Source organism: Saccharopolyspora erythraea NRRL 2338 (genome assembly GCF_000062885.1).
Taxonomy (GTDB): domain Bacteria; phylum Actinomycetota; class Actinomycetes; order Mycobacteriales; family Pseudonocardiaceae; genus Saccharopolyspora_D; species Saccharopolyspora_D erythraea.
The window spans coordinates 1492015-1605415 of the sequence record NC_009142.1 but is presented as its reverse complement, the minus strand read 5'-3'; the positions used below and the strand labels follow the sequence as shown (position 1 = coordinate 1605415).

At 71.3% G+C, this 113401-nt stretch carries 109 protein-coding genes, 2 tRNA genes, 1 pseudogene and 1 riboswitch (1 of these 113 cut by a window edge); of the genes and pseudogenes, 42 read left to right on the top strand and 70 right to left on the bottom strand.

Annotated elements, in window-relative coordinates; translation table 11 throughout:
* The first annotated feature begins 3 nt into the window (after window positions 1–3).
* From SACE_RS07125 to SACE_RS07110, 4 genes are all read left to right on the top strand, one after another.
* On the top strand, window positions 4–447 hold the full coding sequence (locus SACE_RS07125; protein WP_009947699.1) for a VOC family protein: 444 nt from the start codon (window positions 4–6) through the stop codon (window positions 445–447).
* 134 nt (window positions 448–581) lie between these two features.
* The gene (locus tag SACE_RS07120) at window positions 582–1088 is read left to right on the top strand and encodes a SigE family RNA polymerase sigma factor (RefSeq protein WP_009947700.1); all 507 of its coding nucleotides are present in this window, start codon (window positions 582–584) and stop codon (window positions 1086–1088) included.
* Complete coding sequence (locus SACE_RS07115; protein WP_009947701.1) at window positions 1085–1609, top strand: hypothetical protein; 525 nt, start codon at window positions 1085–1087, stop codon at window positions 1607–1609. Before SACE_RS07120 ends, SACE_RS07115 begins: the two co-directional genes overlap by 4 nt.
* Window positions 1610–1702: 93 nt before the next feature.
* A complete protein-coding gene (locus SACE_RS07110; RefSeq protein ID WP_009947702.1) occupies window positions 1703–2707 on the top strand; it encodes a methyltransferase in 1005 nt (334 codons plus the stop codon).
* A 7-nt stretch (window positions 2708–2714) separates the two neighbouring features.
* Here the strand turns inward: SACE_RS07110 and SACE_RS07105 are convergent, their stop codons facing one another.
* The 3 genes from SACE_RS07105 to aceA all read right to left on the bottom strand — a co-directional run bounded on the left by SACE_RS07105 (window position 2715) and on the right by aceA (window position 6005).
* Entirely contained in the window at window positions 2715–3344 is a 630-nt protein-coding gene (locus tag SACE_RS07105; RefSeq protein WP_011873363.1) for an MOSC domain-containing protein, read from the bottom strand.
* 54 nt (window positions 3345–3398) lie between these two features.
* Window positions 3399–4448 carry an NAD(P)H-dependent flavin oxidoreductase gene (locus tag SACE_RS07100; protein WP_009947704.1) on the bottom strand — a complete coding sequence of 350 codons (1050 nt, stop codon included), beginning with the start codon at window positions 4446–4448 and terminating at the stop codon, window positions 3399–3401.
* A gap of 249 nt (window positions 4449–4697) precedes the next feature.
* The gene (aceA, locus tag SACE_RS07095; protein WP_009947706.1) at window positions 4698–6005 is read right to left on the bottom strand and encodes an isocitrate lyase; all 1308 of its coding nucleotides are present in this window, start codon (window positions 6003–6005) and stop codon (window positions 4698–4700) included.
* Between the two features lie 119 nt (window positions 6006–6124).
* On the opposite strand from aceA, the gene SACE_RS07090 reads away from it, so the two are divergent.
* Window positions 6125–7591, top strand: coding sequence for an XRE family transcriptional regulator (locus SACE_RS07090; protein WP_009947707.1), 1467 nt, complete (start codon window positions 6125–6127; stop codon window positions 7589–7591).
* Window positions 7592–7624: 33 nt separating this feature from the next.
* Here SACE_RS07090 and SACE_RS07085 read toward each other — a convergent pair whose 3' ends face one another.
* Together SACE_RS07085 and lepA are read right to left on the bottom strand one after the other, a co-directional pair.
* Entirely contained in the window at window positions 7625–8206 is a 582-nt protein-coding gene (locus tag SACE_RS07085) for a Uma2 family endonuclease (RefSeq protein ID WP_011873362.1), read from the bottom strand.
* A gap of 74 nt (window positions 8207–8280) precedes the next feature.
* Window positions 8281–10134, bottom strand: coding sequence for a translation elongation factor 4 (lepA, locus tag SACE_RS07080; protein WP_009947709.1), 1854 nt, complete (start codon window positions 10132–10134; stop codon window positions 8281–8283).
* A gap of 136 nt (window positions 10135–10270) precedes the next feature.
* On the opposite strand from lepA, the gene SACE_RS07075 reads away from it, so the two are divergent.
* Window positions 10271–10873, top strand: coding sequence for a class I SAM-dependent methyltransferase (locus SACE_RS07075; RefSeq protein WP_009947710.1), 603 nt, complete (start codon window positions 10271–10273; stop codon window positions 10871–10873).
* A gap of 97 nt (window positions 10874–10970) precedes the next feature.
* On the opposite strand, the gene SACE_RS07070 is transcribed toward SACE_RS07075, so the two are convergent.
* The 4 genes from SACE_RS07070 to SACE_RS07055 form a co-directional block, all read right to left on the bottom strand.
* Window positions 10971–11351 (bottom strand): VOC family protein, encoded by a 381-nt coding sequence (locus SACE_RS07070; protein ID WP_009947712.1) that lies wholly within the window; start codon window positions 11349–11351, stop codon window positions 10971–10973.
* 25 nt (window positions 11352–11376) lie between these two features.
* Complete coding sequence (locus SACE_RS07065) at window positions 11377–12240, bottom strand: EamA family transporter (RefSeq protein WP_009947713.1); 864 nt, start codon at window positions 12238–12240, stop codon at window positions 11377–11379.
* Between the two features lie 293 nt (window positions 12241–12533).
* Window positions 12534–12737: a cold-shock protein gene (locus SACE_RS07060; protein ID WP_009947714.1), complete on the bottom strand. Its 204-nt coding sequence runs from the start codon at window positions 12735–12737 to the stop codon at window positions 12534–12536.
* Between the two features lie 642 nt (window positions 12738–13379).
* On the bottom strand, window positions 13380–14186 hold the full coding sequence (locus SACE_RS07055) for a sulfite exporter TauE/SafE family protein (RefSeq protein WP_011873360.1): 807 nt from the start codon (window positions 14184–14186) through the stop codon (window positions 13380–13382).
* 389 nt (window positions 14187–14575) lie between these two features.
* On the opposite strand from SACE_RS07055, the gene rpsT reads away from it, so the two are divergent.
* A complete protein-coding gene (gene rpsT, locus SACE_RS07050; RefSeq protein ID WP_009947716.1) occupies window positions 14576–14836 on the top strand; it encodes a 30S ribosomal protein S20 in 261 nt (86 codons plus the stop codon).
* A gap of 409 nt (window positions 14837–15245) precedes the next feature.
* On the opposite strand, the gene holA is transcribed toward rpsT, so the two are convergent.
* Window positions 15246–16226: a DNA polymerase III subunit delta gene (holA, locus tag SACE_RS07045; protein ID WP_009947718.1), complete on the bottom strand. Its 981-nt coding sequence runs from the start codon at window positions 16224–16226 to the stop codon at window positions 15246–15248.
* Window positions 16227–16322: 96 nt separating this feature from the next.
* Window positions 16323–16450, top strand: a riboswitch (SAM riboswitch).
* Window positions 16451–16462: 12 nt separating this feature from the next.
* Here holA and thrC point away from each other — a divergent pair.
* Entirely contained in the window at window positions 16463–17734 is a 1272-nt protein-coding gene (gene thrC / locus SACE_RS07040; RefSeq protein ID WP_009947719.1) for a threonine synthase, read from the top strand.
* A gap of 292 nt (window positions 17735–18026) precedes the next feature.
* Here thrC and SACE_RS07035 read toward each other — a convergent pair whose 3' ends face one another.
* The 7 genes from SACE_RS07035 to SACE_RS07005 all read right to left on the bottom strand — a co-directional run bounded on the left by SACE_RS07035 (window position 18027) and on the right by SACE_RS07005 (window position 24844).
* Window positions 18027–20321 carry a ComEC/Rec2 family competence protein gene (locus SACE_RS07035; protein ID WP_021341651.1) on the bottom strand — a complete coding sequence of 765 codons (2295 nt, stop codon included), beginning with the start codon at window positions 20319–20321 and terminating at the stop codon, window positions 18027–18029.
* Window positions 20322–20404: 83 nt separating this feature from the next.
* Window positions 20405–21229, bottom strand: coding sequence for a ComEA family DNA-binding protein (locus tag SACE_RS07030; RefSeq protein WP_231849939.1), 825 nt, complete (start codon window positions 21227–21229; stop codon window positions 20405–20407).
* 567 nt (window positions 21230–21796) lie between these two features.
* Window positions 21797–22654: a DegV family protein gene (locus SACE_RS07025; protein ID WP_009947723.1), complete on the bottom strand. Its 858-nt coding sequence runs from the start codon at window positions 22652–22654 to the stop codon at window positions 21797–21799.
* 40 nt (window positions 22655–22694) lie between these two features.
* Window positions 22695–23309: a histidine phosphatase family protein gene (locus SACE_RS07020; protein WP_009947724.1), complete on the bottom strand. Its 615-nt coding sequence runs from the start codon at window positions 23307–23309 to the stop codon at window positions 22695–22697.
* Window positions 23306–23707, bottom strand: a complete 402-nt coding sequence (gene rsfS, locus SACE_RS07015) for a ribosome silencing factor (RefSeq protein ID WP_009947726.1) — start codon at window positions 23705–23707, stop codon at window positions 23306–23308. The genes SACE_RS07020 and rsfS overlap by 4 nt, the downstream gene beginning before the upstream one ends.
* Before the next feature lie 173 nt (window positions 23708–23880).
* Window positions 23881–24549, bottom strand: a complete 669-nt coding sequence (locus SACE_RS07010; RefSeq protein ID WP_009947728.1) for a YdcF family protein — start codon at window positions 24547–24549, stop codon at window positions 23881–23883.
* Window positions 24550–24568: 19 nt separating this feature from the next.
* Window positions 24569–24844 carry a hypothetical protein gene (locus SACE_RS07005; protein ID WP_009947729.1) on the bottom strand — a complete coding sequence of 92 codons (276 nt, stop codon included), beginning with the start codon at window positions 24842–24844 and terminating at the stop codon, window positions 24569–24571.
* Between the two features lie 439 nt (window positions 24845–25283).
* Here SACE_RS07005 and SACE_RS07000 point away from each other — a divergent pair, with 439 nt between their 5' ends.
* Entirely contained in the window at window positions 25284–25703 is a 420-nt protein-coding gene (locus SACE_RS07000; protein WP_009947730.1) for a VOC family protein, read from the top strand.
* A 27-nt stretch (window positions 25704–25730) separates the two neighbouring features.
* Here SACE_RS07000 and nadD read toward each other — a convergent pair whose 3' ends face one another.
* From nadD to SACE_RS06975, 5 genes are all read right to left on the bottom strand, one after another.
* On the bottom strand, window positions 25731–26369 hold the full coding sequence (gene nadD / locus SACE_RS06995; RefSeq protein ID WP_009947731.1) for a nicotinate-nucleotide adenylyltransferase: 639 nt from the start codon (window positions 26367–26369) through the stop codon (window positions 25731–25733).
* A 64-nt stretch (window positions 26370–26433) separates the two neighbouring features.
* Window positions 26434–26658 carry a ferredoxin gene (locus SACE_RS06990; RefSeq protein ID WP_009947732.1) on the bottom strand — a complete coding sequence of 75 codons (225 nt, stop codon included), beginning with the start codon at window positions 26656–26658 and terminating at the stop codon, window positions 26434–26436.
* Between the two features lie 71 nt (window positions 26659–26729).
* Complete coding sequence (locus SACE_RS06985; RefSeq protein WP_009947734.1) at window positions 26730–27926, bottom strand: cytochrome P450; 1197 nt, start codon at window positions 27924–27926, stop codon at window positions 26730–26732.
* A 90-nt stretch (window positions 27927–28016) separates the two neighbouring features.
* Window positions 28017–28583 (bottom strand): TetR/AcrR family transcriptional regulator, encoded by a 567-nt coding sequence (locus tag SACE_RS06980; RefSeq protein ID WP_009947735.1) that lies wholly within the window; start codon window positions 28581–28583, stop codon window positions 28017–28019.
* A 10-nt stretch (window positions 28584–28593) separates the two neighbouring features.
* Window positions 28594–29931: a glutamate-5-semialdehyde dehydrogenase gene (locus SACE_RS06975; protein ID WP_009947736.1), complete on the bottom strand. Its 1338-nt coding sequence runs from the start codon at window positions 29929–29931 to the stop codon at window positions 28594–28596.
* Window positions 29932–30051: 120 nt separating this feature from the next.
* Between SACE_RS06975 and SACE_RS06970 the strand changes: the two genes are divergently transcribed.
* Complete coding sequence (locus SACE_RS06970; protein WP_009947737.1) at window positions 30052–32175, top strand: RecQ family ATP-dependent DNA helicase; 2124 nt, start codon at window positions 30052–30054, stop codon at window positions 32173–32175.
* 148 nt (window positions 32176–32323) lie between these two features.
* Here SACE_RS06970 and SACE_RS06965 read toward each other — a convergent pair whose 3' ends face one another.
* On the bottom strand, window positions 32324–32518 hold the full coding sequence (locus SACE_RS06965) for a DUF397 domain-containing protein (RefSeq protein ID WP_009947738.1): 195 nt from the start codon (window positions 32516–32518) through the stop codon (window positions 32324–32326).
* On the bottom strand, window positions 32515–33366 hold the full coding sequence (locus SACE_RS06960; RefSeq protein ID WP_081468340.1) for a helix-turn-helix domain-containing protein: 852 nt from the start codon (window positions 33364–33366) through the stop codon (window positions 32515–32517). Before SACE_RS06960 ends, SACE_RS06965 begins: the two co-directional genes overlap by 4 nt.
* A 209-nt stretch (window positions 33367–33575) precedes the next feature.
* Between SACE_RS06960 and SACE_RS06955 the strand changes: the two genes are divergently transcribed.
* The gene (locus SACE_RS06955; protein ID WP_031334135.1) at window positions 33576–33782 is read left to right on the top strand and encodes an HC3 family zinc finger protein; all 207 of its coding nucleotides are present in this window, start codon (window positions 33576–33578) and stop codon (window positions 33780–33782) included.
* Between the two features lie 204 nt (window positions 33783–33986).
* A complete protein-coding gene (locus SACE_RS06950; RefSeq protein ID WP_009947741.1) occupies window positions 33987–35267 on the top strand; it encodes an MFS transporter in 1281 nt (426 codons plus the stop codon).
* Window positions 35268–35271: 4 nt separating this feature from the next.
* On the opposite strand, the gene SACE_RS06945 is transcribed toward SACE_RS06950, so the two are convergent.
* From SACE_RS06945 to rplU, 6 genes are all read right to left on the bottom strand, one after another.
* Entirely contained in the window at window positions 35272–36426 is a 1155-nt protein-coding gene (locus SACE_RS06945) for an NAD(P)/FAD-dependent oxidoreductase (protein WP_029621736.1), read from the bottom strand.
* A 28-nt stretch (window positions 36427–36454) separates the two neighbouring features.
* On the bottom strand, window positions 36455–37414 hold the full coding sequence (locus tag SACE_RS06940) for an RNA polymerase sigma-70 factor (protein WP_009947744.1): 960 nt from the start codon (window positions 37412–37414) through the stop codon (window positions 36455–36457).
* Window positions 37415–37491: 77 nt separating this feature from the next.
* A complete protein-coding gene (proB, locus tag SACE_RS06935) occupies window positions 37492–38610 on the bottom strand; it encodes a glutamate 5-kinase (RefSeq protein ID WP_009947745.1) in 1119 nt (372 codons plus the stop codon).
* Window positions 38603–40081, bottom strand: coding sequence for a GTPase ObgE (gene obgE, locus SACE_RS06930; RefSeq protein WP_009947747.1), 1479 nt, complete (start codon window positions 40079–40081; stop codon window positions 38603–38605). Before obgE ends, proB begins: the two co-directional genes overlap by 8 nt.
* Before the next feature lie 78 nt (window positions 40082–40159).
* Entirely contained in the window at window positions 40160–40417 is a 258-nt protein-coding gene (rpmA, locus tag SACE_RS06925; protein WP_009947749.1) for a 50S ribosomal protein L27, read from the bottom strand.
* A gap of 14 nt (window positions 40418–40431) precedes the next feature.
* Window positions 40432–40740, bottom strand: coding sequence for a 50S ribosomal protein L21 (gene rplU / locus SACE_RS06920; RefSeq protein WP_009947750.1), 309 nt, complete (start codon window positions 40738–40740; stop codon window positions 40432–40434).
* Window positions 40741–41326: 586 nt separating this feature from the next.
* Here rplU and SACE_RS06915 point away from each other — a divergent pair.
* Both SACE_RS06915 and SACE_RS06910 read left to right on the top strand, forming a co-directional pair.
* The gene (locus SACE_RS06915; protein ID WP_009947751.1) at window positions 41327–43072 is read left to right on the top strand and encodes a hypothetical protein; all 1746 of its coding nucleotides are present in this window, start codon (window positions 41327–41329) and stop codon (window positions 43070–43072) included.
* Complete coding sequence (locus SACE_RS06910) at window positions 43069–44043, top strand: glycosyltransferase family 2 protein (protein ID WP_009947754.1); 975 nt, start codon at window positions 43069–43071, stop codon at window positions 44041–44043. Before SACE_RS06915 ends, SACE_RS06910 begins: the two co-directional genes overlap by 4 nt.
* Before the next feature lie 6 nt (window positions 44044–44049).
* On the opposite strand, the gene SACE_RS06905 is transcribed toward SACE_RS06910, so the two are convergent.
* Genes SACE_RS06905 through SACE_RS06895 form a run of 3 tightly spaced genes read right to left on the bottom strand, consistent with a single transcriptional unit; the run spans window position 44050 to window position 46768 of the window.
* Window positions 44050–44652: a VC0807 family protein gene (locus SACE_RS06905; protein ID WP_009947755.1), complete on the bottom strand. Its 603-nt coding sequence runs from the start codon at window positions 44650–44652 to the stop codon at window positions 44050–44052.
* Window positions 44649–46151 carry a carboxylesterase/lipase family protein gene (locus SACE_RS06900; protein WP_009947756.1) on the bottom strand — a complete coding sequence of 501 codons (1503 nt, stop codon included), beginning with the start codon at window positions 46149–46151 and terminating at the stop codon, window positions 44649–44651. The genes SACE_RS06905 and SACE_RS06900 overlap by 4 nt, the downstream gene beginning before the upstream one ends.
* Complete coding sequence (locus SACE_RS06895; RefSeq protein ID WP_009947758.1) at window positions 46148–46768, bottom strand: TetR/AcrR family transcriptional regulator; 621 nt, start codon at window positions 46766–46768, stop codon at window positions 46148–46150. Before SACE_RS06895 ends, SACE_RS06900 begins: the two co-directional genes overlap by 4 nt.
* A gap of 49 nt (window positions 46769–46817) precedes the next feature.
* Between SACE_RS06895 and SACE_RS06890 the strand changes: the two genes are divergently transcribed.
* Complete coding sequence (locus SACE_RS06890; protein ID WP_011873357.1) at window positions 46818–47546, top strand: helix-turn-helix transcriptional regulator; 729 nt, start codon at window positions 46818–46820, stop codon at window positions 47544–47546.
* Between the two features lie 87 nt (window positions 47547–47633).
* Here SACE_RS06890 and SACE_RS06885 read toward each other — a convergent pair whose 3' ends face one another.
* The 3 genes from SACE_RS06885 to SACE_RS06875 all read right to left on the bottom strand — a co-directional run bounded on the left by SACE_RS06885 (window position 47634) and on the right by SACE_RS06875 (window position 52804).
* Entirely contained in the window at window positions 47634–48536 is a 903-nt protein-coding gene (locus SACE_RS06885; RefSeq protein WP_011873356.1) for a hypothetical protein, read from the bottom strand.
* A 77-nt stretch (window positions 48537–48613) separates the two neighbouring features.
* Complete coding sequence (locus SACE_RS06880) at window positions 48614–51841, bottom strand: translation initiation factor IF-2 N-terminal domain-containing protein (RefSeq protein WP_011873355.1); 3228 nt, start codon at window positions 51839–51841, stop codon at window positions 48614–48616.
* 168 nt (window positions 51842–52009) lie between these two features.
* Window positions 52010–52804 carry a TIGR03936 family radical SAM-associated protein gene (locus SACE_RS06875; protein ID WP_009949415.1) on the bottom strand — a complete coding sequence of 265 codons (795 nt, stop codon included), beginning with the start codon at window positions 52802–52804 and terminating at the stop codon, window positions 52010–52012.
* A 244-nt stretch (window positions 52805–53048) separates the two neighbouring features.
* On the opposite strand from SACE_RS06875, the gene SACE_RS06870 reads away from it, so the two are divergent.
* The gene (locus tag SACE_RS06870; RefSeq protein WP_009949416.1) at window positions 53049–54554 is read left to right on the top strand and encodes a S8 family peptidase; all 1506 of its coding nucleotides are present in this window, start codon (window positions 53049–53051) and stop codon (window positions 54552–54554) included.
* 22 nt (window positions 54555–54576) lie between these two features.
* Here the strand turns inward: SACE_RS06870 and SACE_RS06865 are convergent, their stop codons facing one another.
* The 5 genes from SACE_RS06865 to SACE_RS06845 all read right to left on the bottom strand — a co-directional run bounded on the left by SACE_RS06865 (window position 54577) and on the right by SACE_RS06845 (window position 60033).
* The gene (locus tag SACE_RS06865; RefSeq protein WP_029621942.1) at window positions 54577–56541 is read right to left on the bottom strand and encodes a TIGR03960 family B12-binding radical SAM protein; all 1965 of its coding nucleotides are present in this window, start codon (window positions 56539–56541) and stop codon (window positions 54577–54579) included.
* Window positions 56542–56692: 151 nt separating this feature from the next.
* The gene (locus tag SACE_RS06860; RefSeq protein WP_009949418.1) at window positions 56693–57223 is read right to left on the bottom strand and encodes a GNAT family N-acetyltransferase; all 531 of its coding nucleotides are present in this window, start codon (window positions 57221–57223) and stop codon (window positions 56693–56695) included.
* A gap of 5 nt (window positions 57224–57228) precedes the next feature.
* Entirely contained in the window at window positions 57229–57639 is a 411-nt protein-coding gene (gene ndk / locus SACE_RS06855; RefSeq protein WP_009949419.1) for a nucleoside-diphosphate kinase, read from the bottom strand.
* Between the two features lie 215 nt (window positions 57640–57854).
* On the bottom strand, window positions 57855–59414 hold the full coding sequence (locus tag SACE_RS06850; RefSeq protein ID WP_009949420.1) for an alkaline phosphatase D family protein: 1560 nt from the start codon (window positions 59412–59414) through the stop codon (window positions 57855–57857).
* A gap of 304 nt (window positions 59415–59718) precedes the next feature.
* The gene (locus tag SACE_RS06845) at window positions 59719–60033 is read right to left on the bottom strand and encodes a hypothetical protein (RefSeq protein WP_009949421.1); all 315 of its coding nucleotides are present in this window, start codon (window positions 60031–60033) and stop codon (window positions 59719–59721) included.
* Between the two features lie 642 nt (window positions 60034–60675).
* Between SACE_RS06845 and SACE_RS06840 the strand changes: the two genes are divergently transcribed.
* The 3 genes from SACE_RS06840 (at window position 60676) to SACE_RS06830 (ending at window position 62592) form a co-directional block, all read left to right on the top strand.
* The gene (locus SACE_RS06840) at window positions 60676–61182 is read left to right on the top strand and encodes an SSI family serine proteinase inhibitor (protein WP_231849938.1); all 507 of its coding nucleotides are present in this window, start codon (window positions 60676–60678) and stop codon (window positions 61180–61182) included.
* A gap of 484 nt (window positions 61183–61666) precedes the next feature.
* Entirely contained in the window at window positions 61667–61951 is a 285-nt protein-coding gene (locus SACE_RS06835; protein ID WP_009949423.1) for a hypothetical protein, read from the top strand.
* A gap of 320 nt (window positions 61952–62271) precedes the next feature.
* Window positions 62272–62592 carry a hypothetical protein gene (locus SACE_RS06830; RefSeq protein ID WP_009949424.1) on the top strand — a complete coding sequence of 107 codons (321 nt, stop codon included), beginning with the start codon at window positions 62272–62274 and terminating at the stop codon, window positions 62590–62592.
* A gap of 344 nt (window positions 62593–62936) precedes the next feature.
* Here SACE_RS06830 and SACE_RS06825 read toward each other — a convergent pair whose 3' ends face one another.
* The 3 genes from SACE_RS06825 to SACE_RS06815 form a co-directional block, all read right to left on the bottom strand.
* The gene (locus tag SACE_RS06825) at window positions 62937–63206 is read right to left on the bottom strand and encodes a hypothetical protein (protein WP_009949426.1); all 270 of its coding nucleotides are present in this window, start codon (window positions 63204–63206) and stop codon (window positions 62937–62939) included.
* Window positions 63207–63326: 120 nt separating this feature from the next.
* A complete protein-coding gene (locus SACE_RS06820) occupies window positions 63327–63647 on the bottom strand; it encodes a hypothetical protein (RefSeq protein ID WP_021341301.1) in 321 nt (106 codons plus the stop codon).
* A gap of 227 nt (window positions 63648–63874) precedes the next feature.
* Window positions 63875–64168, bottom strand: a complete 294-nt coding sequence (locus SACE_RS06815; protein WP_011873351.1) for a hypothetical protein — start codon at window positions 64166–64168, stop codon at window positions 63875–63877.
* Between the two features lie 367 nt (window positions 64169–64535).
* On the opposite strand from SACE_RS06815, the gene SACE_RS06810 reads away from it, so the two are divergent.
* Entirely contained in the window at window positions 64536–65636 is a 1101-nt protein-coding gene (locus SACE_RS06810) for a zinc-binding dehydrogenase (RefSeq protein ID WP_009949429.1), read from the top strand.
* Here the strand turns inward: SACE_RS06810 and SACE_RS06805 are convergent, their stop codons facing one another.
* Complete coding sequence (locus SACE_RS06805) at window positions 65637–66563, bottom strand: DMT family transporter (protein WP_011873350.1); 927 nt, start codon at window positions 66561–66563, stop codon at window positions 65637–65639.
* Window positions 66564–66673: 110 nt separating this feature from the next.
* Between SACE_RS06805 and SACE_RS06800 the strand changes: the two genes are divergently transcribed.
* Entirely contained in the window at window positions 66674–67561 is an 888-nt protein-coding gene (locus tag SACE_RS06800; RefSeq protein ID WP_009949432.1) for a LysR family transcriptional regulator, read from the top strand.
* Here SACE_RS06800 and SACE_RS06795 read toward each other — a convergent pair.
* Complete coding sequence (locus tag SACE_RS06795) at window positions 67540–68073, bottom strand: DUF4233 domain-containing protein (protein WP_009949433.1); 534 nt, start codon at window positions 68071–68073, stop codon at window positions 67540–67542. The two genes, SACE_RS06800 and SACE_RS06795, sit on opposite strands and share 22 nt — an antisense overlap.
* Window positions 68070–69437, bottom strand: a complete 1368-nt coding sequence (folC, locus tag SACE_RS06790) for a bifunctional tetrahydrofolate synthase/dihydrofolate synthase (RefSeq protein WP_011873349.1) — start codon at window positions 69435–69437, stop codon at window positions 68070–68072. Before folC ends, SACE_RS06795 begins: the two co-directional genes overlap by 4 nt.
* Window positions 69438–69891: 454 nt before the next feature.
* Here folC and SACE_RS06785 point away from each other — a divergent pair, with 454 nt between their 5' ends.
* A complete protein-coding gene (locus SACE_RS06785; RefSeq protein WP_009949436.1) occupies window positions 69892–70485 on the top strand; it encodes a pentapeptide repeat-containing protein in 594 nt (197 codons plus the stop codon).
* Between the two features lie 73 nt (window positions 70486–70558).
* Here SACE_RS06785 and SACE_RS06780 read toward each other — a convergent pair whose 3' ends face one another.
* Both SACE_RS06780 and SACE_RS06775 read right to left on the bottom strand, forming a co-directional pair.
* A complete protein-coding gene (locus tag SACE_RS06780) occupies window positions 70559–70942 on the bottom strand; it encodes a hypothetical protein (protein ID WP_009949438.1) in 384 nt (127 codons plus the stop codon).
* A 354-nt stretch (window positions 70943–71296) separates the two neighbouring features.
* A complete protein-coding gene (locus tag SACE_RS06775; protein ID WP_009949439.1) occupies window positions 71297–73930 on the bottom strand; it encodes a valine--tRNA ligase in 2634 nt (877 codons plus the stop codon).
* A gap of 156 nt (window positions 73931–74086) precedes the next feature.
* Here SACE_RS06775 and SACE_RS06770 point away from each other — a divergent pair, with 156 nt between their 5' ends.
* Both SACE_RS06770 and SACE_RS06765 read left to right on the top strand, forming a co-directional pair.
* Window positions 74087–76384: an FdhF/YdeP family oxidoreductase gene (locus SACE_RS06770; protein ID WP_009949440.1), complete on the top strand. Its 2298-nt coding sequence runs from the start codon at window positions 74087–74089 to the stop codon at window positions 76382–76384.
* Between the two features lie 261 nt (window positions 76385–76645).
* Window positions 76646–77815, top strand: coding sequence for a DUF6777 domain-containing protein (locus SACE_RS06765; RefSeq protein ID WP_231849937.1), 1170 nt, complete (start codon window positions 76646–76648; stop codon window positions 77813–77815).
* A gap of 60 nt (window positions 77816–77875) precedes the next feature.
* Here SACE_RS06765 and SACE_RS06760 read toward each other — a convergent pair whose 3' ends face one another.
* A complete protein-coding gene (locus tag SACE_RS06760) occupies window positions 77876–78757 on the bottom strand; it encodes an NAD(P)-dependent oxidoreductase (protein ID WP_009949443.1) in 882 nt (293 codons plus the stop codon).
* Between the two features lie 95 nt (window positions 78758–78852).
* Between SACE_RS06760 and SACE_RS06755 the strand changes: the two are divergent.
* Window positions 78853–79208, top strand: a pseudogene (locus tag SACE_RS06755) (winged helix-turn-helix transcriptional regulator).
* An 8-nt stretch (window positions 79209–79216) separates the two neighbouring features.
* Here the strand turns inward: SACE_RS06755 and SACE_RS36175 are convergent.
* Both SACE_RS36175 and SACE_RS06750 read right to left on the bottom strand, forming a co-directional pair.
* Window positions 79217–79390 (bottom strand): DUF397 domain-containing protein, encoded by a 174-nt coding sequence (locus SACE_RS36175; RefSeq protein ID WP_009949446.1) that lies wholly within the window; start codon window positions 79388–79390, stop codon window positions 79217–79219.
* Window positions 79387–80238 (bottom strand): helix-turn-helix domain-containing protein, encoded by an 852-nt coding sequence (locus SACE_RS06750; protein ID WP_011873346.1) that lies wholly within the window; start codon window positions 80236–80238, stop codon window positions 79387–79389. Before SACE_RS06750 ends, SACE_RS36175 begins: the two co-directional genes overlap by 4 nt.
* 756 nt (window positions 80239–80994) lie before the next feature.
* Between SACE_RS06750 and SACE_RS37455 the strand changes: the two genes are divergently transcribed.
* The 3 genes from SACE_RS37455 to SACE_RS06735 all read left to right on the top strand — a co-directional run bounded on the left by SACE_RS37455 (window position 80995) and on the right by SACE_RS06735 (window position 84304).
* Window positions 80995–82239: a DUF6777 domain-containing protein gene (locus SACE_RS37455; RefSeq protein WP_009949448.1), complete on the top strand. Its 1245-nt coding sequence runs from the start codon at window positions 80995–80997 to the stop codon at window positions 82237–82239.
* Window positions 82240–82569: 330 nt separating this feature from the next.
* A complete protein-coding gene (locus tag SACE_RS06740; RefSeq protein ID WP_029621946.1) occupies window positions 82570–83760 on the top strand; it encodes a cytochrome P450 in 1191 nt (396 codons plus the stop codon).
* Between the two features lie 118 nt (window positions 83761–83878).
* Window positions 83879–84304, top strand: coding sequence for a VOC family protein (locus SACE_RS06735; RefSeq protein ID WP_011873343.1), 426 nt, complete (start codon window positions 83879–83881; stop codon window positions 84302–84304).
* 125 nt (window positions 84305–84429) lie between these two features.
* Here SACE_RS06735 and bla read toward each other — a convergent pair whose 3' ends face one another.
* From bla to SACE_RS06700, 8 genes are all read right to left on the bottom strand, one after another.
* Window positions 84430–85353 (bottom strand): class A beta-lactamase, encoded by a 924-nt coding sequence (bla, locus tag SACE_RS06730; RefSeq protein WP_011873342.1) that lies wholly within the window; start codon window positions 85351–85353, stop codon window positions 84430–84432.
* A gap of 161 nt (window positions 85354–85514) precedes the next feature.
* On the bottom strand, window positions 85515–86546 hold the full coding sequence (locus SACE_RS06725; RefSeq protein ID WP_009950184.1) for a serine hydrolase: 1032 nt from the start codon (window positions 86544–86546) through the stop codon (window positions 85515–85517).
* Complete coding sequence (locus tag SACE_RS06720) at window positions 86543–87427, bottom strand: LysR family transcriptional regulator (RefSeq protein WP_009950185.1); 885 nt, start codon at window positions 87425–87427, stop codon at window positions 86543–86545. The genes SACE_RS06725 and SACE_RS06720 overlap by 4 nt, the downstream gene beginning before the upstream one ends.
* Window positions 87428–87537: 110 nt before the next feature.
* Entirely contained in the window at window positions 87538–88416 is an 879-nt protein-coding gene (locus tag SACE_RS06715; protein ID WP_011873341.1) for an NAD(P)-dependent oxidoreductase, read from the bottom strand.
* A gap of 77 nt (window positions 88417–88493) precedes the next feature.
* Window positions 88494–89075, bottom strand: coding sequence for a YwqG family protein (locus SACE_RS06710; protein ID WP_009950188.1), 582 nt, complete (start codon window positions 89073–89075; stop codon window positions 88494–88496).
* A gap of 128 nt (window positions 89076–89203) precedes the next feature.
* The gene (locus SACE_RS40335) at window positions 89204–89311 is read right to left on the bottom strand and encodes an MFS transporter small subunit (protein WP_009950189.1); all 108 of its coding nucleotides are present in this window, start codon (window positions 89309–89311) and stop codon (window positions 89204–89206) included.
* Window positions 89308–90645: an L-lactate MFS transporter gene (locus SACE_RS06705; RefSeq protein WP_029622062.1), complete on the bottom strand. Its 1338-nt coding sequence runs from the start codon at window positions 90643–90645 to the stop codon at window positions 89308–89310. The genes SACE_RS40335 and SACE_RS06705 overlap by 4 nt, the downstream gene beginning before the upstream one ends.
* Before the next feature lie 171 nt (window positions 90646–90816).
* Entirely contained in the window at window positions 90817–91539 is a 723-nt protein-coding gene (locus SACE_RS06700; RefSeq protein ID WP_009950191.1) for an SDR family oxidoreductase, read from the bottom strand.
* A gap of 66 nt (window positions 91540–91605) precedes the next feature.
* On the opposite strand from SACE_RS06700, the gene SACE_RS06695 reads away from it, so the two are divergent.
* The 3 genes from SACE_RS06695 to SACE_RS06685 all read left to right on the top strand — a co-directional run bounded on the left by SACE_RS06695 (window position 91606) and on the right by SACE_RS06685 (window position 93932).
* Window positions 91606–91953, top strand: a complete 348-nt coding sequence (locus SACE_RS06695; RefSeq protein WP_011873340.1) for a MerR family transcriptional regulator — start codon at window positions 91606–91608, stop codon at window positions 91951–91953.
* A gap of 184 nt (window positions 91954–92137) precedes the next feature.
* On the top strand, window positions 92138–92971 hold the full coding sequence (gene fdhD, locus SACE_RS06690; protein ID WP_009950194.1) for a formate dehydrogenase accessory sulfurtransferase FdhD: 834 nt from the start codon (window positions 92138–92140) through the stop codon (window positions 92969–92971).
* A 79-nt stretch (window positions 92972–93050) separates the two neighbouring features.
* Window positions 93051–93932, top strand: a complete 882-nt coding sequence (locus SACE_RS06685; protein WP_011873339.1) for an alpha/beta hydrolase — start codon at window positions 93051–93053, stop codon at window positions 93930–93932.
* 34 nt (window positions 93933–93966) lie between these two features.
* Here the strand turns inward: SACE_RS06685 and SACE_RS06680 are convergent, their stop codons facing one another.
* From SACE_RS06680 to tig, 5 genes are all read right to left on the bottom strand, one after another.
* Window positions 93967–94605 carry an RBBP9/YdeN family alpha/beta hydrolase gene (locus SACE_RS06680; RefSeq protein ID WP_009950198.1) on the bottom strand — a complete coding sequence of 213 codons (639 nt, stop codon included), beginning with the start codon at window positions 94603–94605 and terminating at the stop codon, window positions 93967–93969.
* Between the two features lie 371 nt (window positions 94606–94976).
* Window positions 94977–96260 (bottom strand): ATP-dependent Clp protease ATP-binding subunit ClpX, encoded by a 1284-nt coding sequence (gene clpX / locus SACE_RS06675; protein ID WP_009950199.1) that lies wholly within the window; start codon window positions 96258–96260, stop codon window positions 94977–94979.
* 250 nt (window positions 96261–96510) lie between these two features.
* Complete coding sequence (locus SACE_RS06670; RefSeq protein ID WP_009950200.1) at window positions 96511–97143, bottom strand: ATP-dependent Clp protease proteolytic subunit; 633 nt, start codon at window positions 97141–97143, stop codon at window positions 96511–96513.
* A gap of 20 nt (window positions 97144–97163) precedes the next feature.
* On the bottom strand, window positions 97164–97742 hold the full coding sequence (locus SACE_RS06665) for an ATP-dependent Clp protease proteolytic subunit (RefSeq protein ID WP_009950202.1): 579 nt from the start codon (window positions 97740–97742) through the stop codon (window positions 97164–97166).
* A gap of 267 nt (window positions 97743–98009) precedes the next feature.
* Entirely contained in the window at window positions 98010–99413 is a 1404-nt protein-coding gene (tig, locus tag SACE_RS06660) for a trigger factor (RefSeq protein ID WP_009950203.1), read from the bottom strand.
* Between the two features lie 195 nt (window positions 99414–99608).
* Here tig and SACE_RS06655 point away from each other — a divergent pair, with 195 nt between their 5' ends.
* Window positions 99609–100562: a sucrase ferredoxin gene (locus SACE_RS06655; protein WP_009950205.1), complete on the top strand. Its 954-nt coding sequence runs from the start codon at window positions 99609–99611 to the stop codon at window positions 100560–100562.
* On the opposite strand, the gene SACE_RS37450 is transcribed toward SACE_RS06655, so the two are convergent.
* The gene (locus tag SACE_RS37450; protein WP_143538088.1) at window positions 100525–100920 is read right to left on the bottom strand and encodes a hypothetical protein; all 396 of its coding nucleotides are present in this window, start codon (window positions 100918–100920) and stop codon (window positions 100525–100527) included. The two genes, SACE_RS06655 and SACE_RS37450, sit on opposite strands and share 38 nt — an antisense overlap.
* A tRNA-Pro gene (locus SACE_RS06645) sits at window positions 100896–100969 on the bottom strand. Before SACE_RS06645 ends, SACE_RS37450 begins: the two co-directional genes overlap by 25 nt.
* Before the next feature lie 172 nt (window positions 100970–101141).
* On the opposite strand from SACE_RS06645, the gene SACE_RS06640 reads away from it, so the two are divergent.
* From SACE_RS06640 to SACE_RS06620, 5 genes are all read left to right on the top strand, one after another.
* Window positions 101142–101212, top strand: a tRNA-Gly gene (locus SACE_RS06640).
* 480 nt (window positions 101213–101692) lie between these two features.
* Window positions 101693–103138, top strand: coding sequence for an MDR family MFS transporter (locus SACE_RS06635; protein WP_009950207.1), 1446 nt, complete (start codon window positions 101693–101695; stop codon window positions 103136–103138).
* A 54-nt stretch (window positions 103139–103192) separates the two neighbouring features.
* The gene (locus SACE_RS06630; RefSeq protein ID WP_009950208.1) at window positions 103193–103816 is read left to right on the top strand and encodes a 2'-5' RNA ligase family protein; all 624 of its coding nucleotides are present in this window, start codon (window positions 103193–103195) and stop codon (window positions 103814–103816) included.
* Window positions 103817–103875: 59 nt separating this feature from the next.
* Complete coding sequence (locus SACE_RS06625; protein ID WP_009950209.1) at window positions 103876–105084, top strand: GNAT family N-acetyltransferase; 1209 nt, start codon at window positions 103876–103878, stop codon at window positions 105082–105084.
* A gap of 67 nt (window positions 105085–105151) precedes the next feature.
* Complete coding sequence (locus SACE_RS06620) at window positions 105152–105880, top strand: hypothetical protein (protein WP_011873335.1); 729 nt, start codon at window positions 105152–105154, stop codon at window positions 105878–105880.
* A gap of 102 nt (window positions 105881–105982) precedes the next feature.
* On the opposite strand, the gene SACE_RS06615 is transcribed toward SACE_RS06620, so the two are convergent.
* From SACE_RS06615 to SACE_RS06605, 3 genes are read right to left on the bottom strand one after another with little or no spacing between them, the layout of a single operon-like run.
* The gene (locus tag SACE_RS06615) at window positions 105983–106792 is read right to left on the bottom strand and encodes an Fpg/Nei family DNA glycosylase (RefSeq protein ID WP_011873334.1); all 810 of its coding nucleotides are present in this window, start codon (window positions 106790–106792) and stop codon (window positions 105983–105985) included.
* A gap of 2 nt (window positions 106793–106794) precedes the next feature.
* Window positions 106795–107136 (bottom strand): hypothetical protein, encoded by a 342-nt coding sequence (locus SACE_RS06610; RefSeq protein ID WP_009950211.1) that lies wholly within the window; start codon window positions 107134–107136, stop codon window positions 106795–106797.
* A gap of 2 nt (window positions 107137–107138) precedes the next feature.
* Window positions 107139–107609 carry a ribose-5-phosphate isomerase gene (locus SACE_RS06605; protein ID WP_011873333.1) on the bottom strand — a complete coding sequence of 157 codons (471 nt, stop codon included), beginning with the start codon at window positions 107607–107609 and terminating at the stop codon, window positions 107139–107141.
* Between the two features lie 58 nt (window positions 107610–107667).
* Between SACE_RS06605 and SACE_RS06600 the strand changes: the two genes are divergently transcribed.
* The 5 genes from SACE_RS06600 to SACE_RS39680 form a co-directional block, all read left to right on the top strand.
* Entirely contained in the window at window positions 107668–108357 is a 690-nt protein-coding gene (locus SACE_RS06600) for a 2-phosphosulfolactate phosphatase (RefSeq protein WP_011873332.1), read from the top strand.
* Window positions 108354–109145, top strand: coding sequence for an MBL fold metallo-hydrolase (locus SACE_RS06595; protein ID WP_009950215.1), 792 nt, complete (start codon window positions 108354–108356; stop codon window positions 109143–109145). Before SACE_RS06600 ends, SACE_RS06595 begins: the two co-directional genes overlap by 4 nt.
* A 235-nt stretch (window positions 109146–109380) precedes the next feature.
* On the top strand, window positions 109381–109971 hold the full coding sequence (locus SACE_RS06590; RefSeq protein ID WP_009950216.1) for a YbaB/EbfC family nucleoid-associated protein: 591 nt from the start codon (window positions 109381–109383) through the stop codon (window positions 109969–109971).
* Entirely contained in the window at window positions 109968–110285 is a 318-nt protein-coding gene (locus tag SACE_RS06585; RefSeq protein WP_231849936.1) for a WXG100 family type VII secretion target, read from the top strand. Before SACE_RS06590 ends, SACE_RS06585 begins: the two co-directional genes overlap by 4 nt.
* A 22-nt stretch (window positions 110286–110307) precedes the next feature.
* Window positions 110308–113401 carry the 5' portion of a WXG100-like domain-containing protein gene (locus tag SACE_RS39680; protein ID WP_011873331.1) on the top strand. 1823 nt of this gene lie beyond the right edge of the window, so 3094 of the gene's 4917 nt are visible here — the first part of the coding sequence; it begins with the start codon at window positions 110308–110310; its stop codon lies beyond the right edge, outside the window.

Here is a 113401-nt window from a genome sequence, read left to right as displayed (position 1 = left end):
GCGATGACTCGTACGGCGGGCGTCAACGAACTGGTCCTGGAGGTAGCGGACCTCGAAGCTGCCGAGCGCTTCTACACCGAGGTCCTCGGCTTCCCGGTGATCGACCGCTGGGAGGGGGAGGTCTTCCGCGGCCGGGAGGCCGTCTGGGTCCTCGCCGGCGGCACGCGGATCGGCCTGTGGAAGCCCGCGCTCGGGATCTCCCGGGCGCGGGGCGGAGTCCACGTGCACTACGCGTTGTCGGTGGCGGCCGAGGACTACGACGCGGTCGTCGAGGGCGTCCGTTCGCGCGGAGGTGTGGTCGACGAGGTGGAGTTCGGACCGGGCAACGCGCGGTCGGCCTACGTCGCCGACCCGGACCACAACGTCGTCGAGTTCTGGACCTGGGACGTCACCCAGGGCAGCCCCGGCGCGCCCCGGGCCGTCACCGACGGGGTTTACGGCCTGTGACCGGGCTGGCCCGGCAACGGCCGGGAGCCTGACGGCGGCACCGGCCGCCCGGGTCGGCGGAAGAATTCCGAGCCGGCCCGACAACCTCCCGGCCGCCCGGACCCGTATTACCGGCCGACGGGAGGGGGCGAGGCTTGAAACAGCGTGACGAGGAGTTCGCCGAGTACTTCGACGCCCGGGTGGTGAGCATGCGCCGCACCGCGTACCTGCTGTGCGGCGACTGGCACCGGGCCGAGGACCTGGTCCAGACCGCGTTGACCAAGATCTACGTGGCCTGGCCCCGGATCAACCGCGGCGGCACCGTCGACGCCTACGCGCGGCAGGTGCTGGTGCGCAGCGCGATCGACGAGTCCAGGCGGGGCTTCCGCAAGCGCGAGACGGCGCTGCCGGAGGTCCCCGAGCACGGCACCCCGGCCCACGACGTCGGCGAGACCGTCGACCTGCGCAACGCCCTGGCGGCGCTGCCGCCCGGGCAGCGGGCCGCGGTGGTGCTGCGGTACTGGGAGGACCAGTCCGTGGAGGCGACCGCGCAACTGCTCGGGTGCAGCACGGGGACGGTGAAGAGCCAGACCGCACGCGGGCTGGCCGCTCTGCGCAAGCTGCTCGGCTCCGCCCAACCCGCGACAGGGGGGTACCGATGAACTGGGACGACGAGGAGATCCGCGACATGCTGAACAGAGCCGTCGGGCCGGAGCCCGAGCTCGACATCCGGCGGGAGGAGATCGTCCGCCAGGGCCGCCGCAAGCTCCGCGCCCGCTGGGCGGTCACCGTGGCCGGACTGTCGACGGTGGTGGGCGGGGTCGTCTTCGGCGCCGCGGCGTTCGCCGGTGGTGCCGGGACGCAGGACATCGAGCCCGCGCGGCAGGGCTTCGAGCAGCCGCCCCCGGCGTCGACCCCGGCACCGGTTCCGCCGCCGCCCTCGTTGCCGGCACCCCAGCCGCCCGCGTCGTCGGTCCCGGTACCGCAGCCACCCGAGTCATCGGTGCCGGTGCCACCGCCGGATGCGGTACCGGTGCCCGTGCCACCTCCCGGGATGGTGCCGGTGCCGCCACCGGGAGCGGAACCGGCGCCGGTACCGGGGGCTGAGCCGAGCTTCCCCGTCGAGCCGCCGCAGAGCTTCCCGGCCGAACCGCCGAGCAGCCCGGCGCCATCGCGCCCCTGACCAGGCCCGCCGGTGGCCGTCCCGGTCCGCAGTGGACGGTCACCGGCAGTGCGCCGCACCGCGAGATCGACGCCGCCTGGCTACTCTCGTGGCATGTCATCCGAGCCGCTGGATGTGCTGGCGATGGCCGACCTGGTCACGCCCTTCGCGGTGCGGACCGCGGCCACCCTCGGCATCGCCGACCTCGTCAGCGGCGGCCCGGTCGCGCTCGCCGAACTCGCGCGGAGCTGCCGCGCCGACGCCGACCCCCTCGGCCGGGTGCTGCGTTTCCTGGTCCACAAAGGTGTGTTCGAGGAACCCGAACCCGGTGTCTTCGGGCCGAACGAGACTTCCCGCGCCATGCAGTCCGACGCACCGCACGGCGCCCGCGCGTGGCTGGACCTCGACGGCGCCATCGGCCGCGCCGACATGGCGTTCGTCGAGCTCATCGAACAGGTCCGGGGGCGCCAGGTCGCCTACCGGACCGCGTTCGGCCGCACGTTCTGGGAGGACCTGGAGCACAGCCCGCGGCTGTCGGACTCCTTCGACGCCCTGATGGCGGCCAAGACCAGGGCGATCGCACCCGGCGTGGTGGCCGCCCACGACTGGGGCCGCTACCGCGCGGTCGCCGACGTCGGCGGCGGGGAGGGCGTGCTGCTGGGCGAGATCCTGCGGGCGCATCCGGAGCTGCGCGGAATACTCGTGGATCTCACCGCCCCCGTGCTGCGGGCGGCCGGGCACCTGCGGGAACACGGGCTCGACGAGCGGATCGAGACGGTGGCGGCCAGCTTCTTCGACCCGCTGCCGGTGGCCGCGGACGCCTTCGTGCTCTGCGACGTCCTCGGCGACTGGGGCGACGAGGACGCCGTGCGCATCCTGCGGCGGTGCGCCGACGCCGCCGGGCCGCACGGCCGGGTGCTCGTCGTCGAGCTGACCGCGGGCCCGGACGTCATGCAGCTCTACACCGAGATGGACCTGCGGATGATGGTCTACGTCGGCGGGCGGATGCGCGATCTCGAGGCCACCCGCCGCATCGCCGCAGCGGCGAAGCTGGCCGTGGTCGGCGTGGCCCGGCTGGACAACGGATACTGCGTCATCGAATGCGCCGCGGGCACGTGAGGCATTGTCACATCGCCTTGACGACCTGCTGCCGCCACTTCTCCGGCAGGTTCGGCAGCACCGGGGCGACGCGTTCGGCGAGCTCCTTGCGCCGCTGCATGCACAGCGCGAAGACGTCGCTCACCCGCACGCCGTGTTCCGGCCGGGACAGCACCTCCAGCGTGTCGCCCGCCGAGACGACCCCGGGCTCCTCCACCGCCAGGTAGGCACCGGGACGCCCGTGCGCGGTGAACCGCTTGACCAGACCCTTGACGTCCCAGAACCCGGCGAAGACGCTGCACGGGTTGCGCGGCCCGGTCACCCGGAGCACGACCGAGCCGATCCGCCACCGCTCGCCGACGACCGCGTTGCTGACGTCGCAGCCGGACATGCTCAGGTTCTCGCCCGCGTTGCCGGGCACCAGCTCCCGGCCGATCTCCCGCGACCAGTGCGCCAGGTCCTCGGTGTCGAACGCGTAGGCGGCCTGGTACCAGGCGCCGTGGTGCTTGGCGTCGCACACGGTGTCGCCGAGCACTCCCGACTCGGTGAACTTCACCGGCTCGTCAGACGGTCGCTTGTCGATCCCGCTCCGCCCGACGCGTCCCGTCCAGGAACCGGTCCGCACCACGGCGATGTTCACCGAAGCCACATAACCCACCTGGTCAACGTATCCGCTGGGTGAGGCGTGCGGGCAAGCGCTTTTCGCCCGACCTCACAGCCGGCGCCGGGCCGAGTCCAGCGCCTCGCGGGCCTCCTCGGTCAGCAACCGCACCAGCTCGGACGCGGTCGTGGGGCGGGCCTGGGCGTAGGTCTGGCCCGCCCACAGCGACATGGCCTCGGGATCCCCGGCCTTGCCCGCCGCGCCGCGCATCGGCTTGGTCAGGTTGTGCAGCTGCGGGTAGGCCGCGGGCGCGTCGTCGCTGTGCTCGGTGAGGAACCGGTTCACCAGCCCGCGCGCCGGACGACCACTGAAAGCCCTGGTCAGCGCGGTCTCTCGGTTGCCGGCCGCGATCGCCATCCGCTGGGTCGTCTGGGTGCCGGCCTCTTCGCACACCAGGAACGCGGTGCCGAGCTGGGCGGCCACCGCGCCGGCCGACAGCACCGCCGCGACGTCGGCGCCGTGCACCAGGCCGCCGGTGGCGACCAACGGCAGGTCGACCTCGGCGGAGACGGTCCTGAGCGCGGCCAGCAGACCGTAGAGCGGTCCGCCTCCGGGGGACCGGCCGTCGTCCTCGAACGTCGCGCGGTGCCCACCCGCCTCGAAACCCTGCACGCACAGCAGGTCGGCACCGAGGTCGGCGGCGATGCGCGCCTCCCGCGGCGTCGTGACGGTCACGGCCACTTCGGCCCCGGCCTCGTGCAACCGGTCCAGGGTGGACTTCTCCGGCGCGCCGAAGGTGAACGAGACCACCGGCACCCGCTGTTGCAGCACGAGCTCGACCTTCGCCTGATAGAGGTCGTCGTCCCAGTGCCCGGTGCCCGCCCGCGCGCCGTAGCGGCCCGCCTCCTCGTCGACCGCCGCGCGGTAGGCGTCGAGGTCGACGTCGCGGCGCTCACCGGGCACGAAGAGGTTGACCCCGAACGGCTCGTCGGTGAGTTCGCGGGTGCGGGCGATCTGCACGCCCAGCGCTTCCTCGGTCAGGTATCCGGCGGCCAGGAAACCGAAGCCGCCGGCGGAGCTCACCGCCGCCGCAAGCTCCGGGGTGGAGATGCCGCCCGCCATCGGCGCGGCGATCACCGGCACCGCTCGCTCTGCGATCATGCCCGGCACACTAATCCCGCCCCACGGGGGCCGCAGCACTCCGTCGTGAACCGCACAGGTGATCTCCACGACGCCGGCCAGCGGGTTTCGCGTTGGCACGCATGAAAAAGTGGGCGGGAACCCGACGCCTGGGTTCCCGCCCACTCGCACCATCGCGTTTATCCGACACCCCGCCACAGGGCCGCTGGTGCGTCCGGGGTGGGCCGCCCGGGCTGGCCGGGCGGCCCACGGTCTATCACGCCGCCTGGATCAGAACTGCGCGGTCTCGGTCGAACCCGCCAGGGCGGTGGTCGAGGAGTCCGGGCTGATCGCGGTGCTGACCAGGTCGAAGTAGCCGGTACCGGCCTCGCGCTGGTGACGGGTCGCGGTGTAGCCGTCCTTCTCCGCGGCGAACTCGCGCTCCTGCAGGTCCACGTAGGAGGTCATGCCGTCGTGCGCGTAGCCCTTGGCCAGGTCGAACATGCTGTAGTTCAGCGAGTGGAAGCCCGCCAGGGTGATGAACTGGAACTTGTAGCCCATGTGGCCGAGCTCGCGCTGGAACTTGGCGATGGTGCTGTCGTCCAGGTTCTTCTTCCAGTTGAACGACGGCGAGCAGTTGTAGGCCAGCATCTGGTCCGGGTACTGGGCCTTGATCGCCTCGGCGAACTGCTTGGCGACCTCCAGGTCCGGCTTCGAGGTCTCCATCCAGATCAGGTCCGCGTGCGGCGCGTAGGCCAGACCGCGGGTGATGCAGGGCTCGATGCCGTTGGTGACCTTGTAGAAGCCCTCCGAGGTGCGCTCACCGGTGATGAACTTCTGGTCGCGCTCGTCGACGTCGCTGGTCAGCAGCGTCGCGGCCTGCGCGTCGGTGCGCGCGACGACCAGCGAGGGCACGCCTGCGACGTCGGCGGCCAGCCGGGCCGCGTTCAGCGTCTTGACGTGCTGGCTGGTCGGGATGAGGACCTTGCCGCCCAGGTGGCCGCACTTCTTCTCGGAGGCAAGCTGGTCCTCCCAGTGCACACCGGCCGCACCGGCGGCGATCATGCCCTTCATCAGCTCGTAGGCGTTGAGCGTGCCGCCGAAGCCGGCCTCGGCGTCGGCCACGATCGGGGCCAGCCAGTGGATGTTCTCCGGCTCGTCGGCCTCCGGGTCCAGCGCCTCGGCCCAGTTGATCTGGTCGGCGCGCCGCAGCGCGTTGTTGATGCGGCGGACCACGGCAGGGACCGAGTTGGCCGGGTAGAGGCTCTGGTCGGGGTAGGTCTCGCCCGCCAGGTTGGCGTCGGCGGCGACCTGCCAGCCGGACAGGTAGATGGCCTTCAGACCCGCCCGGATCTGCTGGACGGCCTGGTTGCCGGTCAGCGCGCCGAGGGAGTTGATGTAGTCGTTCTCGTGGAGCAGCTTCCACAGCCGCTCGGCGCCCTGGCGGGCCAGCGTGTGCTCTTCCCTCACCGACCCGCGGAGGCGGATGACGTCACCGGCGGAGTAGGTGCGCTCGATGCCCTTCCAACGAGGGTCGGTGTCCCACTCGCGCTGAAGTTCCTCGGCGGCCTTGATCGCCCTCTCGCGGATGGAGCTCATGATGTTCACCTTTCAGGGTGGCTCTCGCGGCGTGATGTCCCCAGTGTTGGCCGCCGAACGCCGAAAGAGTAGAAGAATTCCGTGGCAAATTTCGCGATATTTCTGCTAACATCAAGCGCATGCCGGAGTTCATCGCCGAAGAAGACCGTAATTTTTCTACCGACCAGGACCTTCTGGTCTTCGGTCAGCGCCTGCGCCACCTGCGCCGGGCGGCCGGTCTGACCCTCGTCGAGCTGGGCGAACGCGTCGGCCGGGCTCCCTCGCAGCTCTCCCTGCTGGAGAACGGCCACCGGGAGCCGAAGCTGTCGCTGCTGCGCTCGCTCGCCGACGCGCTGGGCAGTTCTGTGGACGAACTGATGTCGAAGAAGCCGCCGAACCGGCGCGCCGAGCTGGAGATCGCGGTCGAGCAGGCCCAGCTCGACCCGCTGTACCAGCGGCTGTCGCTACCCCCGCTGAAGGTTGGCAAGCGGGTGCCCACCGAGGCGCTGGAGCACGTGCTGGCCCTCTACGACGAGCTCAAGCGGCGGGAGAACAAGCAGGTCGCCACGCCCGAGGAGGCCCGCAAGGCCAACGCCGAGCTGCGGCGCACCATGCGCGAGCACGGCAACTACTTCCCGGAGATCGAGAAGGCCGCGGCCGGCATCCTGGACAAGGTCGGCTACCACGGCGGGGCGCTGTCCGAGGGCGTCATCCAGTCCATCGCCACCCACCTGGGCTACGGGCTGCGGTTCGTCAACGACCTCCCGCGCTCGGTGCGGTCGGTGACCGACCTGCGCCACCACCGCATCTTCCTGCGCCGGGAGTCGCTGGGCATGCACAGCCCCCGCACGATCCTGCTGCAGACCCTGGGGCACCTCACGCTCGGTCACAGCCAGCCGCGCGACTTCGCCGACTTCCTGCGCCAGCGGGTCGAGGCCAACTACTTCGCCGCGGCGGTGCTGGTGCCGGAGAAGGCGGCGGCGAGCTTCCTGCGCCAGGCCAAGCAGGAGCGCGACCTGGCCGTGGAGGACCTGCGCGACGTCTTCTCGGTGTCCTACGAGATGGCCGCGCACCGCTTCACCAACCTCGCCACCGAGTACCTCGACCTGGTGTGCCACTTCGTGCGCAACGACGAGACCGGCATCATCTACAAGGCATACGAGAACGACGGGCTGGTCTTCCCCAGCGACCCGTCCGGGGCGATCGAGGGCCAGCGGATGTGCCGCTACTGGGCGGGCCGGCAGGTGTTCGCCTCCCCCGACCGGTACTCGACCTACTACCAGTACACCGACAAGCCCGGCGCGACCCACTGGTGCGTCGCCCACGTCGACCCCAGCCGGGGCCGGGACTTCGCCATCACGCTGGGCGTGCCCTACACCGAGTCGAGGTGGTTCCGCGGGCGGGACACCACCAACCACTCCAAGTCGTCCTGCCCGAACGGCGAGTGCTGCCAGCGCCCGCCCGCCGAGCTGGCCAACCGCTGGCAGGGCATGGTGTGGCCGTCGGCGCGGGCGCACTCACACGTCCTCGCGGCCCTGCCGTCGGACACCTTCCCCGGCGTCGACGAGGCCGACGTCTACGCCTTCCTGGACGCCCACCAGGGCTGAGCCGGCAGCAGCCACGGCTGCCGGCTCACCCGGTCAGCGCCGCTGCCGAGGCAGCAGCTCAGCGGGCACGACCCGCACGGGGAACGGGTGTTCGGCCTCGAACGCCTGCGGACCGGTGACCTTGGTCACCAGCTCGTACTCCCCAGAGCCGCCGAGGTTGAAGACCGTCAAGCGCGGAACGAACGGATCGATCACCCAGTAGCTGGGAACACCGAGCCGTTCGTAGGCCGCCTTCTTGGAGTTGAGGTCGTACAGGCGCGTGCTCGGCGACAGCACCTCTACGACCAAAAACGGAGCAACCGGCAGGTTCGCGTCGGTCAGGTCCTCGTCCCGCGCCACCAGGATGTCCGGCTGGAGCTCGACGGTCACCTCCGGTCGCACCGCGAACGGTGCGCACAGCACCGCAAGATCGTCCGGACATTCGAGCTCAAGGGCGGTCACGAGCTTCACTACGACCATCTGATGCTTGGTTCCCGGTGCCGGGGTCACGAGGAGCATCCCGTCGAGGAGCTCGTACCGGTTGCCGTCATCGGGCATCGCCTCCAGGTCGTACACCGTGAACGGGCGACCTTGGACGATGCCGTGCGAACCGGACTCCGCTGCCATGATTGCCATGGTGCCCTCCTTTCTGGTCGACGGAAAGTCAACCAGGGGGCACCGACGAAGAGTCACTGGCCGAGCACGTTGCGCTACTTCTTGCCCTTGCCCTTGTCGTCCTTGCCGCCCTCGTCGGTCGAGAGCGCGGCGACGAAGGCTTCCTGCGGGACCTCGACGCGGCCGATGGTCTTCATCCGCTTCTTGCCTTCCTTCTGCTTCTCCAGCAGCTTGCGCTTGCGGCTGATGTCACCGCCGTAGCACTTGGCGAGCACGTCCTTGCGGATCGCGCGGATGGTCTCCCGGGCGATGATCCGCGAGCCGATGGCGGCCTGGATGGGCACCTCGAACTGCTGGCGCGGGATCAGCTCGCGCAGCTTGGTCGCCATCTTCGTGCCGTAGGCGTAGGCGGCGTCGCGGTGCACGATCGCGCTGAAGGCGTCCACCGGCTCGCCCTGCAGCAGGATGTCGACCTTGACCAGGTTGGACGCCTGGGTGCCCGCCTCCTCGTAGTCCATCGACGCGTAGCCGCGGGTGCGGGACTTGAGCTGGTCGAAGAAGTCGAACACGATCTCGGCCAGCGGCAGCGTGTAGCGCAGCTCGACGCGGCTCTCCGACAGGTAGTCCATGCCGTTGAGCTGGCCACGCCTGCCCTGGCACAGCTCCATGATCGTGCCGACGAACTCCGAGGGCGCGATCACCGTGCACTTGGCGATCGGCTCGTGCACCTCGCCGATCTTGCCCTCGGGCCAGTCCGACGGGTTGGTGACCTCGGTCTCCGAGCCGTCCTCCATCCGCACGTGGTAGACGACGTTGGGGGCGGTCGAGATGAGGCTGAGGTTGAACTCCCGCTCCAGCCGGTCGCGGGTGATCTCCAGGTGCAGCAGGCCCAGGAAGCCGCAGCGGAACCCGAAGCCCAGCGCGCCGGAGGTCTCCGGCTCGTAGGTCAGCGCCGCGTCGTTGAGCTGCAGCTTGTCCAGCGCCTCGCGCAGCAGCGGGTAGTCCGAGCCGTCCATCGGGTACAGGCCGGAGTACACCATCGGCTGGGGCTCGCGGTAGCCGCTCAGCGGCTGGTCCGCACCGCCCTTCTCGGCGGTGACGGTGTCGCCGACCTTGGACTGGCGCACGTCCTTCACACCGGTGATGAGGTAGCCGACCTCGCCGACGCCGAGGCCCTTCGACGCCTTCGGGTCGGGCGAGATGATGCCGACCTCGAGCAGCTCGTGCGTGGCGCCGGTCGACATCATCCGGATCCGCTGGCGCGGGGTGATGCGGCCGTCGACGACCCGGATGTAGGTGACCACGCCGCGGTAGGTGTCGTAGACCGAGTCGAAGATCATCGCGCGCGGCGGGGAGTCGTGCACGCCCTCCGGCGCGGGCACCTGCCGGACGACCTCGTCGAGCACGTCGCTGACGCCCTCGCCGGTCTTGGCCGACACCCGCAGGACGTCGGAGGGCTCGCAGCCGATGATGTGCGCGAGCTCCGCGGCGTACTTCTCCGGCTCGGCCGCGGGCAGGTCGATCTTGTTGAGCACCGGCACGATCTGCAGGTCGTGCTCCATCGCCAGGTACAGGTTGGCCAGCGTCTGGGCCTCGATGCCCTGCGCGGCGTCGACCAGCAGGATCGCGCCCTCGCACGCCGCCAGCGACCGGCTCACCTCGTAGGTGAAGTCGACGTGGCCGGGGGTGTCGATCATGTGCAGGACGTGCTCGGTGCCGTCGACCTCCCACGGCAGCCGCACGTTCTGCGCCTTGATCGTGATGCCGCGCTCGCGCTCGATGTCCATCCGGTCGAGGTACTGGTCCCGGTAGGCGCGCTCGTCAAGCACCCCGGTGAGCTGCAGCATCCGGTCGGCCAGCGTCGACTTGCCGTGGTCGATGTGGGCGATGATGCAGAAGTTCCGGATGCGCTCCGGGGGCGTGAACGTGGTGTCGGCGAAGCTGCTCACTCAGTGTTCCTTGCGGGTGGTCCGGCGGGAAGCTCGTGCGGATTCACTCCATGGTCCCACGACACCGCGGGTGCCCGATGTCCAACTCCGGGTCTTCCCCGATGTGGGCGCATGCGCGCCGGTGTGTGCTGGTCCTATGAGCGGTTTCGACACACGCGTCCTGGACACGGCGTTCGGGCACCCGCGCGGCGTCCTCGGCAGGCTGGGCGGGGTGCTCATGGCGCGCACCAACGCGGCCACCGAGCTCCAGGTGGTGGGGCTCGCGCGGCTGCGCGGCGACGAGCGGGTGGCCGTCATCGGGCCCGGTCCCGGTGTCGGCCTGCTCGCGGCGGGTGAGCGGGCCGCCTGGGCTGTGGGAGTCGAGCCGTCGGAGCGGATGCGCCGGTCGGCCGCCCAGCGCTGCGCGTCGCTGGTCGCGGCCGGGAAGGTCGAGCTGCGGGACGCGACGGCCGAGGACACCGGCCTGCCGGACGTCTCCTGCGACGTCGTCCTGTCGGTGAACAACGCGCAGCTCTGGCCCGACCGGGCGATCGCGCTGGCGGAGCTGCACCGGGTGCTGCGGCCCGGTGGACTGCTGCTGGTGTCCACGCACGAACGCTGGCTGCCCGGCGGCCGGGCGGGACTTTCCCGCGACGCCCGCGAGGCCGGGTTCGACGAGGTCCAGACCTGGGCGTGGGAGCCGCCGGGCCGCACCGCTCCACCGCAGGCCCAGCTCCGAGCCCGCCGCGCGACCGTGTGAGCCGGGTGACCCGGCCACCGACTCCCGGTGGCCGGGCCCTTGCTTCGGCGGCGACGAGAGCGCCGTCTCGGCTCCCGGAGTCCTCGGCGGCGGATCGCTAGAGGTCGCGGACGTCCTTGCGCATCGGGTGGTCGGCGGGGACCTCGACCAGCACGATCGGCATGCCGTCCGGGTCGGCGATCCACGCCTCGTCGAGTCCCCACGGCCGCCGCTCGGGCTCGGCGAGCATGCGGACGCCGTGCTCGCGCAGCGCCTCGAACTCCGCCCGGACGTCGCGCACCTGCAACCACAGCACCTGGTCGGGGCTCGGCCCCTGCTCCCCCTGCCCGGAGAGCTCCAGGAAGCCCTGCCCGAGGAAGAACACCGTGCCGCCGGGGAACTCGCGGCAGATCGCCAGCCCGAGGACGTCCCGGTAGAACCGCAGCGAGCGCTCCGGGTCCAGCGGACGCACGATCAGCCTGCTGTTCAAGATCTCCATGTGCTGTTTGTACCCGCTCCCGCGGTCAGGCGATGCCGAGCAACACCACTCCGGCGAGCACTACCACCGCACCGGTGAGCCGCCGTCCAGGCTGGGCCTCGCCGAGCACCCGCCACGCGAGCAGCCCGGCCAGCACGATGCTCAGCTCCCGGGCGGGCGCGACCATGCTGACCGGCGCGAGCCGCATCGCGAACAGCACCAGCATGTAGGCCAGCGGCGACAGCAGCGCCACGGCCAGCACCTCGCGCCGGTACCGCGTCCAGATCTCGGCCACCGCGCTCCGCTGCCGCACCGCGTACGGCGACAGCATCAGCGCGCGCATGGCGTTGTTCGCCCAGTCGAACAGCAGCGGCGGGAGCGCCAGCGCGGTGACGGCGTAGGCGTCCCAGACCGTGTAGAGCGCGATGAGAGCCCCGGTGAGCAGGCCGAAGCCGATGCCGGTCAGGCTCGCCGCCGATCGCGGTACCCCGTCGGAGAGGCCGATCACGAACACGCCCACCACGACCAGCAGGCCGCCGAGCACGCCCAGCAGCCCCGGCCGTTCGTGGAGCAGCACCACTGCGATGACCATCGAGAGCATCGGCCCGGTACCCCTGGCCAGCGGGTACACCACCGACATGTCGCCCACCGAGTAGCCGCGCTGCAACAGCACGAAGTACCCGACGTGCAGCAGCGCGCTCACGACGACGGCGAGCAGTCCGACGTTCGGCGCGGGCAGGCCCGTCCACCACACCGATGCCGCCATGACCGGCAGGTAGAGGACCGCCGAGCACGCGGCGCCCAGCCAGACGAAGGCGGCGCCGCCCGAACCGGCGCGCTTGGCGAAGAAGTTCCAGCCGGCGTGCGCGAATGCCGCGGCGACGACGAGCAGGACGGCGACCAGGCCCATGGGAACCCTTCCGCGTCGCGCGGGCGCGCGACGTCGAGGTTCCTCCAGGCTTTTGTCCCGTCAGATGTGTGAGCATGTCCCGCGGTGCTCATCAGTGCCGCTCGGACCGGTCCTCACCGCTCCTGGTTGTCGGACGCGTGGCGGAGCGGGAGCGGAACCCTAGGCACAACCGGCATCCGACGCTACCCGCGCGCGGGCGCGGCGCGGAATGCGATCTCGATCACGACGCGAACGAGCCCCCTGCCCAGCCGGGCAGGGGGCTCGTCGAGCGTCTCAGCGAGACGTCACCGCACTCAGACCACGCGCACGCCGCTGGCCTGCGGGCCCTTCTGGCCCTGGGTGATCTCGAAGGTCACGGTCTGGTTCTCCTCGAGGGTCCGGAAGCCGTTGCCCTCGATCGCCGAGTAGTGGACGAACACGTCAGCGCCGCCGCCGTCCGGGGCGATGAAGCCGAAGCCCTTCTCCGAGTTGAACCACTTCACAGTTCCCTGCGCCATGTCTGTCTCCTAACAGATGCCGGGTACCACCGGCCGCACCCTGCGACCGACGGGGCCTATTCCAGACGGCGAACTTCTCCAGCTTGCAGGAGGACAGATTCGCGCCCGCAACTTTCGCGAGCGTGTCTAACACGAACACAAAAAACGGCCGACCTATACAACCACACCTCGCGCGCGCGTATTCCCGCGGCCGGACCTTCGGCGTGTCGCCGCCCCGGCGACCCGGTGAGGCCGCTCCGCGGTACCGCCGAACGGCGGCTCGCCGGCGGCGAGCGAGCACACTGCGCCTCGACGGCGCACCGGCTCGACAGCCTGCCTTCCGTCCTGCCCTGGACCGCCACTGCCCCTGTGCGACCCGCCAGCACCCGGCACACCTCTTGACACCCTCCACCGGCCGCCGCTCCGCCTCCGCCACGGCCAGCCCGGCACCCCAGCGCACCGCCACCGGCGTTCGACAGCCCCGCACGCCACAGGACACCGGCACCGGCCGCCGCTCCACCTCCGCCACGGCCAGCCCGGCCCACCAAAGGGCACCGCCACCGGCAGCCCGGCACACCTCACGCCAACGCCACCGACCGCCTCCGCCCCTGCCAGGGCCACGCCAGCGCGAGCCGCCACCACGGCCACGCGCCAGTCGGTCCGCTAGCCGCCCAGCGCGAGCTTCCAGCCGAGGCTCGCCACCAGGCCCACGACCACGGTGAGGAACACCCGGCGCACGAACGCCGAACCGCGCCTGGAGGCCACGAGGGCGCCGAGCACGCTGCCGGTGATGTTGCTGACGGCCATCAGCACCCCGAGGCCCCAGAGCACCTTGCCCGCCGGGATGAAGAACACCAGCGCACCGACGTTCGTTGCGACGTTGACGATCTTCGCCGTGGCCGAGGCGGTGACGAAGGCGAAGCCGACCAGCCCGACCAGCAGGAAGACGAGGAACGATCCGGTACCGGGCCCCGCGATGCCGTCCCAGAAGCCGATCAGCGCGCCGCCGGCGATCATCACCAGCACCTGCGTGCGCGCCTGGAACCGCGGCGCATGCGCGGTGCCCAGCTCCGGCTTGCGCCACGTGTAGATGCCGACGAGCACCAGGGCGACCAGCACCACGACGTTCAGGACCGACGACGGGAGCGCGTCGGCGAACATCGCGCCGCCGAGCGACCCGAGGAGTGCCACCAACGCCATGGGCAGGGCGCTGCGCCAGTCGATCGGCGTCTTGCGCGCGTACGTGTGCGCGGCTGCGGTCGTACCGGCGACCGCGGCGATCTTGCTGGTGGCGAGCGAGTAGATCACCTCGCCGCCGGGGACCAGCAGCAGCATCGCGGGGAGCTGGATCAGCCCGCCGCCACCGACGATCGCGTCGACCGCACCGGCCAGGAAGGCGGCCGCGCAGAGGAAGAGCAGTCCCGCGAGGGAAAGGTCAGCGAAACCGGGCCAATCCAACGCAGTGAACACGAGTTCGAGCCTATGGCCCGGCACAGTTCGCCGACGCCGAACCAGCACCGAATGTGACAGCGCTCGCACCCCATGCGCGCCATTGCGCCCCACGCGCGAGTCGCACCCCACGGGCGCCGATGTGGCCCATCTGCGGCTCGCACTCACTGGCGCCGATGTGGCGACGCGCCGTCCCGGCCGCGACCGCTCCGCCTCCCCGCGCGCGACCGGTCCGCCCTCCGCCCATGACACTTCCGCTTCACCAGGCGTGGGCCGGTCCGGTTGCCAGGTCAGCCGTTGTTAACATGGACGACCGTGCCGTGCGGCATTCCGCCCTGGAGGAAGGCTGCTCCGGCAGCGCCACGAGAAGCGCGGCACGAACCCCAAGCAGACTAGGAAGAGGCGCAACAGTGGCCAACATCAAGTCCCAGATGAAGCGGATCAAGACCAACGAGGCGAACCGGCAGCGCAACAAGGCCGTCAAGTCCTCGCTGAAGACCGCGATCCGCAAGTTCCGCGAGGCCGCTGACGCCGGTGACAAGGCCAAGGCCGTCGAGCTGCAGGCCACGGCGGGCCGCGCTCTGGACAAGGCCGTGAGCAAGGGCGTGATCCACAGCAACCAGGCCGCCAACAAGAAGTCGGCCATGGCCAAGCGCGCCAACCAGCTCTGAGCCTTCTCGGGCTCGAAGGGCCTCTCTTCCCACACGGGAAGGGAGGCCCTTTTTCGCGGACCAAGCCCTGAGCTGCACCCGACCCGCCTCAGGACGGTTTGAGGAGTGTCCGTCCGAACGTCGGCCTGGCGGGTCCGTGGACCCAGTTCAGCGGTCTGCGGATCCGGCTCAGCGGCCCGCAGAACCGCCTCGGCCGTCCGTGGACCCCGCCCTCACGGTGGGCCCGGCTCAAGTCACCTGCGGGCCTGTCTTAGCCATCCGTGGACCCGGCCAAGCCGTCCGGGCCCGGGCTCATAGCCCGTGGACCTGGCTCACGGTCCGTCGACCTGGTTCGGCCGCCAGAGGGATTTGCCTCAGCCGTCCGTGCCACGCCTCAAGGTCCGTCCGATCTTGGTCCGTCCGCGCGGGCTCAGCGCGCGGCGCGGAGGTCGACGACGCGCAGCACCGCGCGTTCGAGGGCGTAGTCGGCGTCGGCCGCCATGCCCTTGACCTCGGCGTTCAGCGCCGCGGCCACCTGGAGGGCGTCGGCGATGGTGGCGCTGCTCCAGCCCCGGGACTGCGCGAGCGCCTTCTTGACCTTCCACGCCGGCATGCCCAGTTCACCGGCGAGCCGGAAGGGGTCGCTGCGGCCTGCGGCCGCGACGCGGCCGATGGTCCGCACGGCGTCCGCGAGCGCGTCGGCGATGAGCACGTGCGGGACGCCGAGCTGCAGCGCCCAGCGCAGTGACTCCAGCGCGCCGGTCCGGTCGCCGGTGACGGCCTTCTCCGCGACCACGAAGCCGGTCACCTCCGCACGGCCGCGGTGGTAGCGCCGCACGGCGGCGTCGTCGACCTTGCCGCCGGTGTCGGCGACGAGCTGCGAGGCGGCGGAGGAAAGCTCGCGGAGGTCCGAGCCGACGGTCTCGATCAGCGCGCTCACGCCCGAGGCGTCGATCTTGCCGCCCGCCCGGCGGACCTCGTCGCGCACGAACGCCTCGCGCTCAGCGGGCTTGGTGATCTTGTTGCACTCGGTGACCCGCGCCCCGAGCTTGCGCAACGCGTTGGGGAGCTCCTTGGCGTTCTTGCCCCGTCCCCCGCCGCTGTGCACGACGACGAGGATCACGCCTTCGGCCGGCTGGCGCGCGTACGAGAGCACCGCCTCAGCGATCTCCTTGCCCGCCTCCTGAGCGGCCTCCAGAGCCACCACGCGCCCCTCCGCGAACAGCGACGGGCTGAGCATTTCGTCGAGCTCCGGCGGGGTGAGTTCGCTCACCTTCACCCGGCGCAGTTCCGCTTCCGGATCAGCGGCTCGTGCCGCGCCCACCGCGGCCCACAGCGCGCGTTCGACCAGCAGTTCTTCCTCCCCGAGAATCAGGTGCAGCGGGTCGGGGACGACGGCCGGTGAACTCATGCGGAAATCGTCGCACGGGGCCATGACGGTCTCGGATGCTGGACCGCGCTGGCCAGATGATGAGGGCTTCCCGTAGCGTTGCCGCCACAACCGAATAGCTCATCCAGAGGGGCAGAGGGAACGGCCCGTTGAAGCCCCGGCAACCATCTCGGCGTATCGCGCATTCCGCGAGGCCGCCGGCGAAAAAGGTGCCAATTCCGACCCGTCCGCGGGACAGATGAGGAGAGGACCTCGCGATGACTGCTGCCGCCCATGCCCAGACGACCGGCGCGAAGACGACCTACGACCTCGGCAACGCCGTCGAACTGGTGTCCAAGGAAGAGGGCCACCGGCAGCCGCTGGCTCCGGAGTTCGTCTCGCTGGAGGACTTCTCGCCACTGGAGGTCGCCTACGACTTCGGGCGCATCCGCCGCGAGGACATCGAAGCCGGGCCCCGCTCGATCTGGCGCTACAAGCAGTTGCTCCCCGTTCCGTCCAACGTGGACGAGCACCCGAACACCGAGCCCGGCTGTACCCGGCTGGTGCGTGCTGACCGGCTCGCGAAGGCGCTGGGCGTCAAGCAGATCTGGATCAAGGACGACACCGGCAACCCCACCCACTCCTTCAAGGACCGCGTGGTCGCGGTGGCGCTGGCCGCCGCCCGCGAGTTCGGCTTCAAGGTCCTCGCCTGCCCCTCCACCGGCAACCTCGCCAACGCCGTCGCCGCCGCCGCGGCCCGCGCCGGCTGGGACTCGGTGGTGCTGGTCCCGTCCACGCTCGAGCGCGCCAAGATCCTGATGAGCGCGGTCTACGACGGCTCGCTGCTCGCGGTGGACGGCAACTACGACGACGTGAACCGGCTGGCGACCGAGCTCGCCGCCGAGCACGAGGACTGGGCGTTCGTCAACGTCAACGTCCGGCCGTACTACTCCGAGGGCTCCAAGACGCTGGCCTTCGAGGTCGCCGAGCAGCTCGGATGGCGCATCCCGGAGCAGATCGTGGTCCCGATCGCCTCCGGCTCCCAGCTCACCAAGGTCGACAAGGGCTTCCGCGAGCTCACCCAGGTCGGCCTCGTCGAGGACAGCCCGGTCCGCATCTTCGGCGCCCAGGCCACCGGCTGCTCCCCGGTCGCCTCGGCGTTCAAGGAGGGCCACGACGTGGTGCAGCCGGTCCGCCCGGACACCATCGCGCGCTCCCTGGCCATCGGCGCCCCGGCCGACGGCCCCTACGTGCTCGACGTCGTGCGCCGCACCAACGGCGCCATCGAGGACGTCACCGACGAAGAGGTCGTCGAGGGCATCCGGCTGCTGGCCCGCACCGAGGGGATCTTCGCCGAGACCGCCGGCGGCGTCACCGTGGCGACGGCGAAGAAGCTCATCGAGGCCGGCAAGATCGACCCGGACCAGGAGACCGTGCTGCTGATCACCGGCGACGGCCTCAAGACCCTCGACGCGGTGCAGGACAAGGTCGGCCCGAAGGCGACCGTCGCCCCGAGCACCGAGGCGGTCAACGCCGCGCTGGGCCTCTGACCGAGCTGAGGCCATATTCCCCGCGGGGGCCGTGGCCACGGTTCCCCAGCCAGGGCACGGGTCGGCCCAGCCCGAGGGCACCGCACGGCTCGGCGGTATCGCCGAGTTCGGTGATGCCCATTCCCGGCGAAGGGCGCTAGGCGTATTCACGCGCACCGGTGTGGTTCTGCTCGCGCGACGACGCGGGCCGGCCGCACCGGTGCGGTGCGTGGATCGAGCGCATGCTCGGGTGGTCTGGCGGTACCGCCAGAGGCAGTTGTAGCAATTGCACCTCCCAATGACGTCGGCGGGGTCAGCGTTCTGCGCGGACGGGGTCGCCGCGGGTGAGTGTGCGGGGCCCCTGCGGCCCCGGCAGCACTGCTATGTCTCCTTCCTGATCCGTGCGTATGACGGTCGTGCCCGTGCGGGCGAGTGCGCCGAGGATGAGTGGGCTCGGATGGCCGTAGGTGTTGCCCGCGCCGACGCTGATCAACGCGAGCCGTGGTCGGACGGCCTGGAGGAACTGCGGTGCGGTGTAACGGGAACCGTGGTGCGGGATCTTGAGAACGTCAGCGCGCAAATCCGCCCCCGAGGCCAGCAGTTGCGCCTGCCCGGACAGCTCGATGTCGCCGGTGAGCAGGACCCGCCCGGCAGGGGTGGACGCCATCAACACGATCGACGCGTCGTTGGCGTCGTCTGCCGACCGGCTTCGCGCCAAGGGTCCTCTCGGTCCGAGGACCTCCAGAGCGAGGCTCGGCCAACGCGCCTGCTGCCCTGCTGACAGCTCGATGATCGGTACGCCACGTGACCTCGTGTCCCGTGCTATGTCGCCCATTGCCCACGCGGGCTCGCGCAACGCTCCCATCGCGACGGCACCGACACCGCTGTGCGCGAGAACGGCGCGGAGTCCGCTCACGTGATCGGCGTGCAGGTGGGTCAGGACCAGCAGCGGAACGCGTCGAATTCCCAGCCGCCGCAGGCATTCCGCACTCAGCGCCGGGTCCGGTCCGGTGTCGACCACGACCGCCTCGCCAGGATTGCCCGTGGCGAGCACCAATCCATCGCCTTGGCCGACGTCGCACGCGACCACGGACCACCCGTGTGCAGGCCACTGCGGGTAGAGCACGCGCGTCGGGATCAGCACGAGTCCCAGGACGAGCACCACAGCGACCGCGGTCAGCCGGATCCCGCGGTGGCGCAACGCGATCAGAAGCCCGAGCGCCACCACCGCCAGCAGCAGCCCACCGCCCGTGCCGCTCGGCCACCCGATCGCCGCTCCGGGCATGGCCGCCGCGTGTTCGGCCACGGCGATCACCCACAGCAGCTCCGGTGCCGACAGCCAGACGAAGGCTTCGGAGAGCCAGCCCGATACCGGGGCCGCCAGGGTCGCCAGCACCCCGAACACCGTCGCCGGGGCGATCACGGGACCCGCCAGCAGGTTCGCGACCACGGCAACCGCGCTGACCTCGCCCGATATCGCAGCGACCAAGGGCGCGGTGACCAGATGCGCGGCAGCCGGTACCGCCAGCGCCTCGGCGACGCCGACCGGTACTCCTCGCGCATGCAGCGCACCCGCCCACACCGGAGCGAGCAGCACCAGCCCGGCCGTGGCAGCGACCGAGAGCGCGAAGCCCGCCGTGCCCGCCAGTTGCGGCATGAGCAGCAGCAACGCGATCACACTGCCCGCCAGGGCAGGCAGCGCGGAGCGCTCCCGTCCGAGCACGAGCGCCAGCAGCGTGACCGTGCCCATGACCGCGGCGCGGAGCACGCTCGGCTCCGGACCCGCCAGGACGACGAACCCGACCAGCGCAGCACCGCCTCCGATCGCCGACAGCACCGGTCCGGCGCCCACCGCGTGCAGCAGCAGGAGGACCGCACCGCACACGATCGCGAGGTTCGCACCCGAAACCGCCACCAGGTGCGCTAGGCCGGCGGTGGCGAAGTCCCGCTCGACCTCGGGCGGAAGCCCACTGGTGTCCCCCACGACCAAGCCCGGTAGCAGTCCGGCGGCGGCAGGTGTCAGCACCGAGGCCGAGGAGCGCCGGAGACCTTCCCGCAGGTCTTCGGCCGTCCGCTGCCATGCCGGGGCATCGATCACCTTCGCAGGAGGCTCGTACACCCGGATCACCGCCAGCGTGGTGTCCCCGGGACGCGGCGGGGCGAGACTGCCGGTGGCGGTCACCTGCTGACCCGGGATCAGCCCACGCCACGACTGCGTAGGCACGAGCAGAACCACGTCCCCACCGGAGCGAAAGCGAGACCCGGAAACCTCGGCCTCCTGGACCTCCGCCGGGACGAACGCCCGGTCCTGCGCTCGCCGGGCCCCGTAGGAACTCCCCTCCATGGGTGTCGGCGAGTCCCCGAGAACGGCGGTCACGGTCGCTCGTTCCCCGTGCTCGGAAACCATCCGCAGGGGGTGGCGGTCGATCTGGTGCATGCGGAAGGACATTCCCGTCGCCGCGATCGCGGTGACGGCCAGAACAGCGAGCGCGCCACTGGTCCAACGCCTTCCCCGGGCAACCACCCAGACGAGCGCCCCCAAGCACAGCGCGGACAACGCCGCGACTGCGGTCGGCACCCAGCTCCAGTACAGACCGACCAACGTCACGGCCCAAATCGAGAGCGCACTCGGAACGAGCCGCAGGTCGAGCGGACGCCTTTCCAACGACCGCGACACCGAGAACAACGGGCTCACACCCGCACGAGTTCGCGCAGCCGGGAGAAGCGGGTGTCGCCGATGCCGTCGACTTCCCGCAGTTGCTCCACCGACGCGAAGCGACCGTTCTCCGTGCGCCACTGCACGATCCGCTTCGCGGTGACCTCGCCAACGCCGGGTAGTTCATCGAATTGCTCCTCGGTCGCGGTGTTCAGATCGATCTTGCTGTCGTTGCCGTTGCCGGATGTGCCCCTGGCGGAACCGACGGGTGAGCCGGTCGCGAGCTCCGGAGGAGGCGGCACCCCCACGTAGAGCTGCTCTCCGTCGCTCACCTTGCGTGCGAGGTTCAGCGCCGAGATGTCGGCGCCGGGCAGCGCCCCGCCCGCGCCTTGCAGCGCGTCGGCGACGCGGTCGCCCGTGTGCAGGGTGATGAGACCGGGCTTCGGCACCAGTCCGACGACGCTGACCACCAACGCCTCCGGTGTCGGTGCCGGCGCGGTGAGCACGGGCGCCGCCAACGGTGGCGGCGGCACGGACTCCGCCTCGGGTTGCGCGGTCCACACGGTGAAGGTGAGGGCGCAGGCGACGACCAGTCCGATCAGCACGATCGCGAGCAGGCCGGAACGTCCCGGATCCACATTGGATGCCAACCAGGAAGCCGGTAACCACCGCTCGGCCAACCGGTGCCTGGCTCTGCGGCGGGTCGGCTCGGCCTCCGCGGGGGTATAGCCGGGACCTGCCCGCTGCTCGGCATCGTCCTGGCGCGCTCGGAGGCGCAGCGCTCGAAGCCGCTCCTGCGGCGCGACCGCGGGGAGGGTGTCGCTGTCCGGGTCCAGCACATCTGCGCGTTCTCGCAACATGCACCAGACGCTAGAGCGGCCGGAAATCGCCGCACAGGGTCGAATTCCGAACCTGTGGACAAACCCATCCACTGTGGATAACTCAGAGGCGGAAATCACCCGAAGAGGTGTGCATCCATGGCCTTGCCGGCGCATCGCACGTCCTTCGGGGCAACGACGGTCGATGGCAGGCCGAGGACGCAGCGGGCGGCGATGCGCTCGGAGCGCGAAGCGGGCAGCGGCAGTTGTCAACAAAGCGAGGCGGCCAGCGCAGCCAAGCGGTCGGCACGGCGAGCAGGCAGCGCGGCGAAGCGGTCGGCACGGCGAGGCTGACAGCGCAGCGCTGGGCCAAGCGACACGGCCAGAGCAGCACTCGGGGCAGTGACGCGGCCAGAGCAGCGCTCGGCCAAACGAAGCGGCCAGAGCAGCACTCGGGGCGGTGACGCGGCCAGAGCAGCGGTCAGGGAAAAGGAAAGGACATGGCCGGCTGCGGTCGGCGAAGCGCTCGGCCAAGCGAGGGGAACAGCGCAGCTAAGCGGTCGGCCAGGCGATACGGACAGCGGGGCTGTGGCGGTGAGGCCTGCCGGGTCAGCGCGGGTTCTGCCAGCCGCCCGGCAGGACGACGACGCCGACGGCTCCCGGGCCGATGTGGGCTCCGATCACCGCGCCGACTTCCGAGACCACCAGTTCCGCATCGGGGAGTTGGTCGCGGAGCTTCGCGGCGAGCTGCTCCGCCCGCTGCGGGGCGGCGAGGTGGTGCACCGCCACGGCCACCGGGCCGGAACCCGCCGCTCGGCACGCCACCTCGAGGAGGCGGGTCATCGCGCGGGTGGTGGTGCGGACCTTCTCCAGCGCCTCGATGCGGCCCTCGTGGACGTGCAGCAGCGGCTTTATCGCCAGGGCCGTTCCCAGCAGGGCCGTGGCCGCGCCGATGCGACCTCCCCTGCGCAGGTATTCCAGCGTCTGCACCGAGAACAGGGTGGTCGTCCGCTCGGCGGCCAGGGCAGCGCTGCCCTCCACCGCGGACAGGTCACCGCCGGACTCCGCGCACGCGGCCGCGGCCAGGACCGAGAAACCCAGGCCCATCGCGGTCGAGCGGGAGTCGACGACGCGCACCCGCTGCGGGTCGACGTCGCGGGCAGCCAACCTGGCCGCGTCCCAGGTGCCCGACAGGCGCCTGGACAGATGCACCGACACCACACCCTCGGCTCCGGCGTCGAGGGCCGCACGGTACGCCTTGGCCAGTTCCGCGGGCGTCGCGCCGGAGGTCGTCACCCGGTGCTTGCGGTCGAAGGCACGCGCCAGCTCACCCGGCCCGAACCCGGACTCGGCGACCGACCCCGCGCCGTCCACGCTCACGTGCAGGCCGACGCTGCGCACCGCGTACCGCTCGGCGTAACCCGGCGGCAGGTACGCCGTCGAGTCGGTGACGACTGCAATGGACACGGCGCAACCCTAATCGCCGAGGGCGGTCATGCCGCGCAGGTCATCCGGCGACGCCGCCGTTGTAGGTCATCAGCCGCCAGCGGTGGTCGCTGCTGCTGCGCCGCGCGAGGACGACCCAGTGGCAGTTCGCGACACCGCCCAGACCCGGCCAGAGCTCCACCGGCCACGACAGCAACCGGGCGGTGAGCGCGGTGATCAGACCGCCGTGCGCGCACAGCAGCGCGGTACCGGTGTAGGTGAGGTCGAGCTCGTCGACGACCTCCAACGCCCGCTCGGCGACCTCGACCCTGGACTCGCCGCCCGGCGGGGCCCAGGTCGGCGTCGAGCGCCAAGTGCTCATCGCGCCCGGCCAGCCGTGTTCGACCTCGGCTCCGCTCAGCCCCTGCCACTCCCCGAGGTGGGTTTCCCGCAGGCGCTTGTCCAGGCGCACCGGCATGCCGCTGACCTCGGTGAACTCGGCAGCGGTCGACCTGGCCCGGTTGAGGTCCGAGCTGAGCGCGACGTCGGGCTGGAAGGCGGCGATCACCGGCGCGGCGCGCCTGGCCTGCTCCTGTCCGGTCTCGGTCAGCGAGCTGTCGAGGTGGCCCTGGATACGGCCGGCCGCGTTGTAGTCGGTCTCGCCGTGCCTCCAGAGCAGCAGCCTGTCCAGCGTCACGCCGGACCGCTCTCGTCCTCGGACTCGGCGGGCGGGCCGGTGCGGTCCTCGAACGGGATGCGGGGGCAGTCCTTCCACAGCCGCTCGAGGCCGTAGAACGCGCGTTCGTCGGCGTGCTGTACGTGCACGACGACGTCGACGAAGTCGAGCAGCACCCAGCGGCCCTCGCGGGCCCCTTCGCGCCGGACCGGCTTGGTGCCCGCGGCGCGCATCTTCTCCTCGACCGAGTCCACGATCGCCTCCACCTGGCGCTCGTTCGGCGCCGAGGCGATCAGGAAGCAGTCGGTGATGACCAACTGCTCGGACACGTCGAGCACGACCACGTCCGTGGCCTTCTTGTCCGCCGCCGCCTGCGCCGCTACCAGGGCCAGCCTGCGGGCGTCCTCAGTGGCTGCCACGTCACTCCTCTCGGGTGGGCACGGTGGGCTACCCACGCCGGCTAGAGGATAGCGATTCCACCCGTCCGGGGTCTCACCTGCTCGCCTCGGCCGAGCCTCGTACCGGGTGGTTCAGCCCGCGCGCCGCAACGCTCGGTGACGCAACGCACGCCGCATCCACCGCTTGGGAGACGCTAGTCACGGACGAGCCTGCCGGTGTAGCCCGCGTCGACGAGCCGCCGCCAGGCCGCGTCGACCTCCCGCGGCACGTGCTGGGCCACGGCGAAGCCCCGTTGCGCGTAGAGGGTGATGCGCTGGGTGTCGCCGACGAGCATGTCGATCACCCGCCGGGCGTCGCCGATCGATTCGACGTAGTCGTCGAGCGGGAGGCGCCGCGCACCGCACACGATCTCGACCTCCGGCCAGATGTGCTTGGCCGTGGCGTAGGCGCGGCGCTGCTGGTACGGCTTGCACACCATCAGCAGCGAACGGACTTCCATGCGGCGTCCGGCGAGGACCTGCCGGGTGTACTCGATGTTCTCGCCGGTGTTGGTGGCCCTCGGCTCGACGACGATCGCGGCGTCGGGAACCCCGAGTTCCAGCGCGCGCTCCCGGTAGTGCACGGCTTCGCCGCGGGGGAACCGCTCGACGGTGGTCGGCGCGTTCGCGCCGGTGAAGACGATCAGCGGGAAGTATCCCGCGTGGTAGAGGTCCGCGACCTGGTCGGCGACACCGATGTCGTGGCAGCCCAGGCCGACGCCGACATCGCACGGCCGCAGCTCGTGCCGCAGGTCGTGGTACTCCCACAGCAGTTCGACCTCGCCGCGGACCTCGTCCGGGATTCCGGGGCCCGGCGTCACCATCCACTCACCTCGGCACGTTTCAGGAACTCTGCTTCTCCTGCGAGCCGCCGCGCTGGGCCACCGCCACCCCAAGGCCGATCGCGGCCGCCACCGGCCATTCGATCATCGAGAAGGCGGCCAGCGCTCCGAGACCACCGTAGAAGGCCATGGTCCGACCGGAGGGCAAGTAGGAGCGGACGGCGTTCGCCGCGCCCGCCAGGTCGTCGCGCGTGGGGATGTAGTGGTCCGGCTGGTGGACCTCGGCCGTCACACCCGGCATCTCCACGGTCGTCGACTTCCGCTGCTTGGTGGCCATGACCCTCTCCTCCTCCGCGCGTCCTCCGGAAGGCGATGTCGAACGGACGGTCCGGCGCGGTCCCCGCCTGTCCCGGCCCGTCTGGAGCTACCACGCTACGACCCGCCGCGCCGTCATGCCCTGCGAGCAAGACAGCGCGACCCGCTGGGATTGCTCCATGGAGGTGACAAGTCGAAGACGCAATGCGCGACCGGAGTTTTCGTAGCGTGCCTCGGCGGTAAGTGCACAACGAACCTCGGGAACCGGTACGGCTCAAGCAGATCACCTGGCCTCGGGATCGCTTCGACGCTGACGTTTGTCGGTGAGGGATGCGAGGTTGTACCGGAGCAGCCGACTACTTCGGTTCTCGACACCGTGGTCCCGGTCTGATCAGCACAAGCTTCTTCGATCATGGCCCTGACCAGGTATTCTGCCCCGAACAGCCAGCTGAGGAGAAAGCGTGAAACCCAAGACCACCATCGTTTCGCTGCCAGTCGCCGACCTGGACAGATCACTGCGCTTCTACAGAGACGGGCTGGGGTTGCGCACCGACGGCATCGATGAGGGCATCATCCTGTTCGAATTGCCGAACCTGTCCCTTTTCCTCATCGGCCGGGACGAGTTCGCGAAATACGCCGGCCGCGCCGACGTTGCTCCTCATGATCCGTCCGCGGCGGCCGGGTGCATCATCACGTGCGCCATCGGCAGCCAACAGGAGGTCGACGACACCCTCGCTCGCGCCGCAGCAGCAGGCGGATCGGCTCCGCAGCCGGCCGGTGACTACGACGGGTCCTACACCGGATACTTCACAGACCCCGACGGACACGTCTGGGAGCTGGTGTTCAACGCCCGCACAGAAGCGGCTCCGTCACCGGCGTGAGGCGCAGGTTGGACCGGGTTGCACCGGTCAGGTACCGGATGGCCTCGGCCCCCACTCGACCCCTGCCGAGTCGTCTTCTCCCCGGTACAGGCCCCGCTTGGCGATGTACTGGACGATGCCGTCAGGCACCAGGTACCAGACCGGCAGGCCGGCGCGGACGCGCTGGCGGCAGCCGGTGGAGGAGATCGCCATCGCCGGGATCTCCACCAGCGACACCGCGCCCTTGGGCAGGTGCTCGCCCGCCAGCTGGTAGCCGGGCCGGGTGACGCCGATGAAGTGCGCCAGCTCGAACAGCTCGTCCACCCGGTGCCACGACAGGATCTGCTCCAGCGCGTCCGCCCCGGTGATGAAGTACAGCTCGGCTTCCGGGTACAGGGCGCGCAGGTCGGCCAGCGTGTCGGCGGTGTAGGTGGGCCCGGCGCGGTCGATGTCGACCCGGCTGACCTGGAACCGGGGGTTGGACGCGGTGGCGACCACGGTCATCAGGTAGCGGTCCTCGGCCGGGCTGACCACCTCGTGGGTCTTCTGCCACGGCTGGCCGGTCGGCACGAAGATCACCTGTTCGAGGCCGAACTGCGCTTGGACCTCACTGGCCGCGACCAGGTGGCCGTGGTGGATCGGATCGAAGGTGCCACCCATGACACCGATGCGGCGCCGACGAGACATGGTTGGAAAGCCTACGAGGTCCTCGCGCGGGGCCGCTCGCCCTCGCGCGCGATAGTGTCGGCGATCACTCCAGCGGAGCCAGCACCTCGCCGGTCTCGGCGTCGCGAACCTTGATCGCCTCGACCGGGCAGGACTCCGCGGCGTCCACCACCGCGTCGGCCGGCTCCACCCGCTCCTTCAGCACGCAGGAGGCACCGCCCTCGTCCACACCGAAGTGGTCGGGGGCCGTCCCGATGCACATGCCCGAGCCGATGCAGGTGTCGCCGTCCAACTCGACCAACCAAGCCATGCTGCCGTCCTTCGTCGGGGAAGTCCCGAACGATCTTGCCTCACCGCACGATCCCCGTGCAGCCGATTCACTCATTCAGATTGCCACGCCACTTCGAGCTTCGAAGGGCCGCGCACGAGCATGCCTTCCTTCCACACCACGTCGTCCTCGCCGCCGGCGAACCGCAGGCCGGGCAGGCGGGTCAGCAGCGTGCGCAGGCCGACCTGGAGCTCCAGTCGGGCGAGCTGGGCGCCGAGGCAGTGGTGCGGGCCGTGCCCGAAGCCGATGTGGGCGTTGTTCTCGCGGGTCAGGTCGAGCCGGTCGGGGTCGTCGAAGACGGCCTCGTCGCGGTTGGCCGACGACGCGCTGACCAGCACCGGTTCCCCGGCGCGGACCGTGACGCCGCCCAGCTCGACGTCCTCCACCGCATAGCGGGCGAAGACCGCCGCGACGCCGAGCGGCACGTACCGGGTCAGCTCCTCGACGGCGCGGGGCAGGCCGTCGAGGTCGGCGAGCAGGCCCTCGAGCTGGTCCGGGTGGGTGAGCAGGACGTAGACGAAGTTCGGGATCTGGGTCGCGGTGGTCTCGTGACCCGCGACCAGGATGCCCGCCGCGAGCTGGACCATCTCCTGCTCCGTCAGCTTGTCGTGCTCGTCGCGGGCCTCGATCAGCGCGCTCATGAGGTCGTCCTGCGGGTCCACCCGCCGTTTGGCGATCAACCCCGCCATGTAGCCGAACATCCGGTCCATGTAGTCGACGACCTGTTCGGGTGTCAGCTTGGTGGTCGACAGGAAGGCGTCCGACCACTCGCGGAAGTCATCCCGGTCCTCGTAGGGCACGCCGAGCAACTCGCAGATGACGGTGATCGGCAGCGGCAGGGCGAACTCCTCGACGAGGTCGGCGGGCGAGCCGTGCTCGATCATCCGGTCCACCAGGCCGTCGGCGATCTCCTGGGTGCGCGGACGCAGCCGCTCGACGCGGCGCTGGGTGAACGCCTTGGCCACCAGCCTGCGCAGCCGCGTGTGGTCCGGCGGGTCCATGCTCAGGATGCCGCCGCCGGTGATGCCCGGGCGCATCCGCGGCTCGTCCTTCTCCAGCACCGCGGCCCGGCTGAACCGGGGGTCGGCGAGCACGACCTTGGCGTCCTCGTACCTGGTCGCCAGCCAGGCGGCCTCGCCGTAGGGCAGCTTGACCCGCGACATCGGCTCCTGGGCGCGCAGCCGCGCGTAGAAGGGGTCGAGGTTCAGCCGCTCGGCGGCGCTGAAGGGGTAGGGCCTCGGCTCGGGCATGCTGGGCTCCCAGTGATGTAAGCAACTGCTTACAAGCTACTCCGGCCCCGGCCCGGCGCGCACGGATGAACACCCGAACCGAGCAGCGGGTCAGGAGCGCTCGTCACCGAGAAGTGTCTCGACCACGCGCACCATGTGCTCGGCGACCGCCTCCGGCGCGGCCTCGACCAGCGCCGGGCTGCGCAGCACCGACCTGGCCAGGCCCAGGCCGAACACGCAGGCCAGCACGATCTCGGCGCGCAGCTCGGCGTCGTCGGCACCGCTCAGCTCGCTCAGCCGCGCGACGTAGCGCCTGCCCAGCTCCTCGCGGAGCAGCTGCGCCGCGCGCTCGTCGCTGAAGGAACGCAGCATCGCCGCGAACGGGTGGTCCTCACCGGTGTGGCGGGCGGCCAGCACCGCCTCCAGCAGCCGCCTCGGCAGCTCCTCCAGGGGCTCGTCGAGCATCCCGCGGCTGTCCCTGGCCAGGACCTCGGCGAACAGCTCCTGCTTGGATCCGAAGTAGCGGAACAGCAGCGCCTGGTTCACGCCCGCGCGGGCGGCGACGTCGCGGACCGTCGCCTGCTCGAACCCGCGCTCGGCGAACAGCTCCGCGGCGGCACGCAGCAGCGCCTCGCGGGTCGCCGCGGAGTCGCGCCGCCGGCGCGGGCTGGCGGACACGGCTCGTCCTTCAGCCGGCCGGGCAGGAGTTCACGCCGGAGGCGCCCGTGCCTCGCACGTGCCCGTCGCCGAAGGCCAGCCACTTGGTCGAGGTCAGCTCGGGCAGGCCCATCGGGCCGCGCGCGTGCAGCTTCTGGGTGGAGATCCCGATCTCGGCGCCCATCCCGAACTCACCGCCGTCGGTGAACGCCGTGGAGGCGTTGACCATGACCGCGGCCGCGTCGACCTGGGCGCTGAACTGCCGGGCCGCGCGCACGTCGTCGGTGACGATCGCCTCGGTGTGCCCGGAGCCGTGGGCGCGGATGTGCTCGACCGCGGCGGGCAGCGACTCCACCACCGCGGCGGCGATGTCGTGCGAGAGGTACTCGGTGTCCCAGTCCTCGGCCGTGGCGGGCACGACGTTGGGGCCGCCCGCCTCGACGACCTGCTCGTCGCCGTGCACGGTCACCCCCGCCGAGTGCAGTTCGGACAGCGCGCGCGGCAGGAACTCCGCGGCGATGTCCTGGTGCACCAGGAGGTTCTCCGCGGCGTTGCACACGCTGACCCGGCGCGCCTTGGAGTTGAGCAGGATGCGCAGCGCGGTGTCCACGTCGGCCTTGGCGTCGACGTAGACGTGGCAGTTGCCGACGCCGGTCTCGATCGCCGGCACGGTCGCCTGCTCGACCACCGCCGAGATCAAGCCCGCGCCGCCGCGCGGGATGACCACGTCGACCAGCCCGCGCGCGGTGATCAGGTAGCGCACCGAGGCCCGGTCGTGGCACGGCAGCAGCTGCACCGAGTCGGCGGGCAGCCCGTGCTCGACGACGACGTCGGTGAGGATCGAGACGAGCACGGTGTTGGACCGCTCCGCCGAGGACGAGCCGCGCAGCAGCACCGCGTTGCCCGCTTTGAGGGTCAGCCCGGCCGCGTCCACCGTCACGTTCGGACGGCCTTCGTAGACGATGCCGACAACGCCCAGCGGCACCCGCACCTGCTGGAGCTGCAGGCCGTTGGGCAGCACCTGCCCGCGCAGCACCTCGCCGACCGGGTCCGGCAGGCCCGCCACGGTGCGCAGTCCGTCGGCCATCCCGGCGATCCGGTCGTCGTCCAGGCGCAGCCGGTCGATCATGTCCTCGGCCAGTCCGGCCTCTCGGCCGGCGGCCACGTCGAGGTCGTTGGCGGCGATGATCTCCGGCGCACGCCGCACCAGCGCGTCGGCCATGTCGTGCAGCAGGGCGTCCTTGGTGTCCCGGTTGGCAACGGCCAGCTCGGCGGCGGCCTGCTTGGCGCGGCGGGCCGCCGCGAGGACCTGCTCGCGCAGCTCCTCGCCCTGGGCCTTCGTGGAGGGGGCTTGCGTGCTCGTGGTCACGTGCCCAGGTTAGTCCTCCCGGCATCTGGGACCCATCGGCACGGACCTGTCCGAGCACGACGCCGGACGGAGGCGATGGGCGGCGGCGGGCGCGTCGGAGGCGTCCGGTAGGAATCGGGCGTGGACGAAAACGCCCTGCGCGAACTCGCCGAAGAACGACTCCGCGCCCTGGCCGGTCCCGAAGCCGCGCTGCGCGAGGACCAGTGGAGCGCCATCCGCGCGCTCGTGCTGCAACGCCGCCGCGCGCTGGTCGTCCAGCGCACCGGCTGGGGCAAGTCCGCCGTGTACTTCGTGGCCACCGCCCTGCTGCGCGAGCTCGGCGAGGGCCCGACGGTGATCGTGTCGCCGCTGCTGGCGCTGATGCGCAACCAGGTGGAGGCCGCCGCCGCTGCCGGGGTCAACGCGGTGACGATCAACTCCGCCAACCCCGAGGAGTGGGCGGCGATCGAGGAGCAGGTCGTCGTCGGCGACGTCGACGTGCTGCTGGTGAGCCCGGAACGGCTGAACAACCCCGACTTCCGGGACAACGTGCTGCCCGAGCTCACCCAGAACGCCGGGCTGCTGGTGGTCGACGAGGCGCACTGCATCTCCGACTGGGGCCACGACTTCCGCCCCGACTACCGGCGCCTGCGGACCCTGCTCACCGAGCTGCCCGAAGGCGTGCCCGTGCTGGCCACCACCGCGACCGCCAACGACCGCGTGGTCACCGACGTCTCCGAGCAGCTGGGCGTCGGCGGCGAGTTCTCCGACCCGCAGGAGACGCTGGTGCTGCGCGGGACCCTGGACCGCGAGAGCCTGCGGCTGGGCGTGGTGCGGCTGCCGACCGCGCAGGCGCGGCTGGGCTGGCTGGCCAGCAGGCTGGGCGACCTGCCGGGCTCGGGGATCATCTACACGCTGACCGTCGCGGCCACCGAGGAGGTCGCCGGTTACCTGCGCGACCAGGGCTACGAAGTGGCCTCCTACTCCGGGCGCACCGACCCCGCCGAACGGCAGCGCGCGGAGGAGGACCTGCTGGCGAACCGGGTCAAGGCGCTGGTGGCCACCTCCGCGCTGGGCATGGGCTTCGACAAACCCGACCTCGGATTCGTGGTGCACCTGGGGGCGCCGTCGTCGCCGATCGCCTACTACCAGCAGATCGGCCGCGCGGGCCGCGGTGTGCGGCGGGCCGACGCGCTGCTGCTGCCGGGCCCCGAGGACCAGGACATCTGGTCCTACTTCGCGTCGCTGGCCTTCCCGCCGGAGACGACGGTGCGCGCGATCCTCGACGCGCTCGCCGAGGCAGGCGGGACGCTGTCCACCGCGGCGCTGGAGCCGCGCGTCGAGCTGGGCCGCACCCGGCTGGAGATGGTGCTCAAGGTGCTCGACGTCGACGGCGCGGTGCGCCGCGTCAAGGGCGGCTGGGAGGCCACCGGCCAGCCGTGGTCCTACGACGCCGAACGCTACGAGCGCATCAACGCCGAGCGCCGAGCGGAGCAGCAGGCGATGCTGGACTACCTCTCCACCTCCGGCTGCCGGATGGAGTTCCTGCGCCGCCAGCTCGACGACCCGGACGCGCAACCCTGCGGGCGCTGCGACAACTGCACCGGCTCCGGGTACTCCGCCGACGTCGACGAGCAGGCCGTCGAACAGGCCGGGGAACGCCTGCGCAGGCCGGGTGTCGAGCTGTCGCCGCGCAAGATGTGGCCGACCGGGATGGGGGCGCTGGGCGTGCCGGTCTCCGGGAAGCTGCGGGCGGACGAGCTGAGCGGACAGGGCCGCGCGGTGGGCAGGCTGACCGACATCGGCTGGGGGAACCGGCTGCGCGAGCTCCTCTCCACCTCGGCACCCGATCAGGAACTGCCCGAGGACCTGTTCAACGCCTGCGTGCAGGTGCTGGCGGCGTGGGACTGGGCGCAGCGGCCGGTGGGTGTGGTCGCGCTGGGTTCCCGGTCCCGGCCGAAGCTGGTGCGCAGCCTGGCCTCGCGGATCGCCGAGATCGGCAGGCTGTCGCTGCTGGGCGAGGTGGCCACCAACCCCGCCACGCGACCGCAGCGGGCCACCAACAGCGCCCAGCGGGTCGCAGCGCTGTGGCAGCAGTTCCGGGTACCGGAGGAGCTCGCCGCCCGGCTGTCCGCGCTCGACGGCCCGGTGCTGCTGATGGACGACTACGCCGACACCGGCTGGACGGCCACGATCGCCGGCCGGCTGCTCCGCGAGGCCGGTGCCCCGGCGGTGCTGCCGTTCGCGTTGGCGACGACCGGCTGAGAATCCGGCGTGCCGCCCCGCTGCGATATTCTCCGCCGCGGGGCGGCACACGGTTTTCGGGGGAATTACCGGGATTCGCCGAATGAATGCGAATCAGTTCCGAATCCGCCGGATCAGGACGCCGCGGGGACAGCGGCGTGAGTTCGGCTCAGAAATCGAACCTTCCTGATTTCACGGCCACGACGAACGACCGCCACTGGGTGTCCGACGCGGCGAAGTACCGCGAGCTCCGGTCTTTCGAGTCCCGCACGGCGGCACCGCCGCACACCCGGCCGACCTCGACGCAGTCGGTGTGCCTTGCCGAGTGGGAGGACTTCCGCCAACCGGTGGGGCGCAACGTCATTCGCGCTTCTCCATTTCCTCTGCACACATCCCGAGCACCTGAAGTGACTCGGGTTGGCTCATCGCCACGGTGCGGAGGTTATCGCGAGCCTGTTGGTAGGCCTGCACATCCCTTGCGCCGTACAGAAAGGCGGCGGAACTGTAATGCTCCAGATGGACTATCGGAGCCGCTTTCGGGAATTCGAAGAGGACGAACGGCCCGGCGTGACCGGCGTGCAGGGAACGCGCTCCGGAGGGCAGCACCCGCACCTCGACGTTGGGCCTGCGGGCCATCTCGGCCACGAACCTGAGCTGCTCGGCCATGACCCCGGGGCCGCCGATCGGCTCGCGTAACGCCGCTTCCAGCACGAACGCGGTCAGGCGCGGGGCGTCGCCGCGGGTCAGCACGTCGCGACGGCCGACGCGCAGCATCACGCGCTTCTCGACCTCGCCGGGCGGCAGGTCGGTCATCAGCGCGCGGGCGTAGTCGGCCGTCTGCAGCAGTCCCGGGATCAGCATGGGGGACAGGTTGGTGATCTCGGTGGCGGTGCGCTCGAACTCGATCAGCGTCGTCAGTTCGGGCCGCACTCCGGGCACCCGGCAGGTCAGCCAGCTCGGTTCGCCGACCTCGCGCGCCAGCCGCAGGATGCGCTCGCGCTCGCCGCCCTTGACCCCGGCGGCGGTGAGGTAGCCGGCCACCTCGTCGGCCGCGGGCACGCTGGTCCCGCTCTCGTAGCGGGCGACCCGCACGTGCGCGATGCCCAGCCGCCGCGCCAGCGCACGCACGGTCATGCCGGCCTTGTCCCGGCATTCCCGCAGTTCAGCCCCGAGCGCTCGAGCTTTCGGGCTCCCGGCGCCACTTCTGACCATGCAGGAATCTTAGAAAGGCCTCCCCCGCCCGGGCATCACCCGTAGCGGTAATTGACCAATGTTTCATGAAACGGCAGAGTGAGAATCGTTCCACGGAACAAGGCGAAATCACGGTCCGTTCAGTTCGGCGTACCAGCGCGCCCGCAGTCGGTGCGCCCGGTCGGTTCTGCCGGTACCGTTCCAGGCTCGCGTGCAGGCGGTGATCGAGCGTGCCCCACCCGTTCCATTGGCAACCAGGCGACGGGCTGCGCCATGCGACTCTCCAGAGCCGCCCCCGCGGTGGCTTCACCGACGAAACGCGCGTCAACACCCTGTGCGGCACGTCCATCAAAGTGGACGATTCCGAACACGCCTGGCTGTGGAACACCTGCCGCGAGTGCAACAAGGTCGCCCACGTGCTCGCCGGAATCCAGTGACCAGCGCGCTCGCCGACGTCCAGTGACCGGCGCGCTCGCCGGTATCCAGCGGATGCGCGCCTGATCCGGCGCACCGGTCCTTTCAGGACCCGCCGCATCCGCGATGTGCGACGGTCTTGGCTTTCGGGTGCCTCCTGCGTACTGTGACGGCGATCATCAGTTCGATGTTCGTCGTCGGATCGGCGACGACGCTCGGAGGCACCCATGTCCGAGTACGCGACCTCCCAGGCCGAGCGCCACCGGCTTCCGATGCGCAAGCTCGTCGCCGCGAGCATCGGCAATGCGATCGAGTGGTACGACTGGACCGTCTACACCGCGTTCAGCGTGTACTTCGCCGCGTCGTTCTTCCCCGGCGAGCTGGCGCTGATCAACACGCTGGCGACCTTCGCGCTCGCGTTCTTCTTCCGCCCGCTGGGCGGCTGGCTGCTCGGCCGGTTCGCCGACCTGCGCGGCCGCAAGCCGGCCATGCTGCTGACCGTGGCTCTGATGGCCGGCGGCTCGCTGATCATCGGGCTGCTGCCGAGCTTCCAGGTGATCGGGTGGGCGGCGCCCGTCCTGCTGGTGCTCGCCAGGATCGGACAGGGCGTCTCGCTCGGCGGCGAGGTCTCCAACGCCTCGGCCTACCTGGCCGAGATCGCGCCGCCGGACCGCCGAGGCCGCTACTCGTCGTTCTTCTACATCTCCACCGGTACCGCGCTGCTGGTGGCCTCGCTGCTGGGCTACCTGCTGACCAGCGTGCTCACCGAGCAGCAGCTCACCGAGTTCGGGTGGCGCATCCCGTTCGTGCTCGGCGGTGTCCTGGGACTGGTCGGGATGTGGCTGCGCAGCGCGCTGGAGGAGACCGAGCAGTTCGAGGTGAACCAGCCCAAGGCCAAGGCGCTGAAGAACCCGCTGCTGCTGACGCTGACCGAGCACCCGAAGGCCGTCGGCCAGCTCATCGGGTTCAGCATGCTCTCGACGCTGTGCTACTACACGTTCTTCAGCGCGCTCACCCCGTTCGCGGTCAAGACCCGGCACGCCGACGCGACCGACGTGTTCCTCGCGCTCTCGGTGGCGACCGTGCTGTTCGTCGCGTTGCAGTACCCGATGGGCGTGCTCTCGGACCGCTTCGGCCGCAAGCCGCAGCTGCTGGTGTGGTCGGCGGCCACGGCCGTGCTGATCGTGCCGCTCTCGACGCTGGTGCGGCCCGGGCTCGGTGGTCTGCTCGTCGTCTTCTGCGTCGGAATCGGGCTCTACACCGCGATGACCTCGATCGCACCGGCGATCATGTCCGAGCTGTTCCCCACCGAGCTGCGCGGGCTGGGCATCGGCGCCTGGTACAACCTGACCGTGGCGGTCTTCGGCGGCACCGCGCCGCTGGTGATCCAGGCGTTCGCGGCGTTCGACGCGTCCACCTTGTTCTTCTGGTACATCGCGGCCGGTGCCGCGGTGGCGTTCCTGGTGATCCTCACCCTGCCGGAAACCCGCGGCACCGAGCTGCGCTGAACGCTCACACGCCGAGCGCGCTGCCGAGCACGGGCTTCCCGCGGCGGCCGACGTACGGGCTGCGCCGCACCACCCACGCGGCGCCCCGCACGATGGTCTCCTTGTAGCGCGCCGCGGTCGGCCCGGTGAGCACCGCGTTGCGTGGGGTGTCGTCGCCGTGCACGAACTGGATCAGGCCGTCCCGGCGCCCCAGGCTCAGGCACAGGTTGTAGTAGCGGAAGCGCAGGGGTTTCGGGGTGTCGCCGGTCAGCTCGGCGATGATCGACCGGGCCGCCCGGCCCGCCATCGGCAGTCCCGCCGCGCACGACATCCGCAGCTCCGGTCCGCCGTGCGCCCGCGCCCTGGCCGCGTCGCCGACGGCGTAGACGTCGGGGTGCGAGACCGAGCGCATCGAGGCGTCGACCCGGATGCGGCCGGTGCCGTCGCACTCCAGACCGGCCTCGGCCGCGAACCCGGGAACGCGGAAACCCGCGCTCCACAACGTCGCGTCGACCTCGACCTCCGAGCCGTCGGCGAACACGATCCGGTCGTCGCGGACCTCCGAAACCAGGCCACCAGGCGTGGATTCGATGCCCAGCCGGTCGAACACCCGGTGCACGTGCGCCCTGCCCTTCGGCGACAGCCAGCCCAGCGGTTCCGGTCCCGCCAGCAACCGGACGCGCAGGTCCGGGTAGGTCTCGGCGAGTTCGGTGGCGGCCTCGATCCCGGTCGAGCCACCGCCGACGACGCCGAGAACACCACCGCGAGCGGCGAGTTCGGCCGCCCGCACCCGGAGTTCCGCGGCGTCGGTCGCGGTCGCCACCGCCAGGGCGTGCCGCGCGACGCCTGGCACGCTCTCGACGTCGGCGTGACTGCCCAGCGCATAGACCAGCTTGTCGTAGCCGAGGGCGCGATCCCCGTCGACCACGACCTCCCGCCGGTCCGCGTCGATGCCGGTGACGCGGCCCAGGACAAGCTCGATTCCCGCGTCGCGCACGATGTCCTCCAGCGGCCAGCGGTGCAGCCGCTGGCCGGCGGCGGCCTGGTGCAGGCGCACCCGTTCCACGAACTCGTCGGCGGCGTTGACCAGCGTGACCCGCGCGTCGACGCCCTCGGCGATCCGGCGGGCGGCCAGCAGCCCCGCGTAACCCGCGCCCAGCACCACAATTCGGTGAGTCATCGTCCATCCCCGTTCTGCCCAGTCGGTGTCACTCCCTGAACCGGGCAGCACGCAGTTCCATGACGGAACCGGATGTGTCCTCGATCACCTGCCTCCAGTTGCGCGCAACCAGCCCGCACTGCGCGGCGAGGAAACGCAGTTTGTCCGGGTTGACGACGTTGTAGATACGTCGCACGCGTTCGTCGCCGACCTCGACGACGGTCACACTGACCAAGGCGTCGCCGACCACGGCGAGGATGCCCGGCTGACCGTTGAGCTCCACGACCCGCAACTCCAATCCGGGTAGCGGCACATCCAGCAGACCGGCGAAGTAGCGCGCGACCCGGCTCGCGCCGCGGATGGCGTTGCGCGCCGCGCCCGCCACGCCACCGCCGTCGGCGGAGGACACGACGTCGTCGGCGAGCAGGCGTTCCAGCGCCGGGAGGTCGCCACCGCGGGCGGCGTCGAGGAAAAGCTCGGCGATCCGGCGCCGCTGGTCGCCGGACGCGTCGAAGCGCGGACGCTCGCGCAGGTGCGCCTGCGCCCGGCGGAGGACCTGCTGCGAGTTCGACTCGGTGATGTCGAGGATCTCGGCGATCTCGCGGTGCCGGTAGCCGAACGCCTCGCGCAGCACGAAGACCGCGCGTTCGACCGGGGTCAGCTTCTCCATCAGCACCAGCATCGCCAGCGACACCGACTCGCGCCGCTCGGCGGTCTCCAGCGGACCGAGCGCGGAGTCGTCGGTCATGACCGGTTCCGGGAGCCAGATCCCGACGTAGTCCTCGCGCCGGGACCGCGCCGAGGCGAGCCGGTTGAGGCAGAGGTTGGTCAGCACCTTCGTCAGCCACGCCGCGGGCGTGCGGACGACGTCGCGATCGGCGTCGTTCCAGCGCAGGAAGGTCTCCTGCACCAGGTCCTCCGCCTCGGCCGCCGACCCGAGCAGGCGGTAGCCGACGGCGAACAGCCTCGGCCGGTGAGCTTCGAACTCCGCGACGTGATCGCTGGCCATGGCCTGAGCATACGGAGCGCGGCCAGGCCACCGGCCGGTGTCGCGGCCAAGTCACCGGCCGGTCTCGCGGCCGGTTCTCAGCGCAACGGCACCAGGTCGTCGGCGTGCACGACCTCGCGGCGCTGCTCCGGAGGCAGCTGGTGGCTGGAACGTCCGATCAGTGCGGGCAGTTCCTCGGCGTCGTAGGCAACCACGCCTCTGGCCACCACCATCCCAGACGGATCGACCAGCTCGACGACGTCACCGCCGTCGAAAGCTCCCTCGACGGCGGTGACTCCCGCCGCCAGCAGCGACCGGCGCCGCTTGACCACCGCCGACACCGCACCGTCGTCCAGCCACAGCCTGCCGCTGGCGTCGGCGGCGTGGGCCAGCCAGAAGCGGCGGGCCGACAGCCGCGAACCGGTCGCGGCGAAGGCGGTTCCCACGTCGGCGTCGCCGAGAGCCCGGTCGGCCTGCGCCGCGGACGTCAGCAGCACCGGGATGCCCGCCGACGACGCCACCCGCGCCGCCTCGACCTTCGAGGCCATGCCGCCGGTGCCGAGCCCGGACGAGCCGGTGCTGCCCGCCTCGACACCCAGCATGTCCTCGACGCCGTTGACCTCCAGGATCGCCGAAGCACCGCCCCTGCGGGGATCCCCGTCGTACAAAGCGTCCACATCGGACAGCAGGACCAGTGCGTCGGCGCCGACCAGGTGCGACACCAGCGCGGCGAGGCGGTCGTTGTCGCCGAAGCGGATCTCGTTGGTGGCCACCGTGTCGTTCTCGTTGACCACCGGCACCGCACCCAGCGTGAGCAGCCGGTTGAGGGTGCGCTGGGCGTTGCGGTAGTGCGAGCGGCGGACCACGTCGTCGGCGGTGAGCAGCACCTGGCCGACGGTCAGCGCGTAGCGGGCGAACGACTCGGCGTAGGCGTGCGCCAGCGCCTGCTGCCCGACGCTGGCCGCAGCCTGCTGGCTGGCCAGATCGCGCGGTCTGCGCCCCAGGCCGAGCGGGGTGATGCCGGCGGCGATGGCCCCGGAGGAGACCAGCACCACCTGTCCCCCGGCACCGACCCGCCGCGCCACCGTGTCGACCAGGCTCGCCAGCCTGGCCTGGTCGAGCCCGCCCCTCGCCCTGGTCAGCGAGGACGAACCGACCTTCACCACGATGCGCTGCGCCGCCGCGATCAACCGCCTGGTCGGCGACACCTCACTCACCGACGTAGCCGCCCTCCTCGTCGAGCGAGGTCCGGCGCGCCTTCTTGGCGGCCTTGCGCTCGTGGGCCGAGACCCGCTCGTCCTGGTCCAGCCGCAGGTCGGTGCCGCGCCCGCCGAGCACACCCGCGACACCGGCGGGCGTCGAAGGCTCCCAGTCGAAGGTCACCGAGCCGATGGTGACCTGGCTGCCGGGTTTGGCGCCGTTCTTGGCCAGCGCCTCCTCCACGCCCAGCTTCGCCAGCCGGTCGGCGAGGAAGCCCACCGCCTCGTCGTTGTCGAAGTGGGTCTGGCGCACCCACCGCTCGGGCTTGTCGCCCCGCACGATGAAGGCGTCCTCGTAGTCCGGGTCGGGCTCGACGGTGAAGCCGGTGTCGTCGACGCCCACCGGTCGCACGATCGTGCGGGCCGGCTCCGGTTCCGGCTGCTCGGCCCGGTACTCCTCGACGGCCTCGGCCAGCGCGAAGCGCAGCTCGCGCAGGCCCTCGTGGCTGGCGGTGGAGACCTCGAAGACCGGCCAGCCGCGCTGCGCCAGCTCAGGCCGCACCAGCTCTGCCAGCTCCCTGGCCTCGGGCACGTCCATCTTGTTGAGCACCACCAGGCGCGGCCGGGACTCGAGGTCTCCTGCGCCGTGCTCGGTCTTCAGCGCGGGCGTGTAGCGCGCCAGCTCCTCCTCCAGCGCGTCCACATCGGACAGCGGGTCGCGGCCGGGTTCCTGGGTGGCGCAGTCCACGACGTGCACCAGCACCGCGCAGCGCTCGATGTGGCGCAGGAAGTCCAGCCCGAGACCGCGCCCCTCGCTCGCACCGGGGATGAGCCCCGGCACGTCGGCGACGGTGAACACGGTGTCACCGGCGGTGACCACGCCGAGGTTGGGCACCAGCGTGGTGAAGGGGTAGTCGGCGATCTTCGGCTTGGCGGCCGAGAGCACCGAGATCAGCGACGACTTGCCCGCCGAGGGGAAGCCGACCAGGCCGGCGTCGGCGACCGACTTCAGCTCCAGGACCAGGTCGTGCTCGTCGCCCGGCTCACCGAGCAGCGCGAAACCGGGCGCCCTGCGGGCCTTGGACGACAGCGCCGCGTTGCCGAGGCCACCGCGTCCACCCTGCGCCGCCACGAAGGTGGTGCCCACGCCCACCAGGTCGGCCAGGACCTCGCCGTCCGGCGTGAGCACCACGGTGCCCTCCGGCACCGGTAGCACGAGGTCCTCACCGATCGCGCCGTTGCGCATGCTCCCGCGGCCCTGCTTGCCGTTGGAGGCACGCGCGTGCGGGCGGTGGTGGAAGTCCAGCAGCGTGTGCACGCCCGGGTCGACGACCAGCCGGACGTCACCGCCCCGGCCGCCGTTGCCGCCGTCGGGTCCGCCGAGCGGTTTGTACTTCTCCCGATGTACCGATGCGCAACCGTTGCCACCGTCGCCGGCGGCGACGTGGATGGTCACGCGGTCGACGAACCGCGACACGAATGCCTCCAAGGACAAGAAAAAACGAGGGGCAGGACCGGCTAGGCCGGACCCGCCCCTCGTCGGGAAAAACGTGTGCCGAGAGCCGGGTCAGGCCTCGGCCGGCACGATGCTGACGGTCTTGCGGTTGCGCGTGCGACCGAACTCCACGGTGCCCGCGGAAAGCGCGAAGAGGGTGTCGTCCCCACCGCGGCCGACGTTCAGGCCCGGGTGGAACTTGGTGCCGCGCTGGCGGACGATGATCTCACCGGCCTTGACGACCTGACCACCGAATCGCTTGACCCCGAGGTACTTCGGGTTCGAGTCGCGGCCGTTCCGAGAGCTGGATGCGCCCTTCTTGTGTGCCATGACTAGTCAGGTCCTCACTTGGTGATGCCGGTGACCTCAACGCGGGTCAGCTTCTGCCGGTGACCCTGGCGCTTGTGGTAGCCGGTCTTGTTCTTGAACTTGTGGATGCGGATCTTGGGGCCCTTGGTCTGCTCGACCAGCTTGCCGGTCACCGAAACCTTCGCCAGCGCATCGGCGTCGGCGGTGACATCGGAGCCGTCGACGAGCAGAAGCGCCGGGAAGGTGACCTCGGAGCCCGGCTCGCCTTCGAGCTTCTCGACCTCGACGACATCCCCGACAGCCACCTTGTACTGCTTGCCGCCGGTCTTGACGATCGCGTACATGAGTCGGAAGTCTCCTGCTGCTCGGTTTCCCTGTTGACGCCCTCTCCGACCAAGCCGGAGATTCCTACCACCCGGCGGCGCCGGATCTCGGTGGGTTCCCGCTTCGTCGCCCCGGTCCCCCAGCTGAGGTCGCACTCGGGCTCTGCGGGCGTTTATCCTCTCCGCCCGTCCGGCGGCGAGAAGTTCCCACCCATCATACAGACAGGCGCGAAAGGCCCGATCGACAGGCCCCCGCGCCGACGGCGAGGGGTGGACCCCGCGTCGCATCCGGCCACGCGAGGGAAGTCCTGCTCATCCGCGGACGAGCCGAGTCAGGCTAAATGGGCGTTTCCCGGGCGGTCAAATCGACCCTGGGACGGCGAAGATCACCGGTGGAAAAGTTTCGCCAATCCCGCGGAACCGCCGATCAGCGGCCCGGACCGCTTGCTACCGTGAGTCGCCGCTCCAAGGTGAGAGCTTTTCGCCTCCACCGGCGGCGGCCGCCCGGCTCGCAGGCGGCCCGGAGCCGCCCGCGCCGGCCGGAGACCGGCAGCTCGACACCGGATGCCTGCCCGGAGCAGGTCCGCAGGAACACGGGGAACTCAGCGTGACCGACATCGCACCGGACGCCGGCTCGCGGCCGGACGGTGGCGCGCCCGACGAGGAGCGCGCTTCCGAGGACCAGCCCGAAGCAGCCCGGCCCGGTTCGCTGCGGCGGCTGCGCGAGGGGCGGCTCGGCCCGGTCCTGCTCGGCCTGCTGTCGGTCGTGCCGCCGCTGATGATGCTGCGCGAGGTGCTGCGGTACCCGCAGATGCACTTCTTCGACTACTGGTGGGTGCTGCTCGACCTCACCCGCGACGACGGCTCGCTGCGGCCGGAGGCGCTGTTCGGGTTCCGCAACGAGCACCCCTTCGTGCTGCCGAGCCTGCTGTTCTGGCTCAGCGCCCGCTACGGCAACGGCCTCAACCAGCCGCTGGGGCTGCTGATCATCGCCTTCGGCGTCGGCTGCGTGCTGCTGGTGTGGGCGATGCTGCCCCGTTCGCTGGGCAGGTGGCAGCGGGCGGCGCTGGTCGTGGCGGCCTCGACGCTGGTCTTCAACCCGCACGGCATCCACAACTACGTGCGCTCGATGAGCGGGGCGTCCTGGATCCTGGCGCTGCTGCTGGTGCTCGCGGCGCTGCTGGCGATGCAGCGCGGCCGTCCGGTGCCCGCGGTCGTCGCCGGGCTGCTCGCCTCGATCAGCTACGGGACGTCGTTCGCGGTGTGGCCCGCGCTGGCGCTGGTCGCCTGGATGCGCGGCGACCGGCGGGCCCGGGTGGTGACGCCCCTGGTCGTCGGGTTCGCCGTGGTCGCGGCGTGGCTGGTGCTGCGGGGCCCGCAGGGCGGTGGCGGCGGTTCGCCGACCGACGACCCGGCGCAGGCGATGCTGGCCGGTCTGAGCATGCTCGGCATGGTCTGGACGGGCACCGAGCCCGCGATGGCGCTGCTGGCGGGCGTGGCCGGGCTCGCCGTCCTGGCCCTGCACGCCCGGGTGGCCCCGGAGCACCGCGCGGTCAGTGCCGCGTGGTGGGGGCTGGCGGTCTACGCGGTCGGCTGCGCGGTAATGATCTCCGGTTCGCGCGCGGCCTTCGGCGAGTCGGCTGGCCTGCAGAGCCGGTACAACAGCATGACCGCTGCCCTGTGGATCGCGGTGCTGGTCATCGTGGTCGCCTGGGGCCGGTGGCCGGGCCTGCGCAACGTCGTGGTCGGCGTCACGGTGCTGGCCACCGTCGCGCTCGGTGCCCCGATGGCCCAATCGGTACGCGACGACGCTCCGAACCAGCGGTTGCTCGCGGTGGCCGCCCGCATCGGCGCCTCCGACGCCTTCACCGATCGCTTCCCGGAGCCCGAACGGCTCATCCCACGGCTCCGCGCGCTGGGGCACTACCCGTTCTCACCGGAGTTCACCCTGGGCTGCGGCGACGGCGTGGAGATCGGTTCGCGAGCCGGCACCTCCACCTGGCGCACGCCCAGCATCGGCAGCTTCCGCGAGCCGGGGCCCGACGGCTGGGACGTGGTCCTCAACGTCGAGACCGACCAGGTCACCGGCGGCGCCCGGATGCTCAAGGGCTGGGCCATCTCCGGCATCGAACGCGCCCGGTGCGTCGCCGTGCTCGACCAGAACGGGACCGTCGTGGGCGGCGGGGTGGTCGACATCCCGCGCGCCGACGCCGAGGCCCAGACGGTCGGCATCGAGATCGGCCTCGGCTTCCGCGCGGTCGCCCCGGCGGCGCCCGGGCCGCTGCGGGTCGCGTTCCGCTTCCCCGACGGCTGGTGGATCCGGCCCCTCACGGAAAGTCCGCAGAAGTCATGAGCGAGCGCCAGCACTCCGAGCCCGAGGTGTCGCTGCTGGCCCCGGCCAAGAACGAGGCCGAGAGCCTGCCCCTGCTGTTCGCCGAGATCCGCACCGCGATGGAGTCCCAGCACCGCACCTGGGAGCTGCTGGTCGTCGACGACGGCAGCACCGACGAGAGCTGGCGGGTGATCGCCGGCCAGGCCGCCGCCGACCCCCGGTTCCGGGGCCTGCGGCTTCGCCGCAACTTCGGCAAGGCCGCCGCGCTGGCGGCCGGGGTCGCCGAGGTGCGGGGCGCGCTGCTGGTGACCATCGACGCCGACCTGCAGGACGACCCGGCCGAGATCCCGCGGCTGCTCGACGAGCTCGACGACGGTGCCGACCTGGTCAGCGGGCACAAGGCGCAGCGCAAGGACCCGCTGGGCAAGCGGCTGCCCTCGAAGTTCTTCAACTGGATGACCGGGCTGATCACCGGTCTGCGGCTGTCGGACCACAACTGCGGCCTCAAGGCCGCCCGGACCGAGGTCTACCGGCGGGTGCCGCTCTACGGCGAGCTGCACCGCTACATCCCGGCGCTGGCCCACCAGCTCGGCTACCGGGTGCGGGAGCGCGCGGTGAACCACCGGCCCCGGCTGCACGGCAAGTCCAAGTACGGCTTCGAGCGCTACGTCCGCGGCGCGCTGGACCTGCTGACGGTCGTGGCGCTCACCCGCTACGGGCGCAGGCCCGCCCACCTGTTCGGCGGGCTGGGGCTGCTCCTGGGCACGGTCGGCACGCTGATCCTGCTCTACCTGACGGGCGTGTGGGTCTTCACCGAGCAGTCCATCGGGACCCGTCCGCTGCTGACGCTGGGCATGCTGCTGGAGATCTTCGCGGTCCAGATGGTCTCGCTCGGGCTGCTCGCGGAACTGGTGCTGCACCGCACCGGCCGCGACCGCGACGTCACCGTGCTGGTCGCCGACCACACCCACGACGAGTCCCGGGTGGCGTGAGAAGGCTCAGCCGACGACGCGCTTGATCACGGGGCGCCGGAGGTAGACCTGGCTGCCCACGTTGAGCAGTACGACCGCGGCGAGCCACGTGGCGGTGGTGACGGCCGGGACGACGTCGACGGGCACCGTGTAGGCCATCACGACCTTCGCCCCGGCGCACGCGAGCAGCGCGACGCCCCACGCGACCGTGAGCACCCGCCACACCCGCCGGAACTCCGCCGAGCGACGCCACCGGTCGTCCCAGTCCGCGGCGCTGTGGCCGGAGCGGGCCACGAGCATCCGGCCGAGGGTGAACACGACCGGCCTGCGCCACAGCGTCGCGAGGGCGCCCGCCCCGCACGCGGCCATCAGCCACCCGTCCCTGGCCAGCAGTGCGCGCGGGCTCCCGCTGACCAGGAACAACGCCAGGCTCACCAGCACGATCGCCAGCACGAAGACCGCGACGGGGTCGGCGCTCCGCCGGGCCACGATGCCGTAGCCGACGCGCACCAGGGAGATCAGCGCGCACGCGAGCAGCGCCGGGACCTCGCCCGCCCCTGCCGAACGCAGTCCGTAGTAGACGACCAGCGGCAGGAGCAGGTCGGCCAGCGCGGTGACCAGCAGCTTCACCGCAGCTTCTCCCAGAGGTCCAGGCGGTGCCCGGCGGCGAAGTCGGTCGGGCCGGTCCGCCCCGGGGCGAGCGCCTGCACGTACGGGTCGGCGGGCTCGAAGCGGTTCCACGCCGGCAGGTCCGGCGAACCGGGATCACCGCTGCGCGCGAAGTTCGCCCAGTAGGCGTTGATCTGCTCGGCGAGGCGCCACTGCTCGCCGCTCAGCGCCGCGGGCTCGCCGAGGTCGAACTGGTAGGCCACCTCGGCCGAGTGGTGCGCCCCGGGCGGGAAGCCCTCCGGGAACGGCACGATCGGCGGAGCGTCGCGGTCGGCGAACTCGTAGCAGTAGGTCGGTGTGTGCGACGCGAGCGCGTGGGCCAGGTCCCACGTGGACCGCGCCCACGCCCGGTCCTCGGCGACCTGCGCCCACGCCAGGCTCGGGGTGTCGTAGTCGCTCAGCGGGTACTCCCGCTCGACCTGTGCGGCCTGCGGACCGAACGCCTCGCCGAGCAGTCGCGAGTAGCCCTCGGCGGTGACCGGCTGCCCCGCGAGGTCGAAGAACAGCCCGACGAACAGCCTGGCCTCGTCGCGGGTGCCGCCGACCACGGCCGGGACCCGGTTGAACCGGCCCGCCCGCACCGCCTCGTCCGGGGACTCCGGCAGCACGGCGTTGCCGTACGCGGGCCGGGTGAAGTACGACGACAGCTCCAGCAGCTCGCTGACCGGGACGCGACGCAGCTGCTCGACGGCGGTCAGCTCGCTGCCCGGGTCCAGCCAGCCGCTCTGCTCGACGAAGTGCGCCGCGAGCCCGTGCAGCTCGGCGGTGGACAGCCACATCGTCGGCAGGGCGGGAGTGCCGGGCAGCCAGGTTCCTGCCGGCGCGTCCATCAACGTGAAGCCGCTCTGCAGGACGGCGCGGTGGAACAGCCCCCGCGACGACGGCGACGCGAGGTGCGCGCCGATGTTGAACCCTCCGTAGGACTCCCCGAACAGCGTGACGTTGCCCGGATCGCCGCCGAAGGCCGCGATGTTGCGCCGCACCCAGCGCAGCGCGGCCTGCTGGTCCTCGATGCCGAAGCCGCCGCTGCCCTCCAGACCGGGGTAGCCGAAGCAGCCGAAGATGCCCAGCCGCGAGTTCGGTGTCACGACGACGACGTCCTCCCGCACCGCGAGACGGTGGGCGTCGAAGATCGCGCCCTCGCCGTTGGCCCCGCCACCGCCGTGCAGCCACACCATGACCGGCTTCGGGCCGGGCGTGCCCGGCGTCGTGACGTTGAGGTTCAGGCAGTCCTCGTCCAGGCTCTCGATGGCGGCGAAAACCTGCGCCGTCTGCGGGCACGGACTGCCCGGCTCGGTGGCGTCGAGGACGTCGGCCCACGGCTGCACGGGCTGCGGCGAGCGCCAGCGCAGCCCGCCGACCGGCGGCGCCGCGTACGGGATGCCCTGGAACACCCGGTGGTCGTCGAGCACGCGGCCACGCACGCGCCCGGAGTCCAGTTCCACGATCGCGTCGTTCATCGGCTTTCCGCCCTCGTGGCCAGGTCGAACAAGGTCACCAGCTCGCGGGCGCAGACGTCCGGGTCGCTGTCGGGGTCGGCGCCGAGGTGCAGCGCCACACCGTCGAGCGCGTGCCGCAGCGCCACCGCCATCACCCGCGGGGAGAAGTCCCGGAAGTCACCGGTGCGCTGGCCTTCCCGGAACATCTCCTCGAGCGATTCCAGCTCCTGCTGGTGCGGCGGCGCGGTGCCCTCGTCCTCACCGCGGCTGCCGAGCCACACCTCGGTCAGTGCGCGCATGTGGCGGTGGTGGGTGCGGTAGAAGTCGACGCTTCCCTCGATGAAGGCGCGGAGCTGCGCGGGCGGATCGCCCGCCTGGTCGATCCGGGAGCCGACCACCTCCAGCGCGACCGCGTAGACGTCGCTGACGACCTGCCGCATCAGCTCGGCCTTGCTGCGGAAGTGGTAGGAGATCATCCCGGTGCTGCTCAGCCCGGCCCGCTTGGCGATCTGCCCGAACGAGGTCTTCGCATAGCCGAGCTCGACGATGGTGTCGATCGCCGCGTCGACGATCTGGGCCCGGCGGCGCTCCTCGGTGAACGACCGCTCTTGCTTGGTCGAGCTGCTTTTTGCTCGCATGAGCAAAACTTAGCACGGATGAGCAAGGGTGTCGGCGCGGTGACGCATCATGGGGCCCGTGCAGCGCTACCTGGAACGTGCTCCCCGACCCGAGCTGGCCGGGCTCCTGCACTGCGTCTGGACGCTGGAGGCAGCCGAGGGCCGCCTCCAGCGGGTCATCCCGGACGGCTGCATCGACCTGATCTGGATCAACGGCGAGCTCCAGATGGTCGGGCCCGACACCGTGGCCAGGGTGGTGGGGCTGCCGCCCGGCACCGGCGTGGCCGGGGTCCGGATGCTGCCCGGAGCGGCCCCGCTGCTGCTCGGCGAGGTCCCGACCTCGGAACTGCTCGACCTGCAGGTTTCGCTGCCGCAGCTGTGGGGCCGGCGCGGGAGGGCGCTGGCCGACCGGCTGGCCGGGGCGGAGTCGCCGACCGACACGGCCCTGCGCCTGGAGCGGTTCGCGGTGGAGATGCTGCCCGGTTTCGAACGCGACCGGGCCGTCGAAGCGGCGGTCGCCGCGCTCGACGGCTCGCAGCCGCCCTCGGTGCCGGAGCTGGCCGACGCGCTCGGGTTGTCCGAACGCCACTTCCGGCGCCGCTTCACCTCGGTCGTCGGCTACGGCCCGAAGACGCTGGCCGGGGTGTTGCGGATGCGGCGGGCGATGCGGCTGGACGCCGGCGCCGCGGGCGGGCTGGCGGGGGTCGCCGGGGCCGTCGGCTACGCCGACCAGGCCCACATGAACCGGGAGTTCCGCAGGCTGTCCGGCCTGACCCCCGCCGACCTGCTGGACACCTGAGCGCCTGTCGAGCGGCGAAGCCGCTTGACCCAACCCCGGCAACCGGTACCACTACGCAAGGTGAGTCGAAGAAGCCTCTGAGCCTGCTCAGTCGTGCGCGCGCAACGTGAGCAGAGCTTCGATGGCCACCCGCGGCCGGGCCTCCATGTGCGCGCCCGGCGCCCACTCCCGCCACCGGACGGGCCAGCCGCCGTCCTCCTCCTGCCGGCCGGCGAGGTGGTCCAGGCTCCGCGCCAGCTCTGCGCCGGAGAACCACGAGCAGCCCAGGCTCTCCGGCGTCCTGGCGTAGTCGTACACGTGGTGCAGTTCGCCGGATGCGTATCCCGGGGCGAGCCGCGCGTCCTCGGGGTGGGCGGGGTCCAGCACCACGAGTCGCTGTTCGCGGACCAGCGTGCCGAGCCGCTCGGCAGCCGTTGCGGCGCGCTGCCGGTCCGGCACGTGGTCGAGGAAGTGCAGGGCGGCCTGCACCTCGTACGGGTGCGTCTGCCCCAGCGCGTCGATCCGGTCCCAGCAGAACTCCCCTGCGCGGTCCAGCCAGGGGTGCTCGATCTTGTTCCGGTGCAGCGTCCCGGCCAGCAGCGCCGTGGTCAGCAGCGCGCCCGGCGGCTCGTCCTCGATCGGCATCCACGGTGCGTGCGGGTACGGGCGCAGGCTCGGGTCCACACCCGGCACGCCACCGTCGGGCCGGGTGACCGACACCAGGTAGTCGATGGCGCCGGACACCACCGGGCCGTCAGCGGCGCCGATCTCGGTGAGCATCTCCAGCGCGGTCCAGGTGTGCAGCGGCTGGCTCACCGGACCCCGCGAGTCCGGCTCCAGCGCGTAGCCGAACCCGCCGTCCGCGCAGCGGTAGGGCTCGAGGGCAACGCGCAGGGCTTCCGCGCTGCCGTTTGCGAACAGGTACTCGAAGCGGCGCTGCTCGACGACGCGGGCGGTCAGCCAGACCAGCCGCGCGGTCGCGGCGACGCGATCAGCGGTGAAGCGGTTCATGCGGCGACCGTAAAGCGGAATGGCCGACCCGTTCTTGAACGAATCGGCCATTCCGCACCGGTCTGCTGCTCAGGGCGTCAGCTCTCGGCGGACGCTCCCGAGCTCTCGCCGCTCTCCTCGGACGTGCCCGCGGCACCGTCGGCAGCGGCGTCGGACTGCCGGTTCTGGCCGCCGTCGACCGGCGGTCCGGCCGGGCGCGACGCCGAGCGGCCCCGGCGCCGCGACACCGCCGCCGCGGCCGGCGGCGGCGTGCTCGGCACGCCGTTGTCCTGCGACTCCGACGACTCCGCCGGCTTCGCGGGCACGGCCACCACCACCGGCGCCGCCGGTGCGCCCGCGCTGCCCGCGGGCCTGCTCACCTTGCGCCGACGCGCACGGCCGTTGACGGCGGGCTCCGACGACTCCTCCGCGGCCGGCTCGGGCTGCGAAGCGGGGGTCGGTGCGGCCTCCTCCGGCTGCGAAGCGCGGACAGGCTCGGCGGCAGGCGCGGCCGCCTCGGGCTGCTCGGCGACGGGCTCCTCGACGGCCTCCGGCGCGGGCGCCGGCTCGGTCGCCTTCACCGGCTCGGCACGCTCGGCCTCGACCGGCTGCTCCGCCTTCGCCGGTTCGGGGGCCTTGTCGGCCCGCACCGGCTGCTCCGCCGCGGCGGCCGCCTTGCGCTCCGCCTTCTCCTGCTTCTGCGGCTTCTCCTGCTTCTCCGGCTTCGGCGCCTCGGCGGCCGGCTCGGCCTTCGCCTCCGGCTCTGCGGCCGGGGCGGCCTCCACGACCGGCGTCTCCGGCTCCTGCGACTTGCCCCGGTTGCGGTTGCGACGGCCACCGCCACCGCCGCCTCCGCTGCCGTTGGTGTGGGCGTGGGTGACCGGGTCGGTCGACACCAGCAGCCCGCGCCCGCGGCAGTGCTCGCAGGTGCTGCTGTAAGCCTCCAGCAACCCCGTGCCGACCCGCTTGCGGGTCATCTGCACCAGGCCGAGCGAGGTCACCTCGGCGACCTGGTGCCGGGTGCGGTCGCGGCCCAGGCACTCGGTCAGCCTGCGCAGCACCAGGTCGCGGTTGGACTCCAGCACCATGTCGATGAAGTCGATGACGATGATGCCGCCGATGTCGCGCAACCGGAGCTGGCGCACGATCTCCTCGGCCGCCTCCAGGTTGTTGCGGGTGACCGTCTCCTCCAGGTTGCCCCCGGATCCGGTGAACTTGCCGGTGTTGACGTCGATCACCGTCATCGCCTCGGTGCGGTCGATGACCAGGTAGCCGCCGGAGGGCAGCCAGACCTTGCGGTCCAGCGCCTTGGCGATCTGCTCACTGATCCGCTGCTCGGTGAACACGTCGTTCTTGCCGACGTGCTTGCTGAGGCGTCCGGCCAGGTCGGGCGCGACGTGCTTGACGTAGGCCTCGATGGTGTCCCAGGCCTGGTTGCCCTGCACCGCCATCGCCGAGAAGTCCTCGGTGAACAGGTCGCGGACGACCTTGATGAGCAGGTCGGGCTCCTCGTAGAGCAGCTGCGGCGCCTGCGCCTTCGGCGAGTCGGCCTTCTCCTTGATGACCTCCCACTGGGCCTGCAGGCGGCGGACGTCGCGGTCCAGCGCCTCCTCGCTGGTGCCCTCGGAGGCGGTCCGGATGATCACGCCGGCGTTCTCCGGCACGATCCGCTTGAGGATCTCCTTGAGGCGCTTGCGCTCGTTGTCGGGCAGCTTGCGGCTGATGCCGGTGGCACCGCCGCCCGGCACGTACACCAGGAAGCGGCCGGGCAGGCTGATCTGGGTGGTCAGGCGCGCACCCTTGTGGCCGACAGGGTCCTTGGTGACCTGCACCAGCACGCTGTCGCCGGTGGACAGCGCCTGCTCGATGCGGCGCGCCTTGCCCGCCAGGCCGGCGGCGTCCCAGTCGACCTCACCGGCGTAGAGCACGGCGTTGCGGCCGCGGCCGATGTCGACGAAAGCGGCCTCCATGCTGGGCAGCACGTTCTGCACGCGGCCCAGGTAGACGTTGCCGACCAGCGAGCCGCTGCCCGCCGAGGTCACGAAGTTCTCGACGAGGACGTTGTCCTCGAGCACCGCGATCTGGGTCTGGTCGCCGTTCTCGCGGACGACCATCCTGCGGTCCACCGACTCGCGGCGCGCCAGGAACTCGGCCTCCGACAGCACCGGGGCGCGCCTGCGGCCGGCCTCCCGGCCGTCCCGGCGGCGCTGGCGCTTGGCCTCCAGCCGCGTCGAGCCCTTGACCGCGCGCACCTCGTCGTCGCTGCTGTCGTGGCGTCCCTCCGGCGCGGACTCGCGGACGTGCACGACGGTGTTCGGCGGGTCGTCGTCGCGAGTACCGCTGTCGTCGTCCCCGGAGCCCTTGCGGCGACGGCGACGGCGACGACGGCGGTTGCCCTCCGCGGAGTCGCCGTCGGTCTCCGCGGCCTCGGCGGCTTCCTCGGACTGCTGCTCGGTCGCCGGTTCGGCCTGCTCGGCCTTGCCGTCCTGCTCGGTGGTGTCGGCCTCGGACGTCTCGCGCTGCTGCTCGTCCTGCTCGCCCTCGGCCCCGCGGCCACGGCCCCGGCCGCGGCGGCCGCGGCGGCGACGGCGGCGGCCGCCCTGGTCGCCCTCGTCCTCACCGGTGTCGGCGGACTCGGACTGCTGGGGCGCCTCGGTCGCGGTCTCCTGCTGCTCCTCCTCGGCCTGGGCCTGCTTCTGCTCGGGCTCGGGCTTGGCGGGCGCCGTCTTCGGGTCCGGGGCCAGGAACATCGCCTGCGGCGCGGCGAACACCGGGGTCAGGCCGGGTGCGCCGCTGCGGGTGGGCTCGGACTCCTGGGCGGCGAGGAAGCCGGGGTTCGGTGCCTTGACCGGCGCGACCTCGGCGGACTTGTCCCCGGCCTCACCCTCGGTGGCCTTGCCCTCGGCGGGCTTGCTCTCAGCCGCCTTGCCCTCGGCGGACTCCTCGTCGCGCGTGGGCTGGGCCTGCTGCTTCCGCGCGGACTCGGCTCCCGGCTGCGCCTGCGGCTGGGCGGGCTCCTCCGGCTTGCCGGCGGCCTGCTGCCGGGAAGTGTCCTCGGCGCCCTGCTCCGGCTCGGCTATCTGTTCGGGATGCAGGGTCCGGACGACCTGCATCGCGACCTCGCGGGTGATGTTCGACTGCGCGCTGCGCACCGACTCGCCGAGCGACTCCAGCGTCGTGATGATCTCGCGGCTGCTCGCTCCGAGCAGCTTGGCCAGCGCGTGCACCCGCAGCTTGGCGGGCAGTTCGAACGTCCCCTGATCTTCCTGGGTAGGTGTGGGCGATGGCCCGCTGGCGCTTCCAGCGGGCGTGTCCATGTTCAACATCCAGCTCCTCCGCCCCCGGGCGCGTCCCGCGACGCGGCCGCACAGAGGCATGTGCGTTCTTTTCGTTTCCGCCGCCCTCGGGCGACGGCAATTCTGTTGGTCCCCCCGCCCCGGATCTCGGTGAGCCGGGAAGTCACACGGCGGGTCCGACGACGTCCGCGCCGTCCGTCACCCCGCCGCGGGCTCCCCCGCTGGACTCCGGTCGCCGCCTGAGTCCTTGGCCAACGGGTCGGCAAGCCCTCCGGAGTCGTCGAGCCTGCCTTGCGCCAGCCGGGTCGCTCTCGCGGCGGCCGACGGCGTCAGACCGGCGACGACCTGAAGGGCGCTCAGTACGTCGTCGGGTCGTACGACCGGTGTTGTCTGCCGCACGACCGTTACAAGTATCCCATACGGTCCGGGCTCGCTCGGCCAATCGTCCACCTGGGCGGTGACGGAACGAATCCGGTCACTCAGCGCAGTCGGATCGGAACGGTCCAGCACCGCGGCGTCGATCAACGCGGCCCGTGCGTCGATGCTGCGGCGGCCGTCCTTGGTCATCCGCTCCACCTCGACGCTGTCGGCCGCGAGCAGCTTGGACACCGCGTCCCGCAGCTCGTCATCGCCAACCCCGGGTACCTCGATCAGCCAGCGGCTGGCCTCCAGCCGCTCCGCGAGCGGACCGGGCGCCGCCTCGACCGCCTCCAGCAGGTCGACGCCGTCGGGCAGCGCCGCGTCCAGCTCGCGGCACAGCAGCTCGGGGTCGACCTGGCGGACGAGCTGGAGCTCGACGTACTCGGCCTCGCTCGACACGCCGGTGGGTACCGCGCCGGCCCACGACACCTTGGGGTGCGGGCTGAAGCCCTGGGAGTAGGCCATCGGCACGCCCGCTCGCCGCAGCGCGCGCTCGAAGGCCCTGGCCAGGTCGCGGTGCGAGGTGAAGCGCAGCCTGCCGCGCTTGGCGTAGCGCAGCCGCAGCTTCTGCACCGGCGGCGCAGAGGGGTTGGGATGATCTCGTCGACTCAGAATGCCCTCCCGCGCGTGTCGCCTACGGCCCTGGTTGGTCGTGGTCGGTGGTTGCCCTGACAACCGCAAGTGTGACAAGCCGCCCCCACATCGGGCCAGCAAGGTGCCGAGCGCCCAGGTCGGGAGGGGTTGGCTTGTGGGTCGTGCCCTGGCTGGCTAGCGTCCCGTCCTGGTCGGAGTGCGGTGACCACGACCGGGAGCACCGATGGGGGTCAGCAGGCCTGGGCGGGCGCCGCGGCGCTCGTGCCTGCTCCTCGTCGCCGCGGCGCTGGCCGTGCTATGCGCTCCGCAGGCGGCAGCCGGACCGGACTGCGCCGGACCGGGCCCCTCGTTGCGCTACGTGGTGCTGTTCGAGCCCGGCACCGCTGTCGGTTCCGCCGGACGGGAGATGAGCGCCCGGTGCGGGACGCTGGCGGCCTACTACCCGTCGATCGGCGTGGGCGTCGTCGACTCCGCCGACCGCCGATTCGAGCGGCTCGTCGGCACTGACCGCGCCTACAGCGCGGAGGCCGAGCAGCGCGAGCGCGCCGCCGCCGACGGGCAGAGCACGGCCCTGGTCCCGGGTCGGGCGAACGTCGAGACCTGGCAGGGCCCGGTCGCGGCACCGAGCACCGCCGGTTCGGCCGGCGCAACACCGGCCGACGCAATGCCGGACACCGCAGGATCAGCCGACGCAACACCGGCCACCGCAGCACCCGCCACGGGAACGGCCGCCGCTCCCGCCGGCGGCTGGAACGCCGCGGCGGTGCACGCCCCCGAGGCGCACGCGGTCACGACGGGCAGCGCCGATGTCGTCGTCGGGGTGCTCGACTCGGGCGTGGACGGCACGCACCCCGAGCTCGCCGCGGCCTTCGACCGCTCCCGCTCCGCCGACTGCCTCTCCCCCGCGCGGCCGGACCGGTCCCCCGAGGCCAGGAGCGCTCCGCACGGCACCCACGTCGCGGGCATCGTCGCGGCGGCCGACGACGGGGTGGGCACCACCGGTGTCGCCCCGGGCGTGCGGGTCGCGTCGGTGCGGGTCGTCGACGAGGCGGGATACGTCAACCCCGAGTACGCGGTTTGCGGCTTCATGTGGGCGGCCGAGCACGGCATCCGCGTCGTCAACAGCAGCTTCCTCGTCGACGCCGCGGCGCGGGGTTGCACCGGCGAGGGCTCCGCCGTCCCGCGCGAGGCGGTGCGCCGCGCCGTCGAGCACGCCACCTCGCGCGGTGTGCTGACCGTCGCCGCGGTCGGCAACGAGCGCATCGACCTCTCCGCTGTCCGACGCCCCGACTGCGATGCGGTGCCGGTCGGCCTGGACGACGTCGTCGCCGTCTCCGCCGTGGGACACGACGGGGTCAAGGCCGGCTACAGCTCCTACGGCCTGGGCTCGGTCGACATCACCGCGCCGGGCGGCGAGAGCCGCGTCCCTGGCCACGCGGGCTGCGTGCTGTCGACCGTGCCCGGCGCCGACTACGACCGGGCCTGCGGCACGTCGATGGCCGCACCGCACGTCTCCGGCGTGGCCGCGCTGCTCGCGTCGCGGCACCCCGACGCCGGGCCCCGCGAGTTGACCCGGATGCTCCTCGCGAGCACGTCCCCGATGAGCTGCCCGAGCGACTACGACCTCAACTCCGACAGCGCCCAGGACGCGCTGTGCCGCGGCTACGCCGCCTACAACGGCTTCTACGGCCACGGCATGGTCGACGCCCGCCGGGCCGTCACCCGCTGAACTCCACCCGGCGTTGCGGCGCTCAGCCCTGCGAGAAGGCCTGGTTGGTCACCGGCGAACCCTGGCCGACCGGCGAGATCGGCAGCAGCTTGCGGCCGGAGGGCCCGACCTCGATGTCGGTGCCCATCGTCGGGCACACACCGCAGTCGAAGCACGGCGTCCAGCGGCAGTCGTCCTGCTCGCGGGCCTCCAGCGCGTCCTGCCAGTCGGCCCACAACCACTCCTTGTCCAGACCGGAGTCGAGGTGGTCCCACGGCAGCACCTCGCCCTCGTGGCGCTCGCGGGTGGTGAACCAGTCCAGGTCCACGCCCAGCGGCACCAGCTCGGCCTGCGCGCAGTCGACCCAGCGCTGGTAGGAGAAGTGCTCGTTCCAGCCGTCGAACCGGCCGCCCTCGCGCCACACCCGCTCGATCACGCGGCCGAGCCTGCGGTCACCGCGCGAGAGCAGGCCTTCCACCAGCGACGGCTTGCCGTCGTGGTAGCGCATGCCGATGTTGCGGCCCAGACCGCGGTCGGAGTTGACGGCCTGGCGCAGCTTGCGCAGCCGCTCGTCGACGGTGTCCGGGTCGCACTGGGACGCCCACTGGAACGGGGTGTGCGGCTTGGGCACGAACCCGCCGATGGAGATCGTGCAGCGGATGTCCTTGCGCCCGGACGCCGCGCGCCCGGCGCGGATGACCTCCTTGGCCATCTCGGCGATCTGCAGCACGTCCTCGTCGGTCTCGGTCGGCAGGCCGCACATGAAGTACAGCTTGACCTGCCGCCAGCCGTTGGCGAAGGCCGCCGAGACGGTGCGGATCAGGTCCTTCTCGGAGACCATCTTGTTGATCACGCGCCGGATCCGCTCGCTGCCGCCCTCGGGGGCGAAGGTCAGCCCGGAGCGGCGGCCGTTGCGGGACAGCTCGTTGGCGAGGTCGATGTTGAAGGCGTCCACCCGCGTCGACGGCAGCGAGAGACCGGTGCCGGTGCCCTCGTAGCGGTCGGCGAGGCCCTTGGTGATGTCGGCGATCTCGGAGTGGTCGGCGGAGCTGAGCGACAGCAGGCCGACCTCCTCGAAGCCGGTCGCCTCCAGGCCCCGCTGGACCATCTCGCCGATGCCCTCGATGGAGCGCTCGCGGACCGGCCGGGTGATCATGCCCGCCTGGCAGAAGCGGCAGCCGCGGGTGCAGCCGCGGAAGATCTCCACGCTCATCCGCTCGTGCACGCTCTCGGCCAGCGGTACCAGCGGCTTCTTCGGGTAGGGCCAGTCGTCGAGCTCCATCGTGGTGCGCTTGAACACCCGGTAGGGCACGCGCTCGTCGTTGGGCACGACCGACTCGATGGCGCCGTCGGCGCCGTAGGAGACGTCGTAGAACTTCGGCACGTACACGCCGCCGCTCTCGGCCAGCCGCAGCAGGAGCTCGTCCCGGCCGCCCGGCTCGCCCTCGGCCTTCCACTTCCGGATGGCCTCGGTGACCTCCAGGACCGCCTCCTCGCCGTCGCCGAGCACGGCGGCGTCCAGGAAGTCGGCGATCGGCTCGGGGTTGAACGCCGCGTGGCCGCCGGCCAGGACGACCGGGTGCTCGTCGGTGCGGTCGGCGGCGTGCAGCGGGATGCCCGCGAGGTCGAGCGCGCTGAGCAGGTTGGTGTAGCCGAGCTCGGTGGCGAAGCTGACGCCGAGCACGTCGAAGGCGCCGACGGGCCGGTGGTTGTCGACGGTGAACTGCGGGATGCCGTGCTCGCGCATGAGGGCCTCGAGGTCCGGCCACACCGAGTAGGTGCGCTCGGCGAGCACGTCGGGCTGCTCGTTGAGGATCTCGTAGAGGATCATGACGCCCTGGTTGGGCAGCCCGACCTCGTACGCGTCCGGGTACATCAGACACCACCGCACGGAGGTGTCGTCCCAGTCCTTGGCGGTCGAGTTCAGCTCGCCGCCCACGTACTGCACGGGCTTGGAGACGCGCGGCAGCAGCGGCTCCAAGCGGTCGAATACGGACTCCACGCTCACCGGTTCAGCGTACGTGCCGCGCTCGCGCGCCCGACGAAGGCGTACGGGTTCAGTGCGGTACCGGAGCCCGCACCGAACCCCGCGTGCGCCCCGCGCCGCGCCGTGCCGCCGAGCCGTCAGGCGTGGCCGCGGCTCGCACCGGACACGCTGGTCAGACGTCCCGGGTGAACCAGATCCGGTCGCGGTCGTCGCCGTCGGCGACGCGGACCGACCGCTCCCAGCGGCCCGACTCCGTCCAGCCCAGGCCGGTGTAGAAGCGCTCCAGGTCGTGGCCGCCGCGGACCACGAGCTCGAGCTTCTCCAGCCCCAGCGCCTGCGCGTGCGCGACGGCGGCGTCGTGCAGCTTGCGGCCCCAGCCCTGACCCTGCAGGTCGGGGTCGACCATGAGCACCGACAGCTCGCCGGTGTGCCGCCGCACCGGATAGCGCCCCGGCACCAGAACCGCGACGCCGACGAGCACGTGCTCACGTCCGATGGTCAGCAGGTGCGCGCGCCTGCCCGCGACGTCGTCGACGACCGACGCGGCCGCCTCGCGCACCTCCTCCACCGGGTCGGCCGGGGTGAAGCCGACGCCGCCGCCCGCCACGGTGACCCGGCCCCAGAGGTCGGCCAGGCCGTCGACGAGGTCGGGGTGCGGCGTGTCCACCCGGTGCGGACCGGTGACGAACACGTCCTCGCCCACGCGGCTCAGAGCTCCGGGAACCAGAGCTTGATCTCGCGCTCGGCGGACTCGGCGGAGTCCGAGCCGTGCACCAGGTTGTACTGGACCTCCAGGCCGTAGTCGCCGCGGATGCTGCCCGGGGCGGCCTTGTCGACCGGGTCGGTGCCGCCGGCGAGCTGGCGGAACGCCGAGATCGCCCGCGGGCCCTCCACCACGGCGGCCACGACCGGGCCGGAGGTGATGAACTCGAGCAGGCTGCCGAAGAACGGCTTGCCGTCGTGCTCGGCGTAGTGCTGCTCGGCGAGCTGCTGCTCGACCTGGCGCAGCTCCAGCGCGACCAGCTTCAGGCCCTTGCGCTCGATGCGGCCGATGACCTCGCCGACCAGTCCCCGCTCGACCCCGTCGGGCTTCACCAGGACCAGGGTGCGCTCGCTCACGAGTGTTTCTCCTTCTGTGCCGGGGCGGCGGTGTGCGTTCGGCCACCTCTGCCCGATTCGCCGCCAGGGTATCGATTCCGGCGCCCCCGGCCGTGCCCGGGGAGACCGGGGTGACTGCGGTGGTCCACCGGTGCGTCCGAGGTCAGGCACCCGGCGCCCGCTCGCGGCCCGGCCACCGGTGCCGGACCGCGAGCGGCCTTCCCAAGCTCCCGCGGTCAGCGCCGCGGGTCGAGGGTGGTCGACCACAGGGACTTGCCCGCGGTGTCGCGCAGATCGACGGTCAGCCGCCGGGACCGGGAGTCGATGTTGACCTCGCCGAAGTGCTGGAAGCCCTCCAGCGGCGACGCGCCCTGGCGGGTCGGCGCGCTGACGAAGACCTGCTCGGGACCGAATGTGGGGTCCAGCTCGCTCGGCCCGAAGGCACCGGCGTGCAGCGGTCCGGAGACGAACTCCCAGAACGGGTCGAAGCCGTCGAAGGCCGCGCGCTCCGGCGAGTAGCGGATGGCCGCCGAGTAGTGCACGTCGGCGGTCAGCCAGACGACGTTGCGCACCTGGCGGCGGGCGGTCTCGGCGAGCACCCAGGCCAGCTCGGCCTCCCGGCCGTTGGGCGCCCCCGGCAGGCCGTTGGCCACGGCCTCGATCTTGTCGCCGTCGGGCACGATGATTCCGATCGGCATGTCCGAGGCGATGACCTTCCAGGTCGCCCGCGAGCGGGACAGCTCGTCGACCAGCCACCTGGCCTGCTGCTCGCCGAGGATCCGCTCCGCCCGCGTGCCCGCCGAGTTGGGGTCGCGGTAGCTGCGCATGTCCAGCACGAAGACGTCGAGCAGCGGCCCGTGCCCGACCTTGCGGTAGACGCGGCCGTCGACGGCGTCCTGCCGCCGCACCGGCTGCCACTCGTGGAAGGCCTGGAACGCGCGCTGGGCGAGCACGTCGACCCGCTTCTCGGTGTACTCGGGCTTGTCGAGGATCTCGCCGGGGTACCAGTTGTTGGTGACCTCGTGGTCGTCCCACTGCACCAGTTGCGGGACGCGGGCGGCGAAGCGCCGCACGTTCTCGTCCAGCAGGTTGTAGGCGAACTGCCCGCGGTACTCGGCCAGCGTCTCGGCGACCTTCGACTTCTCCGGTGTCACGATGTTGCGCCACACCCGGCCGTCGGGCAGCGTCACCGACTCCCTGAGAGGCCCGTCGGCGTAGACGGTGTCGCCGCTGTGCAGGAAGAAGTCGGGGTCGCGGGCGGCCATCGCGGAGTAGATCGTCATGCCGCCGATGTCGGGGTTGATGCCCCAGCCCTGGCCGACCACGTCACCGGACCACAGGAACCGCACGTCGCGCGGCTGCCGGGACGCGGTGCGGAAGCTGCCGGTCAGCGGCTCGCTGCCCATCCGCCCGTCGAGGTCCTCGGCGATGACGCGGTAGTGGAACTCCCGGCCGGACGGGAGGCCCCGCAGCAGGACCTCGCCGGTGCCGTCGGTCTCCGGGGTGAGCAGCGGGCCCGGGACGCGCCGCGCGTCGGCGAACCCGGGGTCCTGGCTGATCTCGACGAACATCCGCGACGGGCGGTCGGCGCGGGTCCAGACCACGGCGCCGTCCGGGCGCGGGTCGCCGAGCTGCACGCCGTGGGTCAGCAGCGGCCGGTCGGGGCGGACGAAAGCGGGCGCGGCACCCGCCGCGCCCGGCAGGAGCAGGCCGGCGGCGAGGGCTCCGGCGCCCGTCGCGGAGGCGCGCAGCAGCGCGCGCCGGTTGAGGTGGCGGGAGGCGTATTCGGGGTGCATGCGGTCGTTCTAATCGGGTGCGGCGGCCGGTCCGCCACCGGAAGTTGACGAACAGCTGAATTCCCGGGGCGGATGTGCCGCGCAGGTCTGCGGGGGCCTCCCGTTCGGGAGCGGGCGTGCGCTCGCGGGCGGCGTACGTCCACTTCGAGCGCTCCGCTCCAACGAATCCACCATTCCCCGGCGCAGACGGATGGAGGCTTCGCGTCCATTTCCCGCGCACGGCACAACGCCGGCCCGGCGCGTCGTCGCGCCGGGCCGGGCGTCATGGCTCCACTGCGAGTGCCGGAGGTGCGGAACTACCGGATCAGTCCTCGTCTTCCTGCGACGCGTCCTGGTCCTGCTCGGTGCCGTTCTTGTTCTCCGACGCGGACCAGTTCTGGGCGTTCTGGTCGCCACCCTTGCCACCCACGACCCACTGGGCCTGGTTGATGTCCTGGCCGGTCTCGTTCTTCTGGTCGGTCTTGTTGTCCTGGTCCTGGTCCTGCACCTGGACCGTGTCGTCGCCCTTCTTGCCGTGCTTGTGACCGTGGTCGCCGTCGGCGAGCGCCATGCCGGAAGCTCCGAACAGCACCGGCAGTGCCAGAGCAGTGGCAGCGACGAGGCGCGTGGCAGTCCGCATAACTAGTATCCCCTTCACATCTCTGAATATTGCAGAGGACGCCCGCAAGGAATCCCGTGGCGAAGGCTGCCCACGGCGGGCCAACACCTCGGTTTTCCCTTCGGGATTCCATTTAAAGACCCGCGATTTGCGGATCAACTAGAAGATATCGCCGCAGGCCTGGCGCCCCGCAACCCGAACCATTGTCGATCACCTCATGTGATGATGAAAATCCAGTGGATCACATAATTTCTCCGATCCTGATGACCATCGGACGAGTCACGACATCGCGGAGCGCAGCGAACCGGGCGCCTCCAACTGCTCTTCGGTCGCACGAACGAGCAAGCCGAAATCCCCTCGGGAGGAGATGCGATCACGGTCCGTGCCGAAGTTCGCGAATCGAGGCCGGGTTGCGAACCCCGCGATCAAGGAATCCCGCCGGATCCCCGCCTGGAGAGATCAACAATTCCCGGATTGGACCCGGTGACTCCCGGAGATCATCCGCCTACCGGGCGACTCATGTCGACGGAGCGTCGCTAAAACCCCCGACAAAGCCCCTGACCGGGTTGATCGCTTCCGAGTGCACCCCCCACACGGATTCGGACAATTCCAGACCGTCGCGTAGCGGACAGTAGTTACTACCGTTCCGAGGTACCCCGGCAGGTGATCGTTTTCCGCTCACCCGGAGAGATCGATCCGACTGCGGTACTGGTAGCAGAGGATCTATTTCCGCGTGGGACGGAAGGAAGACAGGCAATGACCGCTCAAAGGCCCCTCAGCCGCGCAGTCGCGTGCATCGCGCTCGCGGCAGCGGCACTGGCCCCCGGGATCGCATCGGCAGCAGCCGACGCCAGCGACGCGCGGAGCACCATCACGCTGACCGTGACCGAACACCAGAAGCCGCGCAGCGTGACCCTCGACTGCGAGCCGGCCGGGGGCGACCACCCGAAGGCCGCCGCGGCCTGCGCCGACCTGCTGGCGGTCGACGGGAACTTCGAGGACCTCCACGCGGTCCGCCCCGAGCGCGAACGGTCCGGTTGCACCAAGGACAACCGGAACATCCGCGCGTCCGCCAAGGGAACCTGGCGCGGTACGCAGATCGCCCACGAGACGTCCGTCGCGAACCGGTGCGTGCTGAAGCAGCAGACGGGAGCCGTATTCGACTTCTGAGCGGACCCCGGCTCTCCAAACGCCCGACTTCCACCGGAAGGGGCCCACCGAACTTCTCGGTGGGCCCCTTTTTCTTATTTCAATACCGCTGCCACCACATGATCAAATTCGCGGACCCCGGAGACAAGTGCACCTTTATGACACCAATGAGCCCAAATCGTTGAACGACCGCAAGCATTTTCTTGATCTTTACCCCAGTTGCCTCACGGCACAGGTCCCACAAACCGTGATCAATCGTTTTCCGGACTTCACCGACGGCCATCTGATCAGTTGACCGGAGAAATTTGTTTCGCACAACCCGCGACAACAGCCCGTAATCACGACCCCGGCAGTGTGACCGTTGATTCTCTTTGGTGGTGCAGGACATCGCAAACCGCCGCGAACAATGCGACTGTTGAATTGCCAGCCGGAAGCCCTCCCAACTCTCATGGGTCGGGAGTCACGCCGCTTGGCGCTGAATACCACGATGATAGGAGATGAAGGAATGCGTAAGTCCATTCGTCTGCTCGCCGTTACCACCGCGGCCGTCGCCATGCTCGGCATGGGCGCCCCCGCCTTCGCCGGCGGCTCCGATGACGACACCAAGCAGACCGCTACCGCCACCGGCGGCAAGGGTGAAGGCGGCAACGGCGGCATCGGTGTCAACGTGCTGTGCGGCATCGGCGTCGGCGTCCTCGGCGAGGGCACCGGTTCGTGCAGCGCCGGCAACGGTGGCAACGGCACCGGCGGCAACGCCGAAGCCGAGAACGAGGACGACAGCGACAACTGACACCAAGGCTGACGTCAGGCTCTGACGCCAGCTCGCTCCCTCCTCGGGTGTGTGCCGACCAATGCGGGACCGGTCGGCACACACCCTTCTTCTGCGCGGCCCGCGGTGCACTTCGCCCTTGACCGCGACGCGTCTCCACGCTCGCCGGCGATGCGGAGGTCCCACCTTCGGGTGGTCCCGTGATCTCTTCCGCATGTCGGTCAGTGCCAAGACGGCGCCTCCGATGAAAAGGTCCACGCAGTGATCGGCACGGCCGACCCGCTTCCCGGGCGACGCGGCACCGGTCACTCATCTGAAACCAGCCAAGATCGGAGCATGGAGTGCGCACTTCGGTTCGCGTTCTCTTCGCCGGCGTCGTCGCGACCGGGCTGTTCGCAGCCGGTTCGTCGACCGCACTGGCGGCCAAGGACGACAAGACTTCCGACGACGACACGACCCAGACCGCGGCCGCCGAGGGCGGCGAGGGCGGCAAGGCCGGCGACGGCGGACTGGGACTCAACGTCTGCCCGTCCATCGCGCTGCTCGCACCGGCGAACGCCAAGTGCAACGCCGCCAACGGCGGCAGCGCCAACGGCGGCGACGCGGAAGCGTCCACGGAGGACGACAGCAGGGACAGGGAGTACCGCAAGAGCAAGGACTGAGCAGTCCCCAGGGGGAATGCCACCTCCACGCGCGGAAAAACGTGCCGGCCTCCCGTCCGGGAGGCCGGCACGACGCGTTCTTCGGGGCGAGTGGTGGCGGGAAGACCGCGTCAGGTGGATCGCGCGACCTTCCCGCACTTCGACGGTAGACCCGTCTTCTCACCGGCTCTCGGCGAAGCCGGGAACATACCTACATCGGGCGATCTCGGAGCGCGGCTCTGCCGCGGGCAGTCCGAGGATCACGTTGCCGCACAAGACTCTTGGCCTCTGCGTCCTACTGTGGACGCCGGCGAGTCCGCCGGCGGCTGTGCCGATCCCGTCTCGGGACCGGCACAGTCCGGATCTCACTCCTCCTCGTCGTTCCCGTCGTAGTTCGAGATTTCCGACTCCCCGTCGGAGCTGGCCCCGTTCTGGCCTCCGGAGATCGTGCACTCGAGCGAGATCGCGCCCAGCGCCGGGTTACCCGGCCGGCAGTTGTCGAACTTGATCGGCCCCGACGTGAAGGGTCCGGCGTCATCCGGGGTCTCGGAGCTCGCCGCCTGGGCGGAGTTGCCGATCGCCAGCAGGCCCGCGGCGACCGCGGTGGCGCCGAGGATGCGGACAGAGGTCTTCACTGGTACTCCAATCCAAAAGTCGTTCGCGAGGCGCAGACCCCGCATATGGAGCATGCCGGTCCGACTGGACCGGCATGCTTGGGTTGATCCGCCGAGCAGCCCGGCGGACGCAGGTCGGCCTCAGTCGTCGTCGGACGAGTGGGTCTCCCTGCTGTCGTCCTCCGCGTACGCTTCCGCGTCACCGCCGTTTGCGTTGCCGCCGTTGCCGCCGGAGCAGTTGGCCTCGGCCTTGGCGAGCACACCGATCGCCGGGCAGAAGTTGATGGCGATGCCGCCGTCTCCGGCGTACCCGCCGTCGCCGCCCTCGGCGGCCGCGGTCTGGGTCGTGTCGTCGTCGGACTTCTTCTTGTCGTCCTTGGCGGCGAACGCGGTGGACGAACCCGCGACGAGCAACCCGGCCGTGACTGCGCCTGCGAAGAGCGCGCGTGCAGAACTACGCACCTCAGACTCCGATCTTGAATGTTCCTGACTGCGTCGCCGGCTGCCGGGGCCGGGGATTCCGGGCCCGAGCGCCGAGATCGACTGCGCAAACCTTCCACCGCGGCTCCGCGTTGGCACGGCAACACGCCAGGAACCACGACGGGTCACCCGTTGGTGCAACAGAAGGACGCGAACCGGCCCGGCAGGCGGGGCTGCCGGGCCGGTGGTGCCGTCCTCGCGAAGAAGGCTCAGTCCTCGTCCTGCTCCTGGTAGTCGGACTGCTCGGACTCGTTGATGTTGTTCTGGTTCGTCCACGTCATGGCCGACTGCTCGCCCTTGGAGCCTATGCTGACCTGGTTCACCGGGGAGACATTGATGTTGTTCTGCACGGTGCTGTTGGCCGTGGCCTGGTTCTGGTCCTGGATCAGGCCGGAGGCCTTCGGGACCTTCTTCCCACCGGCGGCCAGCGCGGCATCGCCCGCCCCGAACAGCAGCGGCAACATCAGAGCAGCAGCCGCGGTCAGCCGCGTCGCATTACGCATGAACCGTTCCCTTCGTAGTTCTGGGCGCTAGCCGCGGAAGCCGGATCTCCACTGGATTTCCGGGAGTTCCCGCGCGGCATGTGGAACCTACCGGTGCGCTTTGGACCAAGGGCAAGCAAGAAACACCGCTGATCACACCATGTGGTGATCAACCCGGCCTTCCTCTGTGGACTTCCCGGCCGGGGCAGGGAAACCCGGCCCGGAAGCAACCGCGCTCCGTGCCGCGGTAGCGGGGCCGGAACAGGCCCCGCAGATGCCGTCCCGACGTGGTTGAAAGATCCCTCGAACAGTTCAATAATCCCGGCCACAGGGCATCTCTCCGCCGCCCGGCAGGAGCCGGTGGACCCAGGCTGAAAGGGAGTTCCGGATGCGCGCAGCCGTGCACACCGCAGCGAACGAGCCGATGCGGATCGAGGAGCTGGCCGATCCGCACCCTCGGGCCGGTGAGATCGCCATCGACGTGACCTCCTGCGGCGCCTGCCACACGGACCTGCACGTCCTCAAGGGCGAGCTGCCGTTCCCGGTGCCCGCGGTGCTCGGGCACGAGGTCGCCGGTGTGGTGTCGGAGATCGGCCCGGAGGTCACCGGCTTCTCCGTCGGCGACCGGGTCGTCACCAGCTTCATCATGCCGTGCGGCCAGTGCGGGCAGTGCGCGCGCGGCAACGAGGAGATCTGCGAGAAGTTCTTCGCCTACAACCGGGGGAAGGGCCAGCTCTACGACGGTGAGACCCGGCTGTTCCGGCCCGGTGGCGAGCCGGTGTGGATGTACTCGATGGGCGGGCTCGCCGAGCGCTCGGTGACGCCGGCGACCGCGGCGTACCGGGTGCCCGACGGCGTGGAGCTCGCCGACGTCGCCTCCGTCGGCTGCTCGACGATGACCGCCTACGGCGCGCTGCGCCACGCCGCCGACGTGCGTGTCGGCGACACCGTCGCCGTGGTCGCCGCCGGGGGCGTCGGCTCTGCGTTGATCCAGCTCGCGGGGTCGTTCGGCGCGTCGGTGGTCGTCGCCGTGGACATCAGCGAGGACAAGCTCGCCAACGCCCGCGCCCTGGGCGCCACCCACACCGTGAACTCCGCCGAGGTCGACGCGCCCGCGGCGATCCGCGAGATCACCGGCGGGCGTGGCGTCGACGTCGCCTTCGAGGCGCTCGGCAGCGTGCCGACGTTCGAGGCGGCGCGGGACTCGGTGGTCGAGGGCGGGCAGATCGTGGTCGTCGGCATCGCGCCGAGGGGTACTTCCGGCGAGTTCGACCTGGCCACGATCGCCCGGCGCAAGCTGCAGATCAAGGGCTCCTACGGCGCCAAGCCGCGCCGGGACATGCCGGTGCTGCTGGACCTGGTGGCCCGCGGGCTGCTCCGCCCGCAGGACGCCATCAGCCGCCGCTACTCGTTCGACCAGGTGCAGGACGCCTACGACGCGCTCCGGCGCGGCGAGACCGTCGGCCGCGCGGTCGTCGACATCGGATAGTCACCGGACGGCCGCGACCTCGCCGCGCCGGGTGCCCGACCGCGCGAACAGCACCCCGGCGATGACCAGCGCGCCGCCTGCCACCGTGTTCCAGCCGAGCGGCTCGGAGAGCAGCAGCGCGCCGAGGACCGTCGACCACAGCGGCGTCACGTAGGTGACGGTCGAGGCGATCGTCGAGCCCGCGGCCCTGATCACCCGCATGTTGAGCAGGAAGGCCATCCCGGTGCCGACCGCTCCCAGCAGCACCAGGCACGCCGCGGGCAGCAGGCCGGGCCAGCCGGGTGCGCCGCCGCCGAGCAGCGGGGCGACCAGCAGCAACTCCAGCGTGGCGAAGGTGAGCTGGAGGATGATCAGGGCGCTCGCCGAATCCGAGCGCCCGGAGAAGAACCGCCTGGTGTAGGTGAAGCCGGCGCCGTAGCAGGTCGTCGCGGCCAGGCAGGCGAGGCTGCCGGCCAGCACCCCGCCCTCGACGCCGCGCCACACGCCGAGCACGACCAGCACCCCGGCGAAGCCGGCGAGCAGACCTGCCAGCCTCCGCGGCGTCGGGTGCTCCGACGGCAGCAGGAACAGCACGAACAGCAGCGTCGCCAGCGGGGTCGTGGCGTTCCAGACCCCGGCCAGCACCGAGCTGATGTGGGTCTCGCCGTAGGCGAACAGGGTGAACGGCGCCGCGTTGTGCAGGGCGGCGACCACGGCGGCGTGCCCCCACGTGCGCGGGTCGCGCGGGATCGACGGACGGGCCGCACCCGAGGCGAGCCACACCGCCCACAGCGCGAGCGCACCGAACAGGCACCGCCACAGCGCCACCCACACCGGCTCGACGCCCGCGTCGACCGCGACCTTGATCAGCACGAAGCTCGATCCCCAGATCGCCGACAGCAGGACGAAGCCCGGTACCCAGCGCGCGCCCGGTTCTTCCACGTCCACCACCAACCTCGTCGCCGCCGAACTTTTCCGGCGGCTTTCGGCCATCACGTTCGACGAACGCGGCATGATGAGTCAAACAAGTTTCATCGCGCGACCAATGAGGGTTGCTCATGAACAACGTGAACCTCGCGCAACTGCGCGCCTTCCTCGCCGTGATCGACGAGGGCGGTTTCGGTGCGGCATCGGACGCCCTGCGCATCAGCCAGTCGGCGGTCTCGCACGCGGTGGCCGCGCTGGAGCGAGCGGTCGGGTGCCGCGTGCTGGTGCGGCAGGGCAGGCCACGGCCGACCGCGTTCGGCGAGCGCATCCTCGGCCACGCCCGCACCGCCGTGTCGGCGACCGACTCGATCACCGAGCTGGCCGCCCGGCGCGACGGCCTGCCCACCGGGACGCTGCGGCTGGCCGCGCCGCCGACCGTCTGCCAGGGCTTGCTGCCGGAGCTGCTGACCGGATGGCGGCACGACTACCCGCAGCTCGCGGTCCACGTCCTCGAGGGTGAGGACGACGAGGTGGCGGACTGGCTGGCCGGAGCCGCGGTGGACGTGGCGGTGCTGGTCGACCCGCCGGGCGGCGAGGGGGTGCGCATCGGCTCCGACGTCTTCCAGGCGCTGCTACCGCACGACCACCCGCTCGCGGGCCAGGACGTCATCGACGTCACCGACCTCGACGACGACCCGTTCCTGCTGTCCTGCGGTGGTTGCGAGCGGCACCTGCGCGAGGTCTACCGGCTGGGCAGGGCGCAGCTGAACCCCGCGCACCGCATCCGGGAGATGGGCACGCTGCTGGCCATGGTCGCCGCGGGCATGGGCGTCACGGTCGTGCCGGGCCTGGCGGCGGCGATGCTCGACCCGAGGCTCGTGCTGGTGCCGCTGCGCCAGCGCGTGACGCGCGAGCTGGTGCTCACCGGGCCGCCCGGCCGGCCGTGGCATCCGGCGGTCACCGCACTGGTCGAGGCCGTCGCGGAGCGTTCCCGGGCTCAGGCGCGCTCCGGCGGGTAGCCGGGTGGGTGGCCGAGCTGGTCGTAGAGCTGACCTTGGCGCATCCGCTTCGCCACGTCGCGACGGAGGTGGACGATGTAGGCCCAGACGACCACGAACACCAGCGCCATCAGCCCGATCGCCGGATGCACGAAGAAGCACGCCACCAGCGCGACCTGCAACGCCAGCGCGAAGCCGAACCCCCACTTGCGCCGCTGCACGAAGCCGGCGACCAGCAGCAGGACCGACAGCACCGCCACGAACGCGAAGCCGGCGCTGGACACGCCCCCGGCGAACTGCCACACCACCGGCAGCGCGAGCGCGAAGACGATGAACTCCAGGATGAGGGTGGCGGCCATGATGCCGCGCAGGCCCTTCCACGGGTCGCGCACGCCTTCCGGCGGCACCGGCAGGCCGTACTGGTCCTCCGGCAGCGAGGTCTCGCCGGCCCGGTCGCCCGAGGCGTCGTCGGCGGCCGGGTTGTCGGCGGGGTTGTCGTCCCGGCCGCGCGGGGTGCTCGGTTCGTCGGTCACGCCGGCTCCTTACCGAACAGCGCTCGTGCTTCGCCCGCCGTCACCACGGAACCGGTGATCACCACGCCGCCGCCGGAGACCGACTCGCTCGGGTCGGTGGTCTCCTCGGCCATCTGGATGGCGGTCTCCACGGCGTCGTCGAGCCGGGGCTCCACGACGATGCGATCGGGTCCGAAGATGTCCTTGGCGATGCTCGCCAGCTCGTCGGGGTCCATCGCACGCGGCGAGGAGTTCCTGGTCAGCACCACTTCCTCGACCACCGGCTCCAGCTCGGCGAGCACGCCGCGCACGTCCTTGTCGCCGAGGACGCCGACCACCGCCACCAGGCGGCGGAACGAGAACTCCGAGCTCAGCGCCTCGGCCAGGGCGCGGGCACCGTGCGGGTTGTGCGCGGCGTCCACCAGCACCGACGGCGCCGCACGCACGCGCTCGAGGCGGCCGGGGGTGATGACCCCGGCGAAGGCGTCGCGGACCGCTTCGACGTCGAGCTGGTGCTGGGCGCCCGCGCCGAAGAACGCCTCGACCGCGGCCAGCGCGAGCGCGGCGTTGCGGGCCTGGTGCTCGCCGTGCAGCGGCAGGAAGATCTCGTCGTAGACCCCGCCGAGCCCCTGCAGCCGCAGCATCTGGCCGCCGACGGCGACGGTGCGCGACAGCACGCCGAACTCGTGGCCCTCGCGGGCCACCGTGGCGTCGACCTCGGCGATCCGGTCCATGATCGGTTTCTGCGCCTCGGCCTGCTGGGCGGCCATCACCACCACCGAGCCGGGCTTGATGATCCCGGCCTTCTCCGTGGCGATCCCGCCGAGGTCGTTGCCGAGGAACTCGGCGTGGTCCATGGCGACCGGACAGATCACCGCGATGCGGGCGTCGGCGACGTTGGTGGCGTCCCAGCTACCGCCCATGCCGACCTCCAGCACCGCCGCCTCCACCGGGGCGTCGGCGAACGCGGCGAAGGCCATTCCGGTCAGCACCTCGAACTTGCTCATCGGGACATCGCTGCGCGAATCCACGATGGACACGTACGGCGCGACGTCGCGGTAGGCCTCGACGTAGGCGGCGGGGCTGATCGGGCCGCCGTCGATGCTGATGCGCTCGGTGGCCAGCTGCAGGTGCGGGCTGGTGTAGCGGCCGACGCGCAGGCCGATCCGGCCGAGCAGCGCGTCGATCATCCGCGAGGTCGAGGACTTGCCGTTGGTGCCCGCCACGTGCACGACCGGATAGCTGTGCTGCGGCTCGGCGAGCAGGTCGGTGAGCGCGCGGATCCGGTCGAGCGACGGCTCGATCTTGGTCTCCGGCCAGCGCTCGTTGAGCTCGGCCTCCACGACGCGCAGTTCCTGCAACGCGCCCGGATCGGTGTCGGACAAGTCCTTCACTCCCTGTGCCCCGACGACGAATGTCGAGGTCAAAGTCTACGTGGGATGGTGCGGGCGGGTTCAGCCCGACCTGCCCCGGGCCTCACGACCGTCACGGGGGTCTGCCCCCTGGCCTTGCGGGTCGCGGTGGGCGGGTGGTTTCTGGGGCGCTCGCCGCCTCCAGGCCCCCCGGCAGGTCTCCGGGATGGGGGGCTTGCTCGCGGGCTGCGGTCCGTTCGGAGCCTGGTTCTCATCCCGCCGACCTCCACGAGGGCTATCAGACCGCGACAAGGGGGCGGCTTCTCGGGGCACCCTGCGGTCGGGAGCGAGGGCGCCCCCTTGACCCGGCCTGATCGGGCTGGCGCCAGGTCGACGGGATGAGAACTGAGGCTCCTCTCCAGGAGGGGGCACTCCCGGTCCCGGTTGGCCGCTGGCGTCGTCAGACCGCCGGGATACCCTCGCCCCCGTGGCCGACTGGATCGAGGACGAGGTGCTGCGCGGGCACGACCTCTACGCCGAGGAGCTCGTCGGGCGCACCTACCTCCGGTGCGAGTTCCACGACTGCGATCCGAGCGAGGCCACGACCCGCAACGCGGTCTTCGAGGAGTGCTCGTTCACCGGCGTGCGGTTCAACGTCTCCCGCCACACCGACACCGCGTTCCTGCGGTGCGCGTTCGACCGCTGCGACTTCTTCGACGCCGAGTTCACCGGCTGCAAGCTCACCGGCAGCCGGTTCCGCCGGTCGGCGCTGGACTCGGTGCGGGTCCACGGCGGCGACTGGTCGTTCGTCTCGCTGGCCGGAGCCGACCTGCGGCGCAGCTCCTTCCGGAAGGCCCGGATGCGCGAGACCGACCTGACCGCGGCCGACTGCCGGGACGCCGCGCTCACCGACGCCGACCTCTCCGGCACGCAGTTCGACCGGGCGCGCCTCGCGCGCTGCGACCTGCGCGGCAGCGACCTGACCGCGCTCGACCCGCTGTCGGCGGAGGTTCCGGGCGCGGTCATCGACGTGCGGCAGGCCGTCGTGCTCGCTCATGCTCTCGGTTTGCAGGTGCGGTGAGCCCCCTCTCCTCGGACGTCGGACACCGCCGACTGTCCGGCGGTGACCGACGACGGGACAGCCGACCCCGCGGTCAGCCGACCTTCACGAAAAGCTGCATCCCCCTCTGCCGGTGGTCGCCGACCGGGCACCAGAAGTCGTAGACGCCCGGGCGCAGCGTCACGGTGACCTCGGTGACCTGCCCGGACTGGACGACGGCCGTGCGCGCGTTGGAGACGTCCGGCCCGGCGATCTCCACGGCGTGCGGGTGCCGTCCGGCGTTGAACGCCTTGAACGTGTAGGTGCCCGGTGGCAGGAAGGCCGGCTGCAACAGCCGGTAGTCGACCATCTTGACCACCACGACGGCAGGTCCGCCGTCACCTGCCGGTGCCGCCGCCGGCGCCGGTGACGTCGCGGCGGCCGACGCTCCGGTCAGCACCGTCGCCGCCAGCGCGACCACCGCGAGCAGAACTCCCACCAGCCTCGGCCTGATCCTCGATCGTCTGCTTCTGCGGACTCCGCGTTCGTCCACTTCGATCAGCATCGCTCAGCCCCCCGCGAAAATCGCCCACGCGCCACCGAAGGCGCGTGCGCGGATGGAGAAAACCATTACCGCCCAACGGTTTCCCGTTGGAAACCGGCGGATTTCAGCGTAGGTGGCGGAGCCGTCCGATTGGTGCCGCAAGTTCCTGGTGTGGCGCCGGGAGCCGCAGTTGAAATTCTTGCAGAAGAACGGGATGCGCCAGTAGTGACTGGCGCGCAGGGCCGAACTACACCGGAAGCGGGCCGTTTGCGAACAACGGCCCGCTCCAGGCGGTGTGCGATCCCGCGGTCAGCTCTCGGGCAGCGCCGACAGCCGGGCGTTGATGCGCTCGATGTCGGCCAGCGCGGTGTCCCTGCGCACCTTGATCTTGTCGACCACCTCGGCCGGGGCCTTGTCGGTGAACGCCGGGTTGCCGAGCTTCTTCTCGGTACCCGCGAGCTCCTTCTCGGCCGCCGCGAGGTCCTTGGCCAGCCGCTTGCGCTCGGCGGCGACGTCGATCGCCCCGGACAGGTCGAGCTCGACGGTCACGGTGCCGCCGCGCAGGCCGACCTCGATGGACGCCGACGAGGTGAAGCCGTCGGCGGGTTCGGTGACCCTGGCCAGCGCCCGCACCGCGGGCACGTGGCCGTCCAGGCCCAGCTCACTCACGCCGCCCAGCTTCGCCGCGACCCGCTGCCCCGGCTTGAGGCCCTGGTCGGAGCGGAACCGGCGGATCTCGGTGATCAGCTTCTGGGTGGCCTCGACCCGCTCGGCCGCACCGGTGTCGGCCTGCAGGCCCTCCGCCCCGGGCCACTCGGCGACGACGACCGAGTCGCGGCCGGTCAGCGTGGTCCACAGCGTCTCGGTGATGTACGGGATCGTCGGGTGCAGCAGCCGCAGCAGCACGTCGAGCACATGGCCGAGCACGTCGCGGGTGCGTTCGGCCCGGTCGCCCTGCTCGTCGAGCTGGACCTTGGACAGCTCCAGGTACCAGTCGCAGAACTCGTCCCACGTGAAGTGGTAGAGCGCCTCGGTGGCCTTGGCGAACTGGAAGTCCTCCAGCAGCTCGTCCACTTCGGACACGACCCGGTCGGCGCGGTCCAGGATCCACCGGTCGGCGTCGGTCAGCTCGTCGCGCGGGGGCAGCGCAGCCGGCACCCGCGCACCGTTCATCATCGCGAACTTGGTGGCGTTGAACAACTTCGTGCAGAAGCTGCGCGAGCCCGCGACCCACTCCTCGCTGATCGGCGAGTCCGCGCCCGGGTTGGCGCCGCGCGCCAACGTGAACCGCAGCGCGTCGGTGCCGTAGTTGTCCATCCACTCCAGCGGGTCGACGGTGTTGCCCGCCGACTTCGACATCTTCTTGCCGTGCGGGTCGCGCACCATGCCGTGCAGCGCGATGACGCGGAACGGCGGCTCGCCGTCCATGGCGTACAGGCCCATCATCATCATCCGGGCGACCCAGAAGAAGAGGATGTCGTAGCCGGTGACCAGCACGCTGGTCGGGTAGTACTTGCGCAGGTCCGCGGTGTCGTCCGGCCAGCCCATGGTCGAGAACGGCCACAGGCCCGAGGAGAACCAGGTGTCGAGCACGTCCTCGTCCTGGTGCCAGCCCTCGCCGCTCGGCGGCTCCTCGTCCGGTCCGACGCAGACGACCTCGCCGCCGGGCCCGTACCAGACCGGGATGCGGTGGCCCCACCAGAGCTGCCGCGAGATGTTCCAGTCGTGCAGGTTGTCGACCCAGTCGAAGTAGCGCTTGGCCATCTCCGGCGGGTGCACCTCGACCCGGCCGTCGCGCACCGCGTCGCCCGCGGCCTTGGCCAGCGGACCGACCTTGACGTACCACTGCAGCGACAGCCGCGGCTCGATCGGCTCCTTGGACCGCGAGCTGTGGCCGACGCTGTGCACGTACGGCCGCTTCTCGGCGACGATCCGGCCCTCTTCGCGCAGCGCCTCGCGGACCGCGACCCGCGCCTCGAACCGGTCCATGCCGTCGAAGCGGGTGCCGGTGCGGGTGATGCGGCCGCGCTCGTCCATGACCGTCAGCATCGGCAGGTCGTGGCGCTGGCCGATCTCGAAGTCGTTCGGGTCGTGGGCCGGGGTGACCTTCACCGCGCCGCTGCCGAACTCGGGGTCGACGTGGGTGTCGGCCACGATCGGGATCATCCGCCCGGTCAGCGGCAGCTCGATGCTGGTGCCGACCAGGTGCCGGTAGCGGTCGTCGTCGGGGTGGACCGCGACGGCGGTGTCGCCGAGCATGGTCTCGACCCGGGTGGTGGCCACCACGATCGAGGCGTCCCCGTGGCCGTAGCGCATGGAGACCAGCTCGCCCTCGACCTCCTTGTGCTCGACCTCGATGTCGGAGATCGCCGAGCGCATCTCCGGGGACCAGTTGACCAGCCGCTCGGCGCGGTAGATCAGGCCGTCGTCGTAGAGCTTCTTGAAGATCGTCTGGACGGCGCGGGAAAGGCCGTCGTCCATGGTGAAGCGCTCGCGGGTCCAGTCGACGCTGTCGCCGAGGCGGCGCATCTGCGACAGGATCGCCCCGCCGTGCTTCTCCTTCCACTCCCACACCCGGGCCAGGAAGCCCTCGCGACCGAGCTCGCGGTGGTCGATGCCCTCGTCGCGGAGCTGCTTCTCGACCATGGCCTGCACGGCGATGCTGGCGTGGTCCATGCCTGGTAGCCACAGCGCGTCGTAGCCCTGCATCCGCCGCCGGCGGGTGAGGACGTCCATCAGGGTGTGCTCGAACGCGTGTCCGATGTGCAGGCTGCCGGTGACGTTCGGCGGCGGGATCACGATCGAGAACGGCGGCTTGTCACCGGCCGGGTCGGCGGTGAAGTACCCGGCGGCTACCCAGCGCTGGTACAGCTCGGCCTCTACGTCGGCCGGGTTCCAGGTCGACGGAAGTTCACGGGGCTGTGCGGCATGGGTCTGTGTCACATCGCAGAGTGTACGAAGCTCTCAGGTTCACCTTGACAACCGTCCCGGGTCGGTGCTTGGGATCCCGCCGGACCCCAGGACAGCCGTGGACGCGGGTGTCCGCCGTGCGGTTGTAAGGCGTTGCCCCGCGGGCGCGTGTGCAGCACCCTTTGGATCATGTCGCGTGGAGCCCCTGAGCAGGACATCGACGAGTCGGCCCTGGAGGTCGGCACCCCGAAGCCGGCCGCGGCCGGGGTCAAGGGCGTGCTGGTGTCGTTGCAGCGCAGCTGGGAGCAGATGGGCCTGGCCCGGACGGTGAGGACGCTGCCGCTGCTGAACCAGCGCGCGGGGTTCGACTGCCCGGGGTGCGCCTGGCCCGATCCCCGGGAGGCCGAGGGGGACAAGCGCAAGCTGGCCGAGTTCTGCGAGAACGGCGCCAAGGCGGTGGCCGAGGAGGCCACCACCCGCCGCGTCGGGCCCGAGTTCTTCGCCGCGCACCCGGTGGCCGAGCTGGCCGAGCGCACCGACTACTGGCTCGGTCAGCAGGGGCGGCTGACGCGGCCGATGGTCCTGCGAGAGGGCGACACCCATTACCGGCCGATCGGCTGGGACGAGGCGTTCGGGTTGGTCGCCGAGAAGCTGCGCGGGCTGGCGGGCCCGGACGAGGCCGTCTTCTACACCTCGGGCCGCACCAGCAACGAGGCCGCGTTCCTCTACCAGCTCATGGTCCGCGGCTTCGGCACGAACAACCTGCCGGACTGCTCGAACATGTGCCACGAGTCCTCCGGCGCCGCGTTGACCGAGACGATCGGAGTCGGCAAGGGCTCGGTGTCACTGGCCGATCTCGAGCAGGCCGACCTGGTGCTGGTCGTCGGGCAGAACCCGGGCACCAACCACCCGCGGATGCTGTCGTCGCTGGAGAAGGTCAAGCAGCGCGGCGGCAGGATCATCGCGGTGAACCCGCTGCCGGAGACCGGCCTGATGCGGTTCAAGAACCCGCAGAACGCCCGCGGTGTCCTCGGGGGCGGCACGGCGCTGGCCGACGAGTTCGCCCAGATCCGCATCGGTGGTGACCTTGCGCTGTTCCGGGCGGTCAACGCGCTGGTGCTGGCCGAGGGCGCGGTCGACCGGGAGTTCGTCGAGTCCTGCACCCACGGCTTCGGGGAGTTCCAGGCCCAGGCCGCCGACCTCGACTGGGACGAGGTGCGGGCCGCGACCGGCTTGGAGCGGGAGCAGGTGGAGCGGATCGCGCGGATGGTGATCGACTCCGAGCGGACGGTGGCGTGCTGGGCGATGGGGCTGACCCAGCAGCGCCAGGCGGTGGCCACCATCCGCGAGGTGGTCAACCTGCTGCTGATGCGCGGGATGATCGGCAAGCCGGGTGCGGGCGTGTGCCCGGTGCGCGGGCACTCCAACGTCCAGGGCGACCGGACGATGGGCATCTGGGAGAAGATGCCGGAGAAGTTCCTGGCCGCCCTGGAGGCCGAGTTCGCCATCCCGGTTCCGCGGCACCACGGGCTGGACACCGTCGACTCGATCAGGGCCATGCGCTCCGGTCGGGTGCGGGCGTTCGTGGGGATGGGCGGCAACTTCGTCTCCGCCACCCCCGACACCGCCGCCACCGAGAAGGCGCTGCGCGGATGTGAGCTGACGGTGCAGATCTCGACCAAGCTCAACCGCTCCCACGTGGTGCCCGGCCGCACCGCGCTGATCCTGCCGACACTGGGCCGCACCGAACGCGACGCCCAGGCCGGCGGCCCGCAGTTCGTCACCGTCGAGGACTCGATGTCGGTCGTGCACGCCTCCCGCGGCCGGCTGGCCCCGGCTTCCGAACACCTGCTCTCCGAGGTCGCCATCATCGCCCGCCTGGCCCGCCGCCTGCTCGGGCCCGAGCATCCGGTGCGGTGGGAGCAGTTCGAGACCGACTACGACACGATCCGCGACCACATCGCCCGCGTCGTGCCGGGCTGCGCGGACTACAACCGGCGGGTGCGCGAGCCCGACGGGTTCGTGCTGCCGCACCCGCCCCGGGACGCCCGCAGCTTCCCCACCGCGACCGGCAAGGCGAATTTCACCGTCAACACCCCCGAGCCGATCACCGTGGGCGAGGGGCGGCTGCTGCTGCAGACCCTGCGCAGCCACGACCAGTACAACACCACCATCTACGGCCTGTCGGACCGCTACCGCGGCATCGAGGACGCCCGCCGGGTGGTGATGGTCCACCCCGACGACATCGCCGCGCTGGGCCACACCGACGGCGACCTCGTCGACCTCGTCTCCGAATGGGCCACCGGGGACGGCACCGTCGAAGAACGCCGCGCAGAGCGCTTCCGCATCGTCGCCTACCCCACCGCCCCCGGCTGCGCCGCCGCCTACTACCCCGAAGCCAATCCCCTCGTCGCCCTCGACGCCGTAGCCGAGAAGTCCAACACGCCGGTGTCGAAGGCGATCATCGTCCGGCTCGAACGCCGCTGATCCCAACTCCCTGACCTGCGAAAACGGGTCCGCCCACCGCGCCGCGCTGGGGAACGCCCCAGCGCGGTCCGGGGTTTCGCGCCCCTCGAACGGCGGGTCCGCACCATCGTTTCGGGGCAGGCGCCGCTGCCAACCTTCTCGTACAGCCCGAAACGGGCTTACCGGACAGCGAGAGGGAGAGACTCGATGCACGACCAGGGACGATCGACCGCCACTCCGGCCGAGAGGCCGACCGGCCGCACCTCGCGCCCCAAGTTCACGATGACCGTTGCGGCAGTGGTCGCTCTCGGACTCGCAGGCGGCTCGGCCTGGGCGCTCATGCCGGGGCAGACCCCGGTCCGCCAGGTCAGCATGGAGTCCAGCTCCTCCCCCGGTGACACCCCGTTCGTCGCACCCATCAGCGACGACGGCAGCGACACCTCCTCCTGCGACGCGAACTACCTGATCGGCGACATGGAGGCCGACCCCGTCAAGGCGCGGGCGTGGGCGGAGGTCTTCCGGATGAGCGCCGAGGAGATCCCCGGGTTCGTCAGCGCGCTGACCCCGGAGCAGCTCACCTCCGACACCCCGGTGACCAGCCACGGCTACAAGGACGGCCGGTTCGACGCCCGCCCGACCGTCTTGCAGGCAGGCACGGCGGTGTTCGTCGACGACAAGGGCGAGCCGGCGGTCAAGTGCCTCAACGGCAACCCGCTGACCAAGGACGAGACCGGCAAGGACTCCGGCTCCGGCGACCAGGGCGGGGCCTACGGCGAGTCCGGCTCCGCGACCGGCGGACAGGTCCCCGGCGGCTCCGGCGGTAGCGGCGGCAACGGCTCCGGAGGCGGCGGGGGCAGCAGTGGTCCCACGACGCCGACCGAGAAGGAGCTGAAGGACGCGGCCGACAAGGCCTACATCGCCCACGAGAAGGCCAAGCAGAACCTGCATGCGGTGATGGAGGTATCGAAGCAGGCCTGGTCCGAGGCCGACGCCGCGCAGCGCGAACTCGAGGCTCTCATCGCGGCGGGCGCGAAGCCGGAGGAGATCGAGAAGGCGCGGAAGCGCTACGAAGCCGAGCTGGAGGAGGCCAAGAAGGCCGACGCTGACGTTCTCAAGGCCGAGAAGGAACGGCAGAAGGCCGAGAAGGAGCAGCAGAGGACGCAGCAGGCGTACGAGGACCACAGCGGTAAGCCCTACGAGCCGCCGGCCACTCCGAAGGACCCGAAGGACACCAAGGACCAGAAGGTCGTCGAGACGCAGGGCGAGAAGACGGAGGACAAGTCCGGTGCGGCCGTCGATGCCAAGCCCGAGACCGAGGTGACCGAGGAGACGACCGAGGAGAAGCCGGTCGACGAGGGCACCGACACCCAGGACTCCGAGCAGGAGCAGCAGGAGGAGAACTCTCCCGCGCAGGAGGTGAACACGGGCGCTGAGGCCGAGTCCGCCCAGTGACCGGACAAGAGCGACGTCAGCGGTGTTGCCGGTACCCACCGGCAACACCGCTCACGTGCGTCACTTCAGCAGCAGGTCGACCACTCCGGTGCCGTCCTCGTCGCCGTGCCCGTCGGCGACGCGGCGTTCCATCAGCGCCATGAACGGTGTCAGCAGCTCGGGGCTGACCCTCTGCTCCTCCGCCGTGCGCAGCAGCGTGGCATTGCCCGCGGCCTGCATGGCGAGGTTCGACACCACACCCTGCGTGTAGTCGCCGCTTTCCAACTGGACCGCGGTCTGGTGAGCGGCGGGCGCCATCGCCGTCAGCCAGGAGACGAGCAGCGGCGCGAAGTCCGCCAGCTCGACGTCCTCCCGCTTCACCAGGGCGAAGGCGTGGGAGATACCGGCGAACATGCCGTTCATCGCGCTCAGCAGCGCGACGTCCTGCAGCGCGGCGAACCCGGCGTCCTCGCCGACGTAGTCGGTGCCCGTCGGCACCGCCAGGGCCTCCCGGTGCTCGTCGAACAGGGCGCGGGAACCGCTGTAGAAGACGTATCCCCCGGACTCCGGCACCCCGATCATGGGCGGAACCGCCATGATCCCGCCGTCCAGGAACCGGGCACCTCGCTCCCGTGCCCACGCGGCTCGCTCCCGCGCCTGACCGGGAGTGCCGGTGGTGAGGTTGACCAGGTCCTTGCCGGTGAGGTCGGCCTCGGCGAGCGTGTCGCCGACGGAGGCGTCGTCGAGCAGGCAGGCCACGACCAGGCGGTTCGCCGCCACCGCCTCGGCGGCGGTCGCCGCCACCGTCGCGCCCTCGGCGGCCAGCGCCTCCGCGCGGGCCGGGGTGCGGTTCCAGACGGTCAGGGAGTACCCGGTGGCGATCCAGGTGCGGGCCAGCGCGGTGCCCATTGCGCCGAGGCCGAGAAGGGTCAGCGACTTTCTCGCGGAAGCGTTGTCGTGCATGCCGATTAGGCTTGCCGCAGGTCCAGGGGGCGGCAAGTACGCACTTCGAAGTGGGTGCTTACCCCGCGGATAGCGAGCAGGTGGGAGGGGCGGGCATGGTGACCACCAGGCGGCCGGGCGCGTACGTGTGCGGCATCGACGCGGCGATGGACGTGATCGGCGGCAAGTGGAAGGTGCTCATCCTCTGGGAGCTCGGCGTCAAACCGTGCCGCTTCGGAGAGCTGCGCCGGGGCCTGCCGGGCGTGACCGAGAAGGTGCTCGCCTCGCACCTGCGGGAGCTGGAGGCGGACGGCATCGTGCACCGCGAGACCTACGACGAGGTGCCGCCGCGCGTGAGTACTCGCTCACCCCTCGCGGCGCCTCGCTCAACACCGCGCTGGAGCCCCTCGGGCGGTGGGGCCGCGAGCACGTGCTGGGCAAGGCGCCCGAGAGGCAGCAGGTAGCGGGATAGCCACCACCTCAGCGGTCGAACCGCCCTTCCTTGACAGCGCGGACGAGCGCCGGGACGTCGGCGGACAGCACGGGGCCGCCGGGGTCCTTGGAATCCCGGACGAGCCCCCGCGGCACGGACAACTCGACGCAGTTGCCGTTGAGATTCGAGTAACTGGATCGCAGCCAGCGGTGTTCGGTCATGGTGCGCCCTCCATGTGATCGATGACTTCACCGATGTGGTCTACCGATTCGACCTCATCCATGGCGACTCCACAAAGATATTCAACGGCCTTCTGATACTCCACAACGTCGTGCTCGGCAGGAATGAACGCCCCGGAACTGTGATGCTCGAAATGCACGACCGGTGAGGTGTCCGGGAACTCGTACAGCACGAACGGGCCTGCCCAACCGGGGTGCCAGCCTATGCGCAGCGGGACGATCTGGATGGCGATGTTCGGCCTGCCCGCCATGGCGACCAGGTGCTTCAACTGCTCCAGCATCACGCCGTCGCGACCGATCGGCTCGTGCAGAGCCGCTGCCGAAATCAACGCGTGGAAATGGACCGGGTCCTGGCGGGTGACGACCTCGCGGCGGCTCGCGCTCAGCATCACGCGGAGTTCGATGTCGGTCTGCGGCAGTCCGCCGGTTTCCTTGATCGCACGGGTGTACTCGGTCGTCTGGAGCAACCCCGGGATGGCCATCGGTGTCCACTCCACGATCGACTTCGCGGCGCGTTCGCACTCCACCACACCCGCGAGCTGCTGCGGGATGCCGTTCATGCCGACCGTCAGCCAGTTCGGCTCCCGGACGTTGCGGGCGATGTCGAGTATCCGCTCCCGCTCCGCCGGGCTGACCCGGATGGCGGCGAGGATCATCGCCACCGTCTCGACGTCGGGGACCCGCGATCCGGTTTCCCAGTTGGAGATTTGCACGTGTGAGAGCTCCAGTTGGCGGGCCAGCGCGCGGACCCCGATACCGCTGGAGATGCGGGCTTCCCGCAGTGCCGCGGAAAGAGCCCTGGCGCGTGGCGTACCTGCGGTAGCGGCCAATGTGACACGTCCCATCGATGATCGCGCTGGCAAGATCACCTGAACAGGGCCCTAGTGGCACGGTGACGCTACCAGCGACGGTGGTTTCGACAACAGCGATCGATCGACTGCTACTTGGAGGCAGAGGCCCATGCACAGCTCGGAAGCGTGGCCCCGCTGGTTGCCATCGTCGGGTTTGTCAGGCGTTCTCGAAACACATTCCGCACCCGGGCCCGGCCTGCCTGCCGAGTGCGGTGCGGAAGTGATGTGGGCCGAGCCCGGTCATCCGACGACTGAGCGTCCTCGCTGTCTCGAATGTACCCGCATCGTCAAATCCTTTGCACGACGGGTGATCCACCGATACCCGGGCCCGCGCCGCGCACCGGGCCGGCGCGGGCCCGCGCCCGGTCACCGCATCGGCAACGCGGGATGCGTCGCGAACTCCCGCGCGGTGACCGGGCATTCCAAGCCACGGGGCGAACGGGAGTCCACATAGGAGTTTCGACCCCGAAGCCCGGACCGACGTGGTACCGCCCTCCCCCGCACGTCGGTCCGCCCGGTCGGGCCGGGCGCGATGGACGCCCCCGGACGCGCCCGGCCCGACGCCCGGCACACCGTCAGCCCCACCGTCCGTGCTGGGGAGCGCCCCAGCGCGGATGGAGGGTGGACGCGGCCGATCGGAGGGTCCGCACCATTCTTCGCGCCTCCTCCCGGTGCCAGCCTTTTCACAAGGGACCTGAAGTGGTCACGAGCGAAAACACCTGAGGAGGTCCGGACATGAACGGTCGCGGACACAACCCACACCCCGAAGAGACGCACGAGAACGTGTCTGCCGTGTACCGGTCCGGACGTTCCAGGCTGCGCCTGGCAGTGGCCGCGACGGTCGCAGTCGGCCTCGCGGGCACCACCGCGTGGGCGCTGCTGCCGGGCGGGACCGCCACCAAGGAGGTGCGCCTGGAGCCCACCTCCGCCGAGGACCGCGGCACCGCGACCGGTGAGCCGGACTGCGACGCGAACCGGCTGGTGGCCGACCTCCAGGCGGACCCGGACAAGTCCAACGCGTGGGCCGGGGTGTTCGGCATGGCGCCCGAGGAGATCCCCGCTTTCGTCGGCGGCCTGACCCCGGCGCTCCTGCCGTCCGACACCGCGGTGACCAGCCACGACTACGAGTCCGGCACCTACGTGGCGCATCCGGCGGTGCTGCAGGCGGGCACGTCGGTGTTCGTCGGCGGCACGGGCGAGCCCGCGGTCAAGTGCGTCACCGGCGACCCGTTGACCAGGGGCGAGATCGACGCGGGCGCGAACTTCACCGGACAGGGCTGGTACTCCTTCCAGCCCGGATCGGTCACCGGCAGCACCAGCGGCACCGGCAGCACCGGCGGCACCGGTGGCACCGGCGGCAGCGGTGGTACCGGCGGCGGCGGTCCGGTGAACCCGGGTCCGTCGAAGGAGGAGATCGAGAAGCTCCGCAAGAAGGCCCAGGACGCCCACGACAAGGCCGTCGAGGCGCGCAAGATCGCCGAGGACGCGCGGTTCAGAGCCAACGACAAGCGGGCCGAGGCCAACATCTTCACCGCGCGCGTCAACGAGCTCATCGCCAGGGGCGCACCGCAGGCGGAGATCGACGCCGCCCGCGAGGAGGCCGCGAGCAAGGACCGGCAGGCCAAGCAGGCCGAGCAGGCGGCCAAGGACGCCGAAGCCGTGCAGAAGATCGCCGAGGGCGTGGCGGACAAGGCGGCGAAGGAGTTCCAGAAGACCACCGGCAAGCCCTTCCAGCCGCGCAAGATCACCGACAAGGGCACGCCGGAGAAGAAGGCCCCCCAGCTCGCCGAGCAGAACGACGACGAGGACGTCATCGAGCAGAAGCCCGCCGAGGAGGAGCCCCAGGCCGAGGAGCAGACCGAGCAGAACGAGAAGGTCGGGGCGAAGCCGAAGACCGGGAACGGCACCGGTGGCGAGCAGAAGGGCACGACCTCGCAGAGCCGCGGCACCGGCTCCGCGCAGACCGAGAGCGGCTCGTAACAGCGGGCAGTGGACAGTTGGGCGGTATCGCAGGGCAACCGGCGATACCGCCCAACGCTGTCCGGCGCGGGGTCGGAGCCGGTGCGGCTGAGGACGCGGCATCAGTTGTCCATGAGGGACAAAGAGAACTGGCGTCAAAGCCCGAGAAAACTCTGATATCACCTTGATGTCTCCTTTGGACCTTCGGGCGCCTTCCGGCGGAAACCGGCCATTCACGGGAAGTTCGCCCGAACACCAACCAAAGGAGGTGGTTGCCCGAACCGGTCGACTGCGAAAGTCACCGTCGGCATCGAGGCGGTGACACCGAGGAGCTGACTACCGGCCATGCTGATGTCCGCAGACAATCCCGCCGTCCCCTTCGTGGACGTGTTCGACCGGAACTTCGGCTACGACTCCGACACCCTCGCCGCGGCACGTGAGCGGCACTGGTACGCGCGAATCCCCAACGGACTGATGGTCCTCGGGCACGAGGAGGTGAACGACCTCCTCCGCGATCACCGTCTGGTGTCCGACGGCAAGCGGTACCTGGAGATGCACGGCGTCACCTCAGGTCCGCTCTACGACTGGTTCGTGCCGATGATCCTGCACCGGGAAGGGCAGGACCACGCCCGTCTGCGCAGCGTCGTGCGCAGGACCTTCACCCCTCGCGTCATCGAGGGCCTGCGGCCCTACATGCGCGAGACCGTCGGCCGGATCGCGGACGGGATCGCCGAGACCGGGGAGTGCGAGTTCGTCGAGACGCTCGCCAACCCGTTCCCGGTCATGGTCATGGGCCGGTTGCTCGGCGTGCCACCGCAGGACCACGAGCTGTTCCACGGCTGGAGCACCGACGTCGGCCTGGTGTTCTCGCTCGCCTACGGCGGAGACGTGCGGGAGCGGGTGGAGCGCGCGGTCAGCGAGCTGGGCGACTACTTCGACGGGCTGATCGAGCGGCGGCGGGCCGAACCCGCCGACGACCTGATCTCCAGCATGATCGCCGCGCAGACCGAGGAAGAGGTGATCAGCGGCGAGGAACTCCGCAACCTGCTGGTCGCCCTGGTCTCCGCGGGGCACGACACCACGCGGCACCAGTTCGGCTCGGCGATGCTGACCCTCTGCCGGAACCCGGAGCAGTGGACGGCGTTCCGCGACGATCCCGATCGGGCGGTCGAGGAGATCCTGCGCTGGTGCCCGGCCGCGCCGGTCCTCTTCCGGTTCGCGCAGGAGGACATCGCATACCGGGACACCACGATCCCCGCGGGCACCTTCGTGATGCTGTGCGTGCACACCGCCAACCGCGACCCGAAGCGCTTCGACCGCGCCGAGGTCTTCGACACCACGGCGAGCAGGCAGACGCCCCACCTCACCCTCAGCGCGGGACCGCACTTCTGCCTGGGTGCCGCGGCCGCGCGTGCCGAGCTGTCCGAAGCCTTCACCGTGCTCAGCACCCGCTTCGGCGCACCGCGGATCGCGGGGGAGGTCACCTGGCGCAATCCCGTCGGCATCTACGGACCGGAGACGCTGCCGGTGAGATTCGTCTGACAGCGCGGGAAATCCGCACCGGGGCCACCTGAAAGCGTGAACTGGCCCGGGAAAGCTTGCTCTGCATCTTGCTCGAGGTTCTAAGTTGCCCTGGCAGACGGCGAACACGGGAGAAGTGGTGGCGAGCAACGCTGACGAGTGGCCCGACGGGCTGAAGGTGGCACAGGTGCGGATGGCCCGGCCGACCGACAAGCTGGCGGAGGTGGTCGAGTTCTACTCCGGCTGCCTCGGCCTGCCGGAGCTGTACAGCTTCAGCGGCCACGCCGGCTACGACGGCGTGATGCTCGGTCTTCCCGGCACGGACTACCACCTGGAGTTCACCTCGCGGGTGGACGGCAGCCCGTGTCCGGCACCGACCGCGGACAACCTGCTGGTGCTGTACTTCGACGGGGACGCGCGGATGCACGAGGCGGTGCAACGCCTAGGGGAAGCCGGGCACGAGCCCGTGCCGATGGAGAACCCGTACTGGACCGAGCACGGGGCGCTGGCCTTCGCCGACCCCGACGGGTGGCGGGTCGTGCTGGTGCCCAAGCCGGTGTTCTAGACGGGAAAGCCGGTGGCCCCGGCGGGGCGGCTGATCGGCCGCACTGCTGGGACCGCTGATCAGCCTCGGCTGCTCGGCTCGGGGATCGCGGTGCCGGCTACCGCGAACCCCTGGCCGCGCGGTCGTCAGCGCAGGGCTTCGACGACGATCCGCGCGGTGTCGGCGTGCAGCCTGTTGTCGTACTTGCGATCCGGCGCGCTCTTGCTGGTCAGGATCGCGATCACGATGGCATCGCCGGACTCGGTCCACGTGACGGCGACGTCGTTGGCGGTGCCGTAGTCACCGGAACCGGTCTTGTCGCCCGTGACCCAGTTCGGCGGGAGACCGGCGCGGATGCGCTCCCCGCCGGTGGTGTTGGCGATCAGCCACTTCTTGAGCTGCTCGCGCTCCGGAGCGCCCAGCGCGTCGCCGACGACCATCGCGCGGTAGCCGGCCGCGATGCCCGCCGGCGTGGTGGTGTCCCGCTCGTCGCCCGGGATCGCCGTGTTCAGCTCGACCTCCCAGCGGTCCAGCCGGGTGGTGGGGTCGCCGATCGAACGCGCGAACGGCGCGATCGCCGCCGGGCCGCCGAGCTCGGCCAGCAGCAGGTTGCCCGCCGCGTTGTCGCTGCGGGTGATGGCCGCCTCGCACAGCTCGGCGACGGTCATGCCGGTGTCCACGCGGGTCTCGGTCACCGGCGAGTTCGGCCGCAGGTCGGCCCGCGTGTAGCGGATCACCTTGTCGAAGTAGCCGCCGGCCAGCGGGTGCGCGGCCAGCAGCGCGCCCGCCGCGTAGGTCTTGAACGTCGAGCACATCGCGAACCGCTCGTCGGCGCGGTGCTTCAGCTCGCGCCCGGTCCGGACGTTGACCGCCGTCAGGCCCAGCCGGGCGTCGTATCGCCGTTCCAGCTCGGCCAGCGCCGGACCGAACCGGGCGGCGAGGTCGGGCGCCTGCGGCGCCGGGGCGGGGGTGCGCGGCGCGGCCGGCGCGGCGCACGCGCCCGCGACCGGCAGGGCGAGCAGGCCCGCCAGGACGGCACGGCGACCGACGCGTTTCTCGTTCTGGTGCAAGGGAATCTCCGTTGTTCCGCACTTACTTCCGACGCGGACCAATCAAGCACCGCGGCACGCGACAGCGCCAATCCGATGGGATGTCGCGCCCGATATGCAAACGCTATGGAGGCTGTTCGCGACCCCTCGCGGACCGGTCGGGAGGCTCGAAAAAAAGTCGGTCACAGCCGCCCGGAACGCAGGTCGTTCACCGCGATCCGCGCGCAGTCGGCGATCGCCGCGTCGACCTTGGGCAGGAACGCGTCGGCCCGCGCCGCGAGGGTGAACACCGCGACCGCGACGGGGACCTCGCCCTCGAACTCCACGACCGAGACCTCGTTGCGGACCGCACCGACGGTCCCGGTCTTGCCGGCCACGTGGACTCCCCGGGACGGGAACCCGGCGCGCACGCGGTGCATCCACACCTGGTTGGACAGCAGCCGCCGGATGAAGGCGCACTGCTGCGGCGAAGCCACCGCGTCGGACCAGATCAGGTCAAGCAGCCTGGTCATCTCGCGGGGCGTGGTCGCACTGGCGTAGGCGGGGTCGTAGGCGCTGACGGTGTGCGCGGCGTCGTTGTCGAAGAGCTCGGCGAACGCCTCCGCCGCTGTGGCCGCGCCGGTGTCCCTGACCAGCGAGGCGTGGCTGTCGGCGGTTCCCCCGACGACGCGGGTGCGCTCCAGGCCGAGCTCGGCCAGCGTTTCGGCGACCGCATCCAGGCCGACCTCGCCGAGGATCACGTCGGCCGAGGTGTTGTCCGAGACGCCGATCATCGACGCTGCCATGTCGCGCCAGGACACCGTGACCGGGTCGAGGAAGGTCGCCAGGCCGGTCGGGCCGGGCGTGCAGGAGGGCGGGTTCAGCCGGACCCGCGCCCGGGGGTCGATGCGCCCGGCGTCGAAGGCCCGGCACAGCGCCACCACCAGCGGGAGCTTGTAGACCGACGCCGTGACGACCAGGTCGTCGGCGCCGATGCCGATCTCGCGCCCGGGTCCGGTCTCGCTCCCGGAGCGTCCTTCGCGGCCGGGCCCCGCCTCAGGTCCGAACTCGCCCGCCTCCGTCCCGCTCCCGGGCCAGGCTTCGCGCGCGGGTCCGGCTTCGCGCGCCGGGGCGGAGACCCGCGTCGTCGCACCGGTCAGCGGCATGGCGTGCACCCAGCCCTCGGCGCCCGCGTCGCGCAGGACCTCGCGGATCTCCTGCTCGGCGCCGCTCATGACCGCTCCCGCCGCAGCGCGGCCTCGAAGGCGGCGCGGACCGGCTCGGGCGCCCCGGCCTCCGACCACACCAACCGGACGCGCAGCGCGAGATCGTCACCGGGTATCGGAACGCACGCGACTCCCGGCACGCGCAGCAGCGGATCGGTGGTGAGCGCGAACGCGCGCCCCGCGGCCACCGCCATGACCGCGTCGCGGTCGTGAGCGGCGGGCAGGAACGCCGGGTCGAGGCCCTTGCCGCGCAGGGTGTCGACCAGCAGGTCGAAGGCCGCCGTGCCGTGGCTGCGCGGGGCCGTCGCGCACGCGAGCCCCTTCAGCGACCGCAACGACGGCTTGGCGGCGTCGGCGGCGGGGTGGTCGGCGGGCACCAGCAGCCACCGCGTCACCTTGATGATCGCGCCGCACTCCAGGGAACCGATCAGCGCCGGGTGGTGCACCGCCGCGCAGTCCAGCCCTCCGGAACCTACGGCGTCGACCAGCTCGGCCGTCGAGGCCGTGGTGGTGATGACGGTGCGCGGGTTCGGGTCCGGCGCGCAGGTGCGCAGCTGGGTGGTGACGGCGGCTACGTGCCAGTCGCTGAGCGCCGCCACGACACCTACGCGCAGCGCACCGCGGCTCTCGCGCAGTCGCTCGGCCTCAGCGGTGAACCCCTCGGCGTTGGCCAGCAGGTCGCGGGCCCGTGGCAGCAGCGCGGCCCCGGCGGTGGTGAGCTGCGCGCCGCGCGAGCCGCGGGTCAGCAGGACGACGCCGAGCCTGGCCTCCAGCCGCTGGATGCCCTGGGACAGCGGCGGCTGGGTCATGCCGAGGCGGTCGGCGGCGTAGCCGAAGTGCCCCTCCTCCGCTACCGCGACGAAGAAGCTCAGATGACGAAGCAGGTCCACGTCGCAGATCCAAGCAAACGCCCGGACCAGGCGGGCTCCCGGCACGCCCGGCGACCCGCGACGTCAACTCCGGACACCAGCGACGAGGCCAGCCGGCGGACCCGCGGCGGTCAGGGCTCTCCGGCTGCGTTGCGGCCGGAGAACGACGCGAAGTAGGCCGCGGCCATGTCCTCGTCGCCGTGACCGGCTTCCAGCGCCCGCCGGAACCGCTCGCGGCAGGCATCGGCGACGTCCAGCCGCAGGTTGCCGCCGGTGACCTCGGTGATCAGATTGGCGTCCTTGAAGGCGTTGCGCAGAGCGAACGACGGCGTGTACTCCCTGCCGAGGATGGCGTTGCCCTTGACGTGCGCGTACGGGGAGTCGGTCGGGGTCCCCTCGATCGCCTCCAGGAAGCGCCTCGGGTCCACGCCGAGGGACTCGGCCAGCGCGACCGACTCCCCCACGGCGTTGGTCAACGCCAGCACCCAGCTGTTCACCGCGAGCTTGAGCCGGGTCCCCAGCGCCTGTGCGGGGTCGTCGCCGAGCCACAGGGTCTGCTCCCCCACGGCGTCGAACACCGGCTGCACCCGGTCCCGTACCTGCTGCGCGCCCGCCGCCAGCACCTTCAGCTTGCCGAGCTGCGCGGGTTTCTCCGTGCCGAGGACCGGGGCGTCGACCAGGTGCACGCCTTCGGCGACCGCCGCCGCCTCGGTCATCCCCTGGATGCCGATGGTGCCCATCTGCGCCCAGACCGCGTCGTCGCGCAGCTCCGGCACGGCCTCCCGGGCGGCCTTGGCGGTGGACTCGGCGTCCAGCAGCATCGTGACCAGCACGTCGGCCCCGCGCCCGGCCTCGGCGGGACTGCCCGCGACGACCGCGCCGTGCTCGGCCAGCGGCTCGGCCTTCGACCGCGTGCGGTTCCACGCCCGGACGTCGAACCCGGCGGCGAGCAGGTTCCGCGCCATCGGCGCGCCCATCGTGCCCGTACCGAGGAAAGCCACAGTGGTCATCGGTCGTGCTCCCTCCGTCTACGTGCTCCGCCAGCCGGGGTACCCGCACGAGCACGCGGCCCCACATGGCTCCGGCGCTAGCCGCACTGCCAGAGGAAGCGGCCCTGCCCGGTTTTCTCGTCGAGGAAGGCGTAGCCGACACCGGCGTCACCGAAGTCGACCTCGAACGGCTCGTCGGCCGAGTCGATCTGCAGCACGAAGCGCCAGGTCCCGGGCTCGTCCGGCGCCTCATCGCCCTGCAACCAGTCGGGCTCGCCCCACAGCGCGCTGCCGTACTCGCCCGCGCCGTCGTGCTCGGTCAGCTCGGCGCGGTGGTCCAGGCCGAACGTCGGCCCGCGCCGGATGCTGGCGACCCGGTAGAAGTCGGCGGGCTCACCGGGCTGGGCGAAGAAGGCGTTCTCGCCGCCGCCCGGTTCCCAGGTGCCGTCGACGTAGTCCTCCTCGTCGGTGATGAACAGGTAGCCCAGTCGCGGTTCGTCCCCGGGCAGCCGCACCTGGCCGAGGAAGCGCATCGGCCTGCCGGTGCTCGCCGACAGCGGCCAGGTGGGCTCGTCGAGCCAGACCGGCTGGCCGCCGAACTTGGTCACCGGCTCGGTGATCGGTCCGGCTGCCTCGGCGAAGCGCAGTCGCTGCCTGGCGGTGGTGTTGCTCGTGGGCATTCTCGTCCTTCACTCGGTGGTCGTCCCGTGCAGACCGTAGTGAGCCGGACCGACGACCAGGCGGATTTCCGGTGAAAAGCCCGCGCGTCACACGTTCGGCCCAGAGGTGCCCACCGAGGCGCGTGCGCTCAGCCGAAGAACAGCGAAACCACCTTCCGCAGCAGTTCGTACAGGCCGTAGGCGAAGGGCAGGCCTACCCACAGCCAGGCCAGCGCGGTCAGGGCGGCGCGGTTCATCGCGCGACCTCCTCCGGCTCGTGGAACCTGGGAGCCACCGGCCGGATCAGCTCGTTGGCCACGAAGCCGACCACGAGCAGCCCGATCATGGCGTACAGCGACACCGAGTACAGGTCCGGTCCCTGCGCTCCGGAAGCCTCCTGGGCGTCGGCGACGGCGTTGACGATCAGCGGCCCGAGCACCCCGGCCGCCGACCACGCCGTCAGCAGCCTGCCGTGGATGGCGCCGACCTGGTAGCTGCCGAACAGGTCCTTGAGGTAGGCGGGCGCGGTCGAGAACCCGCCGCCGTAGAAGGAAAGGATCAGCATCGCGCAGATCACGAACACCGGGACGCCCGACGCCCCGAACAACGCGATGCCGAGGTACAGCAACGCGCCACCACCGAGGTAGAGCCGGTAGATGTTGCGCCGCCCGACGGCGTCCGATGCGGACGACCAGACGAAGCGGCCCGCCATGTTCGTCAGCGACAGCATGGCGACGAAGCCCGCGGCGGCCGTCGCCGAGACCGGGGTGCTGCTCGATGCGAAGAAGTCGGCGATCATCGGCGACGCCTTCTCCAGGATGCCGATGCCCGCGGTGACGTTGCAGCACAGGATCACCCACAGCAGCCAGAACTGCGGGGTCCGCAGCGCGTTGCGCGCCGACACGTTCGCCGTCGTGACCATCGAACGGCCGCCGGTCGGCGGTCGCCAGCCCGCCGGCTGCCACCCGTCCGGGGGCACCCGCACGAGCACCACCCCGAGCGACATGAACACCGCGTAGGCCAGACCGTGCACGAGGAAGGTCAGCGCGATGCCGCGGGAGTCCGAGCCGAAGGCGTCGAGCATCCGCACCGACCACGGCGAGGCGATCAGCGCCCCGCCGCCGAAGCCCATGATCGCGATGCCGGTGGCCATCCCCGGCCGGTCGGGGAACCACTTGATCAGCGTGGAGACCGGCGAGATGTAGCCGATGCCCAGGCCGATCCCGCCGACAACGCCGTAGCCGAACACCACCAGCCAGTACTGCCCGACGGCCACGCCGAGCGAGGAGATCAGGAAGCCCGCCGAGAAGCACAGCGTCGACACCGCCATCGCCCAGCGCGGACCCCGGCGCTCGACGACCGTGCCCAGCACCGCGGCCGAGAGCCCGAGCATCACGATGCCGAGCTGGAACGGCAGCGCGCTGAGCGTGCCCGACAACCCCAGCTCGTCCTCGAGCGGCGGTTTGAACACGCTCCAGGCGTAGACCTGCCCGATCGCCAGATGCACGGCCAGCGCGGCGGGCGGCACCAGCCAGCGGTTCCAGTCGGCTGGTGCGACGATCCGCGACCGATCGAGCAACCCTGCTGACATGCATCCTCCCGCCGTGCGATGTGGATCACGGCGAGCCTAGTGTCGACCACCCCGCGGCAGGGAGGCCCTTTTCCGGCCAGTGGTGTCCGGAACAGCGGCCGGCCCCGAGGTCGTGCCGGGAGCTCCAGGGCTGTGCCACAAGCGGCGAAACCGCTTGTGCTCTCGGACTTCCTAGGTGTGGGCGGGGCGGTGTTCGGCCAGCTGGGGGTAGAGCAGTGCCGGATCCTCACCGAGCCGTGCCCTCCACCGAGCCGTCTGCTCGTCGGCCAGGACTTCGAGCGCCCCGGCCTGGACGCCGTCCAGCGCTGCTCGCGCGATCACAGCCGGGTCGGTCTTGTCGGCCTCGATGCCGGCCATCATGTCGGTGTCGACGCCGGCCATCGCCAGCCCGGTAACCTGCGTTCCCTGGCCGGCGAGTTCGAGCCGGATCCCGTTGGTCAGCGCCCACGCCGCGGCCTTGGACGCCGAGTAGCTGTTGGAGTGCTGGTAAGCCATCCAAGCCATCACGGACAGCACGTTCAGAACGGCCCCGCCCCCGGCGGCGGCCAGGGTCGGCGCGAACGCACGCACCATGCGCAGAGTTCCGAAGTAGTTCGTCTCCATCTCCAGCCGGATATCGGGCATCGCTCCCTCGACGAGAGGCGCGAAGGTCGACACACCAGCGTTGTTGATGAGCAGGGTCACATCCGCGGCCGAGGCTGCCGCCGCGGCAACCGAAGCGTCATCTGTGATGTCCAACCGCAGCGGAACTACGCCGGGGATGTCGAGCTCGTCCGGTCGGCGGGCCGCCGCGTAGATCTTCTCGGCTCCCCTGCGTCGCAACTCGGTGACGAAGCTGCGTCCGATGCCGCGGTTGGCTCCTGTGACCAGTGCGATCGAGTTCTGGATGTCCACGCGAGCTACGCTAAAACCTCACGCCGACGTGAGGGTCAAGTCTCCTGCGCGACCGAGGTGGGACGAATGCGGATCGGTGAACTCGCACGACGATCCGGAGTGAGCGTGCGCGCGCTTCGCTACTACGAAGAACAGCGCCTTCTCAGCCCCGAGCGCACCGCTTCGGGACAACGCCGGTACACCGAGGACTCGGTCGAGCTGGTGCGCTTGTTCCAGCGGTTCTACGCGGCCGGGCTCAGCAGCCGCGTCATCGCGACTTTGCTGCCCTGCATGAACACCGGCCGAACCACCATGGAGCAACGCCGCATGCTGCGCACCGAACGCGACCGGCTCGCGGGACGCGTCGACGAGATGGCCAAGGCGCTCCACGAGCTCGACCGGCTCATCACCGCCGCCGACCAACGCGGCGACTGATCAGCGCGGTGCACCTGCGCCCCGCGTGCTGCCGTTCCCGGAAGACGACCTCCCCGTCTGACCGGTCCATGCGAAACCCGCCAGTGCCACATCCGACCGCTTCCGGGCACACGGACCCGGATGTGACGAACCACGCGGGTGCGACGATTGTCAGGACAGGCGCTCTCCACGACGGGAGGTCCGGATGGGACGGGTCACCGTGCGGCGGCCGGTGCTGCACATCAAGGCGGGCGAACCCCGGCGCAGGCCCGACACGCTGGCAGCCGAAGAACCGCTGGAGATCAGGGTCGCCTCGCGGCCGCTGAGCGTCACCATGCGCACACCCGGCAGCGACGTCGAGCTGGCCCACGGCTTCCTGCTCACCGAGGGAGTCATCACGGGCCGGGACGACGTGGCCGCCGCCCGCTTCTGCGACAGCCCCGGCCCCGACGGCCGCAACACCTACAACGTCCTGGACATCGCGCTCGCACCCGGCGTCGAACCACCCGACCCGTCGGTCGAGCGCAATTTCTACACGACGTCGTCGTGCGGCGTGTGCGGCAAGGCCGCGCTGGACTCGGTGCGGTTGCGCACCCGCCACTCCCCCGCCGAGGACCCGCTGCGGCTGCGCGCGGACGTGCTCTCCGAACTGCCCGGCAAGCTCCGCGCGGCCCAACGGGTGTTCGACAGCACCGGCGGCCTGCACGCGGCCGGGTTGTTCGACGCCGACGGCTCGCTGCTGGCCGTGCGCGAGGACGTCGGCAGGCACAACGCCGTGGACAAGATCCTCGGCTGGGCGCTGATGGAAGGCCGCACACCGCTCACCGGCGGCGTGCTGATGGTGTCCGGACGCGCGTCCTTCGAACTCGTCCAGAAGGCCGCCATGGCCGGTGTGCCGATGCTCGCGGCGGTCTCGGCGCCGTCGTCGCTGGCGGTCGACCTGGCCGAGGAGCAGGGCATGACCCTGGTGGGGTTCCTGCGTGGACAGTCCATGAACGTCTACACCGGATCGCAGCGGGTGGTGACCGAAATCTCGTGACCACCTGCGCTGACCGGCGAAAGCAACGCGGCCCGGTAGGCACGATGGAACGCGCGACACCGTGAGACCGGAGGGGAGCATGCAGACGCCAGAGCCCGCGCGGGGCCGACTCCTGCGAAGGCGAACCGTGCTCACCTCCGGGGCCGCCGGGGCCGCCGCGCTCGGCCTGGGCCTCTCCGGCGACACCTTCAGCATCCCCGGCAAAGCCGCACCGCTGGCCAACCAGAGCAACGCCTCGGTCGAACGCGTCCACTCCCTGGGCCGCAACCGCGAGGTCGACCTCGTGCTGATGTACCCGGAGGGCGTGGACCGCGAGGGGCTGCCGGTGTGCCTGATGCTGCACGGCCGCTACGGCGACGCCCGCAAGTCCGCAGGCGGGCTGCCCGGCTGGCTGAGCGCCGCGGTGGCCGAGGGCCGGGTCCCACCGTTCGCGTTCCTCGCGGTCGACGGGGGCGGCAACAGCTACTGGCACCGGCACCCGGGCGACGATCCGATGTGGATGTTGCTCGACGAGGTACCCCGCTGGCTCGGCGAACGCGGCCTCGGCGGCGACGACGGCCAGCCCTTCGCGGTGTCGGGCATCTCCATGGGCGGCTTCGGCGCCCTGCTCTACGCCCGGCGCAGGCACGAGCACGACAACCCGGTGACGGCCGCCGCGGTCGTCTCTCCCGCGTTGATCACGAGCTGGCGCGAGATGAGCAAGCGCAAGGCGTTCGTCGACGAGGCCGAGTGGGCCGGCATGGACCCGCTGCGCCACATCCCCGAGCTGGACAACGTCGCGCTGGGCGTCTGGTGCGGCCTCGGGGACAGGTTCATCACCGGCACCCGCGAGTTCATCCGGCGGGCCCGGCCGGAGGTGGCCTCCACCACCCCCGGTGGCCACAACAGCCGCTACTACCGCAAGGCGCTGCCCGAAGTCGTCAGCTTCATCGGCCGCAAGCTCGCCGAACGCGACGCCTGAGTCTTCCGGACGCCGGAGCTACCGGGCCCTCGGCCTACACCGGGCGCAGACGTTCGGGAGCGTAGGCGACCGTGTACGGCTCGGCGTCGTAGCGGTCGGCCAGCGGAACCGACCCGTACAGCGCCCAGCTCAGCATCGAGGGCCATGGTCCGTAACCGGCGTCGGTGTTGAGGTGCTCGCCGTCGGGGATGACGTCCAGCTCGATCTGCAACGCCTCGGCGAGCCGGTGCGCCTTGCGCATCGACAGGTACGGGTCGCCGGTGCCCGCGACCATGCGGGTGACGCCGCCCGCCTTGCGCAGGGCGCGTGCGTCGAGCGGGTAGGGCACGATGCCGGCCGCGTCCGGGTGCTGCCACTGCGGGTCGGGAGGGGCCACCAGCAGCACGCGGTCGGCGCGCCGCGTCTGGCCGCCGATGGTGACCGCGTGGTGCAGCCACAGGGCGACACCGCACGAGTGCGCAGCGACCACGAGCTCGGCGTCGGCGGGCACCGCCGCGAGCCGTGCGCGCAGCACCGGCAGCCACTCGTCCCGGTCGGGGTGGTCGGGGTCCGGCAGAGCCGGCATCTCCACGGTCACGTCCTGCGCCGAGAGCCGCCCCGCCAGCCACTGCTGCCAGTGCCACGGTCCGGAGCCCGTCATCCCGTGCAGCAGCAGGACGTGCATCTCGCTCATGTATCGCTCCCCGACTCGCGAATCTCGCCGATCGACCAATGATCTTCGATGACCGGTGAAACCGCAGGAGAGGCCCACCGGTGGGGAGCCCGGCCCACCGCATCGGGTATGGGGGGCCGGCGGACGCGGGGAGAGAGGGTGTCATCACTCGCCCGGAGCACTGGCAAGGTTCGGAACGCCGCGACGAGACCCACAGGAATGCGAGGAGTCGTCACGTCTTCGGGGCGGCCCGATCCCACGAACGGATCAGACCGGAACTCGCTCTCGTCTCGACCGAACCTCAGAACCGGCCAGTACGCGACAAACCGTCACGTACGTGAACGGACTCGCGGAGCGGCGCAGGCGGCGCCGACCGCGACGAACCGCACCGCTCAGGCGGACTTCTCGCGGCGCTCCCGACGGGTGGCCTGGCGTGCCACGATCGTGGGATTCACGTTCTCGCGCACGGTCTGCTCGGTTATCACGACCTTGGCGACGTCCGAGCGGCTCGGGATGTCGTACATCACCGGCAGCAGGACCTCCTCCAGGATCGCCCGCAGGCCGCGAGCGCCGGTGCCGCGCAGGATGGCCTGGTCGGCTATGGCCTCCAGCGCCGTCTTGGTGAACTCCAGCTCGACGTTGTCCATCTCGAACAGCCGCTTGTACTGCTTGATCAGCGCGTTGCGCGGCTCGGTGAGGATCTGCACCAGCGACGGCTTGTCGAGGTTGGTCACGGTGGCCACCGTGGGCAGCCGGCCGATGAACTCCGGGATCAGCCCGTACTTGATCAGGTCCTCGGGCATCACGTCGGCGAAGTGGTCGGCGTTGTCCAGGTCGGTCTTGGACCGCAGCTCGGCGCCGAAGCCCACGCTGTGCTTGCCGACCCGGTCCTCGACGATCTTCTCCAGACCGGCGAACGCGCCCGCCACGATGAACAGCACGTTCGTGGTGTCGATCTGGATGAACTCCTGGTGGGGGTGCTTGCGGCCGCCCTGCGGCGGGACGCTGGCGGTGGTGCCCTCCAGTATCTTCAGCAGGGCCTGCTGCACGCCCTCGCCGGAGACGTCGCGCGTGATCGACGGGTTCTCGCTCTTGCGGGCGATCTTGTCGACCTCGTCGATGTAGATGATGCCGGTCTCGGCGCGCTTGACGTCGTAGTCGGCCGCCTGGATGAGCTTGAGCAGGATGTTCTCGACGTCCTCGCCCACGTAGCCGGCCTCGGTGAGCGCCGTGGCGTCGGCGATGGCGAACGGGACGTTGAGCATCTTGGCGAGCGTCTGCGCGAGGTAGGTCTTGCCGCAACCGGTGGGACCCAGCATCAGGATGTTGGACTTGGCGAGTTCGACGCTCTCCTCGCGGCTCTCGCGCGTGGTGCGCTCGCCCACCTGGATGCGCTTGTAGTGGTTGTAGACCGCTACCGAGAGGTTGCGCTTGGCCGGGTCCTGACCGATGACGTACTGGTCAAGGAACTCGTGGATCTCGGCGGGCTTGGGCAGCTCGTCGAGCTTCACCTCGCCCGCTTCGGCCAGCTCCTCCTCGATGATCTCGTTGCAGAGATCGATGCACTCATCGCAGATGTACACGCCGGGGCCGGCGATGAGTTTCTTGACCTGCTTCTGGCTCTTCCCGCAGAAGGAGCACTTCAGCAGGTCGCCGCCGTCACCGATACGTGCCATGACCGCTGACCCCGTCCCCTCCGGCGCGCCGTCCGGTAGCGCGCCTGACCGTGTGTGCCTCCGACGGTACCTGCCGCTCCCCGGGTTCGGGGAGACTCACAGTCTCCGCCACACGCCGGGCACGGCGTGACTCACGACGTGCCCGGCGTGTCGCCGCCTGACCGTGCTCACCCTGCGCGAGCACGGGCGGACCGGTGAACAGGTGATCGAGTTGTGACCACCGTCTCACCGGACCGCGTCCGGCATGTCTTCAGGACTTCATCGCCGACAGCTTGCGGTAGGGCAGCACCTCGTCGATGATGCCGTACTCCACAGCCTGGTCGGCGGTGAGGATCTTGTCCCGCTCGACGTCCTTGCGAACCTGTTCCTGCGTGCGGTTGGTGTGCCTGGCGAGCGTGGCCTCCATCTGGTCACGCATCCGCTGCACCTCGGCCGCCTGGATCTCCAGGTCGGAGACCTGGCCGTAGATGCCCTCCGTCGCGGGCTGGTGGATCAGCATCCGCGAGTTGGGCAGCGCCAGCCGCTTGCCCTTGGTGCCGGCGGCGAGGATGACCGCCGCCGCCGAGGCGGCCTGGCCCAGGCAGATCGTACGCACGTCCGGGCGAACGTACTGGATCGTGTCGTAGATCGCCATCAGCGCGGTGAACGAACCGCCGGGCGAGTTGATGTAGATCTGGATCTCGCGGTCCGGGTCGTCGGACTCCAGGAACAGCAGCTGCGCCATCACGTCGTTGGCCGAGGCGTCGTCGACCTGGACGCCGAGGAAGACGATGCGCTCCTCGAACAGCTTGTTGTACGGGTTGGACTCCTTGACCCCGTACGCGGTGCGCTCGACGAACGAGGGCAGCACGTACCGGGACTGCAAGGACTGGTAGGGGTTCACGGGAACACTCCTCGTCTCGGTCAGCCGCGCGGCAGGTTGGCGGCGGTGGCGATGTGGTCGACGAAGCCGTAGTCGCGGGCCTCCTCCGCGGTGAACCACTTGTCCCGGTCGGAGTCGGCCTCGATCTTCTCGATCGGCTGACCGGTCTGCTCGGCGATCAGCTCCGCCATCTCCCGCTTGTTCTTGGCGAAGACCTCGGCCTGGATGGCGATGTCTGAAGCGGTACCACCGATGCCCGCCGACGGCTGGTGCATCATGATCCGCGCGTGCGGCAGCGCGAAGCGCTTGCCCCGGGCACCCGCCGAAAGCAGGAACTGCCCCATCGACGCGGCGAAGCCCATCGCAACGGTCGCCACGTCCGGCTGGATGAGCTGCATGGTGTCGTAGATCGCCATGCCCGCCGGCACCGAGCCACCCGGCGAGTTGATGTACAACGAAATGTCGCGTTCCGGGTCCTCGGCGGCCAGCAAGATCAGCTGAGAGCAGATCTGGTTGGCGATCGAGTCCTCGACCTGGGAACCGAGGACGATGATGCGTTCCCGCAGCAACCGCTCGTACACCGAGTCGTTGAGCGAGAGCCCGTTCGTCGTCGTCCGCATCTGCGGCGATCCAGCGCCGGACGCCGGAACAGTCTGGTGCTGCGTCACGTCTCCCCTGCCTTCTCCCACTGTGGGCCTCTTCCACGGGGGCGCCGGGTCCGCGGTGGAGGGGGGACCTCCACTGTGGACCAATGCGACCCCTGCGATGTCGCGATTCCCCTTCGGGTGATCCGCTACGACAGACCCTAACGAAAGTGGGCGGCACCAGCTTCCCAGTACCGCCCACGTTCGCTCAGAGCATGCCTATTCGAGTTTTCGCGACCGCGGTCACTCCGCCTTGGCGTCCGCCTTCGCCGACTGCTCGTCGGTGGCCTCGGTGCCCTCGGCCTGCTCGCCCTGCTCCTCGCCGGCCTGCGTGCCGAACAGCTCGTCGAGGTCGAGCTCGTTGCCCTCCTCGTCGGTCACGGTGGCCTGCCGCACCACCGAGAACAGGGCCTTGCTGCGCCGGACGTCGGCGTAGATCGCGCCGAGCTGGCCGGACTGCTGGGCCTGCTGGACGTACTGGTCGGGGCTCACGCCGAACCGCTGCGCCTGGTAGATGATCCGCTCGGTCAGCTCGTTGTCGGAGACCGACACGTCCTCGGCGTCGGCGATGGTGTCCAGCACCAGCTGGGTCCGCACCGCCTTCTCCGCCTCCTCGCGGGTCTCGTCCTCGAACTGCTCGCGGGTCTGGCCCTGCTGCTCCAGCCACTCGCCGAAGCGGTCCTCGTCGTGGTCGAACGGGTGGATCGCGTCGTGCTTGCGCACGTCGATCTCGGACTCGACGACCTTCTCCGGCAGCGGGACCTCGACGGTCTCCAGCAGCGCCTCCAGGACCTTGTCCCTGGCCTGCATGCCCTGCTGCATCCGCTTGACCCGGCCCAGCCGCTCCCGCAGGTCCGACAGCAGCTCGTCGACGGAGTCGAACTCGCTGGCCATCTGGGCGAACTCGTCGTCGACCTCGGGCAGGTGCCGTTCCTTGACCGAGTTCAGCTTGACGGTGACCTCGGCGTCCTTGCCCGCGTGCTCGCCTGCCACCAGGTTGGTGGTGAACGTCCGGGTCTCGCCCTCGCTCGCGCCGATCAGCGCCTCGTCGATGCCGTCGATGAGCTGGCCGGAACCGATCTCGTAGGACAGGCCGCTGGTCTGGGCCTCCTCGACCTCCTGGCCGTCGACGGTGGCCGACAGGTCGATGCTGACGAAGTCGCCCTGCTGGGCGGGCCGCTCGACGCCTGCCAGGGTGCCGAAGCGGGCGCGCAGCTCGTCGAGCTGCTCGTTGACCTCTTCCTCGGTCACCTCGACGTCGTCGACCGACACCTTCAGCTCGCCGAAGGCCGGCACGGTGATCTCGGGACGGACGTCGACCTCGGCCTTGAACTCGATGACGTCGCCGTCCTCGATCTTGGTCACCTCGATGTCGGGGCGACCGAGGGTGCGCACCTCGCTGCTGTTGACGGCTTCGAGGTACTTGGCCGGGACCGACTCGTTGACGACCTCGTCGAGCACGGGTCCACGACCGATCCGGCTCTCCAGCACCCTGGCGGGCACCTTGCCCGGCCGGAAGCCGGGGATGCGGACCTGCTGGGCCAGTGCCTTGTACGCGCGGTCGAAGTTCGGCTTGAGCTCGTCGAACGGCACCTCGACGTTGATCCGTACGCGCGTCGGGCTCAGGTGCTCGACGGTGCTCTTCACGTGGTCTCCTAGTGCGAACGTGCTTCGTACCCCGGCGGTGCCTGCGGGAGCGGCCCTGGGCCGCATCCGTCGACGCCGGGCTGACCTCCGAGTCTATTGCTTGCAGCTCGGGTACCCGGTTCGGGGTTGCTTACCACCTCTGCCGGGCGACGGTGCCACCCGTCAGGTCACCGCGCGGCGTGCTTCAGTGGAGGTGTGCAAGACACCGCCGCCGGCGACGCGACCTGCGCCGCCCTGTCCGAATCGCTCGGCGAACCGCTGCCCGGCACTGCCGCCGTGGCCGGTGGCTGGCTGTGCCTGGAGCAGCGTGGCCCTTGGGGTCACAACGCGCTGCTGCAGAGCCACCTGGATCCGGCGGTCGGACGGGCGCTGGACGCCGCCGCGGGACCCGCCGGAGTGCGGGTACAGCTCATCCGGCGCCCCGGCAGGCACGCCGACGAGCCACCGGACGGACCGCGCCGCGCCTACCTCGCCCACACCGGCCCGACCGGGTCCTGGCTGCGGGCGGCCGACCTGTCCGACCCGTCCGAACTGCTCGGCCTGAATTTCGCGGCGATCGCGGCGGGCCGCCACGGCGGCTGGGGACGCGAGGTCGCCGAGCCGCTGCTGCTGGTCTGCACCAACGGCCGCCGCGACCGCTGCTGCGCGGTCCTCGGCCGCGAGCTCGTCGCAGGACTGCAGGGCCGCCACGGCGACGCGGTCTGGGAGACCACCCACACCGGCGGCCACCGGTTCGCCCCCGCGGCGGTCCTGCTGCCCAGCGGCTACACCTACGGCAGGCTCGGCCCGCACCAAGCCGACGCCGCGCTCGCGGCAGCAGGCTCGGGCAAGGTCACGCTGGAGCACTGCCGAGGCCGCTCCACCTGGACCAGGGCGGGCCAGGTCGCCGAACTCGCGGTCCGCGACCAAATCGGCGAGCACCTGATCGACGCGCTGCGGGTGGAGCCGGCCGACGGGGACCAGGTGCGCGTCACGCACCAGGACGGCCGGACGTGGACGGTCACCGTCCACGAACGCGAACTCGATCCGCCGCGACCGAACAGCTGCGGCAAGGCCGCCGTGCGCCCCACCACGCTGGTCGCGGTGGACGTCAGCGACGCGCCGGCCGGCGTCAGTGGCTCACCAGCGCCGGACCCGCCGCCGAACTGAGCTCGGTCGGGGTCACGGCCGTGATGATCCCCTCCGTGGGCGGCGTGATCGCCGGGGACGGCCCCTGCACCAACACCGAAACCCCCACCAGAACCACCGCCACGGCACCCAGCACGGCGCACACCACCACGGCCGGGAGGTGGACACGCATCGGAACCCGAAAGGCATCGCGCACGCCACGGGAATCGGAACTTTCACCCCAGCCGTTACCGGCCGTCGCGAAGACCGCGACTCGCATCACGATCAGTGACAACCGGACAGGGGGCGGATTCACGGCGAAGAAGACAACGGGCGACGGGTTCGCGCCGAACGCGAACGACCGTCGCCCGATCGTCGGGGTGGCGGGATTTGAACCCACGGCCCCTCGCACCCAAAGCGAGTGCGCTACCAAGCTGCGCCACACCCCGTCTGAACAGCAACGCCACCAGGACACCCCGGTGCGTTGCGAGCAGCCTATCGCGACCCGCTAAGCTGGGGCACGCAAGGTCGCGGGAAAACGACCGGTTACGATGGCGACCGGTCGGCCCTCCGGCGGAGGACCCGTCCAGGCACCGGCACCACGGGCCATCAACAGAACACGCGGGCGTAGCTCAATGGTAGAGCCCCAGTCTTCCAAACTGGCTACGCGGGTTCGATTCCCGTCGCCCGCTCCGAGACGGGGAGGCCTCTGTCCGCGGAATGCGCGGACCGGGGTCTCTTCGCATTTCACCGGGGGGTCGAACCCCCCGGGACCCCCCACGGTGCGGTGGCGGCTTTCGGGGTGCTTCTCGCCTTCTCGAGCGTTCCCGGCCTGGTTTTGGACCAGCCTCCTGATGGCATCAGCCCTTCGATTTGCCCTCACGGCTCGGCACCGCTGTGCTTCACCATCACTGCTCGGCACCGCTGTGCTTCGCCCTCGCTGTGGTCTTGTGCTTTCGGGGGCTTGGGCACCGATCGGGCTGCTGTCCATTCGGCCGGCACTGGTCCGGATGGGCACTGCCAGCGGAATGCACGTCTGCCGTGATCTGCGGTTGTCGTGGTTTCTCGTCCTAATTGGACTTTTTCTCCCCGGTGGAAATGACGTTGTCGGTGTCGGGGGGATGGCGCATGCTGGCTGCGGTTCGGTCACCGAGTAGGCAGGGGGACCGCCGGTGTTCCGGCTCGAGTACAAGTGGCTGGTCGGCATCACGTTCGTGCTCGGCCTCGTGATGCAGATCCTCGACATCACCATCCTCAACGTCGCGCTGGCGACGCTGGGGCGGGAGTTCGGGGTGGACGCCAGCACCCTGCAGTGGGTGCTCACCGGCTACATGCTCAGCCTGGCGGTCTTCATCCCCTCCTCCGGCTGGATCGCCGACCGGTTCGGCAGCAAGCGGACCTTCCTGCTCGCCGTGGTCATCTTCACCACCGCCTCCGTCCTGTGCGGCTTCGCCGGAAGCATCTGGATGCTGATCGCCTCCCGAGTCCTGCAGGGCGTCGGCGGCGGGATGCTGGTGCCGGTCGGCCAGGCGATGCTCTTCCGCGCTTTCCCCGCCCACGAGCGCGCGAAGGCGTCCGCGGTGCTCGCGATCCCGATCACCGTCGCGCCCGCGCTGGGACCGATGCTCGGCGGCGCGCTGGCCGAGTACGCGAGCTGGCGCTGGATCTTCTTCATCAACGTTCCGGTCGGGGCCCTGACGCTGGTGTTCACGGTCCTCTTCCTCAAGGAGGAGCGCCGCGGCCGGCCCGGCCGGTTCGACCTTCCCGGGTTCGTGCTGGCCGGAGGCGGGCTGGCCACGCTGCTCTACGGGCTCGACCAGGGCGCCCAGGCCGGGTGGTCGGTGCCGACCGTGTGGGGCAGCCTGCTCGCCGCCGCCCTGTTGCTGGCGGGGCTGACGTGGCGGGAGCTCAGCGTCGACGAACCGATGCTCGACCTGCGGCTGCTGCGCAACCGCCTGTTCGGCACCGGCAACGCGCTGCTGGTGTGCCAGGTCGCCTCGCTTTTCGGCGTCCTGTTCCTGGTGCCGCTCTACCTGCAGGACGTGCTGCACGTCTCGCCCTTCACCGCGGGCCTGGTGCTGATGCCGCAGGCGGTGGCGATGCTGCTGGCCACCCAGGTCGTCAGCCGCATGTACGGCCGGATCGGGCCGAGGCGGCTGCTGCTGACCGGCTTCTGCCTGGAGATCCCCGTCTACCTGTGCCTGCAACTGCTCGGCACCGGCACCCCGCTGGTGGTCGTGGTGGTGCTGCTGGCGCTGCTGGGCACCTCCGTGGGCATCCTGATGACCCCGATGCAGACGGCGGCCTTCGCGCAGGTCTCGGTGGCCGAGATGGGCCACGCCAGCTCGATGTACAACGTCAGCAGGCAGGTCGCGACGGCGCTGGGGACCGCGGTCTTCGCCACGACGCTGGTCGTGGTCACCGACGCCGCGGGTGGCGGAGCACCGGCACACGCCCAGATGGCGGGATTCCACGGGGCTTTCCTGGTGGCGGTGGTGTTCGGACTGCTGGCGCTGGCGCTGAGCACGCGCGTGCGAGACTCGGACGCGGCGGCCAGCCTCGATCCGTCCCACCCGGAAGCCGCGCGGGCGGCGAGCCCGACGGGTGAGGTGAGATAGGTCAAGGCCGCCCCACGACCGCGTGCCCCGGTGCATATTTGGGGAGTGACCGAAATGCCGCATGCCGACCAGGTCCGAAGCCACGCCCGCTGGCGCCCCGGCTGGACCTCCGGCCGCACCAGCTACGCGTGGTTGCTCGGCCTGGCCGACCAGCCCGGGCTCCGCAGGCTGGTCAACGAGTACCAGTACGCCCTGCGGGACCTGCCCGGCTTCGACCTCGTCCCGCTGGAGTGGATGCACATCCTGGTCCAGGAGGCCGGTTTCACCGACGAGGTCGGCGACGCCGACCTCGACCGGATGGTGACCGCCGTCGGCGACCGCCTCGCGGGCAGCTCGCCGCTCACCCTGGCCTTCCACCACGCGGTCGTGCTGCCCGAGTCGCTGGCGCTGCCCGCCGAACCGCAGTCGAGCCTGCACGAGCTGCGCGCGGACGTGCGCGGGGCGCTGACCGAGGTGCTCGGCGAAGAAGCGGTGCCCGCCGAGCCCGAGGACACCGACCGCCACGTCAGCCTCGCGCACTCCACCACCGAGGGGCCCGCGATCTTCGCGGTCGCCACGCTCGGCGCGACCGCCGTGGAACCCACCACGGCCAAGGTCGGCTCGCTCTCGCTGGTCCGGCTCTCCCGCGACCACTCGAACTCCGAGTGGGAGGTCATCACCGACGTCTCGTTCGGCTGAACGGCCGCAGGACGCGAAAAGCGGTCGCGGCGGCGCGGACATCCCGGTAGGAACCGGGCATGACCGATCTCACCGCGCGCACGCTCCAGGGCAGCGAACTCGACGACTACTTCGACGTCTTCCGGGCGGCCTTCCTGCTCGACGACGAGCTGCTGCACTTCCGCGGCGTGCTCGACGCGGGCCGCTCGCACGGTGTCTTCGACGGCGACGAGCTGATCGGCGTGGCGAGCCGGCTGGCACCGCGGCTCGCGCTGCCCGGCGGGACGAGCGCGCCGCTGGCCGCGGTCACCGCGGTCGGGGTCAAGCCCGGGCACCGCAGGCGCGGCGTGCTCACCAGGCTGATGCGCGCGCAGCTGCACTCGCTGCACGAGGACGGCGGCGCGCCGGTCGCGGCGCTGTACGCGTCGGAAGGCGCCATCTACGGGCGCTTCGGCTACGCGGTGGGCACTTACGAGGCCAAGCTGTCGGTGCCCGGCAAGACCCCGTTCAAGTCCACTGTGGACATCGATCCGCGACCGGTGCGCGAGCTTGGCCGGGAGGCCGCGCTGGAGTTCGTCCACCGCTTCTACCCGACCGTCGAGCGCGACCACGCGGGACGGCTCTCGCGGGACGACAGCGCCTGGGAGGTCCGCGTCGCCGCCGATCGCCCCGGCGACGCCGGCGAGGGCAAGCCGCGGTTCGCCGTGCACCCCGACGGTTACGCGATCTACCGGCCGGAGAAGGGCTGGAACGACCGGGGCCCGGACTTCAAGCTCCACGTGCAGGAGCTGGTCGCCGCCACTCCCCGTGCCTACGCCGCGCTGTGGCGATACCTGCTCGACGTCGACTTCGCGGGCGAGGTCCGGTGGGACAAGGCCGCCGTCGACGAACCCGTGGTGCACCTGCTGGCCAACCCCCGCACCGCGGGCCGCCGGGTGGTCGACGGGCTGTGGCTGCGCCTGGTCGACCTCGACCGCGCGCTGCGGGCACGCACGTACTCCGCTCCGCTGGACACCGTCCTTGAGGTCACCGACGCCTTCTGCCCCTGGAACGCCGGGCGCTGGCGGCTGCGCGTCGACGACGACGGCAACGCCGAGGTCACGCGGAGCGAGGACGCCGCAGCGCTCGACGTCGACATCACCGACCTCGCGTCGGTCTACCTCGGCGGCAACACCTTCGCCGGGCTCGCGCGCGCCGGCCGCCTCGGCGACGCGGACCCGGACGCGCTGCGCCGCGCGTCCCGTGCGTTCGCCACCGACGTCGCGCCGCACTGCCAGGAAGGTTTCTGACCGTCCCGGCCCGCCGCCCGGGCGAGTACCGTCAGTGTCATCCGGCTCGACGTGAGCGGAGGCAGGCGTGGACACCGCAATCGTTCTCATCCTGATCGGCGTCGTGGTCATCGTGGCCGCCGTCTGGTGGTCCCGGCAGCGCGCCGCCGCCCGGCGGCAGGCCGAGCTCGACGACTCGCGGGCCGAGGCCCGCCGCTGGCTGGAGCGGCTCAGCGGCCAGGTCGTCAACCTCATCGGCACCAACGACGCCGCGAAGCAGGCGTTGGCCGACGCTTCCGAGCGGCACAACGCGGCGGGATCGCAGATGGAGCAGGCGGCCTCGGCGACCCAGTGCAAGCTGGTGACCGAGACCGCGCTCGAAGGGCTCTACTACGTGCGCGCGGCGCGCGTCGCGATGGACATGGATCCGGGGCCGGAGCTGCCCGACCTGTCCGGACAGCGCGGCGCGGGCCGGGTCACCGAGTTCCGCGAGGTCGAGGTCGACGGGCGGCAGCAGGTGGCGTCGCCGGAGCCGACCGACCGGACCCCGCACTACTACCCGGGCGGCACGGTGGCGGGACGCCCGGTGCCGGAAGGCTGGTACAGCGAGCCGTGGTGGAGGCCCGCGATGCTCGCGGGCACCTGGGGCGTCGGCTCGTTCGTGCTGATGAGCGCCATGTTCACCGGCATGGCCGGCGTGCCGGCCGCCGCCTACGCCGACAGCCCGCAGGACTTCGGTGCCGACGGGGCGGCTGACGGCGGTGGCTTCGACGGCGGTGGCTTCGACATGGGCGGTTTCGACATGGGCGGCTTCTAGCGTCGGAGCCGGCGGGAGTCGTGCCAGGGGCGGCGTCGGCCGCGTGTGGTGCGGGACCCGCTCGCACCGCTGCGATTCTCAGCGTGGCGGATGTGGCCTCTGTCAGGCCGCCTGGCAGGAGGGGCACCAGTAGAGCTTGCGCCCCACCAGGTCGGCGGTGGCGACTTCCGTGCCGCAGACCAGGCACGGCTGTCCGGCCCGCCGGTAGACGTAGACCTCGCCGCCGTGCCGGTCCTGCCTGGGCGCACGGCCGGTGGCCTCCGGCTCGTGCTCGGGCCGCACGGTGTCGATGCGCCCGGCGCGCACCCCGGCGGCCATCAGCTCGACCAGGTCGCTCCAGACCAGGTCCCACCGCTCGCGGCCAAGGTCGCGCCCGGGCGTGCGCGGCGGGATGCCGTGCCGGAACAGCACCTCCGCGCGGTAGACGTTGCCCGCGCCCGCCAGCACCTTCTGGTCGAGCAGCAGAGCCGCGATGCTGGTGCGGGAACGGGAGATCCGCTGCCATGCGCGGTCCGGGTCGGCGTCGGCGCGCAGCGGGTCCGGGCCGAGCCGGTCGCGCAGCGCCTCCACCTCCGCGTCGGTGAGCAGCTCGCACGCGGTCGGGCCGCGCAGGTCGGTGCCGTGGGTGTCGCCGACGATCCGCATCCGGACCTGACCCCGCGGCTCGTCCATCGGCAGCTCGGACTCGGTGAACGTGCCGTAGAGACCGAGGTGGACGTGCACGACCCGGTCCGGGCCGTGAAAGTGGAACAGGTGCTTGCCGTGGGCCTCGGCGCGCCGCAGGACCGAGCCGTCCAGCAGGGCCGCGCTCGCGGCGAACCTGCCCTGCGGGCTGCCGACCCGCACGGCCGCGCCGCCGTAGCGCTTCTGGTGCAGCTGTGCCAGGCGGTGCAGGGTGTGACCTTCGGGCACCGCTACACCACGACCCACAGCACGATGGACTCGACCAGGTAGGCCAGCAGCAGCCACAGGCACACCCGCAGCCCGCGCAGCACACCCTCGCGCGGCGGGGCATCGCGGTGCCGGACCGCGACCAGCACGGACACCACCACCGACACCAGCACCGCCACGACCGCGCCGATGATCAGCGAGACACCCACGCCCAGAGCGCAGTCGGGCTCCGGACACGTCGACCCGGGACCGCCGAGGAGCCACGGCTGCATGGCGCTCTGGCCGAACAGCAGCAGGAGCGTGCCGACCACCGTGCCGCCGACCCCCGCGAGGACGGTCAGCGGCGCGGTGGCCTGGCTCGCCATGGTCAGTTGCCCGGCAGGGCGGGCGGCTCGCCGGTCCGCTCGTAGTCGGTGAGCAGGTCGATGCGACGCTGGTGCCTGCCGCCCTCGAAGTCGGTGCCGAGGAACGCCTCGACGATCGCCTGCACCTCCTCGACGGTGTGCATCCGCGCACCGATGCCGGCCAGCAGCGCGTTGTTGTGCTGGCGGGCCAGCTTGGCGGTGTCGACGTTCCAGGTCAGCGCGGCGCGGGCGCCGGGCACCTTGTTCGCCGCGATCTGCTCGCCGTTGCCGGAGCCGCCGAGGACCAGCCCGAGGCTGCCCTCGTCGGCCACCACCCGGCGGGCGGTCTCGACGCAGAACGGCGGGTAGTCGTCCTGGGCGTCGTATTCCGCCGGGCCGACGTCGGTCACCTCGTGACCCTGCTCGGTCAGCCACTTGACCAGATGGTTCTTGAGTTCGAATCCTGCGTGATCGGAGCCTAGGTAGACGCGCACGTCGGCAGTCTGCCAAACGCCGGACACCCCACCGCCACCCTGGTTAGGATCGGGGCCCATGTCCGGGGCTGAGGTGCGGTTGGCGTGGGGCAGCGATGGCGTGCGAGCGCTCGCTCCTGGTTGTTCTGCTCTGATCGTCGTCGACGTGCTGTCGTTCAGCACCGCGGTCGACGTCGCCACCAGCACGGGCGCCCGGGTGCTGCCCCTGCGCTGGCACGACGAGCGCGCGGGGATCGCCGCGCGTGACGCCGGGGCGGTCCTGGCCAAGCCGCGCAGCGACACCGAGTGGTCGCTGAGCCCCTCCTCCCTCCTCACGCTCTCCGCGGAGGTTCTGCTCGCGCTGCCCTCCCCCAACGGCGCGAGCCTGTGCTCGGAGGCCGCCGAGTTCGGCGTGAACGTCTTCGCCGGGTGCCTGCGCAACGCCATGGCGGTCGCCGCGGCGGCCGGCCGGGTCGGCGGGCCGATCGGCGTCGTCGCCGCCGGGGAGGGCAACCGCCCAGCCGTGGAGGACGCGATCGGCGCCGGGGCGATCATCGCCGCGCTGCCCGGTCCTCGTTCGGCGGAGGCCGAGTTCGTCGCCGCCGGCTACCAGGCAGTGTCGCAGCGCATCAAGGCGCTGCTGGCCGACTGCGTCTCCGGCCGCGAGCTGCGCGACTGGGGCTTCGCCCACGACGTCGCCCTCGCCGCCGAGGTCGACACGAGCATGACCGCTCCCGTGCTGCGGGGCGGGCGTTTCGAGGCGTCGTGACCCGCTGGCAGGAGGTCGGCGACGGCGTGCTCGTGCGCCGGTACGCCGAGCTTGACCTGACCGTCGGCCTGGTCGTCGGCTCGGAGCTGGCGTTGGTGGTCGACACCCGCGGCGACCACCGGCAGGGCGCCGAGCTGGCCGAAGCGGTCCGGCAGGTGACGCCGCTGCCGTGGCAGGTGGTGCTCACCCACGCCCATTTCGACCACTGCTTCGGCACCGGTGCGTTCCTGCCCGCCCCGGTGTGGGCGCACGAGCGGTGTGCTCGGCACCTCGACCGGACCGGTGAGTCGCAGCGCGCGGAGTGGATCGCGCACTACCGGGAGCAGGGACGCGAGGACATCGCGGACGCGTTGGCGGAGACGACGATCACCGGGCCCGACCACCTGGTCGCCGACGCCGCCGAGATCGACCTGGGCGGCCGCACCACCCGCCTGCTACACCTCGGCCCCGGCCACACCGACCACGACCTGGTGATCGCCGCCGGGGACGTCGTCTTCGCCGGTGACCTGGTCGAACAGGGCGCTCCGCCCGACTTCGGCGACGCCCACCCGCGGCATTGGCCGTCCACTCTGGATGCGCTGCTCGCGCTCACGCCGGCGACGGTGGTCCCGGGCCACGGCGAGCCCGTCGACCCGGACTTCGTGCGGCGGCAACGAGCCGAGATCGCCGAGGTCGCGCGGCTCTGCCTCCAGATGCGCGAGGGCGCGGTCGGCGAACGGGAAGCCGTCGCCCTGTCCCCCTATCCGCCGGCGACCACACTCAGTGCATTCGCACGCGTTGTTCCGTAATCGTTGAACCGAATTTCCGCCTGTCATTGCGCCATTCAGCCCAATGCGCAAGGCCATTCGGCGTCTTTGTGCCACCTAAGGGCACCAGCGCGGAACCGGAACCGTCATTCTCAGGGGACGCGACGAATTCCGTTGTCGGACAGCATATCCGGAGAGTATCCGGAATATCACCGAATGCTGTTTCGACGGCGGTGTCGCGTGCACGTGGACCGAGCGCAGAAGTGGGGTGCAGGCAGTGTCCGCACGCGATGGGTCGGATCCGGCCGCCAGGCGGCAGGACCTGGAGAACCGCAACGCCGCGCTGCGCGGGCAGATCGACGGCATGCTGTCGGATCTGCGCCGCCGCACCGCCGAGATCCAGCAGAAGCAGGCCGAGGCCGCGTCCCGGACCCACGAGGTCAGCTCCGAGGACGGGATGGCCACCGCGACCGTCGACGCCTCCGGCACCCTGCAGAGGCTGGAGCTTTCGCCGAAGGCCTTCGAACGCAGCACCCCCGACCGGCTGGCCCGCACCATCACGAGCCTGATCCGGGAAGCCACCGGCACCGCGCAGCAGGCGTTGCAGTCGGAGTTCGCGGGACTGGCCGAGACCCCCGACCTGCCCAGCATCGTCGACGGCGCCCCGATGCTGCAGGACTTCTTCAGCAACAGCCCGCTGTTCACCCCTCCGGACCCGCAGGCCGAACGCGAGGAGCGCGCCGCCGCCGGGTCGTCGCAGGCCGCGCCTTCGCGTCCGGCGAGCCCGCCGCAGGTCCGCACCGCACCCGAAGACGACTACGACGACGACTTCGACTCGTTCATGGACGACAGGAGGCGTCGCTGGTGAGCAAGCCAATGCGGATGCAGCCGGAGGAGATCCGCTCCGGAGGCACCAAGATCGGCCACGCCGGCGAGGACTGCGAGAAGGTCCACCAGACGCTCAAGAGCGGGCTGGACGCCGAAGGCCAGTGCTGGGGCAACGACGAGGCCGGGCAGGAGTTCGCCAAGTCCTACGTCCAGGCCGCCAAGGACGTCGAAGAAGGCATCAAGAAGATCGCCAAGGCGCTCGGTGACATCAAGACGAACCTGCACCAGACCGCCGACGACACCGAAGCGCGCGATGCGAAGTCCGCGGAGGACCTCGCCAACGTCCCGAAATAACAGCTGGGGGAGCTGAAGACCCGTGTCGATCGAAATGCCGGACGAGGTCAAGTGGCTGTTCCCGATCGTGGTCGGACAGTCCTGGCCCGAGGGTGACGAGGACGCGCTGCGCCGTCTCGCCGACGCGTGGCGCGCCGCGGGCCAGGGCCTGGACGGGGTCACCTCCGCGGGCAACAACGGCGCCCAGCAGGTCAAGAGCGCCATGGAGGGCAAGACCGCCGACGCCTTCGAGAAGATGTGGAAGGACATCGGCGAAGGCGGCGAGGCGGCGCTGCCCAAGCTGAAGGAAGCGTGCGACAAGCTCGCCGAGAGCTGCGACAACAGCGCGCTCGAGGTCGAGCACACCAAGCTGACGATCATCGCCTCGCTGATCGCGCTGGCGATCCAGATCGCGGCGATGGTGGCCGCGGCCTTCGGCACCTTCGGCGCCTCCACGGCCGGCATCCCGATCGCGCAGGGCATCACCCGCGCCGTCGTGTGGCAGATCTTCAAGCAGCTCGTCATGAGCATCGCCAAGAACGTCGCGATCGAGGTCGCCACCTCGATGGCGATCGAGGCGGCGGTGCAGGGCATCCAGATCGCCTCCGGCGAGCGCAAGGGCCTCGACGGCGGCAAGTTCAAGGACGCGGCGATCAGCGGCGCCATCGGCGGCGTGGTCGGCGGCGCGTTCGAGGGCGTCGGCAAGGTCGCGGGCCGCATGGGCGGCGACGCGATCGGCGACGCCGCGGGCGGCGCGGCCGGCAACGCCGGCACCGCGGCCGGCCGGGCGGCGGGCGACGCCGCCGGTGACGCGGCGGGCGACGCCGCGGCGGCGGCGAGCGAGAGCGTCGCCAAGAACATCGGCAAGGAAGCCCTGAAGGAGGGCGCCACCGGCGCCGCCGAAGGCGCCATCGGCAGCGTCGCCGAGCAGCTCATCACCGAGGGCAAGGTCGACTGGGGCGACGTCGGCACCGGCGCCATGTCCGGCGGCGTCACCGGCGCCGGCATGGGCGGCATCGGCGCGGGCGCCGGCCACATCGCCGACAACATCCGCACCCCCGACGTCGACACCGGCGGAGCCGGTGGCTCGGGGTCGGGGTCCGGTGACGGCGGGTCGGGGTCCGTTTCCGGCTCGGGTGACGGCGGTTCGGGCTCTGGCTCGGGTTCGGGTGACGGCGGGTCCGGGGGCGGCTCCGACACGGGCTCGGGTGGCTCTGGTTCGGGCTCCGGTTCCGGCTCGGGCGACGGGGGTTCCGGCGGGTCCGATTCCGGCTCCGGGGGCACTGGTTCCGGCTCGGGCGGCGGCTCCGCCTCGACGTCCGACAGCGGATCCGGCTCCGGCGGTGGCGACTCCAGCTATTCCGGTTCCTCCGATTCGTCTTCCGGTTCCTCTGATTCCTCCTCTTCCAGCTCCGGTGGCGGCACCCCGTCCAGCGGCGGCGGCTCGCCTTCCAGCGACGGCGGTTCTTCTTCCAGCAGCGGCGGGACCGGACCGTCCACAATGTCCGCAGGCGGCGACTCCGGTGGCACTGCCGACGGTTCGTCCGGCGGTGGCAGTCATTCGACTTCCGACTCCGGATCCTCCGGTGGCGGACATTCCACTTCCGACTCCGGTTCCTCCGGTGGCGGTTCTTCCAGCCACAGCAACGATTCCGGCGGCCGCGCCTCGGGCGGCGACCCGACGCCAACTTCTCCAGGCGGTGACTCCACCCCGTCGTCTTCGGGCGGCGGCGCCTCGCACGCGACGCCGGGCGGTGGCGACGGCAGTCCCAGCCCGCGCAGCGACAGCGGCGGAGGCAGCTACTCCCCAAGCGACAGCGGCACTTCCGGTGGTGGTTCCAGCGGGAGTTCGCCCAACGGTTCCGGCACCTCTGGCGGTTCGGATTCGCCGAGCCCCTCCTCGTCCGGTGGCGCCTCCGGTGGCGGTGGTGCTGGTGCGGGCTCTCCGGATTCGTCCGGTGGTTCCCACGGCGGTGGTGGTGCCGGCGGCGGCCTCGGCGGCGGTGCGTCCCACGGCGGTGGCGGCGGCGTCGGTGGCGGCGCCTCGCACGGCGGCGGTGGCTTCTCCACCGTCGGAGGCGGCGACTCGACCCGCTCCCCCAACACTCCCGCTGGCACCAACGCGGCCAATGTGGACGCTCCGGCTGCGCCGGGCACCGCGGCCACCCCGAGCCCCGCGCCCGCGGCGGCCTCCGCGGGTGCCGGTCGCGCCGACCAGCCCGCGGCAGCGGGCGGCGCGATGGGCGGCGGCATGGCAGGCGGCGCCGGTGGCGTCGGAGCCGGTGGCGGCAGCACGCCCGGAGGCGGCGGAGGCCGCCCCGGAGCGGGCGGCGGCTGGACCGGTACGCCGGGCACGCCCGGCGCCGCGGCGCGGCCCGCCGGCGGCGGAGCCGACGCGGGCCCGCGCGGGCCGGAGGGCGGCCGCCCCGGCGGCGCGCCCGGCGACCGGCCGGGCGGGCCGCAGAGCGGCCGTCCCGCGGGCGCCGCGCCGCGCGGCGCGGCGGACGCGCCGGCCCGGGGCCCGCAGGGCGGGCCCGGCGGTCCGGGCGCACGCCCGGACGCCTCCGGGCCGGGACGGCCCGGGCAGGGCGGCGACGGCGTGCCGTCGCCGCGGCAGCACGGCGGCGACGGTCCGCCGAACCGGCCCCCGCAGGGGCCGGGCGGACCGCAGCGGCCGGGCGGGCCCGGCGGCAACACCCGCCCCGACGGCCCGGCCGGGCAGCGCCCCGACACACCGGGGCCGCGCCCGCACCCCTCCGCTCCGGACGGCACCTCGCAGCGCCCCCAGGGCCCGGCCGGCCAGCGACCGGACGCCCCGGGCCAGCGCCCCGACGGCCCCGCCCAGCGCCCGGATGGTGTGAGCCCACGCCCCGATGCGGCCGGGCCACGCCCTGACACCGCAGGTCCGCGCCCTGACACGGCCGGCCCGCGTCCCGACAGCGCAGGCCCCCGTCCGGACGGCGCCGGCCCGCGTCCCGACAACGCGGCTCCGCGTCCCGACGCGACCGGCCAGCGCCCCGCCGGCCCCGGCCAACGGCCGGACGGCAGCACCCCGCCGCGCCAGGACGCTCCGTCGTCGCGCCCGGACGGCCAGCAGCCCCGACCGGACGGCACCCGCCCCGACGGCGGCGATCGCC

Bases quoted from the DNA above. Each gene is read 5' to 3' on its own strand.
- SACE_RS06880 (WP_011873355.1), bottom strand. From the start codon at position 51,841: ATGTTGAACATGGACACGCCCGCTGGAAGCGCCAGCGGGCCATCGCCC.
- SACE_RS06940 (WP_009947744.1), bottom strand. From the start codon at position 37,414: ATGGCCAGCGATCACGTCGCGGAGTTCGAAGCTCACCGGCCGAGGCTG.
- SACE_RS36175 (WP_009949446.1), bottom strand. From the start codon at position 79,390: ATGACCGAACACCGCTGGCTGCGATCCAGTTACTCGAATCTCAACGGC.
- clpX (WP_009950199.1), bottom strand. From the start codon at position 96,260: ATGGCACGTATCGGTGACGGCGGCGACCTGCTGAAGTGCTCCTTCTGC.
- SACE_RS06715 (WP_011873341.1), bottom strand. From the start codon at position 88,416: ATGACCACTGTGGCTTTCCTCGGTACGGGCACGATGGGCGCGCCGATG.
- SACE_RS06695 (WP_011873340.1), top strand. From the start codon at position 91,606: ATGCGGATCGGTGAACTCGCACGACGATCCGGAGTGAGCGTGCGCGCG.
- SACE_RS06625 (WP_009950209.1), top strand. From the start codon at position 103,876: ATGACCGATCTCACCGCGCGCACGCTCCAGGGCAGCGAACTCGACGAC.
- SACE_RS06770 (WP_009949440.1), top strand. From the start codon at position 74,087: ATGTCGCGTGGAGCCCCTGAGCAGGACATCGACGAGTCGGCCCTGGAG.
- SACE_RS07065 (WP_009947713.1), bottom strand. From the start codon at position 12,240: ATGGGCCTGGTCGCCGTCCTGCTCGTCGTCGCCGCGGCATTCGCGCAC.
- SACE_RS07125 (WP_009947699.1), top strand. From the start codon at position 4: ATGACTCGTACGGCGGGCGTCAACGAACTGGTCCTGGAGGTAGCGGAC.
- SACE_RS06685 (WP_011873339.1), top strand. From the start codon at position 93,051: ATGCAGACGCCAGAGCCCGCGCGGGGCCGACTCCTGCGAAGGCGAACC.
- SACE_RS07070 (WP_009947712.1), bottom strand. From the start codon at position 11,351: ATGGAGATCTTGAACAGCAGGCTGATCGTGCGTCCGCTGGACCCGGAG.
- SACE_RS06815 (WP_011873351.1), bottom strand. From the start codon at position 64,168: ATGCGTAATGCGACGCGGCTGACCGCGGCTGCTGCTCTGATGTTGCCG.
- rpmA (WP_009947749.1), bottom strand. From the start codon at position 40,417: ATGGCACACAAGAAGGGCGCATCCAGCTCTCGGAACGGCCGCGACTCG.
- SACE_RS06910 (WP_009947754.1), top strand. From the start codon at position 43,069: ATGAGCGAGCGCCAGCACTCCGAGCCCGAGGTGTCGCTGCTGGCCCCG.
- SACE_RS06885 (WP_011873356.1), bottom strand. From the start codon at position 48,536: ATGAACCGCTTCACCGCTGATCGCGTCGCCGCGACCGCGCGGCTGGTC.
- SACE_RS06900 (WP_009947756.1), bottom strand. From the start codon at position 46,151: ATGAACGACGCGATCGTGGAACTGGACTCCGGGCGCGTGCGTGGCCGC.
- SACE_RS06680 (WP_009950198.1), bottom strand. From the start codon at position 94,605: ATGAGCGAGATGCACGTCCTGCTGCTGCACGGGATGACGGGCTCCGGA.
- SACE_RS07075 (WP_009947710.1), top strand. From the start codon at position 10,271: ATGAGCGGTTTCGACACACGCGTCCTGGACACGGCGTTCGGGCACCCG.
- aceA (WP_009947706.1), bottom strand. From the start codon at position 6,005: ATGAGCTCCATCCGCGAGAGGGCGATCAAGGCCGCCGAGGAACTTCAG.
- SACE_RS06850 (WP_009949420.1), bottom strand. From the start codon at position 59,414: ATGCACCCCGAATACGCCTCCCGCCACCTCAACCGGCGCGCGCTGCTG.
- SACE_RS07005 (WP_009947729.1), bottom strand. From the start codon at position 24,844: ATGGCCACCAAGCAGCGGAAGTCGACGACCGTGGAGATGCCGGGTGTG.
- SACE_RS06710 (WP_009950188.1), bottom strand. From the start codon at position 89,075: ATGCCCACGAGCAACACCACCGCCAGGCAGCGACTGCGCTTCGCCGAG.
- SACE_RS06950 (WP_009947741.1), top strand. From the start codon at position 33,987: ATGTCCGAGTACGCGACCTCCCAGGCCGAGCGCCACCGGCTTCCGATG.
- SACE_RS06800 (WP_009949432.1), top strand. From the start codon at position 66,674: ATGAACAACGTGAACCTCGCGCAACTGCGCGCCTTCCTCGCCGTGATC.
- SACE_RS06965 (WP_009947738.1), bottom strand. From the start codon at position 32,518: ATGACGTTGCGCCCCACCGGTTGGCGGAAGTCCTCCCACTCGGCAAGG.
- SACE_RS06990 (WP_009947732.1), bottom strand. From the start codon at position 26,658: ATGGCTTGGTTGGTCGAGTTGGACGGCGACACCTGCATCGGCTCGGGC.
- SACE_RS06960 (WP_081468340.1), bottom strand. From the start codon at position 33,366: ATGGTCAGAAGTGGCGCCGGGAGCCCGAAAGCTCGAGCGCTCGGGGCT.
- SACE_RS07030 (WP_231849939.1), bottom strand. From the start codon at position 21,229: ATGTTGCGAGAACGCGCAGATGTGCTGGACCCGGACAGCGACACCCTC.
- SACE_RS07010 (WP_009947728.1), bottom strand. From the start codon at position 24,549: ATGGTGACGCCGGGCCCCGGAATCCCGGACGAGGTCCGCGGCGAGGTC.
- SACE_RS06870 (WP_009949416.1), top strand. From the start codon at position 53,049: ATGGGGGTCAGCAGGCCTGGGCGGGCGCCGCGGCGCTCGTGCCTGCTC.
- thrC (WP_009947719.1), top strand. From the start codon at position 16,463: ATGACTGCTGCCGCCCATGCCCAGACGACCGGCGCGAAGACGACCTAC.
- nadD (WP_009947731.1), bottom strand. From the start codon at position 26,369: ATGTCTCGTCGGCGCCGCATCGGTGTCATGGGTGGCACCTTCGATCCG.
- SACE_RS07085 (WP_011873362.1), bottom strand. From the start codon at position 8,206: ATGGCAATCATGGCAGCGGAGTCCGGTTCGCACGGCATCGTCCAAGGT.
- SACE_RS06705 (WP_029622062.1), bottom strand. From the start codon at position 90,645: ATGTCAGCAGGGTTGCTCGATCGGTCGCGGATCGTCGCACCAGCCGAC.
- SACE_RS40335 (WP_009950189.1), bottom strand. From the start codon at position 89,311: ATGAACCGCGCCGCCCTGACCGCGCTGGCCTGGCTGTGGGTAGGCCTG.
- SACE_RS07110 (WP_009947702.1), top strand. From the start codon at position 1,703: ATGTCATCCGAGCCGCTGGATGTGCTGGCGATGGCCGACCTGGTCACG.
- SACE_RS06835 (WP_009949423.1), top strand. From the start codon at position 61,667: ATGCGTAAGTCCATTCGTCTGCTCGCCGTTACCACCGCGGCCGTCGCC.
- holA (WP_009947718.1), bottom strand. From the start codon at position 16,226: ATGAGTTCACCGGCCGTCGTCCCCGACCCGCTGCACCTGATTCTCGGG.
- SACE_RS06895 (WP_009947758.1), bottom strand. From the start codon at position 46,768: ATGCGAGCAAAAAGCAGCTCGACCAAGCAAGAGCGGTCGTTCACCGAG.
- SACE_RS37455 (WP_009949448.1), top strand. From the start codon at position 80,995: ATGAACGGTCGCGGACACAACCCACACCCCGAAGAGACGCACGAGAAC.
- SACE_RS06760 (WP_009949443.1), bottom strand. From the start codon at position 78,757: ATGCACGACAACGCTTCCGCGAGAAAGTCGCTGACCCTTCTCGGCCTC.
- fdhD (WP_009950194.1), top strand. From the start codon at position 92,138: ATGGGACGGGTCACCGTGCGGCGGCCGGTGCTGCACATCAAGGCGGGC.
- SACE_RS07100 (WP_009947704.1), bottom strand. From the start codon at position 4,448: ATGATCGCAGAGCGAGCGGTGCCGGTGATCGCCGCGCCGATGGCGGGC.
- SACE_RS07060 (WP_009947714.1), bottom strand. From the start codon at position 12,737: ATGGCGCAGGGAACTGTGAAGTGGTTCAACTCGGAGAAGGGCTTCGGC.
- SACE_RS06810 (WP_009949429.1), top strand. From the start codon at position 64,536: ATGCGCGCAGCCGTGCACACCGCAGCGAACGAGCCGATGCGGATCGAG.
- SACE_RS06600 (WP_011873332.1), top strand. From the start codon at position 107,668: ATGTCCGGGGCTGAGGTGCGGTTGGCGTGGGGCAGCGATGGCGTGCGA.
- SACE_RS06890 (WP_011873357.1), top strand. From the start codon at position 46,818: ATGGGGCCCGTGCAGCGCTACCTGGAACGTGCTCCCCGACCCGAGCTG.
- SACE_RS06665 (WP_009950202.1), bottom strand. From the start codon at position 97,742: ATGCGGACGACGACGAACGGGCTCTCGCTCAACGACTCGGTGTACGAG.
- SACE_RS07090 (WP_009947707.1), top strand. From the start codon at position 6,125: ATGCCGGAGTTCATCGCCGAAGAAGACCGTAATTTTTCTACCGACCAG.
- SACE_RS06725 (WP_009950184.1), bottom strand. From the start codon at position 86,546: ATGAGCGGCGCCGAGCAGGAGATCCGCGAGGTCCTGCGCGACGCGGGC.
- SACE_RS06845 (WP_009949421.1), bottom strand. From the start codon at position 60,033: ATGCGGACTGCCACGCGCCTCGTCGCTGCCACTGCTCTGGCACTGCCG.
- SACE_RS06630 (WP_009950208.1), top strand. From the start codon at position 103,193: ATGCCGCATGCCGACCAGGTCCGAAGCCACGCCCGCTGGCGCCCCGGC.
- SACE_RS06765 (WP_231849937.1), top strand. From the start codon at position 76,646: ATGACCGTTGCGGCAGTGGTCGCTCTCGGACTCGCAGGCGGCTCGGCC.
- rplU (WP_009947750.1), bottom strand. From the start codon at position 40,740: ATGTACGCGATCGTCAAGACCGGCGGCAAGCAGTACAAGGTGGCTGTC.
- SACE_RS06985 (WP_009947734.1), bottom strand. From the start codon at position 27,926: ATGCCCGAGCCGAGGCCCTACCCCTTCAGCGCCGCCGAGCGGCTGAAC.
- SACE_RS07115 (WP_009947701.1), top strand. From the start codon at position 1,085: ATGAACTGGGACGACGAGGAGATCCGCGACATGCTGAACAGAGCCGTC.
- SACE_RS06610 (WP_009950211.1), bottom strand. From the start codon at position 107,136: ATGGCGAGCCAGGCCACCGCGCCGCTGACCGTCCTCGCGGGGGTCGGC.
- SACE_RS06945 (WP_029621736.1), bottom strand. From the start codon at position 36,426: ATGACTCACCGAATTGTGGTGCTGGGCGCGGGTTACGCGGGGCTGCTG.
- SACE_RS06740 (WP_029621946.1), top strand. From the start codon at position 82,570: ATGTCCGCAGACAATCCCGCCGTCCCCTTCGTGGACGTGTTCGACCGG.